Origin of the sequence: Streptomyces sp. NPDC102274 (assembly GCF_044766385.1) — a bacterium.
In the GTDB taxonomy this organism is placed as follows: domain Bacteria; phylum Actinomycetota; class Actinomycetes; order Streptomycetales; family Streptomycetaceae; genus Streptomyces.
The window spans coordinates 177190-292532 of sequence record NZ_JBIWLW010000005.1 but is presented as its reverse complement, the minus strand read 5'-3'; the positions used below and the strand labels follow the sequence as shown (position 1 = coordinate 292532).

Annotated in this window: 98 protein-coding genes and 4 tRNA genes (2 of these 102 only partly in view); 66 read left to right on the top strand and 36 right to left on the bottom strand. The window is 70.5% G+C overall.

All coding sequences use genetic code 11. The features are described 5' to 3' along the window. A tRNA-Ala gene (locus ACIRQP_RS09860) sits at positions 1 to 11 on the top strand; it begins 62 nt to the left of the window's first position. A gap of 222 nt (positions 12 to 233) precedes the next feature. Here the strand turns inward: ACIRQP_RS09860 and ACIRQP_RS09855 are convergent. Beyond that, complete coding sequence (locus ACIRQP_RS09855; protein WP_403886096.1) at positions 234 to 1820, bottom strand: NADH-ubiquinone oxidoreductase-F iron-sulfur binding region domain-containing protein; 1587 nt, start codon at positions 1818 to 1820, stop codon at positions 234 to 236. Beyond that, positions 1817 to 3442 (bottom strand): hypothetical protein, encoded by a 1626-nt coding sequence (locus tag ACIRQP_RS09850; protein WP_403886093.1) that lies wholly within the window; start codon positions 3440 to 3442, stop codon positions 1817 to 1819. The genes ACIRQP_RS09855 and ACIRQP_RS09850 overlap by 4 nt, the downstream gene beginning before the upstream one ends. Positions 3443 to 4138: 696 nt before the next feature. Here ACIRQP_RS09850 and leuS point away from each other — a divergent pair. The 8 genes from leuS to holA all read left to right on the top strand — a co-directional run bounded on the left by leuS (position 4139) and on the right by holA (position 15440). After that, a complete protein-coding gene (gene leuS, locus ACIRQP_RS09845) occupies positions 4139 to 7039 on the top strand; it encodes a leucine--tRNA ligase (RefSeq protein WP_403886090.1) in 2901 nt (966 codons plus the stop codon). Positions 7040 to 7271: 232 nt separating this feature from the next. Further along, complete coding sequence (locus ACIRQP_RS09840) at positions 7272 to 8018, top strand: hypothetical protein (protein WP_403886088.1); 747 nt, start codon at positions 7272 to 7274, stop codon at positions 8016 to 8018. Positions 8019 to 8130: 112 nt separating this feature from the next. Then, entirely contained in the window at positions 8131 to 8976 is an 846-nt protein-coding gene (locus tag ACIRQP_RS09835; RefSeq protein WP_403886085.1) for a DegV family protein, read from the top strand. A 588-nt stretch (positions 8977 to 9564) separates the two neighbouring features. After that, entirely contained in the window at positions 9565 to 10281 is a 717-nt protein-coding gene (locus tag ACIRQP_RS09830) for a helix-hairpin-helix domain-containing protein (RefSeq protein WP_403886082.1), read from the top strand. Beyond that, positions 10278 to 13058 carry a ComEC/Rec2 family competence protein gene (locus ACIRQP_RS09825; protein WP_403886079.1) on the top strand — a complete coding sequence of 927 codons (2781 nt, stop codon included), beginning with the start codon at positions 10278 to 10280 and terminating at the stop codon, positions 13056 to 13058. The genes ACIRQP_RS09830 and ACIRQP_RS09825 overlap by 4 nt, the downstream gene beginning before the upstream one ends. A 141-nt stretch (positions 13059 to 13199) precedes the next feature. Next, complete coding sequence (locus ACIRQP_RS09820; RefSeq protein WP_403886076.1) at positions 13200 to 14099, top strand: YceI family protein; 900 nt, start codon at positions 13200 to 13202, stop codon at positions 14097 to 14099. Between the two features lie 14 nt (positions 14100 to 14113). Beyond that, entirely contained in the window at positions 14114 to 14359 is a 246-nt protein-coding gene (locus ACIRQP_RS09815) for a hypothetical protein (RefSeq protein WP_403886073.1), read from the top strand. A 94-nt stretch (positions 14360 to 14453) separates the two neighbouring features. Then, positions 14454 to 15440: a DNA polymerase III subunit delta gene (gene holA / locus ACIRQP_RS09810; RefSeq protein WP_403886070.1), complete on the top strand. Its 987-nt coding sequence runs from the start codon at positions 14454 to 14456 to the stop codon at positions 15438 to 15440. 267 nt (positions 15441 to 15707) lie between these two features. Here the strand turns inward: holA and rpsT are convergent, their stop codons facing one another. Further along, positions 15708 to 15974, bottom strand: coding sequence for a 30S ribosomal protein S20 (gene rpsT / locus ACIRQP_RS09805; protein WP_030352331.1), 267 nt, complete (start codon positions 15972 to 15974; stop codon positions 15708 to 15710). 203 nt (positions 15975 to 16177) lie between these two features. Between rpsT and lepA the strand changes: the two genes are divergently transcribed. Together lepA and ACIRQP_RS09795 are read left to right on the top strand one after the other, a co-directional pair. After that, the gene (gene lepA, locus ACIRQP_RS09800; RefSeq protein ID WP_403886067.1) at positions 16178 to 18046 is read left to right on the top strand and encodes a translation elongation factor 4; all 1869 of its coding nucleotides are present in this window, start codon (positions 16178 to 16180) and stop codon (positions 18044 to 18046) included. Positions 18047 to 18275: 229 nt separating this feature from the next. Further along, the gene (locus ACIRQP_RS09795; RefSeq protein ID WP_403886064.1) at positions 18276 to 20165 is read left to right on the top strand and encodes an AMP-dependent synthetase/ligase; all 1890 of its coding nucleotides are present in this window, start codon (positions 18276 to 18278) and stop codon (positions 20163 to 20165) included. Positions 20166 to 20217: 52 nt separating this feature from the next. On the opposite strand, the gene ACIRQP_RS09790 is transcribed toward ACIRQP_RS09795, so the two are convergent. Then, positions 20218 to 20802: a two-component system response regulator gene (locus tag ACIRQP_RS09790; RefSeq protein ID WP_403886061.1), complete on the bottom strand. Its 585-nt coding sequence runs from the start codon at positions 20800 to 20802 to the stop codon at positions 20218 to 20220. 272 nt (positions 20803 to 21074) lie between these two features. Here ACIRQP_RS09790 and ACIRQP_RS09785 point away from each other — a divergent pair, with 272 nt between their 5' ends. The 3 genes from ACIRQP_RS09785 to ACIRQP_RS09775 all read left to right on the top strand — a co-directional run bounded on the left by ACIRQP_RS09785 (position 21075) and on the right by ACIRQP_RS09775 (position 25240). Next, the gene (locus tag ACIRQP_RS09785; protein ID WP_403886058.1) at positions 21075 to 23216 is read left to right on the top strand and encodes a SpoIIE family protein phosphatase; all 2142 of its coding nucleotides are present in this window, start codon (positions 21075 to 21077) and stop codon (positions 23214 to 23216) included. A 102-nt stretch (positions 23217 to 23318) separates the two neighbouring features. Next, positions 23319 to 24551 carry a radical SAM family heme chaperone HemW gene (gene hemW / locus ACIRQP_RS09780; protein WP_403886055.1) on the top strand — a complete coding sequence of 411 codons (1233 nt, stop codon included), beginning with the start codon at positions 23319 to 23321 and terminating at the stop codon, positions 24549 to 24551. Positions 24552 to 24652: 101 nt separating this feature from the next. Continuing rightward, positions 24653 to 25240: a Uma2 family endonuclease gene (locus ACIRQP_RS09775; RefSeq protein ID WP_403886052.1), complete on the top strand. Its 588-nt coding sequence runs from the start codon at positions 24653 to 24655 to the stop codon at positions 25238 to 25240. On the opposite strand, the gene ACIRQP_RS09770 is transcribed toward ACIRQP_RS09775, so the two are convergent. After that, positions 25218 to 26042: a DUF3097 domain-containing protein gene (locus tag ACIRQP_RS09770; RefSeq protein ID WP_403886049.1), complete on the bottom strand. Its 825-nt coding sequence runs from the start codon at positions 26040 to 26042 to the stop codon at positions 25218 to 25220. The two genes, ACIRQP_RS09775 and ACIRQP_RS09770, sit on opposite strands and share 23 nt — an antisense overlap. 95 nt (positions 26043 to 26137) lie before the next feature. After that, complete coding sequence (locus tag ACIRQP_RS09765) at positions 26138 to 26860, bottom strand: MBL fold metallo-hydrolase (protein ID WP_403886377.1); 723 nt, start codon at positions 26858 to 26860, stop codon at positions 26138 to 26140. A gap of 183 nt (positions 26861 to 27043) precedes the next feature. Here ACIRQP_RS09765 and hrcA point away from each other — a divergent pair, with 183 nt between their 5' ends. The 14 genes from hrcA to era all read left to right on the top strand — a co-directional run bounded on the left by hrcA (position 27044) and on the right by era (position 39906). Then, a complete protein-coding gene (gene hrcA / locus ACIRQP_RS09760) occupies positions 27044 to 28060 on the top strand; it encodes a heat-inducible transcriptional repressor HrcA (protein ID WP_249949309.1) in 1017 nt (338 codons plus the stop codon). Continuing rightward, the gene (dnaJ, locus tag ACIRQP_RS09755) at positions 28061 to 29197 is read left to right on the top strand and encodes a molecular chaperone DnaJ (protein ID WP_030354199.1); all 1137 of its coding nucleotides are present in this window, start codon (positions 28061 to 28063) and stop codon (positions 29195 to 29197) included. A 162-nt stretch (positions 29198 to 29359) separates the two neighbouring features. Next, positions 29360 to 30439, top strand: coding sequence for a nitronate monooxygenase (locus tag ACIRQP_RS09750; protein ID WP_403886046.1), 1080 nt, complete (start codon positions 29360 to 29362; stop codon positions 30437 to 30439). Then, on the top strand, positions 30436 to 31173 hold the full coding sequence (locus ACIRQP_RS09745; RefSeq protein ID WP_403886043.1) for a 16S rRNA (uracil(1498)-N(3))-methyltransferase: 738 nt from the start codon (positions 30436 to 30438) through the stop codon (positions 31171 to 31173). Before ACIRQP_RS09750 ends, ACIRQP_RS09745 begins: the two co-directional genes overlap by 4 nt. 129 nt (positions 31174 to 31302) lie before the next feature. Further along, the gene (locus tag ACIRQP_RS09740) at positions 31303 to 31662 is read left to right on the top strand and encodes a histidine triad nucleotide-binding protein (RefSeq protein WP_403886374.1); all 360 of its coding nucleotides are present in this window, start codon (positions 31303 to 31305) and stop codon (positions 31660 to 31662) included. Between the two features lie 5 nt (positions 31663 to 31667). Beyond that, complete coding sequence (locus ACIRQP_RS09735; RefSeq protein WP_403886040.1) at positions 31668 to 32576, top strand: ribonuclease Z; 909 nt, start codon at positions 31668 to 31670, stop codon at positions 32574 to 32576. Positions 32577 to 32673: 97 nt separating this feature from the next. After that, positions 32674 to 33786: a carbohydrate kinase family protein gene (locus ACIRQP_RS09730; protein ID WP_403886037.1), complete on the top strand. Its 1113-nt coding sequence runs from the start codon at positions 32674 to 32676 to the stop codon at positions 33784 to 33786. A gap of 152 nt (positions 33787 to 33938) precedes the next feature. Beyond that, the gene (locus ACIRQP_RS09725) at positions 33939 to 34961 is read left to right on the top strand and encodes a PhoH family protein (protein WP_403886034.1); all 1023 of its coding nucleotides are present in this window, start codon (positions 33939 to 33941) and stop codon (positions 34959 to 34961) included. Between the two features lie 72 nt (positions 34962 to 35033). Continuing rightward, on the top strand, positions 35034 to 35531 hold the full coding sequence (ybeY, locus tag ACIRQP_RS09720) for an rRNA maturation RNase YbeY (RefSeq protein WP_249949301.1): 498 nt from the start codon (positions 35034 to 35036) through the stop codon (positions 35529 to 35531). Further along, positions 35528 to 36817: a hemolysin family protein gene (locus ACIRQP_RS09715; protein WP_403886031.1), complete on the top strand. Its 1290-nt coding sequence runs from the start codon at positions 35528 to 35530 to the stop codon at positions 36815 to 36817. The genes ybeY and ACIRQP_RS09715 overlap by 4 nt, the downstream gene beginning before the upstream one ends. Beyond that, on the top strand, positions 36814 to 37173 hold the full coding sequence (locus ACIRQP_RS09710; protein WP_403886028.1) for an MmcQ/YjbR family DNA-binding protein: 360 nt from the start codon (positions 36814 to 36816) through the stop codon (positions 37171 to 37173). Before ACIRQP_RS09715 ends, ACIRQP_RS09710 begins: the two co-directional genes overlap by 4 nt. Positions 37174 to 37641: 468 nt before the next feature. Beyond that, positions 37642 to 38400, top strand: coding sequence for a GntR family transcriptional regulator (locus ACIRQP_RS09705; RefSeq protein WP_403886025.1), 759 nt, complete (start codon positions 37642 to 37644; stop codon positions 38398 to 38400). 85 nt (positions 38401 to 38485) lie between these two features. Continuing rightward, positions 38486 to 38851: a cytidine deaminase gene (locus tag ACIRQP_RS09700; protein WP_403886022.1), complete on the top strand. Its 366-nt coding sequence runs from the start codon at positions 38486 to 38488 to the stop codon at positions 38849 to 38851. Positions 38852 to 38934: 83 nt separating this feature from the next. After that, positions 38935 to 39906, top strand: a complete 972-nt coding sequence (gene era, locus ACIRQP_RS09695) for a GTPase Era (protein WP_403886020.1) — start codon at positions 38935 to 38937, stop codon at positions 39904 to 39906. Positions 39907 to 40178: 272 nt separating this feature from the next. Here era and ACIRQP_RS09690 read toward each other — a convergent pair whose 3' ends face one another. Together ACIRQP_RS09690 and ACIRQP_RS09685 are read right to left on the bottom strand one after the other, a co-directional pair. Next, positions 40179 to 40445, bottom strand: a complete 267-nt coding sequence (locus tag ACIRQP_RS09690) for a protealysin inhibitor emfourin (RefSeq protein ID WP_403886017.1) — start codon at positions 40443 to 40445, stop codon at positions 40179 to 40181. A gap of 71 nt (positions 40446 to 40516) precedes the next feature. Beyond that, positions 40517 to 41569, bottom strand: coding sequence for a M4 family metallopeptidase (locus ACIRQP_RS09685; RefSeq protein ID WP_403886014.1), 1053 nt, complete (start codon positions 41567 to 41569; stop codon positions 40517 to 40519). Positions 41570 to 41897: 328 nt separating this feature from the next. On the opposite strand from ACIRQP_RS09685, the gene leuA reads away from it, so the two are divergent. From leuA to ACIRQP_RS09665, 4 genes are all read left to right on the top strand, one after another. Beyond that, positions 41898 to 43658: a 2-isopropylmalate synthase gene (gene leuA, locus ACIRQP_RS09680; RefSeq protein WP_403886011.1), complete on the top strand. Its 1761-nt coding sequence runs from the start codon at positions 41898 to 41900 to the stop codon at positions 43656 to 43658. Between the two features lie 236 nt (positions 43659 to 43894). Next, entirely contained in the window at positions 43895 to 44590 is a 696-nt protein-coding gene (locus ACIRQP_RS09675; protein WP_403886009.1) for a TerB family tellurite resistance protein, read from the top strand. Positions 44591 to 44677: 87 nt separating this feature from the next. Beyond that, the gene (gene recO, locus ACIRQP_RS09670) at positions 44678 to 45427 is read left to right on the top strand and encodes a DNA repair protein RecO (protein ID WP_403886007.1); all 750 of its coding nucleotides are present in this window, start codon (positions 44678 to 44680) and stop codon (positions 45425 to 45427) included. A 21-nt stretch (positions 45428 to 45448) separates the two neighbouring features. After that, entirely contained in the window at positions 45449 to 46300 is an 852-nt protein-coding gene (locus ACIRQP_RS09665) for an isoprenyl transferase (RefSeq protein WP_403886005.1), read from the top strand. Positions 46301 to 46398: 98 nt separating this feature from the next. Here ACIRQP_RS09665 and ACIRQP_RS09660 read toward each other — a convergent pair whose 3' ends face one another. The 4 genes from ACIRQP_RS09660 to ACIRQP_RS09645 all read right to left on the bottom strand — a co-directional run bounded on the left by ACIRQP_RS09660 (position 46399) and on the right by ACIRQP_RS09645 (position 49741). Next, positions 46399 to 46839, bottom strand: coding sequence for a transcriptional repressor (locus ACIRQP_RS09660; RefSeq protein ID WP_249949289.1), 441 nt, complete (start codon positions 46837 to 46839; stop codon positions 46399 to 46401). Between the two features lie 84 nt (positions 46840 to 46923). Further along, complete coding sequence (locus ACIRQP_RS09655; protein ID WP_403886001.1) at positions 46924 to 47844, bottom strand: metal ABC transporter permease; 921 nt, start codon at positions 47842 to 47844, stop codon at positions 46924 to 46926. Between the two features lie 2 nt (positions 47845 to 47846). Beyond that, positions 47847 to 48710: a metal ABC transporter ATP-binding protein gene (locus tag ACIRQP_RS09650; protein ID WP_403886372.1), complete on the bottom strand. Its 864-nt coding sequence runs from the start codon at positions 48708 to 48710 to the stop codon at positions 47847 to 47849. A 38-nt stretch (positions 48711 to 48748) separates the two neighbouring features. Continuing rightward, positions 48749 to 49741: a metal ABC transporter solute-binding protein, Zn/Mn family gene (locus tag ACIRQP_RS09645; RefSeq protein ID WP_403885998.1), complete on the bottom strand. Its 993-nt coding sequence runs from the start codon at positions 49739 to 49741 to the stop codon at positions 48749 to 48751. Between the two features lie 144 nt (positions 49742 to 49885). Between ACIRQP_RS09645 and ACIRQP_RS09640 the strand changes: the two genes are divergently transcribed. Together ACIRQP_RS09640 and ACIRQP_RS09635 are read left to right on the top strand one after the other, a co-directional pair. After that, a complete protein-coding gene (locus tag ACIRQP_RS09640; RefSeq protein ID WP_403885995.1) occupies positions 49886 to 51268 on the top strand; it encodes a glycine--tRNA ligase in 1383 nt (460 codons plus the stop codon). Positions 51269 to 51392: 124 nt separating this feature from the next. Next, a complete protein-coding gene (locus tag ACIRQP_RS09635; protein WP_403885992.1) occupies positions 51393 to 51599 on the top strand; it encodes a hypothetical protein in 207 nt (68 codons plus the stop codon). Positions 51600 to 51632: 33 nt separating this feature from the next. Here the strand turns inward: ACIRQP_RS09635 and ACIRQP_RS09630 are convergent, their stop codons facing one another. Both ACIRQP_RS09630 and ACIRQP_RS09625 read right to left on the bottom strand, forming a co-directional pair. Beyond that, positions 51633 to 52217, bottom strand: a complete 585-nt coding sequence (locus tag ACIRQP_RS09630; protein WP_403885989.1) for a TetR family transcriptional regulator — start codon at positions 52215 to 52217, stop codon at positions 51633 to 51635. A 119-nt stretch (positions 52218 to 52336) separates the two neighbouring features. Continuing rightward, complete coding sequence (locus tag ACIRQP_RS09625; protein WP_403885986.1) at positions 52337 to 53350, bottom strand: aldo/keto reductase; 1014 nt, start codon at positions 53348 to 53350, stop codon at positions 52337 to 52339. 278 nt (positions 53351 to 53628) lie between these two features. Between ACIRQP_RS09625 and ACIRQP_RS09620 the strand changes: the two genes are divergently transcribed. Further along, entirely contained in the window at positions 53629 to 53844 is a 216-nt protein-coding gene (locus tag ACIRQP_RS09620) for a DUF6243 family protein (protein WP_403885983.1), read from the top strand. Between the two features lie 201 nt (positions 53845 to 54045). On the opposite strand, the gene ACIRQP_RS09615 is transcribed toward ACIRQP_RS09620, so the two are convergent. Further along, positions 54046 to 55440 carry an MFS transporter gene (locus tag ACIRQP_RS09615; RefSeq protein ID WP_403886370.1) on the bottom strand — a complete coding sequence of 465 codons (1395 nt, stop codon included), beginning with the start codon at positions 55438 to 55440 and terminating at the stop codon, positions 54046 to 54048. Between the two features lie 233 nt (positions 55441 to 55673). On the opposite strand from ACIRQP_RS09615, the gene ACIRQP_RS09610 reads away from it, so the two are divergent. Beyond that, positions 55674 to 55868, top strand: a complete 195-nt coding sequence (locus ACIRQP_RS09610) for a DUF1918 domain-containing protein (protein WP_403886367.1) — start codon at positions 55674 to 55676, stop codon at positions 55866 to 55868. 171 nt (positions 55869 to 56039) lie between these two features. Continuing rightward, on the top strand, positions 56040 to 56930 hold the full coding sequence (locus tag ACIRQP_RS09605) for a helix-turn-helix transcriptional regulator (protein WP_403885980.1): 891 nt from the start codon (positions 56040 to 56042) through the stop codon (positions 56928 to 56930). A gap of 8 nt (positions 56931 to 56938) precedes the next feature. On the opposite strand, the gene ACIRQP_RS09600 is transcribed toward ACIRQP_RS09605, so the two are convergent. Next, positions 56939 to 58414, bottom strand: a complete 1476-nt coding sequence (locus ACIRQP_RS09600) for an MFS transporter (protein WP_403885976.1) — start codon at positions 58412 to 58414, stop codon at positions 56939 to 56941. Between the two features lie 68 nt (positions 58415 to 58482). Between ACIRQP_RS09600 and dusB the strand changes: the two genes are divergently transcribed. Beyond that, positions 58483 to 59694 carry a tRNA dihydrouridine synthase DusB gene (gene dusB / locus ACIRQP_RS09595; RefSeq protein ID WP_403885973.1) on the top strand — a complete coding sequence of 404 codons (1212 nt, stop codon included), beginning with the start codon at positions 58483 to 58485 and terminating at the stop codon, positions 59692 to 59694. 67 nt (positions 59695 to 59761) lie between these two features. Here dusB and ACIRQP_RS09590 read toward each other — a convergent pair whose 3' ends face one another. Continuing rightward, complete coding sequence (locus ACIRQP_RS09590) at positions 59762 to 60544, bottom strand: GntR family transcriptional regulator (protein ID WP_403885970.1); 783 nt, start codon at positions 60542 to 60544, stop codon at positions 59762 to 59764. Positions 60545 to 60814: 270 nt separating this feature from the next. Between ACIRQP_RS09590 and ACIRQP_RS09585 the strand changes: the two genes are divergently transcribed. The 7 genes from ACIRQP_RS09585 to ACIRQP_RS09555 all read left to right on the top strand — a co-directional run bounded on the left by ACIRQP_RS09585 (position 60815) and on the right by ACIRQP_RS09555 (position 70305). Beyond that, positions 60815 to 61978 (top strand): ABC transporter substrate-binding protein, encoded by a 1164-nt coding sequence (locus ACIRQP_RS09585; protein WP_403885967.1) that lies wholly within the window; start codon positions 60815 to 60817, stop codon positions 61976 to 61978. Further along, positions 61978 to 62874, top strand: a complete 897-nt coding sequence (locus ACIRQP_RS09580; RefSeq protein WP_403885964.1) for an ABC transporter permease — start codon at positions 61978 to 61980, stop codon at positions 62872 to 62874. The genes ACIRQP_RS09585 and ACIRQP_RS09580 overlap by 1 nt, the downstream gene beginning before the upstream one ends. After that, positions 62862 to 63809: an ABC transporter permease gene (locus ACIRQP_RS09575; protein ID WP_403885961.1), complete on the top strand. Its 948-nt coding sequence runs from the start codon at positions 62862 to 62864 to the stop codon at positions 63807 to 63809. The genes ACIRQP_RS09580 and ACIRQP_RS09575 overlap by 13 nt, the downstream gene beginning before the upstream one ends. 7 nt (positions 63810 to 63816) lie before the next feature. Beyond that, positions 63817 to 64926, top strand: coding sequence for an ABC transporter ATP-binding protein (locus tag ACIRQP_RS09570; RefSeq protein ID WP_403885958.1), 1110 nt, complete (start codon positions 63817 to 63819; stop codon positions 64924 to 64926). Next, positions 64923 to 65612 carry an HAD family hydrolase gene (locus tag ACIRQP_RS09565; RefSeq protein ID WP_403885955.1) on the top strand — a complete coding sequence of 230 codons (690 nt, stop codon included), beginning with the start codon at positions 64923 to 64925 and terminating at the stop codon, positions 65610 to 65612. The genes ACIRQP_RS09570 and ACIRQP_RS09565 overlap by 4 nt, the downstream gene beginning before the upstream one ends. Before the next feature lie 356 nt (positions 65613 to 65968). Beyond that, positions 65969 to 68707, top strand: a complete 2739-nt coding sequence (gene ppdK / locus ACIRQP_RS09560) for a pyruvate, phosphate dikinase (protein WP_403885952.1) — start codon at positions 65969 to 65971, stop codon at positions 68705 to 68707. A 569-nt stretch (positions 68708 to 69276) separates the two neighbouring features. Continuing rightward, positions 69277 to 70305, top strand: coding sequence for an ArsR/SmtB family transcription factor (locus tag ACIRQP_RS09555; protein ID WP_403885949.1), 1029 nt, complete (start codon positions 69277 to 69279; stop codon positions 70303 to 70305). Here the strand turns inward: ACIRQP_RS09555 and ACIRQP_RS09550 are convergent. Next, a complete protein-coding gene (locus ACIRQP_RS09550) occupies positions 70275 to 71432 on the bottom strand; it encodes an alkaline phosphatase PhoX (protein ID WP_403885946.1) in 1158 nt (385 codons plus the stop codon). The genes ACIRQP_RS09555 and ACIRQP_RS09550 overlap by 31 nt on opposite strands. A gap of 315 nt (positions 71433 to 71747) precedes the next feature. Here ACIRQP_RS09550 and ACIRQP_RS09545 point away from each other — a divergent pair, with 315 nt between their 5' ends. Then, a complete protein-coding gene (locus ACIRQP_RS09545) occupies positions 71748 to 72527 on the top strand; it encodes a sulfite exporter TauE/SafE family protein (protein WP_403885943.1) in 780 nt (259 codons plus the stop codon). Positions 72528 to 72624: 97 nt separating this feature from the next. Here the strand turns inward: ACIRQP_RS09545 and ACIRQP_RS09540 are convergent, their stop codons facing one another. The 4 genes from ACIRQP_RS09540 to soxR all read right to left on the bottom strand — a co-directional run bounded on the left by ACIRQP_RS09540 (position 72625) and on the right by soxR (position 75877). Further along, positions 72625 to 73218 carry a class F sortase gene (locus ACIRQP_RS09540; protein ID WP_403886364.1) on the bottom strand — a complete coding sequence of 198 codons (594 nt, stop codon included), beginning with the start codon at positions 73216 to 73218 and terminating at the stop codon, positions 72625 to 72627. Between the two features lie 335 nt (positions 73219 to 73553). After that, a complete protein-coding gene (locus ACIRQP_RS09535; RefSeq protein WP_403885940.1) occupies positions 73554 to 74177 on the bottom strand; it encodes a hypothetical protein in 624 nt (207 codons plus the stop codon). 270 nt (positions 74178 to 74447) lie between these two features. After that, positions 74448 to 75242, bottom strand: coding sequence for an aminotransferase class IV (locus tag ACIRQP_RS09530; RefSeq protein ID WP_403885937.1), 795 nt, complete (start codon positions 75240 to 75242; stop codon positions 74448 to 74450). A gap of 179 nt (positions 75243 to 75421) precedes the next feature. After that, positions 75422 to 75877 carry a redox-sensitive transcriptional activator SoxR gene (soxR, locus tag ACIRQP_RS09525; protein ID WP_403885934.1) on the bottom strand — a complete coding sequence of 152 codons (456 nt, stop codon included), beginning with the start codon at positions 75875 to 75877 and terminating at the stop codon, positions 75422 to 75424. Positions 75878 to 75929: 52 nt separating this feature from the next. On the opposite strand from soxR, the gene ACIRQP_RS09520 reads away from it, so the two are divergent. The 5 genes from ACIRQP_RS09520 to ACIRQP_RS09500 are packed head-to-tail and all read left to right on the top strand — an operon-like array spanning position 75930 to position 81280. Next, the gene (locus tag ACIRQP_RS09520) at positions 75930 to 76565 is read left to right on the top strand and encodes an NADPH-dependent FMN reductase (protein WP_403885931.1); all 636 of its coding nucleotides are present in this window, start codon (positions 75930 to 75932) and stop codon (positions 76563 to 76565) included. A gap of 46 nt (positions 76566 to 76611) precedes the next feature. Then, entirely contained in the window at positions 76612 to 78459 is a 1848-nt protein-coding gene (locus ACIRQP_RS09515; RefSeq protein WP_403885928.1) for an ABC transporter ATP-binding protein, read from the top strand. Then, on the top strand, positions 78456 to 80414 hold the full coding sequence (locus ACIRQP_RS09510) for an ABC transporter ATP-binding protein (protein WP_403885925.1): 1959 nt from the start codon (positions 78456 to 78458) through the stop codon (positions 80412 to 80414). Before ACIRQP_RS09515 ends, ACIRQP_RS09510 begins: the two co-directional genes overlap by 4 nt. A 48-nt stretch (positions 80415 to 80462) precedes the next feature. Then, positions 80463 to 80792: a divalent-cation tolerance protein CutA gene (gene cutA, locus ACIRQP_RS09505; protein ID WP_403885922.1), complete on the top strand. Its 330-nt coding sequence runs from the start codon at positions 80463 to 80465 to the stop codon at positions 80790 to 80792. Then, positions 80789 to 81280 (top strand): gamma-glutamylcyclotransferase family protein, encoded by a 492-nt coding sequence (locus ACIRQP_RS09500; RefSeq protein ID WP_403885919.1) that lies wholly within the window; start codon positions 80789 to 80791, stop codon positions 81278 to 81280. The genes cutA and ACIRQP_RS09500 overlap by 4 nt, the downstream gene beginning before the upstream one ends. 32 nt (positions 81281 to 81312) lie before the next feature. On the opposite strand, the gene ACIRQP_RS09495 is transcribed toward ACIRQP_RS09500, so the two are convergent. The 3 genes from ACIRQP_RS09495 to ACIRQP_RS09485 all read right to left on the bottom strand — a co-directional run bounded on the left by ACIRQP_RS09495 (position 81313) and on the right by ACIRQP_RS09485 (position 84276). Further along, the gene (locus tag ACIRQP_RS09495; RefSeq protein ID WP_403885916.1) at positions 81313 to 82056 is read right to left on the bottom strand and encodes a vancomycin high temperature exclusion protein; all 744 of its coding nucleotides are present in this window, start codon (positions 82054 to 82056) and stop codon (positions 81313 to 81315) included. 72 nt (positions 82057 to 82128) lie between these two features. Next, on the bottom strand, positions 82129 to 82332 hold the full coding sequence (locus ACIRQP_RS09490) for a hypothetical protein (protein ID WP_403885913.1): 204 nt from the start codon (positions 82330 to 82332) through the stop codon (positions 82129 to 82131). Between the two features lie 462 nt (positions 82333 to 82794). Continuing rightward, positions 82795 to 84276 (bottom strand): peptidoglycan D,D-transpeptidase FtsI family protein, encoded by a 1482-nt coding sequence (locus tag ACIRQP_RS09485; protein ID WP_403885910.1) that lies wholly within the window; start codon positions 84274 to 84276, stop codon positions 82795 to 82797. 183 nt (positions 84277 to 84459) lie between these two features. On the opposite strand from ACIRQP_RS09485, the gene ACIRQP_RS09480 reads away from it, so the two are divergent. The 4 genes from ACIRQP_RS09480 (at position 84460) to ACIRQP_RS09465 (ending at position 91019) form a co-directional block, all read left to right on the top strand. Next, positions 84460 to 85833, top strand: a complete 1374-nt coding sequence (locus ACIRQP_RS09480; protein WP_403885907.1) for a deoxyguanosinetriphosphate triphosphohydrolase — start codon at positions 84460 to 84462, stop codon at positions 85831 to 85833. 253 nt (positions 85834 to 86086) lie between these two features. Continuing rightward, positions 86087 to 87364: an NAD(P)/FAD-dependent oxidoreductase gene (locus tag ACIRQP_RS09475; protein ID WP_403885904.1), complete on the top strand. Its 1278-nt coding sequence runs from the start codon at positions 86087 to 86089 to the stop codon at positions 87362 to 87364. Positions 87365 to 87444: 80 nt separating this feature from the next. Beyond that, positions 87445 to 89355 carry a DNA primase gene (dnaG, locus tag ACIRQP_RS09470; protein ID WP_403885901.1) on the top strand — a complete coding sequence of 637 codons (1911 nt, stop codon included), beginning with the start codon at positions 87445 to 87447 and terminating at the stop codon, positions 89353 to 89355. Between the two features lie 452 nt (positions 89356 to 89807). Further along, the gene (locus ACIRQP_RS09465) at positions 89808 to 91019 is read left to right on the top strand and encodes an RNA polymerase sigma factor (RefSeq protein WP_403885898.1); all 1212 of its coding nucleotides are present in this window, start codon (positions 89808 to 89810) and stop codon (positions 91017 to 91019) included. Positions 91020 to 91154: 135 nt separating this feature from the next. On the opposite strand, the gene ACIRQP_RS09460 is transcribed toward ACIRQP_RS09465, so the two are convergent. The 4 genes from ACIRQP_RS09460 to ACIRQP_RS09445 all read right to left on the bottom strand — a co-directional run bounded on the left by ACIRQP_RS09460 (position 91155) and on the right by ACIRQP_RS09445 (position 96832). Continuing rightward, positions 91155 to 93080 carry an ABC transporter ATP-binding protein gene (locus ACIRQP_RS09460; RefSeq protein WP_403885895.1) on the bottom strand — a complete coding sequence of 642 codons (1926 nt, stop codon included), beginning with the start codon at positions 93078 to 93080 and terminating at the stop codon, positions 91155 to 91157. Then, positions 93080 to 94813 (bottom strand): ABC transporter ATP-binding protein, encoded by a 1734-nt coding sequence (locus ACIRQP_RS09455; RefSeq protein ID WP_403885892.1) that lies wholly within the window; start codon positions 94811 to 94813, stop codon positions 93080 to 93082. The genes ACIRQP_RS09460 and ACIRQP_RS09455 overlap by 1 nt, the downstream gene beginning before the upstream one ends. 204 nt (positions 94814 to 95017) lie before the next feature. Next, complete coding sequence (locus tag ACIRQP_RS09450) at positions 95018 to 96463, bottom strand: FGGY-family carbohydrate kinase (RefSeq protein WP_403885889.1); 1446 nt, start codon at positions 96461 to 96463, stop codon at positions 95018 to 95020. A gap of 69 nt (positions 96464 to 96532) precedes the next feature. Beyond that, positions 96533 to 96832: a YtxH domain-containing protein gene (locus tag ACIRQP_RS09445; RefSeq protein WP_403885886.1), complete on the bottom strand. Its 300-nt coding sequence runs from the start codon at positions 96830 to 96832 to the stop codon at positions 96533 to 96535. Positions 96833 to 97052: 220 nt separating this feature from the next. On the opposite strand from ACIRQP_RS09445, the gene ACIRQP_RS09440 reads away from it, so the two are divergent. The 6 genes from ACIRQP_RS09440 to ACIRQP_RS09415 all read left to right on the top strand — a co-directional run bounded on the left by ACIRQP_RS09440 (position 97053) and on the right by ACIRQP_RS09415 (position 101416). Further along, positions 97053 to 97125, top strand: a tRNA-Asn gene (locus ACIRQP_RS09440). 5 nt (positions 97126 to 97130) lie between these two features. Continuing rightward, a tRNA-Asn gene (locus ACIRQP_RS09435) sits at positions 97131 to 97203 on the top strand. Positions 97204 to 97448: 245 nt separating this feature from the next. Beyond that, positions 97449 to 97522: transfer RNA gene (locus ACIRQP_RS09430), tRNA-Ile, on the top strand. Between the two features lie 1000 nt (positions 97523 to 98522). Further along, entirely contained in the window at positions 98523 to 98831 is a 309-nt protein-coding gene (locus ACIRQP_RS09425; protein WP_403885883.1) for a hypothetical protein, read from the top strand. Positions 98832 to 99558: 727 nt separating this feature from the next. Then, a complete protein-coding gene (locus tag ACIRQP_RS09420; protein WP_403885880.1) occupies positions 99559 to 100494 on the top strand; it encodes a nitroreductase/quinone reductase family protein in 936 nt (311 codons plus the stop codon). Positions 100495 to 100591: 97 nt separating this feature from the next. Then, a complete protein-coding gene (locus ACIRQP_RS09415; RefSeq protein ID WP_403885877.1) occupies positions 100592 to 101416 on the top strand; it encodes an SAM-dependent methyltransferase in 825 nt (274 codons plus the stop codon). A gap of 201 nt (positions 101417 to 101617) precedes the next feature. Here the strand turns inward: ACIRQP_RS09415 and ACIRQP_RS09410 are convergent, their stop codons facing one another. Continuing rightward, entirely contained in the window at positions 101618 to 102892 is a 1275-nt protein-coding gene (locus tag ACIRQP_RS09410) for a macro domain-containing protein (protein ID WP_403885874.1), read from the bottom strand. Positions 102893 to 103084: 192 nt separating this feature from the next. Here ACIRQP_RS09410 and ACIRQP_RS09405 point away from each other — a divergent pair, with 192 nt between their 5' ends. Further along, positions 103085 to 103924 carry a hypothetical protein gene (locus tag ACIRQP_RS09405; protein WP_403885871.1) on the top strand — a complete coding sequence of 280 codons (840 nt, stop codon included), beginning with the start codon at positions 103085 to 103087 and terminating at the stop codon, positions 103922 to 103924. A 55-nt stretch (positions 103925 to 103979) separates the two neighbouring features. Here the strand turns inward: ACIRQP_RS09405 and ACIRQP_RS09400 are convergent, their stop codons facing one another. From ACIRQP_RS09400 to ACIRQP_RS09390, 3 genes are all read right to left on the bottom strand, one after another. Continuing rightward, on the bottom strand, positions 103980 to 105602 hold the full coding sequence (locus ACIRQP_RS09400) for a GAF domain-containing protein (protein WP_403885868.1): 1623 nt from the start codon (positions 105600 to 105602) through the stop codon (positions 103980 to 103982). A 25-nt stretch (positions 105603 to 105627) separates the two neighbouring features. Further along, positions 105628 to 106671 carry a rod shape-determining protein gene (locus tag ACIRQP_RS09395; RefSeq protein WP_403885865.1) on the bottom strand — a complete coding sequence of 348 codons (1044 nt, stop codon included), beginning with the start codon at positions 106669 to 106671 and terminating at the stop codon, positions 105628 to 105630. A gap of 296 nt (positions 106672 to 106967) precedes the next feature. Further along, positions 106968 to 107528, bottom strand: a complete 561-nt coding sequence (locus tag ACIRQP_RS09390) for a hypothetical protein (RefSeq protein WP_403885862.1) — start codon at positions 107526 to 107528, stop codon at positions 106968 to 106970. Between the two features lie 334 nt (positions 107529 to 107862). Here ACIRQP_RS09390 and ACIRQP_RS09385 point away from each other — a divergent pair, with 334 nt between their 5' ends. Further along, on the top strand, positions 107863 to 108531 hold the full coding sequence (locus ACIRQP_RS09385; RefSeq protein ID WP_403885859.1) for a hypothetical protein: 669 nt from the start codon (positions 107863 to 107865) through the stop codon (positions 108529 to 108531). A gap of 67 nt (positions 108532 to 108598) precedes the next feature. On the opposite strand, the gene ACIRQP_RS09380 is transcribed toward ACIRQP_RS09385, so the two are convergent. After that, positions 108599 to 109033: a MarR family winged helix-turn-helix transcriptional regulator gene (locus tag ACIRQP_RS09380; protein ID WP_403885856.1), complete on the bottom strand. Its 435-nt coding sequence runs from the start codon at positions 109031 to 109033 to the stop codon at positions 108599 to 108601. Between the two features lie 140 nt (positions 109034 to 109173). Between ACIRQP_RS09380 and ACIRQP_RS09375 the strand changes: the two genes are divergently transcribed. Together ACIRQP_RS09375 and ACIRQP_RS09370 are read left to right on the top strand one after the other, a co-directional pair. After that, complete coding sequence (locus ACIRQP_RS09375; protein WP_403885853.1) at positions 109174 to 110202, top strand: NADP-dependent oxidoreductase; 1029 nt, start codon at positions 109174 to 109176, stop codon at positions 110200 to 110202. Between the two features lie 65 nt (positions 110203 to 110267). Further along, positions 110268 to 110696: an organic hydroperoxide resistance protein gene (locus ACIRQP_RS09370; protein ID WP_403885850.1), complete on the top strand. Its 429-nt coding sequence runs from the start codon at positions 110268 to 110270 to the stop codon at positions 110694 to 110696. Positions 110697 to 110793: 97 nt separating this feature from the next. Here the strand turns inward: ACIRQP_RS09370 and ACIRQP_RS09365 are convergent, their stop codons facing one another. After that, entirely contained in the window at positions 110794 to 113382 is a 2589-nt protein-coding gene (locus ACIRQP_RS09365; RefSeq protein ID WP_403885847.1) for a M14 family zinc carboxypeptidase, read from the bottom strand. A 181-nt stretch (positions 113383 to 113563) separates the two neighbouring features. On the opposite strand from ACIRQP_RS09365, the gene ACIRQP_RS09360 reads away from it, so the two are divergent. Next, the gene (locus tag ACIRQP_RS09360) at positions 113564 to 114385 is read left to right on the top strand and encodes an EI24 domain-containing protein (protein WP_403885844.1); all 822 of its coding nucleotides are present in this window, start codon (positions 113564 to 113566) and stop codon (positions 114383 to 114385) included. Positions 114386 to 114514: 129 nt separating this feature from the next. On the opposite strand, the gene ACIRQP_RS09355 is transcribed toward ACIRQP_RS09360, so the two are convergent. Beyond that, positions 114515 to 115343, bottom strand: the 3' portion of a protein-coding gene (locus ACIRQP_RS09355; RefSeq protein WP_403886361.1) for a pyroglutamyl peptidase. The gene runs 515 nt beyond the window's last position; the window shows 829 of its 1344 coding nt (coding positions 516–1344); the start codon falls outside the window, past its right edge — the gene reads right to left on this strand; it ends in the stop codon at positions 114515 to 114517.

Here is a 115343-nt window from a genome sequence, read left to right as displayed (position 1 = left end):
CCTTAGCTCCACATCTTTTCGGCTGTCACAGCGGATCAGAAGTATTCAACAGCAGGAGAAGCGGGCCACCCGGATCGGGTGGCCCGCTTCTGTGTGGGGGAGGTCTCCGGGTCGGCGGGCGCCCGAGCTGGGCGAGCGCCGACCGGGAGGTCTCAACCGTGTCCGGGCGGACGGGACTTCCGGGCGGACGGGACCTCGGACTGAGAGGCCGCCCCACCTATGTGCGCGGCCTCTTACCTGTCCAGGGCCTTGCGGCCACCGCTGGGCGGCAGCGCCACGCGTGCGGACCGCTCGGGGCGCACCGGCGCGGGCTGCTCGATACGGAGCGCGAGCGCGGGGCATCGGCGCACCGCGCGCTGCGCACGCCCGCGCAGATGCATCGGAACCGACGCGTCCGCGAGCGCCGGATAGCCGTCGGGCCCCATCCGGATCAGCTCCGGGACGATGTCCGCGCACAGACCGTGGCCCTGGCACAGCGTCCAGTCCACGGCGAGCTTCTCCCCGCTCGGAATGGACTCCTCCGTCTCCTGGTAGCCAGGACCCGGCAGCGGCAGCACTCCCGTCGTCTCGCGCCCGCAGCCGCCGTCCAGCACATGCGCGGCGAGGTCGTCGGTGAACGCCGACAGGGTGGAGGCGAAGAATCGCGCGGAGCCGTCGGGGTGCTTGCAGGCTCCCCGGCCCTTGACCGCCTGGGTCACCGCGCGCAGCGCCTCCAGCGCGGCCTGGCCGCCGCCGTTGATGACATCGGAGAGGCCGCCCGCCGCCGCGGGCAGCCCGAGCTTGCAGGGGCCGCACTGCCCCGCCGTCTCGGCCGCCAGCCAGTTGGCGACCCGCAGCGCCTCACCCAGGGGGCAGGTCTCGGGGCCGATCGGCAGGATCGCGCCCGCGCCCAGCGCGCCGCCGAAGGAAGCGAAGGACTCCTTGGAGATGACGGCCTCGTGCGCGGCCATCGCGTCGATCCAGTTGCCGTGGTAGCCGCCGGTCAGGACGCCCTGGGGCATCGGCGGGGCACCGGCCATCTGGAGGACGTACCGCAGCGGTACCCCTGACGGCGCCTCGACCACCATGGGACGGGCGACCGCGCCGGAGATGGTGAGCAGGACCGTGCCCGGCTCGCTGTCGAGCCCGGTGTGGCCGTAACGGCGGGCGCCGATACGGGCGGCGACGGCCAGCTGGGCGAAGGTCTCGGCGTTGGACAGCAGGGTCGGGAGACCGGCCACCCCGGACTCGGCGGCGCGCTCGCGGCGGCCGGGCGGCAGGGCGGGCCCGCCGTCGATGGCGCGGATCACGGACGACGCCTCGCCCGAGACCATACGCTCGGGGGTACGGATCACCCGCGCGCGCAGCGCCTGACCGCGCCGGTCGGACAGTCCGCGTTCGGCGAGGGCCCCGCGGATCGAGATCTCGGTGGAGTTGCGGGTGACGGCGACGACCAGCGTGCGGGCGCCGAGCGCCTCGGCGGCCAGCAGCGCGCCGTCGAGTATGAGGTGCGGGGCGCGGTTGATCAGGACGGTGTCCTTGCGGCAGGGGGGCTCGCCCTCGCTGCCGTTGATCACGACGACCGGCCGTACGCCGCGGCGGATCGCGGCCTTGGCGACCGCCCGCAGCTTCTTGCCGAAGGGGAAGCCCGCGCCGCCGCGGCCGGTCAGGGAGATGTTCTCGGCGAGCTGTGCCAGCCGCTCGCCGGTCATCGGTTCCAGCGGGCCGTGCACCTTGAGATGCATGGACAGATCGAGGCGTTCGACCAGGTCGAATCCCTGGGTCAGCTGGGGGAGGCCGACGACGCGGACTTCGGGGACATCGGGGAGCGGGGTGTTCACGGTCGGTCTCCTGCGGGTGCGTGCCAGGGTTCCCCGGCCGGGGGCGGATAGAGGGGGCCGGGTGGGGGATCGGCGGGATCGGGCGTGGCGGGCCCTGGGGAGGCGGGGCCGGAGGTGGCCGGGCCGGGGGCGGCCGGGCCGGGAAAGGCCGACGCCTGCCCGTCGTACGACCCGCTGTCGTAGGACCTGCTGTCGTAGGCGGGGGTGGAGCCCGTGTCGTACGGGGGAACGGGGCCCGTCGTCCCGTACGCGGGGACGGATCCGGTGTCGTAGGCGCCGGTGCCGTATGGGGACGCCCCCGTCGGGCCATAGGCCGAGGTGGGGCCCGCGTCGTACGGGGGCGGCGTATCCGGGGCGTACCGCGACGCGGCGCTCGCGCCGTTCTCGTACGTCGGGATCGCGCCGGAGTCGTAGGGGGTCGACGTGGGCGGAGCGAAGGCCCGCGCGGGTGGGGGCGGGGACGGGGCCGGCCAGCCGCCCTGCCTGCTCGTGGGCTCTTCGGGGACGACCGGGATCTCCTCGGTCATCGGTATGCGCTCGGCCAGCGGTATCCCTCCGGAGGGCGGTCCCGGGGACGGGGGTGGCGCCGGCATCCGCGTGGTGGCCTCCGCCCCGAGCGAGACCGCGCGGTAGCCGGCGGAGATGCCCGTACCGGTGTCCGAGAGGGGATCGGCGCCGAGGTCCTGGTACGTGCCGGCACGGGGGGCGACGAAGGTGTCGGCCGTGGGATCGACGGCCGGGAAGGGAACGGCCGGCGGCCGGGGCGCCTCGTACAGCGGAGGGGAAGGGGCGGTGAGCCGCGGCCGTGTACGGGGCGGGTCGAGCGGCGATCCCAGCGACGGGCCGGGCGTGGCGGGCTCGCGCTGGAGGCGCCCCACGTACCGTGGCCGCGGCGGAACGCCCGTCGCGCCCGGGAGCGGGTCCGAGGCGAGATCGCGCCGGGACGGCTCGGTCTCCGCGCCCTCACGGGCGGCTCCGGTCGCGCCGCTCGTTCCGTCCGCCCCGCTCGTTCCGGTCGCGCCGGTCAGCGACACGATCCTCTCGGCGATCCGGTGCTTGAGCGGGCGGGGGAAGAGCCGTACGGACACGGCGGCGGCCACCCCGACCAGGGTGAGGCAGTACAGCGTGGTGACGTACGTGGCCGCGGGACGGCCCGCGAAGAGGCCGTGCACAAGAGCGAAGCACCAGGCCGGGTAGGCCAGCATGTGCACCGCCCGCCAGCGTCCCGCGAACCGGCCGGGGAGGGCGAAGGCGCTGCGCATCGCACCGGTCGTGGCGGCGACGATCATCAGAAGTCCGGCGAGCGAACCGAAGCCGATGAGGCCGTTGGCGCCGTCGACACCGAGGCCGAACGGCACCAGGGCGCCGATCAGCGCCACATGTCCGAGCGAGACCTTGACGGTGACGTGCAGCAGCAGAAAGCCGAGCGAGGCCACCGCCGTCGCCCGGTGGACGCCTTGGGCCAGCAGCCGGTGCCGTGGGGAGAGCAGTAACCGGTCGGTGGCTATCAGACCCCAGACGACGGCCCCGGACAGGGACAGCAGCGACAGCACGCCGGCGCCGAAATCGAGGAAGGCACGGAAATCGTCGCCTCCCGCGACGGCGAGTAGCGGTACCAGCACGAGTGCGGCGACGGATACTCCGCCCTGTATCTGCCGGCTCGAGGTGGGATCCAGACTGAGCGACGAACTGGTTGTGCGTTGAGGATTCATGGGGGGCGACTCCGAATGGCTCGGGAAAGCGGTCCCGCTGCCGCATGCTAGGTGGCGCCATACCAGCCAGTACCCGGTTTGCGGGTTTAGCCGGGGCAAGGTGAGTTATCCGACTCCGCGGATGCCCGGATAGGGGCTGATACGCGGAGTAAGGCGGGTGCGGTGCTTCCCTCGTCGCTCCGCCGGGGGCCTCCGTCACGCGCAACGCCATTTCCGCGTCGAGCCCTTCTGTCAACCCTTTCGCTCGTCCTCACCCATCTCCGCGCGCACTCTCCCCGGGCTCTCCCCGTCTCCTCCCCGCCGTCTCCCCGGACTCTCCCCCTCCGGGGCGGCCCTCGGGCATGACCTCGGGCGGAGGTGGGCCCGCGTGATACACCGGTGCGGGCCGTCCGGGCGCTGCGGTACCCTGACGCCATGCGTGCCGTGGGCCTTCTGCTTAGCGGGCCGCGCTGATCAGTCCCGACGGATGACAGAGATCCGGTCGGAATCGGCGCGGCGTCCCCTCCTGTGTGAGGGGCCTTTTTCGTTCACCGACCGGCGCCGCCATTCGCCGAATGGCACGGCCGAATCCGCTGGCAGAGACGATCGATGGAGCTTCAGAGAATCATGAGCGAGACGAATTCCGCTGCCGCTGAGCCGGTGGCGCCGCACCGCTACACGGCGGCCCTGGCCGCCGACATCGAGGCACGCTGGCAGGACTTCTGGGACGCCGAGGGCACGTACGAGGCACCGAACCCCATGGGTGATCTGGCCGGCGACCCGGAGCTGGTCGCGAAGCCCAAGAAGTTCATCATGGACATGTTCCCGTACCCGTCGGGAACGGGTCTGCACGTCGGCCATCCCCTGGGCTATATCGCCACCGATGTGTTCGCCCGACACCAGCGCATGACCGGGCACAACGTGCTGCACACGCTGGGCTTCGACGCCTTCGGCCTGCCGGCAGAGCAGCACGCGGTCGCCACCGGTACACACCCCCGGGTGTCGACCGAGGCCGCGATGGACAACATGAAGGTCCAGCTGCGCCGGCTGGGTCTGGGCCACGACAAGCGCCGGTCCGTGGCGACGATCGACCCGGACTACTACAAATGGACCCAGTGGATCTTCGTACAGATCTTCAACTCCTGGTACGACAAGGACGCGGACAAGGCGCGACCGATCGAGACGCTGGTGGCGCAGTTCGAGAGCGGGGAGCGGACGACGCCCGACGGGCGCCCCTGGAGCGCGCTGAACGCCGCCGAGCGCGCCGACGTCCTGGGTGAGTACCGGCTGGCGTACGCCTCGGACGCGCCCGTCAACTGGGCTCCCGGCCTGGGCACCGTCCTGGCCAATGAGGAAGTCACCTCGGACGGCCGCTCCGAGCGCGGCAACTTCCCCGTGTTCAAGGCGAAGCTGCGCCAGTGGAACATGCGGATCACCGCCTACGCGGACCGGCTGCTGAACGACCTGGAGGCGCTGGACTGGCCCGAGGCCATCAAGCTGCAGCAACGCAACTGGATCGGGCGCAGCGAGGGCGCGCGCGTCGACTTCCCGGTCCACGTGGGTGACGACGGTCACATGGACGCCATCACCGTCTTCACCACGCGTCAGGACACGCTGTTCGGCGCCACGTACATGGTGCTGGCGCCGGAGCACGACCTGGTCGAGAAGATCGTCCCGGCCGCCTGGCCCGAGGGCACGCACGAGGTATGGACGGGCGGCCACGCGACCCCCGCCGAGGCCGTCGACGCGTACCGCAAGCAGGCCGCGTCCAAGTCCGACGTCGAGCGGCAGGCCGAGGCGAAGGACAAGACGGGTGTCTTCACCGGCGCGTACGCGACCAACCCGGTCAGCGGCGACCGCGTACCCGTCTTCATCGCCGACTATGTGCTGATGGGCTACGGCACGGGCGCGATCATGGCCGTACCGGCGCACGACAGCCGTGACTTCGCGTTCGCACGCGCCTTCGAGCTGCCGATGCGCTGTGTGGTCGAGCCCTCGGACGGCCGCTCCACCGAGCCCGCGGAGTGGGACGACGCGTTCGCCTCGTACGACGCGCGTCTCGTCAACTCGACCGGCGAGGACATCTCGCTGGACGGTCTGGGTGTCACCGAGGCCAAGGCGCGGATCACGGAGTGGCTGGCCGCGCGCGGTATCGGTGAGGGGACGGTCAACTTCCGGCTGCGCGACTGGCTGTTCAGCCGTCAGCGGTACTGGGGCGAGCCCTTCCCGATCGTCTACGACGAGGACGCTACGGCGCACGCGCTGCCCGAGTCGATGCTGCCGCTGGAGCTGCCGGAGGTCGACGACTACTCGCCACGCACGTTTGACCCGGACGACGCGGACACGCAGCCGGAGACGCCGCTGTCACGGAACGCGGACTGGGTCGATGTCGAGCTGGACCTGGGCCGCGGCGAGGGCGTCAAGCGCTACCGCCGCGAGACCAACACCATGCCGAACTGGGCCGGTTCGTGCTGGTACGAACTGCGCTACCTGGACCCGCACAACAGCGAGAAGCTGGTCGACCCGGCCATCGAGCAGTACTGGATGGGCCCCCGTGAGGGGCAGCCGCACGGTGGGGTCGATCTGTACGTGGGCGGCGCCGAGCACGCCGTACTGCATCTGCTGTACGCGCGCTTCTGGTCCAAGGTGCTGTTCGATCTGGGGCACATCTCCTCGGTCGAGCCGTTCCACAAGCTGTACAACCAGGGCATGATCCAGGCGTTCGTCTACCGGGACAGCCGCGGCATCGCGGTGCCGGCGGCCGAGGTCGAGGAGCGGGACGGCGCGTACTGGTACCAGGACGCGAAGGTCAGCCGCGTCCTGGGCAAGATGGGCAAGTCCCTGAAGAACGCGGTCACTCCGGACGAGATCTGTGCCGAATACGGCGCGGACACGCTGCGGCTGTACGAGATGGCCATGGGCCCGCTGGATGTCTCGCGGCCGTGGGACACCCGCGCGGTCGTCGGCCAGTACCGGCTGCTGCAGCGGCTGTGGCGCAATGTGGTGGACGAGGCGACCGGCGAGGTCACCGTCGTGGACATCGCGGACGCCGAGATCGATGTGGACACGCTGCGCGCGCTGCACAAGGCGATCGACGGGGTCTCGCAGGACATGGCGGGGCTGCGGTTCAACACGGCCATCGCGAAGGTGACCGAGCTGAACAACCACCTGACCAAGACGGGCGGCCCGGTCTCCCGGTCGGTCGCCGAGCGGCTGGTGCTGCTGATCGCGCCGCTGGCCCCGCATGTCGCCGAGGAGCTGTGGCGTCGGCTGGGCCACTCCGACTCGGTCGTGCACCAGGACTTCCCGGTCGCGGATCCGGCGTATGTGGTCGACGAGACCGTGACCTGCGTGGTGCAGATCAAGGGCAAGGTCAAGGCGCGGCTGGAGGTCTCCCCGTCGATCTCGGACGAGGAGCTGGAGGCGCTGGCGCTGGGTGACACGGCGGTGGTCGCGGCGCTGGGCGGCGGGGGCATCCGGAAGGTGATCGTGCGGGCGCCGAAGCTGGTGAACATCGTCCCCGCGTAGTACCGGACCGGGTAGTACCGCGTCGCCGTAGTACCCGATGCGCGTAGTACCGCGTCGCGTGATGCCCGCGCCGGGTAGTACCGCGTCCAGTACCGCCTGGCGGGGCAGGGCTTTCCCCTACGGGCAGGTTGGGGGTTCCTGAGGAACCCTCGGCCTGCCTGTTCCGTTTACCGTGGAAGAAGCGGCAAGCGGGAAGCCGCTCCCGAACACGGCTGAATGCGAAGGGGCGCCCATGGACGTCGTGATCCTTATCGTGACGCTGCTCTTCGTCGCCTTCGTCGCGCTGGGGGTGTTTGTGAGCGTGAAGGCGGTGCGTGCGGCCAAGCGGGGCGTCGACCGTACGATCTCGCAGGCCCGCCGGACCGTCGAGGACACCACGCTGCGCGCCAAGAGCCTCGGTCAGACGGGCGCGGCGGGGGAGCTGGCGCAGCTGCGGCTGAGGCTGCGGACCTCGATGCGGGCCACGCAGGACGCGCTCCAGGCCGGTGTGGCGGAGGACGCCTCGCTGGCGGAGTCGATGGAGCTCTTCCGGCGGCTGAGCGCGCACGGCCACGAGTTGGACGACGAGCTGCGGCAGCTGGAGCGGGATCCGGACCGGGCGAGGGTCGCGGAGCGGCTCCAGGATGTGCGCGAGCGTACGGAACAGATCACGCACGCGGCGGACTCACTGCGCTGGGCGGCGCGGGACCGGGCGCGGAAGTTCGCGGAGGACGACCTGTCGTCGCTGAGCGCGCAGATCGATGTGGAGTCCGGGGCGCTGCGGCACTGGTCGTCGGCGGAGAGACAGCCGGAACGGGAGGCGACGGTATGGCCGGAGCCGGAGGGTTCCGGGGCCGGGGCCGCCGACGCGGAGCGCGCGGGTCCCGCGGGCGGCGCCCAGGGCAGGCCCGAGGCGATCGAGCCGCCGGATCCCCGGCGGCAGCGGACGTACCCCTGGCAGAAGGCGCCCGGGGAGACCAGGCCCGAGACCACGACTTGACGGGTCCGGGACCACCATCCGGTGAGGGATCGCGGCGTGGGCGAGGGCGGAAACGATCACTGACATGGGGGCGGGCTGCCGACCAGGGGCGACGACGGGTAACCTCCCGCTCATGTCCCGCCATGTCGCGATCGTCACCGATTCCACGGCCTACCTGCCGCCGCAGACGATGGAGCGGCACGGCATCACCGCGGTGCCGCTGACCGTCGTGCTCGGTGACCGCGCGCTGGAGGAGGGCACGGAGATCTCGGCCCGTTCGCTCGCCCTGGCGCTTCAGAAGCGACGCTCCGTGACCACGTCACGGCCGAGCCCGGATGTCTTCGCCGCCGCGTACCGGAAGGCGGCCGAAGCCGGTGCGACAGGGATCGTCTCCCTGCATCTGTCGGCCGAGTTCTCCGGGACGTACGACGCCGCCGTGCTCGCGGCGAAGGACGCGGGCGTGCCGGTACGGGTGGTGGACACCGGGATGGTGGCGATGGCGCTCGGTTTCTGCGCGCTGGCGGCGGCCGAGGTGGCGGAGGGGGACGGCACGCTCGACGAGGCGGTGGCCGCCGCCGAGAAGCGGGCCGCCGGGACCTCCGCGTACTTCTATGTGGACACGCTGGACTATCTGCGCCGGGGTGGCCGTATCGGCGCCGCCCAGGCGCTGCTGGGCTCCGCGCTCGCGGTGAAGCCCCTGCTCCAGCTGGACGGCGGGCGTATCGAGCTGCTGGAGAAGGTGCGTACGGCGTCGAAGGCGATCGCGCGGCTGGAGGAGATCGTCACCGAACGGGCGGGCATGAGCGAGGTGGACATCGCTGTGCACCATCTGGCCGCGCCCGAACGGGCCGTGACGCTGGCCGAGCGCCTGCGTGAGCGAGTGCCGGGGCTGGTGGATCTGCATGTCAGCGAGGTGGGTGCGGTGATCGGGGCGCATACGGGGCCGGGGCTGCTGGGGGCCGTGATCTCACCGCGCTGACCGGCCCGCTCGGCCCGCGGTCGGTCGTCGGCGGATCGCCCGCCCGACCGATCGCCGGAATGGTCCCCCGGCAAATCGGCGCGTCGATGGGTGGCGCATAGGCGGGTGGCGCGTCGGTTTGGCGGTGGCTCGGCGGATGTGGACCACTCGTAAGGGTGACCGACTTATCCACAACTCGGTTGTTATCCACGAGGATTCGGCCTGCTCGGCGGGGTCGGGCAGATGTGCCTACCGTCTTGTGGCATGGCTCTCCGAACACGCTCCGTAACCTCTGTCACCAGTGGCCCCGGCCGTGCCCCGGGCTCCGACGGCCGGGCCCGCCATGGGCGTCATGGCCGACCCGGCGGCCCACGAACCCGCCCGCGTACGGCGCTGTCGCGTGTTGGCGACGCGGGCGGTACGGCTCCGGCCCCGGTCACCGCCCGTCCCCCGACCAGCACCGCGCCCCCGATTACCGCCCCGCCGCCGATTACCGCCCCGCCGCCGATTACCGCCCCGCCCCCTGCCCGGACGGATGCGCGCCGTCGCGCGGAAGCGCTCTTCGGCGATACGGCGACCGGGACGGGTGGGAGCGACATCGCGACGCGCGTGGCGGACGCGGCCCTGGCGCCGGACACCCCCCGGCCGGGGCGCGTGCGCGCGTGGGCGGGGTCCGCTCTGCGCGAGCGCTTGCCCCTGTGGGTGCAGCTCAGATGCGGTCTTGAGCCCCGGACACTCGCGGCGCTCGCGGTGATCCTGGTGGTGGGCGTGCTTCTGGCCGGACACCATTTCTGGAGCGGTCGGCCGGGGACCGTCAGAGCTCCGGAGAATGTCGGCGCCGAGGCCGTGATCCCCGAGGCGCCGTCGGAGACTTCGCCCTCGCCGTCGCCCTCCGCCCGTGTCGTCATCGATGTGAGCGGGAAGGTGCGGCGGCCCGGAGTTCTGCGGCTGCCTGCCGGGTCACGGGTCGCCGACGCGCTGCGCGCCGCCGGGGGAGCGAAGCCCGGCGCGGACCTGACCGGGCTCAACCGGGCACGGGTTCTGATGGACGGCGAACAGGTCCTGGTGGGCGGCCCCGCTCCACCGGCGGCGGGCGTCGGCGCGGGCGCGGCCAACGGCGCCGGGGCCGCCGCGGGGCCGGTGAGCCTCAACGCCGCCACGCCCGAACAGCTCGACACGCTCCCGGGAGTTGGTCCGGTGCTCGCCCAGCACATCATCGACTACCGTGGCAGGCACGGAGGTTTCCGGTCCGTCGATGAGCTGCGCGAGGTCAACGGCATCGGGGAGCGCAGGTTCGCGGACCTCCAGTCCCTCGTACGACCATGACGCGCCCAGTGGTTCACGCGACGGCCGGGCACCGACTGGGGTCCGCCAACCCCCGCCAGGAGGCGCCGGCCGACCTCCGGCTGGTCCCGCTCGCCCTCGCGGCGTGGGGCGCGGCGGCCCTGGCGCTGGGAACCCCGGGGCGCTGGACCGCCGTTGGCGTGCTCGCCTGTCTGCTGACCGCCGGTTTGCTGCTGGTGTGGCCCGGTGGCGGGCCGGAGCGACGGCTCAGGCGACGGCTCCGGCGACGGCTCAATGGTGTGGCCGTCGCGGGGGTGCTGCTCTGTGCCGCCGCCGGAGCCGCGTCCGCCGGGCTGCACGGCGCCGATGTGCGCCGGGGGCCCGTACCGGGCCTGGCGGAGCGGTATGCGCGCGTCACCACGGAGTTGACGGTCACCTCCGACCCCCGGCCCACGCGTCCCAGGGTCCGCGGTGACCGGATCGCGGGTGGTGGGTTCGTCCTGGACGCCGATCTCACCCGAGTGATGACGCCCAGGGGCGGGACCACCACCGGCCGCACGCCCGTTCTGGTGATCGTCGCGCCCGGTGAGCACTCCGGCCGGTGGCAGCGACTGTTGCCCTCCACGCGGCTGCGGCTGACCGGGAAGCTCGCGCCTCCCCTGCGTGAGGACGACCACTACGCCGCGGCATTACGGGTGGAGGGAACGGGCCCGCCGCCGGTCACCGGAGCGCCGACCCGCGTACAGCGCGCGGCCGGAGAGCTGCGTGCCGGGCTGCGTGAGGCGGCCGACGGGCTGTCGCCCGATGCTCGGGCCCTGCTGCCGGGGCTGGTCGTCGGTGACACCACACGCGTTCCGCCCGAGCTGCACGACGCGTTCGCGGCGACCGATCTGCTGCATCTGATGGCGGTCTCCGGCAGCAATCTGACGATTGTGCTCGCTCTGCTGATCGGGCCGGCCGGGCTCGCCATCAGAGCCGAACGGCGCGGGCTCGCCCCGCGTCTGGGGATCTCACTGCGAGCGACGGCGCTGCTCGGCGGGGCGCTCACGCTTGCCTTCGTGGTGGTCTGCCGGCCGGAGCCCAGTGTGCTGCGGGCCGCCGCCTGCGGGGCGATCACCCTCCTCGCCATCGGCACGGGCCGCCGCAGAACCCTGCTTCCGGCGCTGGCCGCCGCCGTACTGCTGCTGGTGCTCTACGACCCCTGGCTGGCCCGGAGTTACGGCTTCCTCCTCTCCGTACTGGCCACCGGCGCCCTGCTCACCATCGGGCCGCGGTGGAGCGCGGCGCTGGTGCGACGCGGGGTGCCGCCACGGCTCGCGGAGGTGCTGGCCGCGGCCGGCGCGGCGCAGGCGGTGTGCGCGCCGGTGGTGGCCGTGTTCGCGGCCAGGGTCGGGCTGGTGGCGATCCCCTGCAACCTCTTCGCCGAACTGGCGGTGGCCCCGGCCACGGTCCTCGGCTTCGCCGCGCTCGCCGTGGCGCCCGTGGCGATGCCCGTGGCCGAGGTGCTCGCCCGCTGCGCGGGCTGGCCGGCGGGGTGGATCGCGTCCGTCGCGCGCGTCGGCGCTTCCCTGCCGGGCGCGGAGGCCGCCTGGCCCGGCGGCTGGCGGGGCGGACTGCTGCTCGCCGTCGTGACGGCCCTTGTCCTGCTCGCGCTACGGCGTGTCCCACGCCATCCCTGGACGGCCGCCGTCTGCGCCGTACTGCTGCTGCTCGCGGTCCTGCGGCCGCCGCCGCTCATCCGGATCGTCACCGGATGGCCGCCCCCGGGATGGACGTTCGCGATGTGCGACGTCGGTCAGGGGGACGCGGCCGTGCTCGCGGCGGGCGACTCCACGGCCGTGGTCGTGGACGCGGGTCCCGACCCCGGACCCGCCGACCGCTGTCTGCGGGACCTCGGCGTCACGCGCGTCCCGCTGCTGGTGCTCACGCACTTCCACGCCGATCACGTCGCGGGGCTGCCCGGCGTCCTGCGGGGCAGAGCGATCGGCGCGATCCAGACGACGGTCTACGAAGACCCCCCGGAACAGGCCGCGTTCGTACGGAGAACGGCGGCCGGGGCGCGGGTGCCCGTCGTCCGCGCGCGGCCGGGCGAACAGCGCCGGATCGGACCGCTGACGTGGCGGGTGCTGTGGCCACGGGCCGGGACGGCCCCGGCGGCCGGGGAGCCGAACGACTCCAGCGTCACCCTGTTCGTACGGGTCGCCCGGGGCCCGACGCTGCTGCTCCTCGGCGATCTCGAACCGCCCGCCCAGCGCGGCCTGCTGCGTGACTACCCGAGGCTGCCACCGGCGGATGTCCTCAAGGTGGCCCACCATGGCTCGCCGTTCCAGCACCCGGGGCTCCTGCGCGGTGTCCGCCCCCGGCTGGCCCTCATCTCGGCGGGCCGGGACAACCCGTACGGGCACCCCTCGCCCCGTACCGTCGACGCGCTGCGCGCCGGAGGAGCGGCCGTGCTCCGTACGGATACGGACGGAGCGATCGCGGTGGTCGGAGCCGGGGCCGGGCTACGGGCCGTGCCCCGAGGGCGAACCTCGTTTCAGGCGCGGGGAGTAGGGCCGGCGACGTATGGCCTGCCGGTGGGCGCGGCGGCAGACTCGGATCATGGACACCTCGCGGTTCACCGCCGCCTGTCCACGCAGGATCGGTGCCGCTCGCCCGGCGCGTGCCGACGCGGCGGCCCGGGATTCCGTACGACCATCTCGCGCTCCCGACGGACGCCGGCCGGGGAGGACGAGATATCGGCCGCCTACCGTGGCCATTTCGGGCTGACACTCGGCCACCCGCCGGTCCTTCAGCCACGGTTCGATAACAACGGTTGATGCCGGAGCCCATATCTGGCAGTACGTTTGCCCCGGGCCAGGCAGGAGTGATCGAATGCTGTTCACTATGGGCCGCTGTCCCGACAAGGGCGCCGCGCCGTACGCGGCCCGCGGAACGAATCGCACAGGGGTACGTACACCATGATCAGCCGCCTTTTCCGCCGAGGAACCGCTGTCCGGAGTGGCGACACGCTCGCCGGACTCTCCACGCCGCCCGGTGCGGGGCTGCTCACCTGCCGAGTGCTCGATCCTGTCGGCGAGCCCGTGAGCCAGGCCGAGTTCACCGTTAACGACAGCAACGGCCGCAAGGTGGTGAGCGGTGAGACCGATCCCTTCGGCACGATCGTGGCGATGGTTCCCTTCGGGGAGTACCGCATGTCCATATCCGCCGACAGTTTCACCCCTTACCGGGGCAATGCGACGATCACCGAGGGAGGGGTGCCCACCGGCCTCGGGGACATCGTGCTCCAGATAGCCCCCTCGCTTCCGCTGCCCGAAACCGGCGAGTGGGAGGTCGAACAGGCCCACACCCAGATCGGGTTCGAGGCACGCCATATCGGCCTCGCCCGGGTCTTCGGCCGCTTCGACAACTTCGCGGGCGCGATCCGGATCGGCGACACCGTCGAGAACTCGGCGATGCATGTCGTCATCGACGCCGCCTCGATCGACACCAATGTGCAGATGCGTGACGACCATCTGCGGTCGGCGGACTTCCTCGACGTGGAGAACTACCCGACGATGGAGTTCTACAGCGACCGCTTCGTGCACCGCGGCGGAAACAGCTGGGCGATCACCGGAGGACTCACGCTGCACGGCGTCACCCGCACGGTGACCCTGGACGCCAGCTACGGCGGTACGCGCGTCGGTATGGAGGGTGAGACCCGGGCGGCCGTCGTCGCCACCACCGAACTGCACCGTGAGGACTACACCGTCAACTGGCAGTCGATGCTGGCCCGTGGCATCGCCGTTGTCGGCTCCAACATCAAGATCAACCTTGATATCCAGATCGTGCCCAAGGGCACGCAGCTGAAGTACAAGTGACGACAGCGCGGTCGGTGAGGCATGTGAGACACCTGCTCGTACTGCCCGACCGTGACGCGGCCGAGGAAGCGGCGGAACAGCTGAGGGACCGCTTCGCCGTGACGGGCGAGCCGCAGTTGGTGCGGGACGCCCTGGCCGGCGAGGACGACGCGGAGGACGCCCAGTGGCTGGTCGTCGTGGAGGACCCCGGGGCCCGGCTGGACGTCGAGGCGCTGGACGCGTTCGTGGCGGACTGGGACGGCTGGCGGGAAGCCCCGTAGCGGCGTCCGCACGGTGTCGGAAGCCCCGTAGCGCCGTCCGCGCGGCGTCACCGGGCGTCCCGGCTGTCAGTGGCCCATGCGATGCTGGACCGCGATGGCCACCAGAAAGACTGCTTCCGACGATCCGCTCGCCCCGCTCACGCTCGCCGTGGGCCAGGAGGACCTGCTGCTCGACCGCGCCGTGCAGCAGGTGGTGGCGGCGGCCCGCGCCTCCGACGCCGACACGGACGTCCGTGACCTCACCTCGGACCAGCTCCAGCCCGGCACCCTCGCCGAGCTGACCAGCCCGTCGCTCTTCGCCGAGCGCAAGGTCGTCGTCGTGCGGAACGCGCAGGACCTCTCCGCCGACACGATCAAGGACGTCAAGGCATATCTCGACGCCCCGGCCGAGGAGATCACGCTCGTCCTGCTGCACGCCGGAGGCGCCAAGGGCAAGGGCCTGCTGGACGCCGCACGAAAGGCGGGGGCCCGTGAGGTCGCCTGCCCCAAGACGACCAAGCCCGCGGAGCGGCTCTCCTTCGTACGCTCGGAGTTCCGCGCGCTGGGCCGCTCGGCCACGCCCGAGGCCTGCCAGGCGCTGGTGGACTCGATCGGCAGCGATCTGCGCGAGCTGGCGAGCGCCGTCTCGCAGCTCGCGGCGGATGTCGAGGGCACGATCGACGACGCGGTCGTCGGCCGCTACTACACGGGCCGCGCCGAGGCGTCCAGCTTCAATGTCGCCGACCGCGCCGTGGAGGGCAGGACCGCCGAGGCCCTCGAAGCGCTGCGCTGGTCGCTGTCGACCGGAGTGGCGCCCGTGCTGATCACCAGCGCGCTCGCCCAGGGGGTACGGGCCATCGGCAAGCTCTCCTCCGCGCGCGGCGGCCGGCCGGCCGATCTCGCGCGTGAGCTGGGGATGCCGCCGTGGAAGATCGACCGGGTGCGCCAGCAGATGCGCGGCTGGACGCCGGACGGTGTGGCGACGGCGCTGCGGGCGGTCGCCGACGCCGACGCGGGTGTCAAGGGCGGCGGCGACGACCCGGAGTACGCGCTGGAGAAGGCGGTCGTCGCGATCGCCCGCGCCGCCCGCTCGAATCGTTAGGGCGGGTCGCGAAAGCAGCGCCGTCCGCCCATAGGCCGGGCGGGGCGGGACCAAATATGCCCAGGACCTAGCCGTTCCCCACGAGAGCGCGTAAGCCGAAGGCCCCGGTGATCCGTCCTGGGGAGGATGGGGCCGGGGCCTCGACGTCAAACCTGGTGAACTCGCACCCGCGTGGCGAACGCAGTCGCGTACGAGCTCGGGGACGCCGGTCAGGAGCGGTAGAGAGGGCCCGCTGAGTCCCGTCCGGCGGTCAAATCAAGAGAGCGCTCAGCCCTGGAGGGAAGCAACCTTGGCAGCCAGCGCCGACTTCTTGTTGGCGGCGGCGTTCTTGTGGATGACACCCTTCGAGGCAGCCTTGTCGAGCTTGCGGGACGCCTCACGAGCGGCCAGCGAGGCCTTCTCGACGTCGCCCGCGGCAGCGGCCTCACGGGCCTTGCGGATCGCGGTCTTGAGCGACGACTTGACAGCCTTGTTGCGCAGGCGTGCCTTCTCGTTGGTCTTGTTCCGCTTGATCTGGGACTTGATGTTCGCCACGAAAGAGCCTTTTCAGGTTCGGTGAATCTTGACTGAGCCGCCCCGCGCCGAGATGGCACGAGACACAGCTGTTCAGGCTACCAGTCACCCTCCGACCGGCCCAAACCGGGCGCAGTCCCGTACCCGTGGGACGATGGAGCCTACGTATCGATCCGAGTCGACCCGAGACGAGACGCCGCGCGTCTCAAGAATCAGGACCCTGCGTGCCCGCGACCCCTCTCCACGTGCCCGAGCCGAGCCGTACGGACCCGGCGCTGCTCCGCAACTTCTGCATCATCGCGCACATCGACCACGGCAAGTCGACGCTGGCCGACCGGATGCTCCAGCTGACCGGAGTGGTCGACCAGCGGCAGATGCGCGCTCAGTACCTCGACCGGATGGACATCGAGCGCGAGCGCGGCATCACGATCAAGTCCCAGGCGGTCAGGCTGCCCTGGGCTCCCCGTACGGGTGAGGGCGAGGGCAGGACGCATGTCCTCAATATGATCGACACGCCGGGCCACGTGGACTTCACCTATGAGGTGTCCCGTTCGCTCGCGGCCTGCGAGGGCACGGTCCTCCTGGTGGACGCCGCCCAGGGCATCGAGGCGCAGACCCTCGCCAACCTCTATCTGGCGATGGAGAACGACCTCACCATCGTCCCGGTGCTCAACAAGATCGATCTGCCGGCCGCCCAGCCGGAGAAGTTCTCCGAGGAACTGGCGAATCTCATCGGCTGCCAGCCGGAGGACGTCCTCAAGGTCTCGGCGAAGACCGGCATCGGGGTGGACGTACTGCTCGACCGCGTGGTCAAGGACGTACCGGCGCCGGTCGGTGTCGCGGACGCGCCCGCCCGCGCGATGATCTTCGACTCCGTCTATGACTCGTACCGCGGTGTCGTCACATACGTACGTGTCATCGACGGCCAGCTCAACAAGCGTGAGCGGATCCGGATGATGTCCACCGGCGCCACCCACGAGCTGCTGGAGATCGGTGTCTCCTCGCCGGAGATGACCCCGGCCGACGGCCTCGGCGTCGGTGAGGTGGGCTACATCATCACCGGTGTGAAGGACGTACGGCAGTCCAAGGTCGGTGACACGATCACCACCCTCAACAAGGGGGCGACCGAGGCGCTCGGCGGCTACAAGGACCCCAAGCCGATGGTGTTCTCGGGCCTCTATCCGCTGGACGGCTCGGACTACCCCGAGCTGCGCGACGCCCTCGACAAGCTTCAGCTCAACGACGCGGCCCTGGTCTACGAGCCGGAGACCTCCGCGGCCCTCGGCTTCGGCTTCCGCGTCGGCTTCCTGGGGCTGCTGCACCTCGATGTGATCCGAGAGCGCCTGGAGCGCGAGTTCGGGCTCGATCTGATCGCCACCGCCCCCAACGTGGTCTACCGCGTGCTGATGGAGGACGGCAAGGAGCACACGGTCACCAACCCGAGCGAGTTCCCCGAGGGCAAGATCGACTCGGTGCACGAGCCGGTCGTACGGGCCACGATCCTCGCCCCGAGCGAGTTCATCGGCTCGATCATGGAGCTGTGCCAGGCCCGTCGCGGCACCCTGCTCGGTATGGACTACCTCTCCGAGGACCGGGTCGAGATCCGCTACACGCTGCCGCTCGCCGAGATCGTCTTCGACTTCTTCGACCAGCTGAAGTCCAAGACCCGGGGCTATGCCTCGCTCGACTACGAGCCCACCGGCGAGCAGACCGCCCAGCTCGTCAAGGTCGACATCCTGCTGCACGGCGACAAGGTGGACGCCTTCTCCGCCATCACCCACCGGGACCAGGCGTACGCGTACGGCGTGCGGCTGGTCGCCAAGCTGCGCGAGCTGATCCCGCGGCAGGCCTTCGAGGTGCCCATCCAGGCGGCCATCGGCTCCCGGGTCATCGCCCGTGAGACGATCCGCGCCATCCGCAAGGACGTCCTCGCCAAGTGTTACGGCGGTGACATCTCCCGGAAGCGCAAGCTGCTGGAGAAGCAGAAGGAGGGCAAGAAGCGGATGAAGATGGTCGGCAGTGTGGAGGTCCCGCAGGAGGCCTTCATCGCGGTGCTCTCCAGCGACGAGTCCGGCGGCAAGGCGAAGAAGTAGCAGAGTGTGATCCATGGCCGGACGGGCCCCGCGCTGTGGCGCAGGGGCCCGTCCGTGTTGTCCGTGCAGTCCGGGGAGGGGTCGTTATGAAGCGGCGCCTCGCTGCCCCTTACGTACCGGGCGGGCGGCCTCTAGTCTGATCACCGAGCCTAGTTACTCGTCAGTTAGTTACTCGCCAGTCACACAATCAGGTCAGTCACGCAGCGCTGCCGCGGGCCCGGAGGATGTCGTGAGCGACACACAGAACTTGATCGAGAACCGGCCGCCCTCCGTGGCGACCCTCTTCATTGAGCGCGTGAGCGCCACACCGGACGCGGAGGCCTACCGCTTCCCCGTCCCCGCGCCGGCCGGCCGGGGCCCCGACGAGTGGCGCTCCCTGAGCTGGAGCGAGGCCGCGGAGCGGGTGTACGCCATCGCCGCCGGTCTGATCGCGCTGGGCGTACGGCCCGAGGAGCGCGTGGCGCTCGCCTCGTCCACCCGCGTCGAGTGGATCCTCGCCGACCTCGGAGTGATGTGCGCGGGCGCCGCGACGACCACGGTCTACCCCTCGACCAACACCGAGGAGTCCGCGTACATCCTCGCCGACTCCGAGAGCCGGGTACTGATCGCCGAGGACGCCGCCCAGCTCGCCAAGGCGCGCGAACGCCGGTCCGGGCTGCCGCATCTCGCCCATGTCGTGGTGATCGACGCCGCCGACGCGCTCCCCGCCGAGGGCGATCCGGCGGGCTGGGTGCTCTCCCTGGCCGATCTGGAGGCGCGCGGCACGGAGTATCTGGCCACGCGCCCGGAAGCCGTCAAGGAGCGCGTCGGGGCCATCACGGCCACCCAGCTCGCCACGCTGATCTACACCTCGGGCACCACCGGCCGGCCCAAGGGGGTGCGGCTGCCGCACGACAGTTGGTCGTACATGGCCAAGGCCACCGCCGGCACCGGACTGATCACCAAGGACGACGTCCAGTACCTGTGGCTGCCGCTCGCCCATGTCTTCGGCAAGGTGCTGACCTCCGGACAGATCGAGGTCGGGCATGTCACCGCCGTGGACGGGCGCGTCGACAAGATCATCGAGAATCTTCCGGTGGTCCAGCCGACCTATATGGCGGCCGTGCCACGGATCTTCGAGAAGGTCTACAACGGGGTCGCGGCCAAGGCACGGGCGGGCGGCGCCGCCAAGTACAAGATCTTCCAGTGGGCGGCCGGGGTCGCCCGCGAATACGCCAAGGTCTCCCAGGACAACTTCCGGCGTACGGGCACGGCCTCCGTACCGTTCGCCCTCGGCGCCAAGCACAAGGCCGCGGACGCGCTCGTCTACGCCAAGCTGCGCGAGGCGTTCGGCGGCCGGCTGCGTGCCGCGGTCTCCGGCTCCGCCGCGCTCGCGCCCGACATCGGGTACTTCTTCTCCGGCGCCGGGATCCACATCCTGGAGGGCTATGGACTGACCGAGTCCAGCGCCGCCAGCTTCGTCAACCCGGGGGAGGCGTACCGCACCGGCACGGTCGGCAAGCCGCTGCCCGGCACCGAGGTACGGATCGCCGACGACGGCGAGATCCTGTTGCGCAGCCCGGGGATCATGGCCGGATATCACGGGCTGCCGGAGAAGACGGCGGAGGTGCTGGAGCCCGACGGCTGGTTCCACACCGGCGATATCGGCGAGCTGTCCCCCGACGGCTATCTGCGGATCACCGACCGCAAGAAGGACCTCATCAAGACGTCGGGCGGCAAGTACATCGCCCCCGCCGAGGTCGAGGGCCAGTTCAAGGCGGTGTGCCCGTTCGTCTCCAACATCCTGGTGCACGGCGTGGACCGTAACTTCTGTACGGCGCTGATCGCACTCGACGAGCCGGCCATCCTCGGCTGGGCCGACGAGAACGGCCTGGCGGGCAGGACGTACGCCGAGGTGGTCGCCTCCCCGGCGGTCCAGCGGCTCATCGCCGGTTATGTGAAGCGGCTCAACGAGGGCCTCCAGCGCTGGCAGGCCATCAAGAAGTTCCGGCTGCTGCCGCGCGATCTGGATATCGAGCACGGCGAGCTGACGCCGAGCCTCAAGCTCAAGAGGCCGGTGGTGGAACGGACGTACAAGGACCTGATCGAGGAGATGTACGAGGGCTCCCGGGAGGCCTGAGGGCGCCGTCCGGGGCCGGCCCCGGCCCCGGACGTGACGTTCGCCGCAGGCCCTACTGGGCCCGGCCGCGCCGCAGTTCGTCCAGTGTCTCCTCGATGCGGGCCAGCTGCTTTCCCACCGAGTCGAGGACGGCCGGGGCGCCCCCGCGTAACTCGTCCTCGATCGAGGCCAGCCGGTCCGTGATCTCCCCCAGATGCTCCTGCTCCCGGGCCAGCAGCCGTTCCAACTGGCGGTTCTTGCGGTGCAGATCGAGGAAGACGCTGACCTTGGCACGGAGCATCCACGGGTCGAAAGGCTTGGTCAGGAAGTCCGCCGCCCCCGTGGCGTAGCCCCGGAAGGCATAACCACTGTCGGACTCCGGACCGTTCAGGAAGATGATCGGGATGTCCTTGGCCCGGTCGAGCCGCTTGATCCGGTAGGCGGTCTCGAAGCCGTCCATGCCGGGCATCCGGACATCCAGCAGAATCAGCGCGAACGGCTCCCGCAGCAGTGCCTGTACGGCCTCCTCGCCCGAACGGGCCCGGACGAGCGGCTCGTCCAGTGAGGCGAGGACCGCTTCCAGCGCGACGAGATTGTCCTCCAGGTCGTCGACGAGAAGGATGCTCGCGCGTTCCGTGGTGGCTGTTGTCCTGCTCATCCCGCTCCCCTTGTCCGGCCCCCCGTGTTCCGGCCAGGGAGGCAAGAATGCTCTGTGCGAAGCGTTTTGGCACGCCATTTCGGCGGTTTGGTCTCGTGTCGCCACCGCGCCGGCCGCGCTCCCCGCCGTACCACCGAAATACGGCGGGTGTGCTTCCGGGGCATGGTCACATCTTGACCACTTCCATGACTCGGCGCGTATGACCGGGCTCCGTCTGTCACTCTGTCGGGATCGTAAGCGGCACAAACGCCAGAACCGGATCAGGAGCCGCGGTGGGGCGCATTCCGATCTCACGCGAGACCTTTCATCTCCCGGCACCCCAGGTGCCGTTGCGGAGGGACACGCGGTCGACATCACGTACCAGCCTGCCGGGCAACCCGCTGGCCCCGTCCGCCGCGCGCCGCTTCACCCGCGCGGCGCTGGCGGACTGGACCAGTCTCGGGCTGCTCGCCACTTGTACCTTCTGCCAGGGGGACGAGGGCTGTTCCCCGGGGGAACACAGCACCGATCTGCTCGCGGACGACGCGGTGCTGATCGTCGACGAACTCGTCACCAACGCGGTGGTGCACGCGGGCACCACCGTCGAGCTGCTCTGCCGGCTCGAAGACCCCGGCGAGGACGCCTCGGGGACCCCGGCGGGAGAGGGCGAGGAGCCCGCGGCCGTGGTCCTCGAAGTCTCCGACCACCACCCCGCCCGTGCCATACAGAGCGACGCGGCGGGGCAGGGACCGGCCGGCACCCCCGAATACGGACGCGGGCTCCAACTGGTCGCCGCGCTCGCCGAACGCTGGGGCATCACCTATCGCTCCGGGCTCAAGACCGTCTGGGCCCGCCTCCCGCTGGAAGGCCGGGACCCGGGACAGGAGCAGGGGACCGAGCCCGCCCTGCGACGCGGGCTGCGGGCCGCCGAGATCCTCGCGCCGACGACCCGTCGTACCGCGCGCGACGACCCCGAGTGGACCGGCCGGGGCGCCCTCTCGTTCCTCGCCGAGGCGTCCGAACTGCTCGCCGGGCAGCTGGACGAGGATCTCGTCGCGGCGCTCGCCGGACAGCTGCTGGTGCCACGGCTCGCGGAGTGGTGCGCGGTCTGGCTGGACGGCGAGGGCGGGCAGCAGGGCGCGGCTCCCCGGCTCGCGCGGGTCTGGCACGCGGACGAGGCCAGGATCGAGCCGCTGCGCGAGATCCTGGAGAAGGAGCCGCCACGGCTTCCGGTCTCGCCGAGGGGTGGGCCGGTGCGGATGCCCTGGCCGGGTGCGGGTGCGGGTGCGGGTGCGGGTGCGGGCACGGGTTCCGGGGCGGGGACCGATTCCGGCCTCGATTCCGGCCTCGATTCCGGCCCGGACTCCGGCCCGGACTCCGGCCCGGACTCCGGCCCGGACTGCGGCCCCGACTCCGGCCCCGGCGCGGCGCTCGCCTGCCGGCTGGTCGCGAACGGGCGCGCGCTGGGCACGCTGGTGCTCGGCAGGCCGGGGCAGGGGCCGGTACCCGAGGAAATCACCGCGCTCATCGAGGACTTCGCGCGCCGCGTCGGCCTCGCGATCGGCGCGGCCCGCCGCTACACCCGTCAGGTCACCATCAGCCGGGTCCTGCAACGCGGACTGCTGCCCAGCCAGGTGGCGCGCATTCCGGGCATCGCCAGCTCGCTGGTGTACGAGCCGAGCGACGACGGTCTTGCGGGCGGCGACTTCTACGACGTCTTCCCGTGTCCGCCGGGCGACCGCTGGTGCTTCATGCTCGGCGACGTCCAGGGCAGCGGTCCCGAGGCCGCCGTCGTCACCGGCCTGGCCCGCCCCTGGCTGCGGCTGCTGGCCCGCGAGGGCTATCGCGTCGGCGCGGTCCTCGACCGGCTGAACCGGCTGCTCCTGGACGACGCGACGGAGGCGGCCGAGTCCGCGTCCCTGATGGTCGCCGCGTCTGCCGCGTCTGCCGCGTCTGCGGCGTCCGCCGCGTCCTCCCCGTCCGCGATCCCGTCGTCGGCGTCCGAGGGCAGCCAGGCCCGCTTCCTGTCCCTGCTGTACGGCGAGCTGATGCCGCTCCCGGGCGCGGGCGGCGCCGTACGGTGCACCCTCGCAAGCGCCGGCCATCCACTGCCGCTGCTCCTGCGGCCGGACGGGACGGTACGCGCGGCGGCGGAGCCGCAGCTGCTGCTCGGGGTCATGGACAAGGTCGCGTACGAGAGCAGCACCTTCGACCTGGAGCCCGGCGACACCCTGCTCTGCGTCACCGACGGCGTCACGGAGCGCCGCTCCGGCCGGCGGATGCTCGACGACGGCGACGGCCTCGCGCGGGCACTCGCGGGGTGCGTGGGGCTGACGGCGCAGGGCGTCGCGGAGCGGATACGGCAGACCGTGCACGACTTCGACGAGACGCCGCCGGAGGACGACGTGGCGCTGCTGGTGCTCCAGGCGACCTGAGCGGGGCGCGAGCCGTGCGCGACCTGGGCACCCGGGCACCCCGGCACCCGGGTGCCCCCGGCGCAGGCCCGGTCCACCCGTCGCGTACGGGACACTGGGGGCATGCCTTCCGCACTGCCCGACGGTGACCCCATGCCCGAGACCGGCGCGCTGCCCCCGCACGCCCTTGTAGGCGCGGCGGACCGGCCCCTCGGCTTCTACCTGCACGTTCCGTACTGCGCGACCCGCTGCGGCTACTGCGATTTCAACACGTACACGGCGACCGAGCTGCGTGGCTCGGGCGGCGTCCTGGCCTCCCGCGACAACTACGCGGAGACTCTCGCCGACGAGGTCCGGCTGGCCAGGAAGGTGCTGGGCGACGACCCGAGGCAGGTCCGTACGGTGTTCGTCGGCGGCGGTACGCCGACGCTGCTCGCGGCGGCGGATCTCGTACGGATGCTCGGGGTGATCCGCGACGAGTTCGGGCTCGCGGACGATGCCGAGATCACCACGGAGGCGAATCCGGAATCCGTGGATCCGGCGTATCTGGCGGCCCTCAGGGAGGGCGGCTTCAACCGGATCTCCTTCGGGATGCAGAGCGCGAAACAGCATGTACTGAAGGTCCTGGACCGCACGCACACCCCCGGGCGGCCCGAGGCGTGCGTCGCGGAGGCGCGTGCGACGGGCTTCGAGCATGTGAACCTGGATCTGATCTACGGCACGCCGGGGGAGACCGACGACGACTGGCGCGCATCGCTCGCGGCGGCGGTGGGGGCGGGGCCCGACCATGTCTCCGCGTACGCGCTGATCGTGGAGGAGGGCACCCAGCTGGCCCGGCGCATCCGGCGCGGCGAGGTCCCGATGACGGACGACGACGAGCACGCGGACCGCTATCTGATCGCGGACGAGGTGCTGGCGGAGGCGGGCTTCTCCTGGTACGAGGTGTCCAACTGGGCGACCTCGGAAGCGGCCCGCTGTCTGCACAACGAGCTGTACTGGCGCGGCGCGGACTGGTGGGGCGCGGGTCCGGGCGCCCACAGCCACATGGGGGGCGTGCGCTGGTGGAACGTGAAGCACCCGGGCGCGTACGCGGCGGCGCTGGCGTCGGGACGGTCGCCGGGCGCGGGCCGGGAGATCCTGGCGGCGGAGGACCGCCGGGTGGAGCGCATCCTCCTGGAGCTGCGGCTCTCCGACGGCTGCGAGCTGTCGTTGCTGCGGCCGGACGGCCTGGCAGCCTCCCGCCGCGCCCTGGCCGACGGTCTGCTCCGGCAGCGGCCGTACGAGGAGGGGCGTGCGGTGCTGACGCTGCGGGGGCGGCTGCTGGCGGACGCGGTGGTCAGGGACCTGGTGGACTGATCACTCGCCGGTGTGAATCCGAGCGGATTCGGGAGGAGTCTGCCTACGCTGTTCCCTGGTCTGCCGCCAACAGAAGCGGCGGAATGTGGAGGTTCACGGAGATGACCGCTGTGGATGAGCGACCGATCACCGACACCGTCGAGACCTTCGAGAACCTTGAGGTTCCCGAGGGGTTCAAGACGGAACTCCTCAGGGGCGAAATCGTGATGACGGCAGGGCCTGATTGGGTCCATAACCTGATCGTTCTGTTCGTGGAGCGGCAAATTCCTATCGACAACTGGTACCCGGTGCAGACCCAGGACCTCTCGATCCCAGGGGAGTCGGTCCAGCCACAGCCGGATCTCGTCGTGGTTGAGCACGGCGCTTTCGAAGGCCCCGGACGTCTGGTCCCCGCCCCCGCTGTCACTTTGGTGCTTGAGGTCGCCTCCAAGAGCAGCATCGACCGCGACTACGGCGTCAAGCGTTCGATCTACGCTGCCGGTCGGGTCCCGGCCTACCTGATCATCGATCCGATGGAGGCTCATTGTGTGCTGCTCACCGAGCCGGTGGGCAGCGGGGAAGCCGCGGACTACCGACTGGAGCGGACTGCCAAGTTCGGCGACCCGCTGCTGCTCGAAGCGCTCGGTATCGAACTGGACACCAGCAAGTTCGGGACACTTCCGCCGATCAAGCAGCACCGCCGACCGTGACGAAGTCGATCAGTTCCTCCACCCTGCCCAGCAGCGCGGGTTCCAGGTCCCGGTAGGAGTGCACGCGGGACAGGATGTGCTGCCACGCCGCTCCCGTGTTCTCCGGCCAGCCCAGCGCGCGGCACACGCCCGTCTTCCAGTCCTCGCCGCGCGGCACGGTCGGCCACGCCGCGATCCCCACCGACGACGGCTTGACCGCCTCCCAGACGTCGATGTAGGGGTGGCCCACAACCAGGACGTCCGCGCCCGTCACCGCGGACGCGATGCGGGACTCCTTCGAGCCCGGCACCAGATGGTCGACCAGGACGCCCAGCCGCGCGTCCGGGGCCGGCGCGAACTCGGTGACGATGGCGGGGAGATCGTCGATGCCGCCCAGGTACTCCACGACCACGCCCTCGACGCGCAAGTCGTCGCCCCACACCTTCTCGACCAGCTCCGCGTCGTGCCGGCCCTCCACGTAGATGCGGCCCGCCCTGGCCACGCGCGCGCGGACCCCGGGGACGGCGACCGAGCCGGAGGCGGTGCGGGACGGGCCGGACGGGGCCGCCGTCGACGGGCGGACTAGGGTCACCGGCCGGCCCTCCAGGAGGAAGCCGGAGGGCAGCAGCGGGAAGACCCGGTGTTTGCCGAAGCGGTCCTCCAGCGTGACCGTCGGCCCCTCGGCGGTCTTCTCGCAGCGGATCACCGCGCCGCAGAAGCCCGTTGACACCTCCTCGACCACCAGATCCGGTTCGGCGGGGACCTCGGGCGCGGGCGTGGACTTCTTCCACGGGGGCGTCAGATCAGGGCTGTAGCTGCGCATGCGCACGACGATAGGCCGGGACGCGGCGCTGCGGCTACGACGCCCCGGCACCCGGCTTCGACGCCCGGCACCCGGTTACGACGCCCCGGCACCCGTTACGACGCCCCGGCACGCGCGGTCAGCGCGTCGCGCTGCGCCCGTACGAACGCCGCGTCCACCACCGCCCCGTGCCCCGGCACATACAGCGCGTCCTCGCCGCCCAGCGCCAGCAGCCGGTCCAGGGCCGCGGGCCAGCGCGCGGGGACCGCGTCGGGGCCCGCCTGCGGCTCGCCGGACTCCTCCACCAGATCGCCGCAGAAGACCACCGAAGGGGAGCCCGGCACGAGCATCGCGAGATCGTGGGCGGTGTGACCGGGCCCGGCGTTCACGAGCAGGACCCGCAGGCCGCCCAGGTCCAGCGTCACCTCCCCGGACACCGCGTGCCGGGGCGCCACCAGGTGATCGACCGCCTCGGCGGCTTCCGCGGCGGCGACCCCGTGGCGTACGGCGTCCTCGTACAGGCCCGCCGCGTCCCCGGTCAGCAGCTCCGCCATGCCCACGGCCCCGTACACCTCGGTCCCGGCGAACGCGGCCGTCCCCAGCACGTGGTCGAAGTGCGGGTGGCTCAGCGCGATATGCGTCACGCGCCGGCCGCCGAGCGGCCTTCGCGTCCGTGCCCGGATCCCGACGCCCTCGCGGAGCGTGGAGCCCGTGTCGTACAGCAGTGCCGCGTCGGTGCCGACGGCCAGTCCGGTCGTCGCGTCCCATCCCGGCAGCCGCAGCCGCCCCACCCCTGGCGCAAGTCGTTCCCACCCGGACTCTTCCCAGGGGATGTTCATGGGCACGTTCATACCGGGACGCTACGGGACGCTATCGGCAACGACCAGTGCGATCGCGGGGTAGCGTGGTCGGCTGCCCTTGCTAGGGGTGTACCCCACGGCCGTACACTGGCTGGGGGAGTGCTGGCACTCCTCCAGAGCGAGTGCCAAAGCCGGACGACGGACGAGAGCTGGAGGTGTGCGATGCTCAGCGAACGCAGGCTGGAGGTGCTGCGCGCCATCGTCCAGGACTATGTCGGGACGGAAGAGCCCGTCGGCTCCAAGGCGCTCACCGAGCGGCACAAGCTCGGTGTCTCCCCAGCGACCGTACGCAACGACATGGCGGTGCTGGAGGACGAGGGCTTCATCGCCCAGCCGCACACCAGCGCGGGCCGCATCCCGACGGACAAGGGATACCGGCTCTTCGTCGACAAGCTGGCGGGGGTCAAACCGCTGTCCTCGCCGGAGCGCCGCGCCATCCAGAACTTCCTGGACGGAGCCGTCGACCTCGACGATGTCGTGGGCCGTACGGTACGACTGCTGGCGCAGCTCACCCGGCAGGTCGCCGTCGTCCAGTACCCCTCGCTGACCCGCTCGACGGTGCGGCATGTGGAGCTGCTGGCGCTGGCGCCCGCCCGGCTGATGCTCGTCCTGATCACGGACACCGGACGGGTCGAGCAGCGCATGATCGACTGTCCCGCGCCCTTCGGCGAGACCTCGCTCGCGGACCTGAGGGCCCGGCTCAACAGCCGGGTGGTCGGGCGCCGCTTCGCGGATGTCCCGCAGCTGGTGCAGGACCTGCCCGATTCCTTCGAGCAGGAGGACCGGGGGACCGTCACCACGGTGCTCGCGACCCTGCTCGAAACCCTGGTCGAGGAGACCGAGGAGCGGCTGATGATCGGCGGTACCGCCAACATCACCCGCTTCGGACACGATTTCCCTTTGACCATCCGGCCGGTGCTCGAGGCGCTGGAGGAGCATGTGGTGCTCCTCAAGCTGCTCGGCGAGGCCAAGGACCCCGGCATGACCGTACGTATCGGGCACGAGAACGCCCATGAGGGGCTCAACTCCACGTCCGTCGTCGCGGTCGGCTACGGTTCGGGCGACGAGGCAGTCGCCAAACTCGGCGTGGTCGGACCGACCCGCATGGACTACCCCGGAACGATGGGAGCGGTACGCGCAGTGGCACGTTACGTCGGACAGATCCTGGCGGAGTCGTAAGTGGCCACGGACTACTACGCCGTACTCGGCGTGCGCCGCGACGCATCTCAGGACGAGATCAAGAAGGCATTCCGCAGACTCGCCCGCGAGCTGCATCCGGATGTCAATCCCGATCCCAAGACGCAAGAGCGCTTCAAGGAGATCAACGCCGCCTACGAGGTGTTGTCGGACCCGCAGAAGAAGCAGGTCTACGACCTCGGCGGTGACCCCCTCTCGCAGAGCGGTGGCGGGGGCGCGGGCGGGTTCGGAGCCGGTGGCTTCGGCAACTTCTCCGACATCATGGACGCGTTCTTCGGTACGGCGTCGCAGCGCGGCCCGCGGTCGCGGACGCGGCGCGGCCAGGACGCGATGATCCGGCTGGAGATCGACCTCAACGAGTCGGCCTTCGGTACGACCAAGGACATCCAGGTCGACACGGCCGTGGTCTGTACGACCTGTTCGGGAGAGGGCGCGGCGCCGGGCACCTCGGCGCAGACCTGTGACATGTGCCGCGGCCGCGGTGAGGTCTCGCAGGTCACCCGGTCCTTCCTGGGCCAGGTCATGACCTCGCGGCCGTGCCCGCAGTGCCAGGGCTTCGGTACGGTCGTGCCGACGCCGTGCCCCGAGTGCGCGGGCGACGGCCGGATCCGGTCCCGCCGTACGCTCACCGTCAAGATCCCGGCCGGGGTCGACAACGGCACGCGTATCCAGCTCGCGGGCGAGGGCGAGGTCGGCCCCGGCGGCGGCCCCGCCGGTGATCTGTACGTAGAGATCCATGAGCTGCCGCACGCGGTGTTCCAGCGGCGCGGCGACGATCTGCACTGCACGGTCACCATCCCGATGACCGCGGCGTCGCTGGGCACGAAGTGCCCGCTGGAGACGCTGGACGGCCTGGAGGAGATCGACGTACGTCCGGGTACGCAGTCGGGCCAGTCGATTCCGCTGCACGGCCGGGGCATCACGCATCTGCGGGGCGGCGGCCGGGGCGATCTGATCGTGCACGTCGAGGTGATGACCCCGTCGAAGCTGGACCCGGAGCAGGAGCGGTTGCTGCGGGAGCTGGCGAAGCTGCGCGGCGAGGAACGGCCCACGGGCCAGTTCCAGCCGGGACAGCAGGGCTTGTTCTCGCGCCTGAAGGACGCCTTCAACGGCCGCTAGGCCGTGTTGCGACAGGTTGTGGCCAATGGCCCGGGGAGTAGTCCCCGGGCCATTGGCTTTGTCTCCCGGCGCGATGCCCGTGATCCGCCGCGCATTCCTCCGTCACATGCCGGACGCGGCACCGATTCGGAGCTGTCATACAAGGCATGGCACGATGCCTGCATGTCCTCCGCACTGACCGATCTCTGCCGGTATCCGATCGTGCAGGCCCCCATGGCGGGCGGCGCCTCCTGCCCGCAGCTGGCCGCGGCCGTCTCCGAGGCCGGCGGTCTCGGGTTCCTCGCCGCCGGGTACAAAACCGCGGACGGCATGTACGAAGAGGTCAAACAGTTGCGCGGGCTGACCGGCCGGCCCTTCGGTATCAATCTCTTCATGCCGCAGCCCCGTTACGCCGACCACGCGGCCGTGGAGGTCTACCGCAACCAGCTCGCCGGTGAGGCGACCTGGTACGAGACGCCGCTCGGCGACCCCGACGCCGGACGGGACGACGGCTACGAGGCGAAGCTGGCGATACTGCTCGACGATCCGGTGCCCGTCGTGTCGTTCACCTTCGGCTGCCCGACCAGGACGACGCTCGACGCCCTCGCCCAGGCCGGGACGTACACCGTGGTCACGGTGACCACCCCCGAGGAGGCCCAGACCGCGCAGTGGTCCGGCGCCGACGCCGTCTGTGTCCAGGGCATCGAGGCCGGCGGCCACCAGGGCACGCACCGCGACGATCCGGCCACCGACGGCGCGGGTATCGGGCTGCTCTCGCTGGTGGCCCAGGTCAGGGAGACCGTGGAGCTGCCGGTCATCGCCGCCGGCGGGCTGATGCGCGGGGGCCAGATCGCGGCGGTGCTCGCGGCGGGCGCCGACGCGGCGCAGCTCGGCACGGCGTTCCTGGTGTGCCCGGAGTCCGGCGCGAACGCGCTGCACAAGCAGGCCATGACCAACCCGCTGTTCGTACGGACCGAGCTGACCCGGGCGTTCTCCGGGCGCCCCGCGCGCGGCCTCGTGAACCGCTTCATGCGCGAGCACGGCCGGTACGCCCCGCCCGCCTACCCCGAGATCCACCACCTCACCTCCGCGCTGCGCAAGGCCGCCGCCAGGGTGGGCGACGCGCAGGGCATGGCGCTCTGGGCGGGACAGGGCCACCGGATGGCCCGCGATCTGCCGGCCGGACAACTGGTCGAGGTGCTGAACGGTGAACTCGAAGCGACGCGCGCCTCGTTGATGCCGGGTCTGGGCAACGCCTCGTGACCGCTCCTGTCTTCGTCGTCGAGGGCGGCGGACTGCGGGTCGGTACGGTCACGCTGGACGGCCCCGAGGGGCGGCACGCCGTCTCCGTACGGCGGCTGCGCGTCGGCGAGGAGATCGTACTGACGGACGGCGCGGGCACCGGCGCGTACGGGACGGTCGCGGCGGTCGAGGGCAAGGACCGGCTGGACGTCGCCGTCACCGAGGTACGGACCGAGCCGGACCCCACGCCCCGCGTCACCGTCGTCCAGGCGCTGCCCAAGGGCGACCGCGGGGAGCTGGCCGTCGAGACGATGACCGAGACCGGCGTCGACGCGATCGTGCCGTGGCAGGCCGCGCGCTGCATCACGCAGTGGAAGGGCGAACGGGGCGCCAAGGCGCTCGCCAAGTGGCGGGCCACGGCGCGCGAGGCGGGCAAGCAGTCGCGCAGGCTCCGCTTCCCCGAGGTCACGGAGGCGCTGTCGGCCCGGCAGATCGCGGCGCTGCTCGCGGACGCGGACTTCGCCGCCGTACTGCACGAGGAGGGCGGCGAGCCGCTGGCCACCGCGCCGCTGCCCACGGAGGGCCGGATCGTGCTGGTCGTGGGGCCCGAAGGAGGCGTGTCCCCACAGGAGTTGACGGCTTTCGCGGAGGCGGGTGCGCGGCCGTACCGGCTCGGCCGCAGCGTACTGCGTACCTCCACGGCGGGGACGGCGGCCACGGCGCTCCTGCTCGGCCGCACCGGTCGCTGGTCCTGACAGGCCGCCGGTGCCGATGGGCCGTTGGCCCTGACGGGCCTTCGGTTGTGACGGCCGTGGGCCCCGACCCCACCGGATAGCATGCGACGTACTCAACTGATCACCAGTGGTGCCGAGGAGGCCCGGATCATGGCGGGAGAACCGCAGGCGGACTGCCTGTTCTGCAAGATCGTCTCGGGGGATGTGCCGGCCACCGTCGTCCGCGAGACGGAGACCACCCTCGCCTTCCGCGACATCAACCCGCAGGCCCCGACCCATGTCCTGGTCATCCCGCGGGCGCACTACCCGGACGCCGGCACCCTCGCCGCGGCCGAACCCACCATCGCCGCCGATGTGCTGCGCGAGGCCGCAGCGGTCGCCGTCGAGGACAAGACCGACGGCAGCGGCTACCGGATCGTCTTCAACACGGGCGCGGGCGCGGGCCAGACCGTCTTCCACGCGCACGCCCATGTCCTGGGCGGACGCGGCTTCAACTGGCCCCCCGGGTAGGCGTCTTGTCCGTACGGGAACTGGTCGTGCTGGGCACCGCGAGCCAGGTGCCCACCCGCCATCGCAACCACAACGGCTATCTGCTGCGCTGGGACGGCGAGGGCCTGCTCTTCGACCCGGGCGAGGGCACCCAGCGCCAGATGCTGCGCGCCGGGGTCGCCGCGCACGACATCAACCGCATCTGTGTCACGCACTTCCACGGCGATCACTCGCTCGGACTGGCCGGGGTCATCCAGCGGATCAATCTCGACCAGGTGCCGCACGAGATCAGCGCGCACTACCCGGCGAGCGGGCAGCGCTTCTTCGAGCGGCTGCGGTACGCCACGGCCTACCGCGAGTCCGTCGAGCTGACCGAAGCGCCGGTCACCGGCGACGGCGTGCTCGCGCGTACCCCGGCGTACACCCTGGAGGCGCGGAAGCTCTCGCATCCCGTCGAGTCGTACGGCTACCGCCTCACCGAGCCCGACGGGCGTCGCATGGACCCGGCGCGGCTGGCCGCACACGGCATCGCGGGCCCGGACGTCGGCCGCCTCCAGCGCGAGGGCGTGCTGAACGGTGTCACGCTGGAGGAGGTCAGCGAGACGCGCCGGGGCCAGCGGTTCGCCTTCGTCATGGACACCCGGCTCTGCGACGGCGTGCACACGCTGGCCGAGGGGTGCGATCTGCTGGTCATCGAGTCGACGTTCCTCGACGGGGACGAGCGACTGGCCGCCGACCACGGCCATCTCACCGCGGGCCAGGCGGCGCGGGCGGCGCGGGACGCGGGCGTGGGGCATCTGGTCCTCACGCACTTCTCACAGCGCTACAGCGACCCGGACGAGTTCGAACGGCAGGCCCGCGCGGCGGGCTTCGAGGGCGAACTGACGGTCGCCGCCGACCTCGTACGAGTACCGCTGCCCAAGCGTTCCCGCTGACGGGAGCGTAGGTGCGGCCCCGGAGCGGCGGGACCGCGCGCCCGCGCCCGGCGGATCGGGCAGACTGTCCGGATCCGCACGCGACCGGGAGCCCGCCGTGATCACATCCAACGGAGACCCGCAGGAACACTCCGCCCATGTCGACCCGCTGCGCGCACTGCGCGCTCCGGACGATCCCGACTGCGACGTGTATCTGACGGGCACGGTCTTCCTCGACATCATCTTCACCGGGCTGGACAGCGCACCCGTACGCGGTACGGAGTCCTGGGCGCGGGGGATGGGGTCGAGCCCCGGCGGGATCGCCAATATGGCCACCGCCCTGGCCCGGCTCGGACTGCACACCTCGCTCGCGGCGGCCTTCGGCGACGACCACTACGGCGAGTACTGCTGGGACGCGCTGGAGCAGGGCGAGGGCATCGATCTGTCCCGGTCACGGACGGTCCCCGGCTGGCACTCGCCCGTCACCGTCTCCATGGCGTACGAGGACGAACGCACGATGGTCTCGCACGGCCACGAGGCTCCGCCGCCCGAAGGAGCCGTGCCCGAGTGCCCGCCGCGCGCCCGCGCCGCCGTCGCCGCCCTCACCCCCGGCCGCCGCGACGAGTGGATCGCCCGCGCAGCCCGCCGCGGAGCGCGGATCTTCGCCGATGTCGGCTGGGACGAGACCGGCCGCTGGGATCTGGCCGGACTGGCCGATCTGGAGCACTGCGAGGCGTTCCTGCCCAACGCCGCGGAGGCGATGCGCTACACCCGCACCGACTGCCCCAGGGCCGCCGCGCGGGTGCTCGCCGAGCGGGTGCCGGTGGCCGTCGTCACGCTGGGCGGGGACGGCGCGTACGCGGTGGACGGCGCCACCGGCGAGACCGCCGAGGTCCCGGCGATCGCCGTGGAGGCCCTCGACCCGACGGGCGCGGGCGATGTCTTCGTGGCCGGATTCGTCACCGGCACGCTCGCCGGCTGGCCGCTCGCGGACCGGCTGGCCTTCGCGGGGCTGACCGCCGCGCTCTCGGTCCAGGAGTTCGGCGGCTCGCTCTCCGCGCCCGGCTGGTCGGAGGTGGCGACCTGGTGGCAGTACGTACGGACTTCCCCGGACCAGGACCCGGCGGCGCTGCGGCGCTACGCCTTCCTGGAGGAGCTGCTGCCCGCGCCGAGCAGGCCGTGGCCGCTGCGCAGGGCCGTACCGACCATCGGCTTCGGACGCTCCGTCTGAGACGAGCACGTCCGGGGCCGACGGTCTTTGCCAACGGCACATGGAAAAGCTCTAGGGCCTTGTCAGTGCGGGGTCGTACGCTGGTAGCCCAGAGGTTGTCGAGCAGCGAGAACCCTGCAACGGGAGGTATGTGCAGGCCACAGCGCCGGCCCATGACTCAGACACCTACAGTCCAGACCCCCGCGTCGGGGCAGGCACATGCTCAGTGGACAGTCCCCGCCAAGCACCCCATGGTGACGGTCCTGGGCTCCGGAGACACCCTCCTGCGGGTGATCGAGAAGGCGTTCCCGGCCGCAGACATCCATGTCCGGGGAAACGAGATCAGCGCGACCGGTAGTGCGGCGGATGTCGCCATGGTCCAGCGCCTGTTCGACGAAATGATGCTGGTGCTCCGCACCGGTCAGCCGATGACGGAGGACGCAGTGGAACGTTCGATCGCCATGCTCAGGGCGAGCGAGAACGGCGGAGCGGACGGTCCCGAGACGCCCGCCGAGGTACTCACTCAGAACATCCTGTCCAGCCGCGGCCGGACGATCCGCCCCAAGACCCTCAACCAGAAGCGATATGTCGACGCGATCGACAAGCACACGATCGTCTTCGGCATCGGCCCCGCCGGTACCGGCAAGACCTATCTCGCCATGGCCAAGGCGGTCCAGGCCCTGCAGTCCAAGCAGGTCACACGGATCATCCTGACCAGGCCCGCCGTTGAGGCGGGCGAGCGGCTCGGGTTCCTGCCCGGCACGCTCTACGAGAAGATCGACCCGTATCTGCGGCCGCTCTACGACGCGCTGCACGACATGCTCGACCCCGACTCGATCCCGCGTCTGATGGCGGCGGGCACGATCGAGGTGGCGCCGCTGGCGTATATGCGTGGCCGTACGCTCAATGACGCGTTCATCATTCTCGACGAGGCGCAGAACACCAGCCCCGAGCAGATGAAGATGTTCCTGACGAGGCTGGGCTTCGAATCGAAGATCGTCATCACGGGCGACATCACCCAGGTCGACCTGCCGGGCGGCACGAAGAGCGGTCTGCGCCAGGTCCAGGACATCCTGGACGGCGTCGACGATGTGCACTTCTCCCGTCTCACGTCGCAGGATGTTGTCCGGCACAAGCTCGTCGGCCGTATCGTCGACGCGTACGAGAAGTACGAGCAGAACGGCAGCCGCGGTTGACGACAACCGACAGCCATGGCTGACGGCTGACACGGGCTGCGGAATTCAGGAGCGGGAGACCAAGAGCGCACCATGTCGATCGACGTCAACAACGAGTCAGGCACCGAGGTCGACGAGCAGGCGATCCTCGACGTCGCCCGCTACGCGCTCACGAGGATGCGTATCCACCCGCTCTCCGAACTGTCGGTGATCGTGGTGGACGAGGCCGCCATGGAACAGCTGCACATCCAGTGGATGGATCTGCCGGGCCCGACGGATGTCATGTCCTTCCCGATGGACGAGCTGCGTCCGCCGGTCAAGGACGACGAGGAGCCCCCGCAGGGCCTCCTCGGTGACATCGTGCTCTGCCCCGAGGTGGCCAAGAAGCAGGGCGAGGAAGCCCCGACGCAGCACACCATGGACGAGGAGCTCCAACTGCTCACCGTCCACGGTGTGCTGCATCTCCTCGGCTACGACCACGAAGTACCGGACGAGCGGGCCGAGATGTTCGGCCTCCAGGCGGCCATCGTCGACGGCTGGCGATCCGAACAGGGGCTCACGGGGCCGTCGCCCGCGCCGACCGTCTCATGACCGCGCAACTGATCGTCGGAGCGGTCGCCCTGGTCGTCGTGGCCTGGCTGGCGGCCTCCGCCGAGGCGGGCCTCGCCCGGACCTCCAGCTTCCGGGCAGCCGAGGCCGTCCGCTCGGGGCGCCGGGGCGCGGCCAAGCTGGCCCAGGTCGCCGCCGACCCGACGCGCTATCTGAACGTGGCCCTGCTGGTCCGGGTCGCCTGCGAGATGGCGGCCGGGGTGCTCGTCACGTACGTCTGCCTGAAGGAGTTCAAGGAGACCTGGGCGGCGCTGGTCGTCGCCATCGGCGTGATGGTGCTCGTCTCGTACGTCGCGGTGGGTGTCTCGCCCCGTACGATCGGCCGCCAGCATCCGCTGAACACGGCGACGGCCTCGGCGTATGTCCTGCTGCCGCTCGCCAGGATCATGGGCCCGATCCCCCAGCTGCTGATTCTGCTGGGCAACGCGCTCACCCCCGGCAAGGGCTTCCGCAAGGGACCGTTCGCCAGCGAGGCCGAGCTGCGGGCGATGGTCGACCTCGCCGAGTCGGAGTCCCTCATCGAGGACGACGAGCGCCGGATGGTGCACTCCGTCTTCGAGCTGGGCGACACCCTCGTACGGGAGGTCATGGTCCCGCGCACGGACCTGGTCTGCATCGAGCGGTACAAGACGATCCGTCAGGCGCTCACGCTGGCGCTGCGCTCCGGCTTCTCCCGTATCCCCGTGACGGGGGAGAACGAGGACGACATCGTCGGCGTCGTCTACCTCAAGGACCTGGTCAGCAAGACCCATATCAACCGGGACTCCGAAGCCGATCTGGTCTCCACGGCCATGCGTCCCGCCGCCTTCGTGCCCGACACGAAGAACGCGGGCGATCTGCTGCGCGAGATGCAGCAGGAGCGCAGCCATGTCGCGGTCGTGATCGACGAGTACGGCGGCACGGCCGGCATCGTCACGATCGAGGACATCCTGGAGGAGATCGTCGGAGAGATCACCGACGAGTACGACCGCGAGCTCCCGCCGGTCGAGGAGCTGGGCGACGGCTCGTACCGCGTCACGGCCCGGCTGGACATCGGCGACCTCGGGGAGCTGTTCGGGCTCGACGAGTACGACGACGAGGACGTGGAGACCGTCGGCGGCCTCCTGGCGAAGGCCCTGGGCCGCGTCCCGATCGCCGGCGCCACCGCCAGCGTCGACCTGCCGGACGGCCGCACGCTCCGGCTCACGGCGGAATCCCCGGCCGGCCGCCGGAACAAGATCGTCACGGTCCTCGCCGAACCGGTGCGGAAGGAAGCCCAGACGTCGTGACCCCGGCGGAGCTGACGGCGTGCTGCCTGGCACTGAACGGAACCTCCTCGGACGTCCCGTTCCCGCGCAACCCGGATATCACGGTCTTCAGGGTCGCCACGAAGATCTTCGCGATCTGTTCCCTGGAGGACCGCCCGCTGAAGGTCTCCCTCAAGTGCGATCCGGAGGAAGCGATCCGCCTCCGCGAGGCCCATCCGGAGATCGTCCCGGGCTGGCATCTCAACAAACGCCACTGGAACACGGTGACGGTCGGCCCGCTGCCGGCCCGGATGGTGCGGGAGCTGATCGAGGACTCGTACGACCTGGTGGTGGCCGGCTTCCCGAGGCAGGAACGCCTCAGACTGGACAGACCCTGAGCGGCCCGGCCCGGCCCGGGGCCTGTGGCCTGCTCATGCGCACGGTGTGTGCCCGGCGGCGAGGTCGACGACCGTGAATTCGTGCAGCCGCATGATGAGTTGCCAGCGAGCGGACGCGCGACCACAGCACGCCGTCCGAGTCACGGTCGTACGGCCGCTCGTCCGCGTAACCGATGCCCCGGCCCTTTGCGACGACACGGGGGCCGGGAGCCCGTTCCGCGCTCCACTCGGCGATGTACGGCACGTGGTCCGAACGATGCGGTCCGCCTACGCCGGATGGTCTTTGACGCCCCATCGGCGCACCTCATCATTTCTGTCGGACAACATCTCTAGACATCTTGAGGCAACATCTCTAGAGATGTCAATCGACTCTGGACGGATGACCGCTGACGGTGCGGGCCCGCTGTCCGAAGTGCGCTGGTACACGTGTGCCCTAGGCTGTCTAGAGAAGAGGGAGGACGTTCACGTATGGCCACAACGGGCGGCACTCGTCAGCCGAAGTACCAGCGCATCGCCGACGCTCTCCGAGAGGCGATTCGGTCGGGCGAGTACGGGCCCGGCGCACGGCTGCCGGGTGAGAACGACCTCATGGCCGCCCACGGCGTGGCTCGTATGACCGCACGGCAGGCGCTGGGCGTTCTGCAGAGTGAGGGGATCGCCGAGTCCCGCAAGGGATCGGGTGTGTTCGTACGGTCGTTCCGGCCGCTGATGCGTCGCGGTGTCGAGCGGTTGTCGCGGGAGCGGTGGGGTGGCGGCCGGTCCGTCTGGTCGGCGGACATCGAGGACCGGACCCTCGTCGTGGACGGGGCCAGTGTGGCCGAGGAACCCGCCCCGGAGCCCATCGCTCGCGTTCTCGCGCTGGAGCCGGGCGACGCGGTGTGCGTACGGCGGCGGCGGTTCGTCCTGGACGGCAAGCCGGTCCTGCTGGCCACCAGCTTTCTGCCGGCGGCCATGGTCGCGGGTTCGGCCATCACCCAGGAGGACACCAGTCCCGGCGGAATCTACGCCCGGCTCGGCGAACTCGGCTTCGCGCCGGTGCACTTCAGGGAAGAGATCCGTTCCCGCATGCCGTCCCAGGAGGAGGCGGAGCGGCTGGGACTCTCCGCCGGTACCCCCGTCATCCTCGTCTGCCGCACCGCGTTCGACGCCGAGCGGCGGCCGGTGGAAGTGAACGAGATGGTCCTCGACTCCGCGTCGTACGTACTGGAATACGACTTCGACGCGTAGCTCCCGGGCAGGGAGGCGGTCGCCGGAAGCGCGCTTGGCACGGCCCGTTGACGGTGGCGCGGATCGCGCTGCCTATGCTCGGCACATGACTGAGAGCACCGACCCCGGCACCGGCGTCTCCCCCGAGGACCGCAAGATCATCACGCTGGCCCGCAGCGCCCGCGCCCGTAACGGCGTACCGGAGGGCGCGGCGGTACGGGACGAGACCGGGCGTACGTATGTCGCCGGCACCGTGCGGCTGGACTCGCTCAAGCTCAGCGCGTTGCGCACGGCTGTCGCGATGGCCGTGGCCAGCGGTGCGACCTCGCTGGAGGCGGCGGCCGTCGTCACGGCAGAGGAGACCGTGTCGGACGAGGACCGCGCGGCCGTACGCGACCTCGGCGGGCCCGCGACCCCGGTGCTGGTGGCGGGACCCGACGGCGCGCTCCGGGTGACCGTCACAGCGGGCTGACCGGCCCGATCAGTGCGCGGAAAGTGGCGGCACGGCGGCCGTGCGGGGCTGTCTGGTCGGCGCGGGGTAAACGATCGGGGACAATGGGCGCCATGAGCGCTCGTACCTCTTCGCCCGAGACTTCTCCCGAGGCAACCGAAGCCCCCCACCGGGCCGGCTTCGCCTGCTTCGTCGGCCGCCCCAACGCGGGCAAGTCCACCCTCACGAACGCTCTCGTCGGCCAGAAGGTGGCCATCACCTCCAACCGGCCGCAGACCACCCGGCACACCGTGCGCGGCATCGTGCACCGGCCCGAGGCGCAGCTGATCCTGGTCGACACCCCTGGCCTCCACAAGCCGCGCACACTGCTCGGTGAGCGCCTCAACGATGTCGTACGGACGACCTGGGCCGAGGTCGACGTGATCGGCTTCTGTCTGCCCGCCGACCAGAAGCTCGGCCCCGGCGACCGGTTCATCGCCAAGGAACTGGCCGCGATCAAGAAGACGCCGAAGGTCGCCGTCGTCACCAAGACGGACCTCGTCGACTCCAAGACGCTCGCCGAGCAGCTCATCGCGATCGACCAGCTCGGCAAGGAACTCGGCCTGGGGTGGGCGGAGATCGTCCCGGTCTCGGCGGTCGGGGACCAGCAGGTCGGTCTGCTGGCCGATCTGCTCGTCCCGCTCCTCCCGGAGAGCCCGCCGCTCTACCCGGAGGGCGACCTCACCGACGAGCCCGAGCAGGTCATGGTCGCCGAGCTGATCCGCGAGGCCGCGCTGGAAGGCGTACGGGACGAGCTGCCGCACTCGATCGCGGTCGTCGTCGAGGAGATGCTGCCGCGCGAGGACCGCCCGGCGGACAAGCCGCTGCTGGACATCCACGCGAACGTCTATATCGAGCGGCCCAGCCAGAAGGGCATCATCATCGGCCCGAAGGGCAAGCGGCTCAAGGAGGTCGGGACGAAGTCCCGCAAGCACATCGAGGCGCTGCTCGGGACGCCCGTCTTCCTCGACCTGCATGTCAAGGTCGCCAAGGACTGGCAGCGCGACCCGAAGCAGCTGCGCAAGCTCGGGTTCTGACCGGACACTGATCCACACGGCCCAGGGCCTGTCTTCAAAGTGGCGCCGCCGGGCAGGCGGGACTTTGAGGACAGGCCCCAGGGTCTTTCGTTTGGATCAGGCCGGATCGGGGAGCGGGGGTTGGTGCCGTGGATCGCGAGGCGGAGGAGGGAGCCGACGCGGAGGGGGCACCTCCCACGCCCTTGAGGCTGTGGGGGAGTCGGCGACTGACGACAACGTGGCGAGGCATGGTGCCAGGGCTCGCGAGCCCGGCCTGATCCAAACGAGAGGCCCTAGGCGCCTTCCTTGAGCACCCGCGAGATCAGCGCGCGCTGCGCGTCGGTCAGCCCGGGGTCCGCGCAGTGGACCGCGCGGTCGTCGATGGTGATCACATAGTGGTAGCCGTCCGGTACGCCGGCGGACGGCGTTCCCGCGCCGTCCGCCATCGCCCGCTCGGCCAGTTCCCGCCAGTCACCGGCATCGCGCAGGCCCGAGGTCTCGATCTCGGCCCTGCGCTCGATGCCGGCGAAGCCGCCTGTGCGCCGTACTTGGATACGCATGGGTCCTGTCTAGTACGTGACGGGCGGCGGCGGTAGCCGCCGCCCGTGCCTCACCTTCCGCTTCACACCGCTCACACCGCGGGGACCCCGACCTGGGACCATGCCTTGGTCACCGCCTCCAGCTCCGCGCCGTCCCCGAAGCGGGCCCGCGCCGCCGCGACGGTCAGCCGGGCGAAGTCCGCGAACTGCGCGTCGGCGGCCAGCTCGCCGCCGGTCAGCACGTCGAACCAGAGCTGTCCCGCCCGCTCCCAGGCCTTTCCGCCGAGCGCCACGGCCAGCAGATGGAAGGCGTGGTTGGGGATCCCGGAGTTGATGTGGACCCCGCCGTTGTCCTGGCTCGTCGGTACGAAGTCGGCCATGACGGCCGGCTGCGGGTCCTTGCCGAGGACATCGTCGTCGTACGCCGTCCCCGGCGCCTTCATGGAGCGCAGCGCCTCCCCGGTGACACCGGGCGCGAGCAGGCCCGCGCCGATCAGCCAGTCGGCCCGGTCGGCGGTCTGGTCCAGGGTGTACTGCTTGACCAGCGAACCGAAGACGTCCGACATGGACTCGTTGAGGGCGCCCGACTGACCCTGGTAGTCGAGGTTGGCGGTGTACTGGGTGAGACCGTGGGTCAGCTCGTGGCCGATCACATCGACGGGCAGCGTGAAGTCGAGGAAGACCTCGCCGTCACCGTCGCCGAAGACCATCTGCTCGCCGTCCCAGAAGGCGTTCGCGTACCCCTCGTCGTAGTGGACGCTGGCGACCAGCGGCAGTCCGGCGCCGTCGAGCGAGTCACGTCCGTACGCCGACAGCAGCAGCTCGAACGTCGCGCCGAGTCCGCTGTACGCGCGATTGACCGTGGCGTCGCGGCCGGGATCGTCGCCCTCGCCGCGTACCTCCCTGCCCGGCAGCGCGGTGCGCTGCTCGCAGTCGTGGATGGTGCGGTGCGGGTTACCGGTGGCGGCGGCCGTGGGGGAGGCGAGGGCGCGCAGACCGACGATCCGGCGCCGGGTGCGGTGGGCGGAGTCCACCTCCAGCGTGCGGCGGGCGGGCCCGGAGAGCCGGGGGTCCTCGGCCTGGGCGAGCTTGTCGAGGACATGAGGCGGCACAATGGTGCAGAAGACGGGAGCGATGTCGTTCATACGAGCACGGTGGCAGTGCGTCATCGTCATGTCACTCATCGCGACAGGAATTGCTGAGATGGAGTGATTCCCGGGGCTCTGGTCTTTACATCTCCAGCCGCGTGTCCGGCGTCTCGCGGGACGCTCCTCGCATCCCGCATTCTGATACGGACCGGCGCGACCGGCACCGCTCGGCTACGCTTCTTCACATCATGCGTTTCGGGCTGCTTCTCCTTAGCTGCCGCGGCGAGGGTCTGTAGTCGTAGGCCGACCCCCTCCCCGCGGAGTGTGGTGTTGCGGTAATCACGCCCGTCGGCCGTCCCAGTGGACACACGAGGAGCCCTGCGCAATGTCTGATTCTTCCGTCGGTCGCGCCACGCCCATCACCAACGCGACCCACGCCCAGCGGTCGTCCGGAATGCCGATCCACAAGTACGGCCGTTACGAGGCGGTGGAGATCCCCGACCGCAGCTGGCCGGACAACCGGATCACCGTCGCCCCCCGCTGGCTCTCCACCGATCTGCGCGACGGCAACCAGGCCCTGATCGACCCGATGTCACCGGCCCGCAAGCGCGAGATGTTCGACCTGCTGGTCAGTATGGGCTACAAGGAGATCGAGGTCGGCTTCCCGTCCTCCGGCGAGACCGACTTCGCGTTCGTACGGTCGATCATCGAAGAGGGCGCGATCCCCGAGGACGTGACGATCTCCGTCCTGACCCAGTCCCGCGAGGAACTGATCGAGCGCACCGTCGAGGCGCTGCGCGGCGCCCACCGCGCGACCGTCCATCTCTACAACGCCACCGCCCCCACGTTCCGCCGGGTCGTCTTCCGCGGTACGAAGGAGCAGGTCAAGCAGATCGCCGTGGACGGCACCCGGCTGGTGATGGAGTACGCGGAGAAGATCCTCGGCCCCGAGACCGTCTTCGGCTACCAGTACAGCCCGGAGATCTTCACCGACACCGAGCTGGACTTCGCGCTGGAGGTCTGCGAAGGCGTCATGGACGTCTGGCAGCCCGAGGCCGGCCGCGAGATCATCCTCAACCTGCCCGCCACGGTGGAGCGTTCGACTCCGTCCACGCACGCGGACCGCTTCGAGTGGATGTCGCGCCATCTCTCCCGCCGCGAGAACGTGTGCCTGTCGGTGCATCCGCACAACGACCGCGGTACGGCTGTCGCCGCCGCCGAGCTGGCGCTCATGGCCGGGGCGGACCGTATCGAGGGCTGTCTCTTCGGGCAGGGCGAGCGCACCGGCAATGTCGACCTGGTGACGCTGGGCATGAACCTCTTCTCCCAGGGCGTCGACCCGCAGATCGACTTCTCGCAGATCGACGAGATCCGTCGTACCAGCGAGTACTGCAACCAGATGGAGATCCACCCGCGCCACCCCTACGTGGGCGACCTGGTCTACACGTCCTTCTCCGGCTCCCACCAGGACGCCATCAAGAAGGGCTTCGACGCGCGTGATGCCGACGCGGCCGCGCAGGGCAAGCCGGTCGACGAGATCGAGTGGGCCGTGCCGTATCTGCCGATCGACCCGAAGGACGTGGGCCGTTCGTACGAGGCGGTCATCCGGGTCAACTCGCAGTCCGGCAAGGGCGGGATCGCCTACGTACTGAAGAACGACCACAAGCTGGACCTGCCGCGCCGGATGCAGATCGAGTTCTCCCGGATCATCCAGGCCAAGACCGACGCCGAGGGCGGCGAGATCACTCCCGGCCAGATCTGGTCGATCTTCCAGGACGAGTATCTGCCCAACCCGGACAACGCGTGGGGCCGCGTCCAGCTCCGCTCCGGCCAGACCACGACCGACACCGACGGCAAGGACACGCTGACCGTCCAGGCCGTCGTGGACGGTACGGAAACCGTGCTGACCGGTACCGGCAACGGTCCGATTTCGGCCTTCTTCGAGGCTCTGGCGGCGGTCGGGGTGGACGCCCGGCTGCTGGACTACCAGGAGCACACGATGAGTGAGGGCGCGAGCGCCCAGGCCGCCTCGTACATCGAGTGCGCGATCGACGGAAAGGTGCTGTGGGGCATCGGAATCGATGCGAACACCACCCGCGCTTCACTCAAGGCGGTCATTTCCGCGGTGAACCGCGCCACCCGCTGATCCGGCCGCCGACCCCGGCCTGACCTGAGCGTTCACGGACCCCGATCACCGGACACGGTGGTCGGGGTTCAGCCATGTCGTGGCGATCTCACGTCGCGGTACTGACGGCGCCCGCACGATGTGGCTAACATCACGTCAACGCGGCGGCTCTGCATCCGGATTCCCCGAAAGGGCGTGGAGGCGCGGTGGAGTGCAACGCAACGAAGCGTTGCCGGAGCGTTACGGAGGTGCGCGACGTGCTGCCAGCTCAGCGACCCGGCGGGCGAAAAGTGCGTGTCTGCGGCATTCGTACGTCCTGGAACACCGTCGGTGACGGGGAGTTCTTCTGCCCCGACTGCGGAGGCGACCGCAACTACCGCCGTCGTACCGGCCGTCGCCGCTTCACGGTGCTCGGGGTCCCGCTGCTTCCGCGCGGCTGCGCCGGGCCCGTTGTCGAATGCGCCGCCTGTCACGCGCACTTCGGGATGGACGTGCTCGATCACCCCACCACCGTCCGCTTCTCCGCGATGCTGCGCGATGCCGTGCACACGGTCGCGCTGGCGGTCCTCGCGGCGGGTGGCACGTCCTCGCGCACGGTCAGGGAGACGGCGGTCCTCACTGTCCGGGCGGCAGGGTTCGAGGACTGCACGGAGGACCGGCTGACGGATCTGGTCGACGCGCTCGCCGCGGACACCGGCCGGTTCCTCATCGAACCGGGGCCGTGCGGCGCGGCGCTCGCCATCGAACTGCACGAGGCGCTGGAGCCACTGGCCCCGCATCTGGCCCCGGCCGGCCGGGAGTCGATCGTGCTGCAGGGCGCGCGGATCGCCGTGGCGGACGGGCCGTACAGCCTGCCGGAGCGCGAGGTGCTGAGCATCGTCGGCGGCGCGCTCCAGCTCTGCTCGGACGATACGGAGCGTCTGCTGCTGGCGGCGTCCGGCACGCCCTCCTGAGCCCGGCCCCACGGGACGACGCACGGGACGACAGGAGCGCCCAAGGGGGGAGCGGAGAGCCGCCCGCGCATGCGGGACAATGGGCCCATGAGTCTGTTCCGGGACGACGGCGTTGTGTTGCGCACCCAGAAGCTCGGTGAGGCCGACCGCATCATCACGCTTCTGACCCGCGGCCACGGCCGCGTCCGCGCCGTCGCCCGGGGAGTGCGGCGGACCAAGTCGAAGTTCGGGGCGCGGCTGGAGCCGTTCTCCCATGTCGATGTGCAGTTCTTCGCGCGCGGCAGCGACCTTGTCGGACGCGGACTGCCGTTGTGCACGCAGAGCGAGACCATCGCTCCGTACGGTGGCGGCATCGTCACCGACTACGCCCGCTACACCGCGGGCACCGCCATGCTGGAGACCGCCGAGCGGTTCACCGATCATGAGGGCGAGCCGGCCGTTCAGCAGTATCTGCTCCTGGTCGGCGGGCTGCGCACGCTCGCGCGCGGGGAGCACGCGCCCCATCTGATCCTGGACGCCTTCCTGCTGCGCTCCCTCGCCGTCAACGGCTACGCGCCGAGCTTCGACGACTGCGCGAAGTGCGGACTCCACGGGCCGAATCGTTTCTTTTCGGTCGCGGCGGGCGGAGTCATCTGCGGCGACTGCCGGGTGCCCGGCAGCGTCGTACCCTCAACTGAGGCCGTCGGACTGCTCAGCGCACTGCTGACCGGCGACTGGGACACGGCGGACGCGTGTGAGGCGCGGCATGTCAGGGAGGGCAGCGGACTGGTGTCCGCCTATCTGCACTGGCACCTGGAGCGCGGGCTGCGCTCGCTCAGATACGTAGAGAAGACCTAGGAAACCAGGAGACGAGAGCGCATGGCACGACGCGGAATTCTGGGGCGTTCCCGCCGCGAGTACAAGACGCCGGAGCCGCACCCCTCCGGTGCGCGCCCGCCGAAGATCCCCGGCGAGCTGGTCCCGAAGCACGTGGCCTGCGTCATGGACGGCAACGGCCGCTGGGCCAAGGAGCGTGGTCTGCCGCGCACCGAGGGTCACAAGGTCGGCGAGGGTGTGGTGCTCGATGTGCTCAAGGGCTGTCTGGAGATGGGCGTCAAGAACCTCTCCCTGTACGCCTTCTCCACCGAGAACTGGAAGCGCACCCCCGACGAGGTCCGTTTCCTGATGAACTTCAACCGCGATGTCATCCGGCGCCGCCGCGACGAGATGGACGAGCTGGGGATCCGGATCCGCTGGGTGGGCCGGATGCCCAAGATGTGGAAGTCGGTCGTCCAGGAGCTCCAGGTCGCCCAGGAGCAGACGCGGGACAACGATGCCATGACGCTCTATTTCTGCGTCAACTACGGCGGTCGCGCGGAGATCGCGGACGCCGCGCAGGCGCTCGCCGCCGATGTCGCGTCCGGCAAGCTCGACCCGGCCAAGGTCAACGAGAAGACGTTCGCCAAGTATCTGTACTACCCGGACATGCCGGACGTGGATCTCTTCCTGCGTCCCAGCGGTGAGCAGCGCACGTCGAACTATCTGATCTGGCAGAGCAGTTACGCCGAGATGGTCTTCCAGGACGTGCTGTGGCCGGACTTCGACCGCCGTGATCTGTGGCGGGCCTGTCTGGAGTACGCGTCCAGGGACCGGCGCTTCGGCGGAGCGCTGCCCAACGAGGAGGAGGCCGAACAGGCGGAGCAGTCCGAGCAGACGGGGCAGCAGGGCTGAAACGCGCCGGTCGCCGTACGGGCTGCGAGTAAGCCCCGTACGGCGACCCAAGGCGCCTGAAACAGCCCCTGGTTCTTCAACAGGGCCTAGGCCCTGTCCTAGTTCTTCGCCACCGCCGCCGCGCACTCCGCGCACGTACCGAAGATCTCCACCGTGTGTGCCACGCCGACATAACCGTGCTGCGCGGCGATCATCTCGGCCCACTGCTCCACCGCGGGGCCCTCGACCTCGACGGCCTTTCCGCAGACCCGGCAGACGAGATGGTGGTGGTGGTCGCCGGTCGAGCAGCGCCGGTAGACCGACTCGCCGTCGTTCGTACGCAGCACATCGACCTCGCCCGCGTCGGCGAGGGACTGCAGGGTGCGATAGACCGTGGTCAGACCGACCGAGTCACCACGGTGTTTGAGCATGTCGTGGAGCTCCTGCGCGCTACGGAACTCGTCCACCTCGTCGAGCGCCGCCGCCACCGCGGCGCGCTGGCGGGTCGATCGGCCGCGCACGGGGGCCGCGCTTGATCCACCGCTGGGCGCAGTCGTCACAGGTGCCTCCTTGCCTCTGCCCGTATCCCACGGGCGTTGCCCGCTTCCCAGAGGCCATTCTGCCAGTTCGTGACCCGCTCGCGGTCAGACCGTGACATCGTCCGCGGTCCGGCGTGCGCCGGGCACGTCCACGTCCACATCCGGAGTGTCCACGTCCGGTACGGCCGCGGCCTCGGCGTCCCGCAGCGCGCGGGCCCTGCGTCTCGCGAGCGGGGTGGCGAGAGCGGTCAGCACCACGAAGACACCGATCGCGATCAGCACGATCGTCGCGCCGGGCGGCACGTCCTGGTAGTACGAGGTGACCGTGCCGGCCAGCGTCACCGCCGTACCGATCACGACGGACAGGACGAAGGTGACGAGGAAGGACCGGGTGATCTGCTGGGCCGCCGCGACCGGCACCACCATCAGCGCGCTGACCAGCAGCAGCCCCACCACCCGCATGGCGACGGTGACCGTCACCGCGGCCGTGATCGCGATCAGCAGATTCAGCGCGCGCACCGGCAGTCCGGTGACGCGGGCGAACTCCTCGTCCTGGCTGACCGCGAAGAGCTGTCGGCGCAGCCCCACGGTGACCAGCATCACGAAGGCGGCGAGCAGCGAGATCGCGGTCACGTCCGCCGGTGAGACCGTCGACAGGGAGCCGAAGAGATACGTATTGAGGCTGCCGTTGGAGCCGTTCGGCGCGAGGTTGATCAGCAGGACGCCGCCCGACATGCCGCCGTAGAAGAGCATCGCCAGCGCGATGTCGCCGCGTGTGCGGCCGTACGCGCGGATCAGCTCCATCGTGACGGCGCCCGCGACCGCCACGAGCGTCGCCATCCACACCGGGCTGGTGGAGAGCAGAAAACCGAGGCCGACCCCGGTCATGGCGACATGGCCGATGCCGTCGCCCATCAGGGCCTGGCGGCGCTGTACGAGATAGATGCCGACGGCGGGTGCCGTGATGCCGACCAGTACGGCGGCGATCAGCGCGCGCTGCATAAAGGCGGTCTGGAGTATTTCCATGGTCAGGTCAGCAGTCCTGTGCGGAGCGGCTCGCCGTCCTCGTGCGGATGGCAGCCCGGATTGGTCAGCGGATCGGGGGCATGGCCGGGCATGGGGCCTCCCCTGCTCGAAGAGCTTGGGGAACCCTGCCGGCCGGCCGCCCGGGGCGGCGGTCCGTCGTGGACCACACAGCCGTCGCGCAGGACCACCGCGCGGTCGATCAGCGGCTCCAGCGGGCCCAGTTCATGCAGGACGAGCAGCACGGTCGTACCGGCCGCGACCTGTTCGCGCAGGGTCGCCGCGAGGATGTCCTGGCTGGCCAGGTCGACGCCCGCCATCGGCTCGTCCATGATCAGCAGTTCGGGCCCGGCGGCGAGCGCCCTGGCTATCAGCACGCGCTGGTGCTGGCCGCCGGAGAGCGCCTCCACGGGGTCCTTGGCGCGGTCGGCGAGCCCGACCAGCTCGATGGCCCGCTCGACCGCCGCCCGGTCGACCTTGCCGGGCAGGCCGAACCTCGTACGGGACAGCCGGCCGGAGGCGACGACCTCGCGGACGGTCGCGGGCACCCCGCTCGCGGCGGTGGTGCGCTGCGGCACGTAACCGATGCGCGCCCAGTCGCGGAAGCGGCGCAGCGGGGTCGAGAAGAGCGTGATCTCGCCGTCGGTCAGCGGTACCTGCCCGATCACCGACCGTACGGCGGTGGACTTGCCGGAGCCATTGGCGCCGAGCAGGGCGACGACCTCACCGCTGTGTACGGCGAGATCGATGCCGCGCAGCACGGGGCGCGAACCGAGCGTCGCCCTGGCGCCCCGGACGGTCACGACCGGAGCCGAGCGCCGCTGAGGTGCCGGCCCCGCCGTCTCAGTGGTCGGGCCGCTTTCCACCATCGCCATGTCGGGCGCCTCCGATACCGCTGCCGGCTGTTTCACTTCGCGCCGAGTGCCTTCTGCAACGCGGCGAGGTTGGACTGCATGACTTCGATGTAGTCATCGCCCTTGGACTTGTCCGTAATTCCCTCCAGCGGGTCCAGGACGTCGGTCTTCAGTCCGGAGTCCGCCGCGAGGGTCTTGGCGGTTTTGTCGCTGGCGAGCGTCTCGAAGAATACGGTGCCGACCTTGTCGTGCTCCGCGATGGTCTCCAGTTCCTTCACCCGGGCGGGGCTGGGCTCCGACTCGGGGTCGATGCCCGCGATGGCCTCCTGGGTCAGACCGTAGCGCTCGGCGAGATAGCCGAAGGCGGCGTGGGTGGTGATGAAGGTCTTGGTGGTGGTGTCCGTGAGGCCCTGCTTGAACGCCGTGTCCAGGCCGCCGAGCTCCTTCACCAGGGCGTCGGTGTTCTTCCGGTACGCGGCGGAGTTGTCCGGGTCGGCCTTCTCCAGGGAGGCGCCGACCCCCTTGGCGACCTCGGCGTACTTCACCGGGTCCAGCCAGATGTGCGGATCCTTGCCGCCGAGGGCGTCCTCTTCCCCGGCGGGGTGCTCCTCCTCGGCCGGGTGGTCGCTCGCGTGGTCGTCCTCGTGTGCGTGGCCGACCTCGGTGCCGTGCTTCTCCAGCGTGGTGAGGGAGGTCGCGTCGAGGGTGTTCTTCACACCGGACTGCGTGATGGCCTCGTCCACAGCGGGCTGGATACCCTTGAGATAGAGGATGACGTCGGCCTCACCGAGCTGGGACACCTGCCGGGGGGCGAGCTCCAGATCGTGCGGCTCCACGCCGGGCTTGGTGAGCGTGGTGACGGAGACGTGGTCGCCGCCTATTCGCTCGGCGAGGAACTGCATGGGGTAGAACGACGCGGTCACCGCGAGCTTGTCACCGCTCTTCTTGTCGGCGGCGTCGGAGGAGGAACAGGCGGAGAGCGCGACCAGGCCGAGGGTGACTGCTCCGGCGAGAGTGGCGGTGGGTATCAGACGTCTTGCGTTCATGACTGTCATTTTCAACAAAAGTGGAAACGATTGTCAACAAGGGTCGCAGGTGTCTCTTACCCCGCACCGATTTGATCGAAGGGGTGCGGCCGCCGGTAATCTGAAGCATTCGCCGTTCGTCGTCGTCGTAATGAAGAGAGCACCGTGGCCGCCGACAAGATCGACAGCATCGTCAACCTGAGCAAGCGCCGTGGCTTCGTCTACCCGTCCAGTGAGATCTACGGTGGTCAGCGCGCCGCCTGGGACTACGGGCCGCTCGGAGTCGAGCTGAAGGAAAACCTCAAGCGTCAGTGGTGGCGTTACATGGTCACCTCGCGCGAGGACGTTGTCGGTATCGACTCCTCGGTGATCCTCGCCACGGAGGTCTGGGAGGCGTCCGGCCACGTCGCGACCTTCAGTGACCCGCTCACCGAGTGCACCTCCTGTCACAAGCGGTTCCGCGCCGACCACCTGGAGGAGGCGTACGAGGCGAAGCACGGCAAGGCGCCCGAGAACGGCCTCGCCGACATCAACTGCCCCAATTGCGGCAACAAGGGCACGTTCACCGACCCCAAGCAGTTCTCCGGTCTGCTCTCCACCCACCTCGGCCCGACGCAGGACTCCGGCTCCATCGCCTACCTGCGGCCCGAGACCGCGCAGGGCATTTTCACCAACTTCGCCCAGGTGCAGCAGACTTCGCGCAAGAAGCCGCCGTTCGGCATCGCGCAGATGGGCAAGTCCTTCCGGAACGAGATCACTCCGGGCAACTTCATCTTCCGTACGCGCGAGTTCGAGCAGATGGAGATGGAGTTCTTCGTCAAGCCGGGCGAGGACGAGCAGTGGCAGGAATACTGGATGGAGCAGCGCTGGAACTGGTACACCGACCTGGGTCTCCGTGAGGAGAACATGCGGTGGTACGAGCACCCGGCCGAGAAGCTCTCGCACTACTCCAAGCGCACGGCCGACATCGAGTACCGCTTCCAGTTCGGCGGCAGCGAGTGGGGCGAGCTGGAGGGTGTCGCCAACCGCACCGACTACGACCTCTCCGCGCACTCCAAGGCGTCCGGCCACGACCTGTCGTACTTCGACCAGGAGGCCGGCGAGCGCTGGACCCCGTATGTCATCGAGCCCGCCGCCGGTGTCGGCCGCTCGATGCTCGCCTTCCTCCTCGACGCGTACAACGAGGACGAGGCGCCCAACGCCAAGGGCGTGCTGGAGAAGCGCACCGTGATGCGTCTCGACCCACGCCTCGCGCCGGTCAAGGTGGCCGTGCTGCCGCTCTCCCGTAACCCGCAGCTCTCGCCGAAGGCCAAGGGCCTCGCGACGGATCTGCGGCGCAACTGGAGCATCGAGTTCGATGACGCGGGCGCCATCGGCCGCCGTTACCGCCGCCAGGACGAGATCGGCACGCCGTTCTGTGTGACCGTCGACTTCGACACCCTGGACGACAACGCGGTGACCGTGCGCGAGCGCGACACGATGCAGCAGGAGCGTGTCTCGCTCGACCAGATCCAGAGCTACCTCGGCGCCCGGCTCCTCGGCTGCTGACGGCTGCTGACGGCGGCCCACATTGAACGGCGGGTTACGTTCGTAGCTCGAAGCCCCCGGTTCCGCCACGGAACCGGGGGCTTCGTTGCAGACTGGGCGCTGACCTACCAGGGAGGCACGGATCATGCCGGCCACGACCACCAGCACGGTCAGGAGATGGGATCAGCATGGACGCGAGCATGTCGTACGCGTTCAGAAGGCGGGTGTGCAGCGGTCGTTGATTTGCGACACCTGCGGCTGGCACAAGGGGGCGCAGTTCCTGCCCTGGCTCAAGGCCGAGGAACATCTCACCGAGGCCCACCAGGCGACGGTGGACCCGGCGGCGGACTGAGAGCGGGCGCCTGGGCCGGGCCCACGGCCTGTATCAGGCCCGCAGACCGCGCAGCAGCAGATCGCAAACGGCGGTGAACTCGGCGTCGATCGTGGGCTTTTGCCAATCCGGCGCGTACGCCGGGTCATGGAAGCGGGCCGTGGCGGCGAAGACCGCCCCGGCCGTACTCGCCGGGTCCGCCGCCACGAACTCGCCCTCGCGCACACCTTCTTCGACGATCCGGGTGAGCTGGTGGGCCAGTTCTGTCAGATGTGCGTCGACCACATCGCTGCTGTCGTCGATGAGCACGGAGAACGTGGCGAACAGCTCCGGGTCGTCCCCGGCTTTATGGCGCTTGGTGTCGAACAGCGCCAGCAGCCAGTCGCGCAGCTTCTCCGGGCCCGGCTCGGCCTCCCCCTCCACGATCCGGGCCAGCACGGTCTCCGTACGGCTCAGCCAGCGCGAGGTGACCGCCTCCCGCAGCGCCGCCTTCGTGCGGAAGTGGCGGTAGACGCTGCCATGGCTGACGCCGAGCACCCGTGCCACATCGACCACCGTCGCCTTCGCCGGGCCGTAGCGGCGCAGCACCTCCTCGGTGGCTTCGAGGATGCGCTCGGCGGTCAGGGGCTCGGTGGCCATGGGGCGCCCGACCTTTCATGGCTCGTGCGGTGGATGCGACAGATGACACTACCTGTCAGGTCCGACAACCTGGCAGGGCGGCCCGGACGCGGTCTTTTCCTTGCCGTCCTCCGCGCCGGTCAGCGCTCACTGTCGAGGTGCGCCATCTGTCCGGCCGGATACCGGTCTCCGGCCGCGGCACCGGACGGTACGGCGCCCTCGATGGCGGCCAGATCACCGGCGTCCAGCGTGACGTCCAGCGCGCCGAGGGCCTCGGTCAGCCGGTCACGGCGGCGGGCGCCGACGAGCGGCACGATGTCACCCCGGGAGAGCACCCAGGCGATGGCGATCTGAGCGACCGAGACGCCCTTCTGCTCGGCGATCTTCCGCAGCGACTCGACCAGCCCGAGGTTGTGCCGGAGGTTCTCGCCCTGGAACCGGGGGCTCCTGGCGCGGAAGTCGGTGGGGGACAGCTCGCGGTCGCGGGTGAAGTGGCCGCTGATCAGTCCGCGTGAGAGCACCCCGTACGCCGTGACGCCGATGCCCAGCTCGCGGACGGTCGGCAGGATCTCGTCCTCGATGCCGCGCGAGATCAGTGAGTACTCGATCTGGAGGTCCGCGACGGGGGTGACGGCGGCCGCGCGGCGGATGGTCCCGGCGCCGGCCTCGGAGAGCCCGACATGGCGTACGTGCCCGGCCTGGATCAGCTCGGCGACGGCGCCGACCGTCTCCTCGATCGGGACGCCCGGGTCGACCCTGGAGATCCGGTAGATGTCGATGTGGTCGATGCCGAGGCGCTGGAGGGAGTAGGCGGCGAAGTTCTTCACAGCGGCAGGGCGGCCGTCGTAACCGGACCACCCGTTGTCCGGGTCGCGCAGGGCGCCGAACTTGACGCTGGTGAGGACCCGCTCGCGGGCGCCGGCGGGGGCGGTGCGCAGGGCCTCGCCGATCAGCAGCTCGTTGTGGCCCATGCCGTAGAAGTCGCCCGTGTCGAGCAGGGTGACGCCCGCGTCCAGCGCGGCGTGGATGGTGGCGATGGACTCGGCGCGGTCCACATCTGCCCCGTACATGCCGGACATGCCCATGCAGCCGAGGCCGAGGGCGGAGGTGCGGGGTCCCGAGGTGCCGAGGGAGCGCGTGGGGGTGGTGTTCATGAGGGGTTCCCTAAGTGCGGATCCAGAAGTGGGATCGAGAAGCGGGATCGAGGAGTGACAGAACAACCATGACATGAGCGATGACAGATTTCAACATCTGTCATCACTTCATGTGCTCGCCTGTCCGGTGTCCGCCAAAAACGCGTTACGTCCTGGCCGCGCCCGGTGGTAGCGTCTCGGGCATGTTCTTCCAGATCTACGAGTGAGAGCGCGGCGGCGACGGCCCGCCCCCCACCGACGAATCCGCAGATCACTTCTCATCGCTTCGGGAGAACCCCATGGCAAAAAGCCGCAACAACCTTCTCGGCGTCGGCGGACAGCGCAAGAAGCTGTCCCGCACCGACCCGCAGGCCAGCGCCCCCGCGCGCGACGCCAACCGCAAGGCCTCCGCCGACCACAAGCAGGAGCTGCTGCGCAAGATGCGTGAGCGCGCCGCGGGACAGGGCAACGGCACGCAGAACGACGCGGCCGACGGCACCGCCTCGCAGGACTGACGTACTCCAGCCATACGCCGTGGGGGGGGGGGGCCCCCGGGGGGGGGGGGGGGGGCGCCGGCGGCCCCCCCCCCCCCCCCCCGCCCCCCGCCCCCCCCCCCCCCCCCCCCCCCGCCCCCCCCCCCCCCCCCCCCGCCCCCCCCCCCCCCCACGGCCATGAGCGCGTCCCGCGCCCGCTTCTCCCACGCCCGCTTCTCCCGCTCAGCCGACCTTCCGCGGCAGCCGCACGCTCAGCACCGCCGTCAGGACGATCAGCCCCAGCTGCGCCAGCAACGTGATCAACAGGGCGTTCCGCATCCCGGCCGTGGTGCTCAGGGTCAGGAAGAGCGTGCCCAGTGTCGCCACTCCCAGCGCCAGCGCTGACTGCTGGGCTGTGACCATCACCCCGCTGCCCACCCCGGACCGCTCGGCCGGTATGTCGGAGAGCACGATGCGGATGATGACGGGCAGTTGGAGGCCCTGGCCGAGACCGGCCAGCGCGATACCCGGCAGCAGTTCCAGCGCGCCGACCGAGGGCCAGCCGCCCCATACGGCGAGCGCCAGCAACGCCACCCCGGCCATCTGGCTCACGGCGCCGGCCGTGACCACCAGACTGCCGTACCGCCGTATCAGCCGCGGTCCGGCCAGCGACGCCCCGAAGAACGCCACGGCCATGGGCACCAGCGTCAGTCCGGCGTCGATCGCGTCCATCCGCAGCCCCTGCTGAAGGGCGACGGCGATCACGAACATGAAGCCGCCGAAGCCGATTCCGAACGGCACGATCAGCGTCAGCCCCCGCCGGAGCGTGACCAGCGCGAGCAGACTCGGCGGCACCAGAGGGGTCCTGCCCTGCCGGTCGGCCCGTCGCTCCACCCGTACGAAGGCGTACGACACGATCGGGAAGGCCGCGAGCGAGACCCAGGTCCACACGGGCCACCCGGCGGCCCGGCCCTCCGTGAGGGGCGCCAGGAGCGTCACCAGCGCGGCGGCCAGCAGGACCGTGCCCGCTGTGTCGATGGGCGCCGGCCGCTGCGAGCGGGTCTCCGGCACCGAACGGGCCGCCAGGAGCAGGCCCACCAGCGCCACCGGCACATTCACCAGGAAGATCGCCCGCCAGTCGGTGCCCGCGATATCGGCCGCGACCAGCACCCCGCCCAGGATCTGGCCCGCCACCATCGCGAGCCCGGCCGTCGCGCCGTACAGGCTCAGCGCCTTCGCGCGGCGCTGTCCGCCGGTCGCGGAGTGGATGGTGGCCAGCACCTGCGGCAGCATCAGCGCCGCCGCGGCGCCCTGCGCCACCCGCGCGCCGACCAGCGTCCAGGCGTTCGGCGCGAGACCGCAGACGAGTGAGGTGATACCGAAGGCCGCCATGCCGATGAGGAAGAGCCGTCTCCGGCCGAGCATGTCCCCGAGCCGCCCGCCGAGAACGAGCAGCACAGCGTACGACAGCCCGTATCCGGCCACCACCAGTTCCAGCAGGGCGGGGCCGGCGGCCAGATCGTGATCGATGGTCGGCAGAGCTACATTGACGATGAAGAAGTCGATCAGAGGGAGCGCCGCACCGAGGAGCACGGTGAACAGGCCGAGAGTACCGAGCACGGACCCGTGGTCATGGATGACGGTCGGTCCACCGGACGGGGCCTTGGCGGTGGATCTTTTCCGGAGGGACGAGAATGCTCTGCTCACTCCGTCCACGATGACCCATCGCTCACCCTGGTACCAGAGTGTCTTTATCCTGGTAGGCGGAGTACCTGGCAATGGGCTTGACGCGCGACACCCTCTTTCACCGAGGGCGACCGCGCAAGCCACTTCGTACACTCTCGGTTACGTCAAGTGACATTGGAGTGATGATGAAAGCAAGCAAGGGCGATCGCCTCGTGATGCACGGCCGGGTGGTCGGCAAGCACGACCGGATCGTGGAAGTCGTGGAGGTGCTGGGGCCGAACGGCTCGCCTCCGTTCAAGGTGCGCGCCGAGAACGGTCACGAATCGATCGTGTCCCCGGGCCCGGACACCGCGGTGGAGCCGCACTCGAAGCGCGAGTGACGTACGGGTAACACCGCGAGATGCCCGGTGGCGGCGATCGTCCGGCCCCAACTGGGCACGCCGCCACCGGGCTTGAGCCGCGAGGCAGCCCGTCGGCCTGGTGGCCGGGCGGTCTTGTGCTGGTACCGGCACCACCTGGCAATGGGCTGAGGCGTGCGGCACCCTGGGTCTATGAGCGCCACCACCCCACAGGCGGGGCAGGAGAGCGACATCCGGCGGCATGAGCTCGCCGGGTTCCTGCGCAGCCGCCGAGAGCGGATCATGCCCGAGCAGGTCGGTCTCGACCGGGGGAGCCGTCGGCGTACCCCCGGGCTGCGGCGGGAGGAGGTCGCTCAGCTCTCCGCCGTCGGTGTCACCTGGTACACCTGGCTTGAGCAGGCGCGCGACATTCAGGTCTCCGCGCAGGTCCTCGACGCCCTCGCCCGCGCCCTTCTCCTCGACCCCAGCGAACGCTCGCATCTCTTCGCGCTGGCCGGGGCGCTGGATCCCGCGCCCGGGACGCCGTGCCCCACCGTCACGCCCGCGATCCGGCAGATGCTGGAGCGACTGGAGCCGTTCCCGGCGTGTGTGCAGAACAGCCGGTACGACATCCTCGCGTACAACCGCACGTACGGCGTGATGATGTGTGACCTGGACTCACTGCCGCCGCAGGACCGCAACTGCCTCTGGCTCGCCTTCACCGACGAGGACTTCCGCGCCGCCCTCGGCAATCGCGAGGAGACGACCCGGATCATGGCGGCCAAGTTCCGGGCCGCCATGGCGGAGCATCTCTCCGAGCCTCCCTGGAAGACACTGCTGGGACGGTTGCGGGCGGCCTCGGCCGAGTTCCGCGAGGTCTGGGAGCGGCACGAAGTGGTCACTCCGGTAGGGGACAGGACCAAGAGGTTCGTCAACGCCGAGGTGGGGCAGCTCAATCTGGAGCACACCAACCTCTGGCTCGGGCCGTCCGCGGGCCCCCGGCTGGTCAGCTATGTCCCGGTGGACGACGAGACCAGGCTCCGGCTGGAGAAGCTCCAGGCGTTCGCTCGGGCGTCCGTGCCGGTCCCCGCCGATTACTACTGAGCCGCCGGTTACCGCTGAGCGGGTCCGTTCGGGACGGCGTCGCTGTTGTCGGCGCTCGGGTCCAGGCGCTTCGCCGTACGGTGTGCCGTCCTCCGCGCCCAGGCGCCGCTGGACAGCGCGCCCACCAGCAGGACGCAGACCCCGCACGCCGTGATGATCCACCAGGCCGGGTGGCTCGCCCCCACGAACCCCGTCCTGTACGAGGCGGAGGCCACCGCGCCCACCGTTCCGCCCGCCAGCACCGCGCCGATCACGGCCACGCCGAGCGTCTGGCCGATCTGGCGGCTGGTGGAGGCCACGGCGGCGGCGACGCCCGCCTGGGACCGGGGCATACCGGAGACGGCGGTGTTGGTGATCGGCGCGTTCACCATGCCGAAGCCGAGGCCGAACAGCACATAGCCGGTGAACAGCAGCCCGGTGGTCGTCTCCGCGTCGAACGCGGCGAACAGCACACCGCTCGCCGTCATCGCCACCCCCGAGACCAGTAGCGAGAGGCGCGGGCCCCGGCTGCCGACGAGCCGGCCCGAGAGCGGGGCACACAGGAAGGTCATGGTGGCCATCGGCAGCATGTACAACCCGGCATGGAGCGCGGACAGGCCCCGTACGTTCTGCAGATAGAGCGTGTTGAGGAAGAGGAACCCGCCGAGCGCCGCGAAGGCGCAGATGGCGATGACCGTCGCCCCGCTGAACGGCGCGCTGCGGAAGAACCGCAGTTCGATCAGTGGTTCGGCGCGCCTCGGCTCGTACAGCAGCAGCCCGACGAGCGAGAGGGCCGCGACGGCCGCGAACGACAGGATCAGCGGTGAGGTCAGGCCCGCATGGGGCGCCTCGATGATCGCGTAGGTGAGGGCGCCGAGTACGCCGATGACCAGCAGCTGTCCCACGGGATCGGGGCGGCGGGGCTTCGGGGCGCGCGACTCCGGGATGTACCGCCAGGTCAGGACGAACGCGGCGATCCCGATGGGGACGTTGATCCAGAAGATCGACCGCCAGCCGACCGAGTCCACCAGCAGCCCGCCGATCAGCGGGCCCGCCGCCATCGAGATTCCGACGACGGCGCCCCAGGCACCGATGGCGCGGGCGCGCTCGCGCGGGTCGGTGAAGGTGTTGGTGATGATCGACATCGCCACCGGGTTGAGCATCGAGCCGCCGACCGCCTGCACCATACGGAAGGCGACCAGCGATTCGAGGGTCGGTGCCAGCGAGCAGAGCAGTGAGCCGAGTGTGAACAGGACGAGCCCGGCCTTGAAGACCCGGCGCCGGCCGATCCGGTCGGCGGTGGAGCCCGCGAGCATCAGCAGCGAGGCGAGGACGAGGGTGTAGGCGTCGATCGTCCACTGGAGCCCGGAGACCGAGGCGTGCAGTTCCTTCTCCAGGGAGGGCAGCGCCACATTGAGGATGGTGTTGTCGAGGCTGACAATCAACAGACTCATACAACAGATCGCCAGCACCAGCGTGCGCCGTCGGTGACTCAGCTCGGGCATTCATTGATGGTACGACCAACTAATGATGCGACCAACTCGTGACCCGGCTCGTGCGCGACAATGGGCGGATGACCGCTCCACTCTCCACGCTCGCCGAACCCCCGGCCGCCCCGCTGGCCATAGGCCCCCATACCGTCCGGACGCCGGTGGTGCTCGCTCCCATGGCGGGGATCACCAACGCCCCGTTCCGGACGCTCTGCCGGGAGTTCGCCGAAGGCGCGCGGGCGTTCGGGGGCCGCCCCCCGACGGACGCCGTCCCTGGTGGAAAGGGGCTGTTCGTCAGCGAGATGATCACCACCCGGGCGCTGGTCGAGCGCAACGAGAAGACCATGCAGCTCATTCGCTTCGAGGCGACCGAGACCCCGCGCTCGATCCAGCTGTACGGAGTGGACCCGGTCACTGTCGGCAAGGCGGTCCGGATGATCGTGGACGAGAATCTGGCCGACCACATCGATCTCAACTTCGGCTGCCCTGTGCCCAAGGTCACTCGCAAGGGCGGCGGCTCGGCCCTCCCGTACAAGCGGCCCCTGCTGCGGGCGATCCTGCGCGAGGCCGTGTCGAACGCCGGGGATCTGCCGGTCACGATGAAGATGCGCAAGGGCATCGACGACGACCACCTCACGTATCTCGACGCGGGGCGGATCGCGGTCGAGGCGGGCGTGACCGCGATCGCGCTGCACGGCAGGACCGCCGCCCAGCACTACGGCGGCACCGCGGACTGGGACGCCATCGCGCGGCTCAAGGAGCATGTCCCGGAGATCCCCGTGCTCGGCAACGGTGACATCTGGTCGGCGGACGACGCGCTGCGGATGGTGCGCGAGACCGGCTGCGACGGCGTGGTCGTGGGACGCGGCTGCCTGGGCAGGCCGTGGCTCTTCGGGGACCTGGTCGCGGCCTTCGAGGGTCGGGGTGAGACGGCGCGGCCGACGCTGCGCGAGGTCGCGGGCGTCATGCGGCGCCACGCGGAGCTGCTGGGGGAGTGGATCGGGGACGAGGCCCGCGGGGTGATCGACTTCCGTAAGCACGTGGCCTGGTACCTGAAGGGCTTCTCGGTCGGCTCGCAGCTGCGCAAGCGGCTGGCGATCACCTCGTCGCTCGCCGAACTGGACGAGCTGATGGCCGGACTCGATCTGGACCAGCCGTGGCCGGACGGCGCGGACGGGCCGCGCGGGCGTACGTCGGGGAACAACCGGGTCGTCCTGCCGGACGGCTGGCTGAAGGACCCGTACGACTGCGCGGGAGTCGGCGCGGACGCGGAACTGGACACGTCGGGCGGCTGAGGACCGGCCGTCCCTCGCGGGTCGGCGGTGGTGCGTTCGGACGGTCGCCGTGGTGCGCTCCGCCGGGTCAGTCGCCCGACGGGCTTCTGGCCACCTCCGGACCCGCCTGCCGCTCCAGCGGCGCCGCCGCCGCCGAGTTGCTGACGCTGAACACCACGCTGCCCGCGCGATAGCGGTCGTCGGTCCACTCGATGGGCCGGCCCGCCGCCGTGTTGGTCAGATGACGCTGCCTCAGCAGCGGGCTGGCCCGGCGGACGCGGAGCAGCCGGGCGTCCTCGCTGCCCGCCGCGACGGCGTCGATGAGGTGCTCGCCGTAGTGGGCGACGATGTCGGCGTCCTCCGCGATGCTGTTCATGATCGAGACGACATCGTCGGGCAGCGCGCGCACGACCGGCGCGACCCAGTCCGTATAGGCCGTGCGCTCGACCATCACCGGCTCCCCGTCCAGCCGCCGCACGCGCACGACGTACAGCACCTCGCTCCCCGGCTCGACGCCCAGCCGGGACGCCTCCTCGGCCGTCGCGGGCCGGGTGGTACGGCTGAGGATCCGGCTGGAGACCTCGCAGCCCATGGCCTGTGCCCACTGCGCGAAGCTGTTGAGCTGCTGGAAGCTGTGCCGGCGCTCCTGGCGCAGTACGACACGGCGCGCGCCCTGCCGGGAGCCGATCAGCCCCTCGGAGGCGAGCAGCCCGACCGCCTGCCGTACCGTGCCGCGCGAGACCGACCAGTGGGCCGCCAGATCGCTCTCCGAGGGCAGCCGGGCGCCGACGGGGTGCTCGCCGCTCAGAATCGACTGCCGCAGCGCCTCGGCGATCTCCAGATAGCGCGATCCGCCCGTGCCTGATCCCACGCCTGCCCCCCTCGGAAAAGCCAACTGTGCACAGGTACGTCCAACCGTCACGGACCTGACCTTCACTCTAACCGTACGTTTCCGTGGGTGTTTCCGTCCCCCTTCACAGGTATCGCCAGCCAGTTGTGCGGGTTTGGTCTTCCTCGGCTCATGGCGGCATAGTCATCGTCCATTCATGTTCGCGCTACCTGAGCCGGGCGAACTGATGCCATCTTGTCTGAACAAGTGACACCCCCCGACACCCTCATTCCTCGCTCCAGGAGACACCGCGTGACCAGACTCCGTGTCCGTGCCAACGGCCGGCTCGCCGCCGCCGTGGCGCTCAGCACCGCCGCGCTCACCGCGCTCACCGCCTGTGGCGCCGCGCCCGACGACTCCGCGGACTCCGCCGCGGGCGCCAAGGCCGCGACCGCCGCCTCCGTCGCCGACTTCGGCGGGATGGAGTCCCTCGTCACCGCCGCCGAGAAGGAGGGCACGCTCAATGTGATCGCCCTTCCGCCGGACTGGGCCAACTACGGCGAGGTCATCAAGGCGTTCGAGGCCAAGTACAAGGTCAAGGTCAGCAGCGAGACCCCGGACGCCTCCAGCTCCGACGAGATCGCCGCCGTCAAGTCCCGCAAGGGCCAGAAGCGCGCGCCCGACGTCCTCGACCTCGGGATCGCCTTCGCCCGCAGCGGCGCCGCCGAGAACCTCTTCGCGCCGTACAAGGTCGAGGCGTGGGACAAGATCCCGGACGCCCAGAAGGAGAAGGACGGCCGCTGGTTCAACGACTACGGCGGCTATGTCTCGATCGGCTGCGACGCGGCCCGGATCAAGAACTGCCCCCAGACCTTCGCCGATCTCCTCAAGCCCGAGCACAAGGGCAAGGTGGCGCTCAACGGCAACCCCACCAAGTCCGGTTCGGCCTTCGGCGGCGTGTACGCGGCGTCGCTCGCCAACAAGGGCTCCTTCGGTGACATCCAGCCCGGTATCGACTTCTTCGGCAAGCTGAAGAAGAACGGCAACTTCATCCCCGTCGAGTCCACCCCGGCCACGGTCGAGAAGGGCGAGACGCCCATCAGCATCGACTGGGACTACCTCAACGCCGGTTACGCCGAACAGTTCCGCGGCAAGGGCGTCGACTGGAAGGTCGTCATCCCGAGCGACGGCGTGTACGCGCAGTACTACTCGCAGGCCATCAACAAGGACGCGCCCCACCCGGCCGCCGCCCGGCTGTGGATGGAGTTCCTGTACGGCACCGAGGGCCAGAACCTGTGGCTGAAGGGGTACGCGCGCCCCGTGCTGCTGCCCTCGATGACCACCGAAGGCACCGCCGACAAGTCCTTCGTCGGAAAGCTCCCCAAGGTCGAGGGCACCCCGAGCTTCCCCGAGTCCGCCGAGCTGGACGCGGCCAACGCCACCCTCGCCGAGAACTGGGACAAGGCCGTCTCCTGATGCCCACCCCCTCCTCGTCCGCACCGGGCGCCGCCGACGGAACACGCCGTCGGCGGCGGGCGCCGCGCACCTGGCTCGGCGCCCTCCCGCTGCTCGTCTTCGCCGCGCTCTGCTTCGGACTGCCCGTCGGCGCGCTGCTGTACGGGGCCGTCACCCGCGACGACCCGGCCACCGGCGCCACCGCCCTGACCGGCGAACACCTTCAGCGTTCGCTCCAGGGCCCGTATCTGACCTCGCTCGTCGGCAGCGTCGAACTCTCCGCGCTGACCGCCGTGATCGCCACTCTCCTCGGCACGCTGGTCGCCCAGGCGGTCGTCACCTCGCGCGGCGGAGCGCTCCGCAACGCCGTGCTCACCGCCTCCGGCGTGCTCGCCAACTTCGGCGGTATCCCGCTGGCGTTCGCGTTCATCGCCACCCTCGGCATCTCCGGTGTGGTCACCCGGCTCGGCCATCTCGACAGCGCCGGCTGGAACCTGTACTCGTTCACCGGACTCGCCGTCATCTACCTCTACTTCCTGGTGCCGTTGATGGTGCTGGTCAGCGTCCCGGCGCTGGACGGTCTGCGCTCGCAGTGGCGCGAGGCCGCGCAGAACGCCGGGGCCACCACCTGGCAGTTCTGGCGCCATGTCGGACTGCCGGTCCTCGCGCCCTCGCTGCTCGGCGGGTTCGTGCTCCTCTTCGGCAGCGCCTTCGCCGCGCACGCCACCGCCGCCGCGCTGGTGGGCGGTTCGGTCCCGCTGGTCACGCTGAAGATCGCGGACGCGCTCTCCGGCAACGTCCTGGTCGGACAGGAGAACGTGGCGCTCGCGCTGAGCCTCGACATGATCGTGATCGCCGGTCTGGTCATGGCGGTCTATCTGCCCCTCCAGCGACGGAGCACCCGATGGCTGCACTGACACCGACCGCCGCCCCCGCCCCCGGACAGACCCCGCCGCAGGCACGGGACGGCAAGACCGTACGGGTACGGGCGGGCCGCCGCCCCCGCGTCTGGCGTGGCGCGGTGCTGGCGCTCGCCGGGGTCTACTTCCTCGTACCGCTGCTGTCCTCGTTCGTCTTCACGGTGCACACGCCGGGACAGGGCGTCTCCTTCGCCGCGTACACCGGGATCCTCTCCGCCGAGGGTTTCACCCAGAGCCTGCTGCTCTCCCTCGGGCTGGCCGCCGCCACCATCGTGCTCGCGCTGCTGCTGGCCGTGCCGGCGCTGATCGCCGTACGGCTGGGCGCGCCGCGGCTGCGGCCGCTCGTCGAGATCGTCTGCATGCTGCCGCTGGTGGTGCCGCCGATCGCGCTGGTCACTGGGGTCACGACCGTGCTGCGCTGGGGACCGGACCATCTCTCCCGTACCCCGCTCTACCAGACGTTCCTGGCGGTGCAGAACGAGTCGTTCCCGGTGGTGCTGGTGCTCGCCTACACCGTGCTCGCGCTGCCGTTCGTCTACCGTTCGCTGGACGCCGGGCTGCGCGCCGTGGACGTACCGACCCTGGTGGAGGCCGCGCGCAACTGCGGGGCGAGCATGCCGTACGTGATCCTGCGGGTCATTCTGCCCAACCTCCGCTCCTCGCTGGCCGGTGCCTCCTTCCTCACCCTGGCGCTGGTGCTCGGGGAGTACACGATCGCCTCGCTGCTCGGCTTCCAGCCGTTCGCGGTGTGGATCGTCTCCGTCTCCGGCGCGCAGGCGCGGATGTCGGTGGCCGTCTCGCTGCTCAGCCTGCTGATCACCTGGGCGCTGCTGCTGCTCCTGTCGCGTGCGGGGACCCGCGCCGCCTCGGCGACCCCCGCGCCGCCCGCCCCTTCCGGCTCTCCCACCTCTCCCGCCTCCGGCAAGGAGTAGACCTCCCATGTCACTCACCTCGACAGCAACCGAAGACCGTCCGGAGGAGGAGACCACAGGCGCGACCGGCGCCCTGGTCGAATTCCGCGGTCTGCGCCGGGCGTTCGGCCCGACCGTCGCCCTCGACGGGCTCGATCTGACGGCGAAGCCCGGCGAACTCCTCGCCCTGCTCGGCCCCTCGGGCTGCGGCAAGACCACGGCGCTGCGCGTCCTGGCCGGCTTCGAGCAGCCGGACTCGGGTGAGGTGCTGGTGGACGGCGAGGACATCACCCGCGTACCGGCCAACCGGCGCGACGCGGGCATGGTCTTCCAGTCGTACAGCCTCTTCCCGCATCTCAACGCCCGCGACAACGTCGCGTTCGGACTGCGCGTGCGCAAGGTGTCCGCCGCCGAGCGGCGCGCCCGCGCGGCCGAACTCCTCGGCCTGGTCGGCCTTCCCGAGCACGGCGACCGCTTCCCGCACCAGATGTCCGGCGGCCAGCAGCAGCGCGTCGCGCTGGCCCGCGCCCTGGCGCTGCGGCCACGCGTCCTGCTGCTGGACGAACCGCTCTCGGCACTCGATGCCAAGGTCCGGCTGACACTGCGCGAGGAGATCCGGCGGCTCCAGCTGTCGCTGGGCATCACCACCATCTTCGTCACCCACGACCAGGAGGAGGCGCTCTCCATGGCCGACCGGGTGGCGGTGCTCAACGCGGGCCGGCTGGAGCAGTGCGCGCCGCCCGCGGAGCTGTACGAGCGGCCCGCCACGGCGTTCGTCGCCGAGTTCGTCGGCACGATGAACCGGCTGGCCGGGAGGCTCACGGACGGCGGGCAGGTCGAGGTCGCGGGCGTCACACTGCCCGTGGACGGCGAACTGCCTACGGGCCGCGAGGTGGAGGTGCTGATCCGCCCCGAGAACATCACCGCCACCGCCGATCCGGCCGGTACGGCGACGGTCGTCTCCGCGTCCTTCTTCGGCTCGGTCACGCGCGTACTGCTCGATCTGCCCGGCGGTGGTTCGGTGAAGTCCGATGTGCCGTCCCGGGACGCGGGCGAACTGGTTCCGGGGGTACGGGCGACGGTCGAGCCCGCGCGGCGCCCGGTCCTCGTGGTGCCGGCCCCGGGCAGCGGCGCGTGAGCACGTCCGCGACGCCCGCGGCCGTGCTCTTCGACATGGACGGCACTCTCGTGGACACCGAGACGCTGTGGTGGGAGACGGCGGACGAGATCGCCGGGAGCCTCGGCCACCGGCTCACCGGCGCGGACGCTCCGGAGGTGGTCGGCCGGGCGGTCGCCGACACCGCCGCTCATCTGGTGCGGGTCACGGGCGGCGGCTGCGCCGACACGGTCGCCGCGGAGCTGACCGGGTCCTTCTTCCGGCGCGTGGAGGCGGGGGCGCCGCTGCGTCCGGGCGCCCGCCGGCTGCTGGCCGAACTGGAGCGGGCCGAGGTGCCCTTCGCGCTGGTGAGCGCGTCGCCGCGGGCCGTCGTGGACTCGGTTGTCGCGGGTTCGCTGGCCGATGTGCCGTTCGCCTTCACGCTCTCCGCCGACGACACCGTACGGACCAAGCCCCACCCCGATCCCTACCGGGCGGCGGCTGAGCGGTTCGGTGTCGGGCCCGCGGTGTGTGTCGCCGTGGAGGACTCGCCCGACGGCAGTGCCTCCGCCCAGGCGGCGGGGTGCGCGGTACTTGTGGTGCCCTCGCTGCTGCCGGTGGATCCGGCGGTGGGGCGGTACTTCGCGCGGAGTCTGGAGGACGTCGACCTGGCGGTGCTGCGCGGCTGCGGACTCGGGAACGAGGGGTCGTCCGGAGGCGTCGGTTAGGCCATTCGAGGGCGTGATTCTCGCCACGTTTGATGAGGGCAAGGCTCAGATGAGCAGATCTTGAGTGAGTGCAGAACAGAAAGGGTGGCACGCAGTGCCACCCTTTCTGTGTTCATCACTTGAACTCAGACGGCGATGTCATCACTCATATGAGCGCGTCCGGTCATGCGGGGGTCATGGCCGCTTCGAAGCGTGAAGGAGGCGGGCCCGGCCAACAGCACCAAGGTCACTTTCGATCTGCTGGCGGACGGGTGGTTAAGGCCGCATGACAGGCAAGTGGCCGTACCCATGCACCTTCGATCTGGGTATGTTCCTCGCCGTCAGGGCAGCCACCGCGTCCTTGAGGAGTCGGACCCGTGTCGGAAAACAGCGATCCCCAGGTAGCCACCACCACGCTCCAGGGCGAGAAGTTCGTCTATGACTTCACCGAGGGCAACAAGGATCTGAAGCACCTCCTCGGCGGCAAGGGTGCCAATCTCGCCGAGATGACCAACCTCGGGCTGCCTGTCCCGCCGGGCTTCACCATCACCACCGAGGCATGCAACATCTATCTCGACAGTGGTGCCGAACCGGCCGCTCTGCGCGACGAGGTGAGTGCGCATCTCGACGCCCTCGAACAGAAGATGGCGAAGAGGCTCGGCCAGGCCGACGACCCGCTGCTCGTCTCCGTACGCTCCGGCGCCAAGTTCTCCATGCCCGGCATGATGGACACCGTCCTGAACGTCGGACTCTCCGACGCCTCCGTCGCCGGACTCGCCGCCCAGGCGGGCGACGAACGCTTCGCCTGGGACTCGTACCGCCGGCTGGTCCAGATGTTCGGCAAGACCGTGCTCGGTGTCGACGGCGACCTCTTCGAGGAGGCGCTGGAGGAGGCCAAGCGGGCCAAGAACGCCGCCACCGATGTGGATCTGGCGACCGCCGACCTCAAGCAGCTGGTCACCCGGTTCAAGAAGATCGTCTCCCAGGAGGCGGGCCGCGACTTCCCGCAGGACCCGCGCGAGCAGATGGATCTGGCGATCCGCGCGGTCTTCGAGTCCTGGAACACCGACCGGGCCAAGCTCTACCGCCGTCAGGAGCGCATCCCCGGCGACCTCGGCACCGCCGTCACGATCTGCTCCATGGTCTTCGGCAACCTCGGCCCGGACTCGGGCACGGGCGTCGCCTTCACCCGCGACCCGGCCAGCGGCCACCAGGGCGTGTACGGCGACTACCTCCAGAACGCGCAGGGCGAGGATGTCGTCGCGGGCATCCGCAACACCGTGGCTCTCGCCGAACTGGAGCAGATCGACAAGAAGTCGTACGACCAGCTCATGGGCATCATGGAGACCCTGGAGACGCACTACCGGGATCTGTGCGACATCGAATTCACCATCGAGCGCGGCCAGTTGTGGATGCTCCAGACGCGCGTCGGCAAGCGCACCGCCGGCGCGGCCTTCCGGATCGCGACCCAACTCGTCGACCAGGGACTGATCGACGAGGCGGAGGCGCTCCAGCGTGTCAACGGCGCTCAGCTCGCCCAGCTGATGTTCCCGCGCTTCGACGAGAACACGAAGCGGCAGCTGCTCGGGCGCGGGATCGCCGCGTCGCCGGGCGCGGCGGTCGGCAAGGCGGTCTTCGACTCGTACACCGCCATCAAGTGGTCCCGGTCCGGCGAGAAGGTCATCCTCATCCGCCGCGAGACCAACCCCGACGACCTGGACGGGATGATCGCCGCCGAGGGCATCCTCACCTCGCGCGGCGGCAAGACCTCGCACGCCGCCGTCGTCGCCCGGGGCATGGGCAAGACCTGTGTCTGCGGCGCCGAGGAGCTGGAGGTCGACACCAAATCCCGCCGGCTGACGGCCGACGGGACCGTCATCGAGGAGGGCGACATCGTCTCCATCGACGGCTCGACCGGCAAGGTCTACCTCGGTGAGGTCCCGGTCGTACCGTCGCCCGTCGTCGAGTACTTCGAGGGACGGATGCACGCGGGCGCCGACGACGCCGACGAACTGGTGGAGGCCGTCCACCGGATCATGGCGTACGCCGACCGCCGCCGCAGGCTGCGGGTGCGCGCCAACGCCGACAACGCCGAGGACGCGCTGCGCGCCCGCCGCTTCGGGGCGCAGGGCATCGGACTGTGCCGTACGGAGCACATGTTCCTGGGCGAGCGCCGCGCGATGGTCGAGAAGCTGATCCTCGCCGACACGGACGACGAGCGGGAAGAGGCGCTGGGGGCGCTGCTGCCGCTCCAGAAGAAGGACTTCATCGAGCTGTTCGAGGCGATGGACGGCCTGCCGGTGACGGTCCGGCTGCTCGACCCGCCGCTGCACGAGTTCCTGCCCGACATCACCGAACTGTCGGTGCGGGTCGCCCTCGCCGAGGCCCGCAAGGACCACAACGAGAACGATCTGCGCCTCCTCCAGGCCGTGCACAAGCTTCATGAGCAGAACCCGATGCTCGGTCTGCGCGGGGTACGGCTGGGCCTGGTCATCCCCGGGCTGTTCGCCATGCAGGTACGCGCCATCGCGGAGGCGGCGGCCGAGCGCAAGAACGCCAAGGCCGATCCGCGCCCGGAGATCATGATCCCGCTCGTCGGTACGGTCCAGGAGCTGGAGATCGTCAGGGACGAGGCCGAGCGGGTCATCGCCGAGGTCGAGCGGGCCACCGGGGTCGAACTCACCCTGGCGCTCGGCACGATGATCGAGCTGCCGCGTGCCGCGCTGACCGCCGGGCAGATCGCGGAGGCGGCGGAGTTCTTCTCGTTCGGTACGAACGACCTCACCCAGACCGTCTGGGGCTTCTCCCGCGACGATGTGGAGGCGAGCTTCTTCACGGCGTACCTGGAGAAGGGCATCTTCGGGGTCTCCCCGTTCGAGACGATCGACCGGGACGGTGTCGGCGCGCTCGTGCGGAGCGCGGCGGAGGCGGGCCGGGCCACCCGGCCGGGGCTCAAGCTCGGCGTCTGCGGTGAGCACGGCGGCGACCCGGAGTCGGTGCACTTCTTCCACGATGTGGGTCTGGACTACGTCTCCTGCTCGCCGTTCCGGATCCCGGTGGCACGGCTGGAGGCGGGCCGCGCGGCGGCGTCGTCGGCCGGCAGCGATTCCCGATGATCCCCGATGACGTCCGAGAGGACGTCCGCCACGGCGTCCGCGAGGGCGTCCGACGTCTCCCGAGGAGTTCTGGTGACTCCCGAGAGAAAGTGGGGGATTTCCACTGAACACCGGAGCCGCATTGCCGGTTGATCCCTGACCCTCGCCGGACCGGCGGGGCGGCTCCGGGGCACAGAGAGGGGGCGGGCACCTTGTGCGGAGGTGCCCGCCCCTTCGTCATGTGCGGGTGGTGAGTGCCGTGTTGAATTGTCCGCCGGGTAACGGCGGGTAACAGCTGGAGCGCGACCGGTGGATCCCCACCCACCGGTCGCGCTCCTTTTATGCGGGCCGGACATGGAGCCGCAACCTCGACCGACCGCCGCCGAGCGGGCAAAGCCCCCCACGGCCTTCGCCACGCCTATTCGGTGGTCCAGGTTTCATGCCCGACGAGGTACAGCTTTTCGCTTCGCGCTCGCTACCGCGAAGCGTTTCAACTGTGGCCGAAACACCGTGGTAACAGCCCGTGACGACCTGCATACTCAGTGCTGAGGGTTGCTGGGGAGATAGTGGACGCAACAGGTGGAGATTTGATGCTGCGTATTCATTTCACCGGGAAGGACCTCGGCGGGGTCCGGATGGCCGCCGGGCCCGACCCGCTGTGGGAAACGATTCTCAGCTTTCATCGAATAAGAGACCGGCGCGGTCCGCTCGCCTACGGGGAATGGCGCAGGGAAACGCGGACCCGGTTGAATGGTGAAACAGGTCTGCTCTCCGCGCTCGTTCCACAACGCGGTTATTTCCCGGATTTCCTGACGCCTGCTCAGGGGCGGCTCGGCTTTGACGCGGGCCTGGAAGCGGGCCTTGAGGCACTGCACGCCACCCCGCGGGAAAGAATCCACGCCGAACTGACCCTGCTCGCCGCGGGCAATGAGCGCGGCAGAGACCCGGGTGGACGGCTGGCCCCGCTCGCCGACGGCGGCCCGCGCCGCCTCGGCCGGCTCGTCGAGACGCTGCGTACGTACCACCGGGCCGCCGTCGAGCCGTACTGGCCCCATATCCGGGCGAGGGCCGAGGCGGACCGGGCGCTGCGCGGCCGCGCGCTGCTCGACGGCGGCGCGGACGAACTGCTCTCCACGCTGCCGCCGATGCTGCGCTGGCGCTCCCCGGTGCTGGAGGCCGACTACCCGGTGGACCGCGAACTGCGCCTGAACGGGCGGGGGCTGCTGCTCCAGCCGTCGTTCTTCTGCCGCTCCACGCCGGTCGTCCACCGCGACCCCACGCTGCCGCCCGTCCTGGTCTATCCCGTCACACATTCCGACGCGCCCGCCGTCACGGAGCGTGGCGGACCCACGCTCGGCCGGCTCGTCGGGCATACGCGTTCGGCCGTTCTGCGTGCCATCGAGCACGGCTCGACGACGAGCGAGCTGGCCCGCAGAACCGGCGTGTCGCTCGCCTCTGCCAGCCAGCACGCCTGCGTCCTGCGCGAGGCGGGGCTCGTCGTCACCCTTCGGCACGGCAACGCCGTCCTGCACACCCTCACCCCGCTGGGCGCCGCCCTGCTGCGGGGCGGCGGTCACGCGGCGGGGCTCTACGCCCGGAACGGCCCGGTGACCTCGTAGGTGATACCGCCGGACGAACTCCCGCTGGTACCGCGCTGGCTGGAGAAGTAGAGCCGCTTGCCGTCGGGGGAGAAGGCCGGTCCGGTGATCTCCGAGCCGGACTGGCCGCCGATCCGCAGGAACGGCGCGACGACATCGTCAGGGGTGATCACACAGATCTCCATGTTCCCGCCGTCCTCCGCGACGAAGAGGTCGCCGGAGGAGGAGCCGGTGACATTGTCGACGCCCGTCAGCGGCGCCGAGCCGGAGACGAGCGAGTCGTCGTAGGCCAGCTCGATGGTCCCCGCGGCCACGTTGTACTGCCAGACCCGGTTGTCGCCCTTGGTCGTGAACCAGCAGGTGTTGTCGGTGTAGTAGCAGCCCTCGCCGCCGTTGAAGCGCTTGGCGCCCGACACCTGGTTGCGGGTGGCCGTCGAGGCGCCGCTCGGGTCGGGGACCGTCGCCCAGCTCACCGGGCCGCTCGTGCTCGTACCGGCGACGAGCACTTCGAGACGGCCCGCCGACAGATCGCCCCACGTGGTGGGCGTGAAGCGGTAGAAGCAGCCGTCGGTGGTGTCCTCGGTGAGATAGATGGTCCTGCGTACGGGGTCCGCGGCGGCGGCCTCGTGCTTGAAGCGGCCGATCGCGTCGCGGCGTACCGGCGCCTTCACGCCCCACGGGTCGGTCTCGTAGACATAGCCGAGGTCCACCTCCTCGCACGAGAGCCAGGTGTTCCACGGAGTCGTGCCGCCCGCGCAGTTCTGCCGGGTGCCGGAGAGGATCCGGTACGCGGCGGTGATCGCGCCGGTCGAGGAGAAGCGGACGGCGCTCGCGCCGCCCGACGGGTTGATCTCCGAGTTGGAGACATAGATCCAGCCGGTGCCGTCGGCGTAACAGGCGCCGCCGTCCGGGGCGCTGTGCCAGCTGTACGACGTGCCGGGGACCTGCTGCCCCGACCGGGCGATGACCCGGCTGGTGAATCCGGCGGGCAGACGGATGTTGTTGGCGTCCGCCGTGCCGAGTGCTCCGTAGGGGCCCGCGCCGGGCTGGGCGGGCGCGGCGTAGGCGGCGCCGCGCCACAGGGTGCCGCCGAAAGCCGCGGCCGAGGTGCCGATGACCGCTCCGCGCAGGAAACTGCGACGTTCCACTGGTCGCTCCATGGTGGTGTCGTGACCGCCCCGGGGCGCCGGCCGACGTCACGGGGTCGCGCGTCGCAGGAGCCTAGGGGATATGAATGGCCGCCGTCTGAACGAGCGGTGAGAAGTCGGGATTCCGGTCGTTCGCCGGCTGAGTGTGGAGGCCGGGCAGACCGAGCGAGGAGGCAGGGAAGAGCGAGCGTGGAGGCCGGGAGGCCCGAGCGTGGAGGCCGGTCAGACCGAGGGTGGAGGCTGGGAGGCCCGTTTATCTCACACTCTCCCTTGATCCATGGACGGGGCACACATCCCGTCCATAGGGTCGCGATCATGCCCGACATATCGCTGGCCATGCTCGTTGTGCTCTGCCTCGCCGCCGGGGCGGCCGGCTGGATCGACGCGGTGGTGGGCGGGGGCGGGCTGCTGCTCCTGCCCGCGATGCTCCTCGGACTGCCGCACGTACCCGCCGCGCACATCCTCGGCACCAACAAGGCGGTCGCCATCGTCGGTACCTCGGGCGCGGCGGTGACCTATCTGCGCAAGGCACCGGTCGAGGTGAGGACGGCCGTACGGATCGGGCTCGTGGCCCTCGCCGGCTCGATGACCGGTGCCTTCTTCGCGGCGGGGATCAGCAGCGAGGTGTTCCGGCCCGTGATCATGGTGGTGCTGCTCGGTGTGGCCGCCTTCGTCCTGCTGCGGCCGTCCTTCGGCGGGACGCGGGCGGGCGGCCCGGTCACCCGGGCGCGTACGGTCACCGCGATCGTGCTGGTCGGCGGCGGGATCGGCTTCTACGACGGGCTGTTCGGACCCGGTACAGGAACGTTTCTTGTGCTCGCGCTCACCGCCGTACTCCATCTCGATCTGGTCACGGCCTCCGCCACCGCGAAGATCGTGAACGTCTGCACGAACGCCGGCGCGCTCGTGATGTTCGCCTACCAGGGCACCGTGCTGTGGCAACTGGCCGCGCTGATGGCGGTGTTCAATCTGGCGGGCGGGATGATCGGGGCGCGGATGGCGCTCCGCAAGGGGAGCGAGTTCGTGCGCGGGGTGCTGCTGGTGGTGGTGTTCTCGCTGGTCGCGAAGCTCGCGTTCGACCAGTGGAAGGCATGAGCGCGCCGGCGGGAGCGAGGCGGGAGTGGGGCGGGGCGGGAGTGGGGCGGGAGCGTGTTGGCGGGACCGGGGCCCTGCCCGGTGCTGTTCCCCGGTGCTATCTCGTGCCGACGAGATGCGCGTACGCCACGACATTGCCCTGGTAGCCGCCCTTCTTGGAGAAGCCGCCCCCGCAGGTGATCACCCGTAGCTCCGCACGGTCCGTGGCCCCGTACACCTTGCGGTCGGGGAAATCGGCGTTGTCGTAGGCCTCAAGCGCGTCGACCGTGAAGACGGCGGTACGGCCGTCCGCCCGGGTCACCTCGATGTGATGGCCCTTCTTGAGGGTGCCCAGCTCGTAGAAGACGGCGGGTCCTTGCGCGTTGTCGACATGACCGGCGACGACCGCGGTCCCCTTGGCGCCCGGGGTGGCGCCGTCCTTGTACCAGCCCACGATGTTCCGGATGGCGGACGGCGGTACGACGAGGCTGCCGTCGCGTCCCAGCCCCAGCCCGAGGACCTGCGCGTTCACCGAGATCTCGGGGATGCTCAGACGCACCGGGGCCGAGGGCCGCAGCGGAGCGGCGGCGGCCTCGGTGTGGCTGCCGGGGCCCGCGGCGAAGGCCTCCGCGGCGCTCGGCGTGGGCGGGGTCACGGGCTCCGAGCCGTTCTGGACGAGCCAGATCCCGACACAGACGGGAATGGCTATCAGCCAGCCCGAGCCTCCGCCTCTGGTCCGGCCCCCGGCTCCGCACGCGCACGCGGCTCTGCCGCCTCCTCCGCATATGGCGCCGCACCCGCACCCGGCTCCGTACATGCCTCTGACTCTGCGCCTGGCCCTGGCGGTCATCAGTTCTGTTCTCCCGTGTTGGTTTCCCGTGTTTTCGTTTCCCGTGCTTCCGGTCGTGCGGACGGCCCGCTGGTCGTCTTTCCGGTCGTGCGGACGGCTTCTGGATCTGTGAGGGGAGAGGTTCCCCGCCCCCGTCAGCGATGAGCGTGACGGGGACGGGGACGCGGGGCGGGACCGGGGCGGTGGAGGCCGGCCCGTCAGCTTGCCTGCGCGCCGCTCGCCCGGCGACGCAGGAGCCAGGTCCCGCCGACGGCGGCTGCGGCCAGAGTGGCCACGCCCGCCGCGATCTGGGGGGTGTCGGGGGCGACGCTGCCGCCGACCCCGGTTTTCACATGGCCGCTCGGCCCGCCGTGCTCCACGAAGAGCTCGCCGCGGGCCTCTCTGCCGTTGTCACACCGCACGCGAATGGTGTGGGTTCCGGTCCTGGCGTGGCGCGCCACCCGGAACTCTCCGGCCACGGCGTCCTTGGGGGCGGCGCGATCGAGTCGGAAGTCCCCGGCGCCGACGGACTGGGCGAAGCCCCGGCCGTTGCCTCCGCGTCCGCAGGCGGCGGTCCTGGCGACGACGGTGGTACCGGGGCGTACGAACTTGGGGGACAGCTCCAGCCGGGCCGGCTTCCCACGGTCACGCCCGTCGTCCCTGCCGCTGTCGGGTCCGCTGTCGGGCCCGCCGTCCCAACTTCCCTCCCGGCCGTCGTCACGGACGCCGTCCCAGCCACCGTCGCGGTCCCCGGCGGCAGCCGCCGTGGTGCCCGCGACGGTCAGTGCTATCGAGGCGGCTGCCAGGGCGGTTCCGGTCATCAGGCGGGCGGTGGTGGGCATGGTGGCATCCTCCGAGGCTGGCGACAGCGCGGTACTCGTCTTCCTCCGAGATAAGGCGCCCCGGGGCGCGCACGCCTGCTGAGGGGCGATCAGATTGGCCCCGCGGGGGCCGGGTGCCGGGCCCGCGCGCCGGTGTCGTCGCAGGTCACGGCGGAGCGGCGGAGGCCGTCGGCGTCGCCGCCCGTGCCGCGCCGAACGGGTGACCCGGCGCGGCGCGGGCGACGACGCCGGGAAGCCCGCTCCGGTCCCGGTACGAGGCTGTTCCGTCGCTCAGACGCGGTCCCACTCCACCCCGTCGTACAACTCGGTCACCCTCTTCAGCAGCGCCGCGTCCCCCGGGAAGACCGTGTCGTCGATCCGGCCCACCGGGGCGATCCCGTGCGAGTTGGTGACCAGGGCCGCCCGGTACCGGGACAGGTCCGTCAGGGTGACCTCACGGCGTACCGAAGGCAGACCGGCGGCCGGGAGACGGGGCTCCACCAGCGCCATGGTGATACCGGTCAGGACCGGCGCGTCCGGCCAGACCACCGCGTCGCCGTCCCAGAAGGCGATATTGGCGATCGCGGCCTCGGCCACCACCCCGTTCTCGCCGGTCAGCAGCGCGTCGTCGAAGCCCGCCTTCCTGGCCACCCGCCCGTAGTGGACCTGGGCGAAGCCGCCCAGATGCTTGACGTGCGCGACCGGGCGCAGATACGGGACGGACATCAGGCTCCGCGCCCGGCCGTCCGGGGCCGCGGGCGGCCGTACCGTCACCATCAGGCTCGCCTCAGCCGCCCCGTCGGGCCAGTGCACGTAGACCCGCGCCGAGGCGTCCCGTATGTCACCGAGCGCGTGCCGGAGCAGGGCACGTACGCGCTCGCCGTCCAGGCCCGCGCCGAACAGCTCCCGGGTCGAGGCGTCCAGCCGGGCGAGATGGAGGTCGAGACCGCGTACCCGGCCGTCCCTGATCTGCATGGCGGTGAAGTGCCCGTAGGTGTCGAGCGCGCGGAGCCGCAGGTCGGCCTCGGTGGCGGGCCGGCCGTCGACCTCTATCAGCAGCTGTGGTGCGGTAGCGGAAGTCGTCATGCGCCACACGGTATGCCGGTCGCCCGCGGGCCCGGGAGCGCGGAGAGCGCACAGAGCACGGAGAGCGTGGAGAGCGCACAGAGCACAGAGCACAGAGCACGGAGGTACGGAGGTACGGAGGTACGGAGGGACGGCGCCCCGGACTCAGTCCTCGACTCGATCGGTCAGTCTCGATCAGTTCAGTCCTCCATCAGCCGATGCGGCCCCGGACCGTGCGCCGCCAGTTCGTCGCCGGGGTTGGAGAGCACGCAGCGGTCCAGCGACAGACAGCCGCAGCCGATGCAGTCCGCGAGGTTGTCGCGCAGCCGTCGCAGCGTACGAATGCGCCGGTGGAGGTCGTCGCGCCAGCACTCGGAGATCCGCGCCCAGTCCTCCCGCGTGGGCGTACGGTCCTCCGGAAGCAGCGCCAGGACGTCACGGATCGTGGCGAGCGGGATGCCGAGGCGCTGCGAGGTACGGATGAAGGCGACCCGGCGGAGCGTGTCCCGGCTGTAGCGGCGCTGGTTCCCGGTCGTGCGGCGGCTGCCGATCAGCCCCTCGCGTTCGTAGAAGCGCAGCGCGGAGGGGGCGACGCCGCTGCGTTCGGCCAGTTCACCGACGGTGGCTTCCTTGGCGTTCCAGGCGAGATGCGTCATGCCGGCCAGGGTAACTTGACCTGAACCATGGTTGAAGTACGACGCTCTTCCCATGGACCTCACCACGCGGGAATCCGCGATCACAGCCCTGCCCGGACACGCCGAGAACGATGGCAGGCTGCGGCTCGCCGTCATCCTGGGCAGTAACCGCGAAGGCCGCTTCGGCCCCGTCGTCTCCGACTGGTTCCTCTCCCGGGCCACCGAGCACCAGGACTTCACCACCACATTCGTCGATCTCGCCGACACCGACCTGTCGGCCCCCCTCTCCTCCCGCCCAGGACCCGCCGTACAAGCGGAACTCGACAAGGTCACACCTGTGCTGGCAGCCGCCGACGCCTTCGTCGTCCTCACCCCCGAGTACAACCACTCCTTCCCCGCCGCCATCAAGGCGCTGATCGACTGGCACTTCGTCGAATGGCAGGCCAAGCCCGTCGGCTTCGTCTCCTACGGCGGGATGTCCGGCGGACTGCGCGCCGTCGAGCAACTGCGCCAGGTCTTCGCCGAGATGCACGCCGTCACCATCCGGGACACGGTCTCCTTCCACAACGCCTACGCGCACTTCGACGCCGAGGGCCGGCACCGGGACCCCGCGGAGTGCGACGCCGCCGCGCGGACGATGCTCGACCGGCTCGCCTGGTGGGGGCTGGCGCTGCGCGAGGCCAAGGCCGCCCGCCCGTACGCCGGTTGACGACGGCCGCGCCGCCCACCCACTTCGAACACGGGGGACACAAGAGATGTCTGTCCTGATCCGCCTGCTGGGCGACCGGCTGCGCCCCTACACGGGGACGCTCGCCCTGGTCGTCCTGCTCCAGCTGATCCAGACGCTGTCCACGCTCTATCTGCCCACCCTCAACGCCGACATCATCAACAACGGTGTGCTGACCGGTGACACCGGCCATGTGCTGTCCACGGGCGGTGTGATGCTCGCCGTCACCCTGCTCCAGATCCTCGCCGCCGGGGCGGCCGTGTACTTCGGGGCCCGGGTCGCGATGGGCGCCGGCCGCGATCTGCGGTCCGCCGTCTTCTCCCGGGTGCAGGACTTCTCCGTCCGGGAGATGGGCCGGTTCGGCGCCGCCTCGCTGATCACCCGCACGACCAATGACGTCCAGCAGGTCCAGACGCTGACGGGGATCGGGCTGACCATGCTGGTCGCGGCCCCGCTGACCTGTGTCGGCGGGATCGCGATGGCCGTCAGGCAGGATGTGCCGCTCTCGCTGCTGCTGCTGATCTTCGTACCGCTGCTCGGCGGCTGTCTCGGCCTGATCGTCCGGCGGATGCCACCCCTCTTCCAGGGCATGCAGCGGCGTATCGACCAGGTCAACCGGATGATGCGGGAGCAGATCACGGGGGTGCGGGTCATCCGGGCCTTCGTGCGCGACACGCACGAGCAGCGGCGGTACGCCCGTGCCAACCGGGAGCTGATGACCGTCGCCCTGCGGACCGGGCGGCTCACGTCCGTGATGCTGCCGACGGTCGTACTGGTGTGGGAGCTCGCGACCGTCACGATTGTCTGGGTCGGCGGTCATCGCCTCGACTCGGGTGCGTTGCAGGCCGGTTCGCTGATCGCCTTCCTCAGCTATCTGATGCAGATTCTGATGGCCGTGATGATGACGGTCTTTCTGCTGATGCAGCTGCCGCGCGCGGCGGTGAGCGCCGAGCGCATCCAGGAGGTCCTGGAGACCGAGCCGTCCGGGGCCCAGATGTCGGGAGCCGCGTTGTCCGGGGCCCAGATGCCGGGGGCCGCGTTGTCCGGGGCTCGGCTGTCCGGTCCGTCAGGGGCTCGGCTGTCCGTGCCTCAGCTGTCCGGGGCCGGTCCGTCCGGGGCTCAGCCCGCCGAGGCCGGCCGGCTGGAGATCAGGGGCGCCGGATTCCGCTATCCCGGAGCCGAGGAGCCCGTGCTGCGCGCGGTCGATCTGACCGCGCTTCCCGGCCGTACGACCGCCGTCGTCGGCTCCACGGGCAGCGGCAAGACCACCCTGCTCAATCTGGTGCCGAGACTGCTCGACACGACCGAGGGCGAGGTACGGATCGGGGGCACCGACATCCGGGCCATGGACCCGGCCCTGCTCGCCCGTACGGTCGGATTCGTACCGCAGAAGCCGTACCTCTTCTCCGGAACGGTCGCCTCCAACCTGCGTTACGGCAAACCGGACGCGACCGACGACGAGCTGTGGCGGGCGCTGGAGACCGCCCAGGCGGCCGGATTCGTGGCCGCGCTGGAAGAGGGCCTGGACGCGCCGGTCGCCCAGGGCGGCGCGAATCTCTCCGGCGGACAGCGCCAACGTCTCGCCATCGCACGGGTGTTGGTCGCCCGCCCCGAGATCTATCTCTTCGACGACTCGTTCTCGGCGCTGGACTACACCACCGACGCGGCGCTCCGGGCGGCGCTGGCCGAAGAGACCGCGGGAGCGACCGTGGTGATCGTCGCCCAGCGCGTCTCCACCATCCGCGGCGCCGACCGGATCGTGGTCCTCGACGAGGGCCGGGTCGTCGGCACCGGTACCCACGAACAGCTCATGCGGGACAACGACACCTACCGGGAGATCGTCCTCTCCCAGGTCAGCAAGGAGGAAGCCGCATGAGCGCTCCCGAACGCCGGCGGCCCGCGCCACAGCGTGGCCCCGGTACGGTCGCGGGACCGTCCCTCGAACGCTCCCTGGACTTCCGCCGGTCCGCCGTCCGTCTGCTGCGGATGATGGCGCCCGAAAGGGCGCTGCTGCTGGGCGTGCTCGCCACCGGAACGGCCGCCGTCGCGCTCGCCGTCGTCCTTCCGAAGATCCTCGGCCACGCCACCGATCTGGTGGTCTCCGGTGCCGGTGGTCCGCATGGTGTCGACTACCCGGCGGTGGCACGGGTCCTCGCCGTCGTCCTCTCCCTGACCGCCGCCTCCGCCGCCCTCAGCTGGGTGCAGATGCGGCTGACGATGGAGGTCGTCCAGCGGGCCGGCTACCGGCTGCGCGAAGAGGCGCAGACGAAGCTGTCCCGGGTGCCGCTCTCGTACTTCGACAAACAGCCGCGCGGCGAAGTCCTCTCCCGCACCACCAATGACATCGACAACATCACCCAGACCATGCAGCAGGCGTTCGGCCAGATGGTGCGCGGTGTGCTGACGCTCGTCGGCGTGCTGGCGATGATGTTCTGGATCTCACCGTCGCTGGCGCTGATCGTCCTGGCGACCGTGCCGGTGTCGGTCCTGGCGGCGGTACGGATCGGTAAGCGTGCCCAGCCGCAGTTCGTCAGGCAGTGGGCCGTCACCGGCCGGCTCAACGGTCATGTCGAGGAGATGTACACCGGCCACGCCGAGGTGCTGGTCTTCGGCCGGAAGCGGGAGGCCGTCCGTACCTTCGAGGAGCACAACGAGGAGCTCTACGAGGCGAGTTTCCGGGCACAGTTCATCTCGGGGGTCATCCAGCCCGCGCTGAGCTTCGTCGGCAATCTGACCTATGTGCTGATCGCGGTGGTGGGCGGGCTGCGGGTCGCCTCGGGGACGCTGTCCATCGGCGATGTCCAGGCATTCGTCCAGTACTCGTACGAGTTCAACGGACCGGTCACCCAGCTCGCCTCCATGGCCAACCTCCTCCAGTCGGGCGTCGCCTCCGCCGAGCGGGTCTTCGAACTGCTGGACGCGGAGGAGGAGTCGTCCCCGGCGGCGGGCACAGGTACCGGCACAGGCACAGACACACGTACGGGCGCAGGCATGGGTACACATACGGGCACAGGCACACAGAGAGGCTCGGCGGACCCGGCCTCGGACCCGGCCTCGGACCCGGCCTCGGACCCGGACCCGGGCACAGGTCCTGGGACGGTCTCGTTCGAGAAGGTGTCGTTCCGGTACGAGCCGGCGAAGCCGCTCATCGAGGACGTGTCGCTCGTCGTGGAGCCGGGCCAGACGGTCGCCATCGTCGGACCGACCGGCGCGGGCAAGACCACGTTGGTCAATCTGCTGATGCGGTTCTACGAGGTGACGGGCGGCCGGATCACGCTCGACGGCGTCGACATCGCGCGGATCCCGAGGGAGGAACTGCGGTCGGGGATCGGCATGGTCCTCCAGGACACCTGGCTCTTCGGCGGGACGATCGCGGACAACATCGCGTACGGCGTGCCCGGTGACGTCTCGCGTGAACGCGTCGTCGCGGCGGCGCGCGCCACGCACGCGGACCGGTTCATCCGTACGCTCCCCGACGGCTACGACACGGTCGTGGACGAGGAGGGCGCGGGACTCAGCGCGGGCGAGAAGCAACTCCTCACCATCGCACGGGCGTTCCTCGCCGAACCGGCCATCCTGGTCCTGGACGAGGCGACCAGCTCGGTGGACACCCGCACCGAAGTCCTCATCCAGCGGGCCATGTCCTCCCTGCGGTCGGGCCGTACGAGCTTTGTGATCGCACACCGGCTCTCCACGATCCGGGACGCGGACGTGATCCTGGTGATGGAGAACGGCGCGATCGTCGAACAGGGCTCGCACGACGAGCTGCTGGCGGCGGAGGGCGCGTACGCGCGGCTGTACGCCTCGCAGTTCGCGGCTCTCGCGGTGTAAAGTCCCCCGGCCCTCCACCGATCGTCCGGAACCCGAAGGAGTCCGCTCGTGCCGCTCGCCGAGTGTCTGACCGTACTGACCACGACCGACAGTGCCGACAAGGCGGAGCTACTCGCCCGGGGCGTGATCGAGGCCGGTCTCGCCGCCTGCGCGCAGATCTCCGCGCCGGTCACCTCCGTGTACCGCTGGCGGAGCGCGATCGAGACCAGCGAGGAGTGGCAGATCCTCTTCAAGACCACCGCCGCCCGTTATGACGCGCTGGAGGCCCATCTGAAGGAGGCCCACGACTACGAGACACCGGAGATCATCGCCACGCCGGTGGTGCGGGGGAGCGCCGAGTATCTGGCGTGGATCGCCGAGGAGACCGTCGCACCATGAGGGTCGGGGCCGAGTCCGGGGCCGGGAGCGAGTCCGGGGGCGGGCTTCCGTTCTTCGTCTACGGCACGCTGCGGCCCGGCGGGCCCCATCACGACCTCTGCCTGCGCGGACGCCTGGCCGAAGAGGAACCGGCCAGGCTGGCGGGAGCGCTGCTGTACGACGGCCCCGGCTATCCGTACGCGATCGAGGCCGCCGGTACGGCCGCCCCTGGCGCGGTCGCCTCCGGTACGGTCGTCGGCGAGCTCGTCGCGGCGAAGCCGGGGGAGTATGACGAACTGCTCACCGCACTCGACGAGTTGGAGGGGTACGAGGCCCCCGACGATCCGCGCAACCTGTACGTACGGGTGGCCCGCGACGTCCTGCGGGCGGACGGCACTCCAGTCAGGGCCTGGGTGTATTTCGCGGCGCCACGCGTCGCCCGCGCGCTACGGGCGCACGGGCGGCTGATCGCCGACGGCGACTGGCTCGCCCATATTCGCCCGCGCTGACCGGGCCCGGATGGGGGTCGCCACATCAGGCGTCAGCGGGCGCCGCCGCCCGCCGCCAGTGCCTCTGCCACCCCCGTCTCGGCCGGTCCGAGGAACATGGGATCCGGCCGGAGCACCGCCTCCGCCGCCGCCTTCCCCGAGGCGAACACCTCCCGTATCCCGCCGTAGTACCAGGTCGCGTCATGCGGCTCCGCGACACCGACGCCGTACGACTCGACCCCCGCCGCCCCGCAGAGCGCCACCGCACGCCGGACATGGAACCCCTGTGTCACCAGCACCGCCCGGTCGACCCCGAATATCTTCTTGGCCCGTACGCAGGAGTCCCAGGTGTCGAACCCCGCGTAGTCGCTGACGATCCGGTCGTCCGGCACTCCGCGCGCGACCAGATACGTCCGCATCGCGTTCGGCTCGTCGTACTCCTCCCGGCTGTTGTCCCCGGTCACCAGCACGACCTTCACCTTCCCCGTGCGATACAGCTCCGCCGCCGTGTCGAGGCGGTGCGCGAGATACGGCGTCGGCCGGCCGGACCACAGCCCGGCCCCGAAGACCACGGCCACGTCCCGCGCCGGCACGTCGGCGACCGTACGGATCCGGCTGTCCGCGACCGCGTGCATCCACGTCGCGGGCGCCAGCGCGAGTACGCACCCGAGCATGACGGCCTGCACGAGGTGTCTCCGGCGACGCCGCGTGAGCTGGAAAGCACGCAGCCGTAGTGCGCGCAGCCGTGACGTACGCGGCCCTGGCGTACGCAGGCGTGACAGCTTCGGCAGTGGCATGGTCTCCCCTGGGTGGTCCCGGATTCCCCGTTCATCCCGCTCTCTGCTCTGTACGACGATCGACGGCGCCGATCAGTTCGCGGATATGTCCGCTGGTGTCCAGGCCGCCACCAGCAGGGATTCGGTCGCCGCCGACGCGTAGACCGCCGCGGCCGGCCAGGCCAGGGCGAAGCCGCCGGGGTCGGCGGGCAGCAGCCGGCCCAGCACGTCATGGCGGCGGTCCGCCGCCGCGTCCGTCAGCGCCTCGACCCGCTGCGCGCCGGTGGTGAGGCCCACCGCCCGCAGCCGGCTTGGCAGTCCGATACCCGCCCGTTGTCTCGATCCAGCCCATGGCAGGACCCCTCCCCGACCTTCTGGCTCCGAACTGTCATTACAGTAAGTGACGGGTCTGACAACGCCCCCGCGCCGCCGGTGAGATGGGGGAGAACCACCGTCACCACCGCGCAACCCTCCGGCAATCAGGACCCGCCACGATCGGTTCATGACGGAGCCGGCACACCACCGCATGTCACCCCCACAACCCCCCACACCCCCACCACCCCCCGCACCGGCCACGCGCGAGTTATGGGACGAGGAGCCGTTCCCCTTCGACACCGCGGGGCAGTTGTTCACCCGGATCGCCGAGCGACTCGGTCACCAGCTCAGCCATGTCGCACGGGACGGAACCCGCAGAGATACCCGCGGCGACACCCCCGCCTCCCCTGGTCCCGCTCCCGCGAGCCCCGGTGAGAGCGGCGTTCACCCGTCGAGTACGGCCTTCATGACGCTCTTCGCGATCGGAGCGCCGAGCTTGCCGCCGGAGATGTCCGCACGGGAGATGTCCATATCCGTGGGGTCGATGAAGACAGCGACCGCGACGGAGGCGTCGCCCTTCTGACCGTAGGAGACGAACCAGCCGTACGGCACTTCCTCGCTGACATCGACCCCGCGCTGCGCGGTGCCGGTCTTCCCGCCGACCGTGACGCCGTCGATCAGCGCTCTCTTCGCGCTGCCCTCCTCGGCGGTGAACTCCATCATCTCCCGCACCTGTTCGGCGGTGTCCTTGGAGACGGCCCGGCTCTTCATCACGGGCTCGTGCTTCTCCAGGGTGGAGAGATCGGGGCCGCGCAGCTCCTCCACGATGTAGGGCTGCATCAGTTTGCCGCCGTTGGCGAGGGCCGCGGTCACCATGGCCATCTGCATCGGGGTGCTGGTGAGACTGCCCTGGCCCATGCCGGTCAGCGCGGTCCCCGGCCGGTCCAGCTTGTCGGGGTAGAGGCTCTTGGTGGCCAGCATGTCCCCGAAGTCGTCGGAGTAGACGTCGGCGTTGAACCCGAACTTCTCCGCTGTCTCCCGCATCTTGGCCGCGCCCACCTTGGCCGCCGCGTCGAGGAAGACGTTGTTGCAGGAGTACTGCATGGCGGTCTTCAGCGAGGCCCTGTCGCACACCTCGTCGCCCGCCTCACTGCCGATCTTGTTGTTGGAGAGCGGCAGGGGATACGGGGACTCGGCGTCGGAAGGGGCGTCGATGTCCGTGACCACGCCGTGCTCCAGGGCCGCGGCGGCCGTCAGGATCTTGAACGTGGAGCCGGGCGGATAGGTCTCCCGCAGCGCGCGGTTGGCCAGCGGCTTGCTCTTGTCGGCGTCGAGCGCCTTGAACTTGTCGCCTTCCTCGAAGGACAGTCCCGCGAAGACGGAAGGATCGTAGGAGGGCGTGGAGACGAGCGAGAGGACCTTGCCGGTCCGTGGATCGAGGGCGACGACCGCGCCCCGGGCGCCGAGGCCGGTCAGCCCCTTGTAGGCGGCCTTCTGCGCCTTCGCGTCGATGGTGGTGATCACATCACCGCCGCGTGGCTTCTCGCCGGTGAGGACGTCCAGGGCGCGCCCGAAGGCGAACCGGTCGTCCTGTCCGCTGAGTACCTTGTCGTACGTCTTCTCCAGCAGGGACATGCCCTGGGCCTGCGAGGCGTAGCCGGTGACGGGGGCGTACATCGGCCCCTCGCTGAAGATCCGCCGGTAGGTGAACTCCGCGTCCCTGACTTCCCGCGAGCCGGTGACCGGCCGGTCTCCCACGATGATGTCCCCGCGCGGCTGCGAGAACTGGGCGATCTTCACCCGGCGGTTGTTCTCGTGGTTGGCGAGGCTGTCGCTCTGGACGAACTGAAGCCAGTTGGCCCGCACCAGCAGGGCGAGTACGAGCACCCCGCAGAAGATGGCGATACGCCTCAGCGGCTTGTTCATCGAGTTCTCTCCTCTCCCACGCACCCGCGCGGTCACTTCCACACACTCGCACGTGGTCACATATTCGATCTTCCTGGTAAGGATGCGGCGTATCGTCCAGCGGTTCCGGCGAGTCGGCGACGCCCGTGCGGGAAGCCGCGCCGGCTTCCCGCACCTGTCACCCGCGCCGGTTACCTTCGGTGCATGGCAGGCACCACCGACACCACCGCACCGCACTTCCCGGAACCGGCCCATGGGTACGACGACGCGGCCACCGAGCGCTGGGCACCCGAACCCGACAAGCGTCCGGGCCGCACCGAGTTCCAGCGCGACCGGGCGCGCGTACTGCACTCCTCCGCGCTGCGCAGGCTCGCGGGCAAGACCCAGGTGGTGACGCCCGGATCCCGCAGCCAGGAGTGGGACGCCAGCCCCCGTACCCGGCTGACCCACTCCCTGGAGTGCGCCCAGGTCGGCCGCGAGCTCGGCGCGGCGCTGGGCTGCGACCCGGATCTCGTCGAGGCCGCGTGTCTCTCCCATGACATGGGTCACCCGCCCTTCGGCCACAACGGCGAGCAGGCGCTCAACGACTTCGCCGCCGACTGCGGCGGCTTCGAGGGCAACGCGCAGTCGCTGAGGCTGCTGACCCGTATCGAGCCGAAACGTTTCGTCCGGTCCGACGCGGTGGCCCCGGCCACACACGCGGCCCCATCCGCCGGCTTCGACGACGGCGGCCTGATCAGCGTCGGCCTCAACCTCACCCGGGCCGCACTGGACGCCGCCACCAAATACCCCTGGCCGCGCGGCGCACACCCCACCGAGCCCGGCTCGGCGAAATTCGGTGTGTACGAGGACGATCTGCCGGTCTTCACCTGGGTCCGCAAGAGCGCGCCGGCGGACCGCACCTGCTTCGAGGCACAGGTCATGGACTGGTCCGACGACGTGGCCTACTGCGTCCACGACTTCGAGGACGGGCTGCACGCGGGCCATGTCGACCCCGCCGCGCTCGCCTCCGCGTCCGAACGGAGCGAGATCTGGGCGGTGGCCATCGGCCGCTACGTACCGGCCGGCACGGACCCGGGGGAGTTGTCGGCCGCCCTCGACCGGCTGATGGCACAGGAGTGGTGGCCGCACGCCTACGACGGCTCCGCCGTCGCGCAGTCCCGGCTGAAGGACGCCACCAGCCAGCTCATCGGCCGGTTCTGCGAAGCCGCCGAGGGCGCCACCCGCCGGGCGTACGGCACGGGCCCGCTCACCCGGTACGCCGCCGAGCTGGTCGTCCCGCGCGAGGCCCGGCACGAGTGCGCGGTCCTCAAGGCCGTCGCCGACCGCTATGTCATGCAGCGCGCCGAACAGGAGGTCCTCCGCGCCGACCAGCGGATCGTGCTGGCCGAACTGGCGGGCGCGCTCACGGCCCGCGCCCCCGAGGGCCTCGATCCGCAGTTCCGCGCGCTGTTCGACGCCGCTCCTGACGACCGGGCGCGCAAACGCGTCATCGTCGACCAGATCGCGTCACTCACCGACGCGGCGGCCCGTTCCCTGCACGCGGGGCTCACCGGCCACCGCTCATCACCGCTCTGACACCGCTGCGCGACCACCGCGCACCCGTGCGGCCCGCGCGCACCCGTGGATGGTCCAATGAGTGGTGCTCCGATGAAGGTGGTGCAATGAATGAGTGACATGCGCCCCTCATGCCTCACAGCTCCTGATCATCGGTTGCACGAGAGTAGCCGGATCACAGCAGTGAGACATGCCCGTGGAGCGCTCCCTCTTTCGCCATCACGCTCCGTGCGGGACGCTCGCAGATGGCGGCAGCGCGAAGAGGAGGCATCAAGTGGTCGACGCACATCGGACATTTGTCATCGTCGGCGGTGGACTCGCCGGGGCCAAGGCGGCGGAAACCCTGCGCGCGGAAGGGTTTACCGGCCGGGTGATCCTCATCGGTGACGAACTCGACCATCCCTATGAACGCCCGCCGCTGTCCAAGGGTTATCTGACCGGTTCCGAGGAGCGGGACAGCGTCTTCGTGCACGAGCCCGCCTGGTACGCCCAGGCCCAGGTGGAGCTGCATCTCGGCCAGACCGTCACCTCCATCGACCGGGACACCCGGTGCGTACATCTCGGCGACGGCGCCTCCGTACGGTACGACAAGCTGCTGCTGGCCACCGGCGCGGAACCGCGCCGCCTCGACATCCCCGGCACGGACCTGGCGGGCGTCCACCATCTGCGCCGCCTCGCGCACTCCGACCGGCTGCGCCAGGTGCTCGTCTCCCTCGGCCGCGACAACGGTCATCTGGTGATCGCGGGCGCGGGCTGGATCGGCCTGGAGGTCGCCGCGGCGGCCCGCGGCTACGGCGCCGAGGTCACCGTCATCGAGACCGAGGAGACCCCGCTCCTGCGGGTCATCGGCCCCGAGCTGGGTCAGCTGTTCACCGATCTGCACCGGGAGCACGGCGTACGGTTCCACTTCGGTGTCCGGCTCACCGAGATCACCGGACAGGACGGCATGGTCCTCTCGGCCCGTACGGACGACGGCGAGGACTACCCCGCCCACGATGTGCTCGCCGCGATCGGCGCCGCCCCGCGCACGGCCCTCGCCGAAGCCGCCGGTCTCGCTCTCGCCGACCGCGCGGACGGCGGCGGGATCGCCGTGGACGCCGCGCTGCGCACCTCCGACCCCGATATCTTCGCGGCCGGGGACGTGGCCACCTTCCCGGTCTCCGGCTGGGGCGCCCCGCTCGCCACCGACCGGGTCCGCGTCGAGCACTGGGCCAACGCCCTCAACGGAGGCCCGGCCGCCGCCCGCGCCATGCTCGGCAAGGACGTCGTCTACGACCGGATCCCGTACTTCTTCTCCGACCAGTACGACCTCGGCCTGGAGTACTCCGGCTGGGCCCCGCCCGGCTCGTACGACCAGGTGGTCGTGCGGGGCGACACCGGAAAGAGGGAGTTCTGCGCGTTCTGGCTGAAGGACCGCAGGGTGCTCGCCGGGATGAACGTCAACGTGTGGGACGTCACCGAGGACATCCAGCGCCTCATCCGTTCCGGTGCCCGGCAGGATCTCGACGCCCTCGCGGACCCGGGGGTCCCGCTCGGCTCGCTGAGCACCTGACCCGGTCCGACGGACGCGGCGGCACCGGCCGTGTACCGGACGGGTCCGTGGGTGTCGGTACGTCCCCGTAGAATTCACGCGTGGCCGGCAGGATCAACGATGACGACGTGAAGGCGGTTCGGGACGCGGTCCCGATCGACGCCGTCGTGTCCGACTACCTTCAGCTGCGCAGCGCGGGCGGTGGCAACCTCAAGGGCCTCTGCCCGTTCCACGACGAGAAGTCCCCCTCCTTCCAGGTCAGTCCGAGCAAGGGTCTCTTCCACTGCTTCGGCTGCCAGGAGGGCGGGGACACCATCGCCTTCGTGATGAAGATCGACCATCTCTCCTTCTCCGAGACGGTCGAGCGGCTCGCCGCCAAGGCGGGCATCACCCTCCGCTACGAAGAGGGGGGATACAACCCGGCGAGCCAGCGTGGCGAGCGCACCCGCCTGGTGGAGGCGCACAAGATCGCGGCGCAGTTCTATGTCGATCAGCTGTCCGGCCCCGAGGCGGAGATCGGCCGGAAATTCCTCGCGGAGCGCGGTTTCGACCAGGCGGCGGCCGAGCATTTCGGTGTCGGTTACAGCCCCGTCGGCTGGGACCACCTCACCGGTTTTCTCCGCGGCAAGGGATTCACCGACAAGGAGCTGCTGCTCTCGGGCCTCTCCCAGGACGGCCGACGCGGTCCCATCGACCGCTTCCGCGGCCGGCTGATGTGGCCCATCCGCGACATCTCCGGCGAGGTCGTCGGCTTCGGCGCGCGCAAGCTGCGCGAGGACGACAACGGCCCGAAGTACCTCAACACCCCCGAGACGTCGATCTACAAGAAGTCCCAGGTGCTGTACGGCGTCGACCTGGCCAAGAAGGACATCGCCAAGGTCAGCCGCGCCGTGGTCGTCGAGGGATACACCGATGTGATGGCCTGTCATCTGGCCGGGGTGACGACCGCCATCGCCACGTGTGGCACGGCCTTCGGCGGCGACCACATCAAGATCCTCCGACGGTTGCTGATGGACAACGGCAGCGCCCGGGTGATCTTCACCTTCGACGGGGACGCGGCGGGTCAGAAGGCCGCGCTGCGTGCCTTCGAGGACGATCAGAAGTTCGCCGCCGAGACCTATATCGCCATCGCCCCCGACGGGATGGACCCGTGCGAACTGCGGCTCGCCAAGGGCGACGAGGCCGTCCAGGACCTGGTTCAGCCGCGTACGCCGCTCTTCGAGTTCGCGATCCGCCAGATCGTCTCCCGGTACGACCTGGAGACACCGGCGGGCCGGGCGGCGGCCCTGGACGAGGCGGCGCCGATCGTTGCCCGGATCAAGAACGGCTCCTCGCAGCACGAGGTCGCGGTCCAGCTCGCCGGCATCCTCGGCATCCTCGACACCCAGTTCGTGGTCAAGCGCGTGGCGCAGATGGCGCGCTGGGCGCGCGACCGCGGCGGCCGGGGCCCGGCGCATGCCCCCGAGCGCCGCGCGCAGCAGTCGCAGTCGTACGGGACGCAGCCCTCGCAGGGACCCACGGGCCCCGCGCTCAACCTCCGTAGCCCCGCCCACCGCACCGAGCGCGAGCTGCTGAAGCTCGCCCTCCAGCGGCCCGAGCTGGTTTCCCCGGCCTTCGACGCCTACGGCGAGGACGAGTTCACGGCCCCGCCGTACGCCGCCGTACGCCGCGCCATAGATGACGCGGGCGGCGCCGAGCAGGGCCTGGAGTCCGCCCCCGAGTATCTGGCCAGGGTCCGCGACGCCGCTCCGAACGACGCGGTGCGCGCCATGGTCACCGAGCTCGCGGTGGAGGTCTTCCACGGCAAGACGATCGACGAGGTCTACGCGGGCCAGCAGCTCGTCCAGGTCAGGCTGCGCGCCGTCGACCACCGCGTCCGCGAGGTGACCGGCACGCTCACCCGGCTGGGCACGCAGTCCGATCCGGACCATTACGCGGCCGTCCAGAAGGAACTGTGGGTGCTTCAGCAGTACGGCCAGTCGCTGCGCAACGACGGCGCCGCCGCCCTGTAGGCCCTGTCTGACAAATCCCGCCTGGCTCGCGACGCCTGGCACGCGCGCTCGCTGCGTTGTCGGGCTCGTCCACGTACGGCCGGGCCATCCACAACGCCGACCCTCCGCCTTGCGATCGCACGCACCAGACGCCGCGAGCCCCGCCCTCCGGGCGGACGGCGCCATGTGTCGGACACGGCCCAGACCGCCTCCCGGCCTCCACGCGGTAACGGCGCGGTTACGTACAGGGCGCAAAAAGTCACCGCACGCCCCTCGTGGCAGCGATATGTCGTACCCCACACTGGGGTGCGGTGCCTGAGTTCACCGGAGCGCGGCCGGCCTACCGACGGTGGGCGCCTCACCCCCGCGGATCCGCTCATCGTGTACGGGACGGAAGGCGGCCCGGCCGTCCTCGTCCCGCTGCCGTACGCCCCCGCCCCGAACCGGCAGCGATCACCTGGAGGTCGCCCCCCGTGCAGACCCAGACCCAGACCCTCACCGAGGCGTTAGACACGCCCCCGGCCGCGCCTCCGTCAGCGCCACCGGCCGCGCCCGCGCACGCCCCATCCGCCGCGTCTCCCGTCGCGCCCCCGGCCGGCCTCGCGCCCGCCGTCCCCTCGCAGAGCCGCGCCGCGCACCACCCCGAGACGGCCGTACCGGTGGCGGAGACAGAGCCTCCCGGGACCGCCGAGGAGCCGCTCACCGAGCACCCCGTGGAGGTGCCCCTCGTGCCCGAGCCCACGGGCCGGCCGGGCAGTCGTGCCGACACCGGCGGACCTTCCTCCGATCTCTTCCGCCAGTACCTGCGGGAGATCGGGCGGATACCGCTGCTCACCGCCCTCGACGAGGTGGACCTCGCCCGCCGGGTCGAAGCCGGCCTCTTCGCCGAGGAGAAGCTGAGCACCACCCCCGATCTGGACTCCCAGCTGGCCCTGGACCTCGACCGGCTGGTTGTGCTGGGCCGGATGGCCAAGCGTCGTCTCATCGAGGCCAATCTGCGGCTGGTCGTCTCCGTGGCCAAGCGCTACGTCGGCCGCGGACTGACCATGCTCGATCTCGTCCAGGAGGGAAATCTCGGCCTGATCAGGGCAGTCGAGAAATTCGACTACGCCCGCGGCTACAAGTTCTCGACGTACGCGACCTGGTGGATCCGCCAGGCGATGTCCCGGGCGCTCGCCGACCAGGCCCGCACCATCCGCGTCCCGGTCCATGTGGTCGAGCTGATCAACCGCGTCGTACGCGTCCAGCGCAGACTGCTCCAGGAGCGCGGCTACGAGCCGACCCCCGAAGAGGTGGGCGCCCAGCTGGAGCTGGCCCCCGACCGGGTCAGGGAGGTGCTGCGGCTCTCCCTGGAGCCGGTCTCCCTGCACGCCCCGGTGGGGGAGGAGGAAGATGTCGCGCTCGGCGATCTGATCGAGGACGGCGACGCCGCGTCCCCCGTCGAATCGGCGGCCTTCCTGCTGCTGCGCCAGCATCTGGACGCCGTGCTCTCCACCCTCGGCGAGCGTGAGCGCAAGGTCGTCCAGCTGCGGTACGGACTGGCCGACGGCCGGCCCCGCACCCTGGAGGAGATCGGCAGGATCTTCGGCGTGACCCGTGAACGCATACGCCAGATCGAGTCGAAGACGCTCGGCAAACTCCGCGACCACGCCTACGCGGACCAGCTCCGCGGCTACCTGGACTGAGGCCGCGAGCCCGGAGACCCGAGCCGCGAGCCCAGTGACCCGAGCCCGAGACGTGAAACGGGCGCCGCGCCCGTACCCACCCGAAGGCGGAAACGGACGCGGCGCCCGGAACCACGGACCCACCAGCCGCGCCGGTCAGTCCACTTCGGCGACCGCCTGCGCGAACTGGGCGGCGTACAGCCGTGCGTACGCGCCGTCCGCCGCCAGCAGCTCGTCGTGCGAGCCCTGTTCGACGATCGCGCCGTTCTCCATCACCAGGATCACGTCCGCGTCCCGGATCGTGGAGAGCCGGTGCGCGATCACAAAGCTCGTACGGCCGTGGGCCAGCCGCGCCATCGCCTTCTGGATCAGCACCTCGGTCCGGGTGTCCACCGAACTGGTCGCCTCGTCCAGCACCAGGATCACCGGATCGGACAGGAACGCCCGCGCGATGGTGATCAGTTGCTTCTCACCGGCGCTGACCCCCGACCCCTCGTCGTCGATCACGGTGTCGTACCCGTCGGGGAGCGTACGGACGAACCGGTCGGCGTGGGCCGCCCGCGCCGCCTCCTCGATCTCCTCCCGGGTGATCTCCCGCGACGCGCCGTACGCGATGTTGTCCGCGATCGTGCCGCCGAAGAGCCAGGTGTCCTGGAGGACCATGCCGATCCCCGACCGCAGTTCGGCACGGGCCATCCGCGCCACGTCCGTACCGTCCAGCGTGATCCGGCCGCCCGTGACCTCGTAGAACCGCATCAGCAGATTGACCAGCGTGGTCTTGCCCGCGCCCGTCGGCCCGACGATCGCGACCGTCTGCCCCGGCTCCACCGAGAGCGACAGATCGTCGATCAGCGGCTTGTCGGGCTCGTACCGGAACGACACGTGCTCCAGCGCGACCCGGCCCTGCGGCTCGCGCAGCCGCTCCACCGCGGGCGCGTCGGCCTCCTGCTCCTCCGCGTCCAGCAGTTCGAAGATCCGCTCGGCGGAGGCGACACCCGACTGCACCAGGTTGGCCATCGACGCGACCTGCGTCAGCGGCATCGAGAACTGCCGCGAGTACTGGATGAACGCCTGCACATCACCGATCGACAGCGTCCCCGAGGCGACTCGCAGCCCGCCGACGACCGCGACCAGCACATAGTTCAGGTTGGAGACGAAGAGCATCAGCGGCTGCATGATCCCGCTGTTGAACTGCGCCTTGAAACCCGCCTCGTAGAGCTGGTCGTTCTGCTCGCGGAACGCCTCGGCCGACTCGTCCTGCCGACCGAAGACCTTCACCAGGGCGTGCCCGGTGTACATCTCCTCGATATGCGCGTTCAGCGTGCCGGTGACCTTCCACTGCTGGACGAACTGCGGCTGCGACCGCTTGCCGACCTTCGCCGCCACCAGCACCGACAGCGGGACCGTCACCAGCGCGACCAGCGCCAGCAGAGGCGAGATCCAGAACATCATCACCAGCACGCCGATGATCGTCAGCAGCGAGTTGATCAGCTGCCCCATCGTCTGCTGCATGGTCTGCGAGATGTTGTCGATGTCGTTCGTCGCCCGGCTCAGCACCTCACCGCGCGGCTGCCGGTCGAAGTAGGACAGCGGCAGCCGCGACAGCTTCGCCTGGATCTCCTCCCGCATCCGGTACACCGTGTGGTTGATGACCCGGATGGAGAGCCGCGTCGACACCAGCATCAGGAGCCCGGCGGCGACATAGATCACCAGCACGATCAGCAGGATCTCGCCGACGGCGCCGAAGTCGATGCCCTGGCCCGGAGTGAAGTCCACCCCGGTGAGCAGATCGGCCTGGCCGTTGTCGCCCTGGGCCCGCAGCCTCTCGACGGTCTCCGCCTTGGTGACCCCGCCCGGGGTCTGCCGGCCGATGATCCCCGCGAAGATGAGGTCCGTCGCCCGCCCGAGGATCTTCGGTCCCACGACCGACAGCGCGACGCTCACCACCCCGGCGGCGAACATCCACCAGAGGGTGGTGCGTTCCACGGACAGCAGCTTCAGCAGCCGCTTGCCCGATCCCTTGAAGTCCATGGACCGCTGCGTGGGGCCCGCCGTCATCATGCGTCCGCCCGGACCGCTCATCAGGCAGCCTCCGCCTCGGTCAGCTGGGAGAGCACGATCTCCCGGTATGTCTCGTTCTCCGTCATCAGTTCGTGATGGCGGCCCGACCCCACGATCCGCCCCTCGTCGAGCACCACTATGCGGTCGGCGTCACGGATGGTGGAGACCCGCTGGGCGACGATGACGACGGTCGCCTCCGCGGTCTCCCGAGCCAGCGCGCCGCGCAGCGCGGCGTCCGTGGCGTAGTCCAGCGCGGAGAACGAGTCGTCGAACAGATAGATCTCCGGCCGTTGCACCAGCGTCCGTGCGATCGCGAGCCGCTGCCGTTGCCCGCCGGAGACATTCGTGCCGCCCTGCGCGATCGGCGCGTTCAGCCCGCCCTCCAGGGCCCTGACGAACTCCTTGGCCTGAGCGACCTCCAGCGCGTGCCACAGTTCCTCGTCGGTCGCGTCCGGATTGCCGTACCGCAGATTCGTGGCCACCGTCCCGGAGAACAGATACGGCTTCTGCGGTACGAGACTCACCGTCTTGGCCAGCAGCACCGGATCCAGCTCGCGCACGTCCTGCCCGTTGACGAGCACCTCCCCGCCGGTCGCGTCGAACAGTCGCGGTACGAGCCCGAGCAGCGTCGACTTCCCGCTGCCCGTCGACCCGATGACCGCGGTCGTCTCACCGGGCCGTGCCACCAGCGACACCTCGCGCAGGACGGGCTCCTCGGCGCCGGGGAAGCGGAACTCCGCGTCCCGCACCTCCAGATGCCCGTGCCGGCGCAGCTCCCGCACCGGGTTCCGCGGCGGGACGACGCTCGAACTGGTGTCGAGCACCTCCTCTATGCGCTCGGCGCACACCTCGGCGCGCGGCACCATCATGAACATGAAGGTGGCCATCATCACGGCCATCACGATCTGCATCAGATACGCGAGGAACGCGGTCAGCGCGCCGATCTCCATCCCGCCGCTGTCGATCCGGTGCGCGCCGAACCAGACGACGGCGACCGACGACAGATTCACGACCGTCATCACGGTCGGGAACATCAGCGCCATCAGCCGGCCGGTCGACAGCGCGACATCGGTCAGCTCGGTGTTGGCGCCCCGGAAGCGCTCCTTCTCGTAGTCGTCCCGTACGAACGCCCTGATCACGCGGTTGCCGGTGATCTGCTCGCGCAGCACTCGGTTCACCGTGTCCAGCCGGGTCTGCATGGTCCGGAACAGCGGCCGCATCTTCCTGACGATGAGGCTCACGGAGATCCCGAGCAGCGGCACGACGGCCAGCAGCACCGACGACAGCGGGATGTCCTGGCCGAGCGCCAGGACGATGCCACCGACACACATGATGGGCGCGGACACCATCAGCGTGAACGACATCAGGACCAGCATCTGGACCTGCTGGACGTCATTGGTGGTGCGGGTGATCAGCGAGGGGGCGCCGAAGTGACCCACCTCACGGGCGGAGAAGCTCTGCACCCGCCCGAAGATGGCGGCCCGCACATCCCGGCCGAGGGCGGAGGCGGTCCGCGCGCCGTAGTACACGGCGCCGATGTTGCAGAGCACCTGGACGACACTGACGGCGATCATGATGCCGCCGAACTCCAGGATGTAGCCCGAGTCCCCCTTCACGACACCGTTGTCGATGATGTCGGCGTTGAGGGTGGGCAGGTAGAGGGTGGCGCACGTCTGCAACAGCTGGAGCGCCACCAGCAGGGCTATCGGTCTTTTGTACGGGGCGAGATGGGCTCGCAGAAGTCGTAGCAGCACGCGCAGTCTCTCGGGTCGGCTCGGCATGAAGGTCGCGAGAACGGGGATCAGCCCCCATCTTGCGGTACCGCCCCCGTTGAGCCCCAAGGGTTTATGTCCAAAGACGGGTCAAGAACGGGAGCGCGCCCGGCCGCTCCGGAGGCGCCCCCGCGCGCTCCGCCGCGCCGTCCCGGCCCAGGGCCCCGGCCCACCGGTCCGCCCCGCTCAGCCCCCGTGCCCGAACGCCCCGGGGTGGATCTGCTCCCGCGTCGCCGTGTACTGCTGCCGTACCGCCGTACCCACGGCCGCGTCCTCACCCGGCTCGAACACCTGGGCCGCCGCGCCCTGCCAGGCCGGCGGGTTGTGCGGGGAGAGCGACCCCTGCGAGACCCCGAGCGCCCAGGCCGCCTGCCGTGCCGCGCCGATCGCGGTGTAGTCGGCGGGCTGCGGTACGACGACCTGCGCCCCGAAGATCGCCGGAGCCAGGGCCTGTACGGCGGGCAGCTCGGCGGCGGCGCCCAGCAGGAACACCCGCCGTACCTCCACCCCTCGTCCGCGCAGGACGTCCATCGCGTCGGCGAGCGAGCAGAGCATTCCCTCGAACGCGGACCGGGCCAGATGCTCCGGCTTCATCGACTCGCGCCGCAGCCCGGTCAGCGTGCCCGCCGTGTGCGGCAGCTGAGGGGTCCGCTCGCCCTCCAGATACGGCAGGAACACCAGCCCCGAGGAGCCCGGCGTGGACTTGAGCGCGAGCTCGGACAGCTCGGCCAGCTCCGCCGTACCCAGCAGCTCCGCCGTACCGCGCAGCGCCCTGACGGCGTTCAGCGTGTGCACGACGGGCAGATGCATCCCGGTGGCGTCGGCGAAGGAAGTGATCATTCCGGACGGGTCGGCCGCCGCCTCGTGATGGACGGCCATCACCGAACCCGACGCCCCCAGCGACACCACGGCGTCCCCGGCCGCGACGCCGAGCCCGAACGCGGCGGCCATCGTCTCGCCGGTCCCCGCCGAGATCAGCAGCCCCTCGGGGGTGGTCCCGGCGGCGTCCGCGGGGCCGAGCACCTCGGGCAGCGCGGCCTGGTGCCCGAGCGCCAGCTCCACCAGATCCGGCCGGTACGCCCCCGTACGCGCCGACCAGTAGCCGGTGCCGGAGGCCCCGCCCCGGTCGGTCGTCCTGCGCGCCGGGCGCCCCAGCAGCTGCCAGACCAGCCAGTCGTGCGGCTGGAGCACCAGCGCGGTGCGCTGCGCCGCCTCGGGCTCGGTCCGCGCCAGCCAGCGCAGCTTGGCCACGACCTGACTCGACTGCGGTACGGACCCGACGGCCTCGGCCCAGGCGTGCCGCCCGCCCAGCGCGTCGACCAGATCGGCGGCGGCGACCTGCGCGCGCTTGTCGTTGCCGACCAGCGCGGGCCGTACGGGGTTGCCCTGCCGGTCCAGCGCCACCATGCCGTGCTGCTGCGCCGCCACCCCGATGGCCTGCACGCCCTCGAGCAGCCCGCCGGACGCGGCCTCGCCGAGGGAGAGCAGCCACGCCTGCGGATCGACCTCGGTGGCCTTGGGCTCGACCGGATGCGCCGCGAACCCCTGCCGCAGCACAGCACCTGTGTCCGCGTCGCAGACGACGACGCGTGTGAACCCGGACGAACTGTCCAACCCGGCGACTATTCCCATGACACCCGATTCTGCCGCACGCGTGGTGCGAGGAGCGCTGCCGGGAGGCCCCGGGTGTGCTGATCCGGGTCAGGTATTGCTCGTACCCCAGTCGTCCTGGCCGTTCTGGCTCCGCTCGCGCAGGGAGCGCACGCGCTGGGCGACGGAGTCGGGCAGCTTGTCGCCGACCATGCCGTTCACCGAGTGGTACGCCTTGCCCGCGACCTCGCGGCCGGTCTGCGCGGCGGACTCGGCCACGTTGCGCACCGCCGGATTCTGCGACACCTGGCGGGCCGATTTCTTGAGCTGCTCGTAGCGCTCACGGCCGGCGCGGGTCCCCAGGACGTATCCGCAAGCCAGTCCCGCGATGAATGTGAGGCGGTACCGCATGGCTGCCACCCTTCCCTCTCGGCGCCGGGGTCCCCAGCGTCGGCGTCGGACCGTCGGTCTGTGCTCTCCGCCTACCCCGTCGGGGCCCGGGATCACCCGGCGTGCCCCGGGTGGATACCGATTGGCAAAGCACCCCCCTGCTTGCGCTAATGTATGTGTCGCAGCGAACGCGCGCCGCCCGGGAGGACCGGGGTAGGTACGTTCGGTGCGGACGCAGCAATCCCCTGTAGCTCAATTGGCAGAGCAGCCGGCTGTTAACCGGCAGGTTACTGGTTCGAGTCCAGTCGGGGGAGCGCGATCCCCTGTAGCTCAATTGGCAGAGCATTCGGCTGTTAACCGGAGGGTTGCTGGTTCGAGTCCAGCCGGGGGAGCGGTAGCACGAGGAGGGCCCTTCGGGGTCCTTTTTCGTGTGCCCGTCGTCACTCACCGATGCTCGCCGGCCGGGCGTCCTGCCCCTTTTGGGTACCTCTTACGGATCTACTCCGCGGTTCCTGGAACCGGGCGGCGCACGGCGAAGTCCTCATGGTCAGAGGATGCCGACCATCCGAGGCAGGAGATCGTATGAGCGGCTATGCTGCGGCAGACGGCGCGCACAAATGTGCGCGACGCGCCGTTAGGGGCGGTAGCTCAGCCGGTTAGAGCAGCGGACTCATAATCCGTCGGCCGTGGGTTCGAGTCCCACCCGCCCCACCTGTTTGATGAATCGTTCCCACCTGGCATCCGTGCGCCCCACGTGGTCTAGACCACATGGGGCGCTCAGTCGTTTACCGGGTCCCGGGCGAGCGGTGCGTGAGCGGGCGTGTCGGACGGCCGTGCATGGCGGGGGCGGGGAACCAGGGCTTCGGCATTCCTCGCTACCTCCTTGTCGGCCTGGGGCGGAAGACTGGTGTACGTGTCGGACGCTAGGTGAATAGTTCCGTGTCGTCGCGTTTCCTTGATCGCTTGGAGGCCACCTCCACCCGCACGGATCAAGGTTGCGGCCACATGGCGCAGATCCTGGCGGCTGATCGGCGGCATGGGCCGCCTCGCGAACGAGCCGCCGGGGAGCGCCTGACACCTTCTCAGGGCGCGGTCCCCACCGTGACCGCTGACGGCGTCTCACCGGTCTCGCGCCCGTGGTCGACATGCCCGGCCGGCCACAGGACCGCGTTCGGACGCTTGTCCGACTCCGGCCGGCATGTGATGCCGGATCGAACGTCAGCAACCGCTGGGGGATTGCGGCGTTCCCACGCGAGTGGTCTCGCGCCGTCGGCCCGGCGCGGGAGCCGACGTCCGGTCGCGTCTGTTCGGTTGGCGGCCGACCCGGCCGCCATGCGGAACTCCGGCCGCGGCGTGGTGAGTTGACCAATGGATTTCCGCCACGCCGACGCGGCACCCGGAGCCCGTCACCGGTGGTCCGCGTGAGGTATTCGTTCGTCTCGTCTCATCGCGGAGCCGGGGGAGGCCATCTGGAAGCTCTCGGGCCGGAACGATCCACGCGACATGGGCCGGACCGAGCCCCTCCGGCGCCTTGTGGACGCGGTGAACAATGGCGGAAAATGAATCCCCCGGAATTAAACACGACTCCTCTCAGTTCCATTCGAATTGTGGAATAGATCAGATTCTCGTACCCCCTTTCCGTGGCTATTGGTACGGTAACCCGAGTTCCGGGAGCGTGATCTTCGCCCCCGCGGAAAGGGAGGGGTTCCAGATGTCCGCCACTCAGAGAATCGCGTCGGGCCGCACCGCGCCGGGGCAGGGCTGGAAGGTCTACAGCCCCACCGGCATCTACATCGAAGTCAACACCAGTTCAGCGGAGTTCACGGGTACTCCCACGTATGTGTCCTCCCTGGGGGGCGACGGAACGCAGTGGGCGTTCTCGGGGGCGTCGGCCATCTATGCCCCCACTCGTAACGGCTTCGTCATCTATCTGCGATGGCTCGACAACAGCCCTCTGACCCCGGCTTACGCGGCCCAGTACAATTTCCACATCAACTGGATCGGTATCGACGAGACGTAGATCACCCGGGGAAATCACGTCAATAAACACTTCGGGTTTCCGGCGTCCCAGGGGAATCATCTGGAATTCCCGGTACGCCGGTGTACGGCGGGGCGGTTTCCTGATCGACGGGCTTTTTCGAGCGAATTCCTGGCCTCGCGGCTTCGTGGGCCGAGGACGAGGGCAGCGTCACCGACCATCTGGAACCGGCCAACCGGGGCAACGTGAGGCACCGCGCGGTCGCGACCCGGGTGGACGCGCGGGCGGGCAGGTAGCGCGGCGCACCTCACCGCGTGTTCCCGGGACGGGAACGCCACGCCCCAGGAGGCGCCACGCATGGTCTTTCCCCCCTGGCCGACACAGCGTCAGGATCCCGGGCGTGTCGTGGCCCCCTCGGCGGGCGCGTTGACAGACCCCCGACCCGGTGACTGTAATGGTCCGCGTGTCGCGTGGCACCGGCCGAAGAGCAGTGGGCGGGCCGGTAGCCATGGAGGCACCTTCATCGAGGGACGATGCCATGAGTTCTTACTCAGCACCCCGCGCCTGACGCATCCGACGCAGCGCCTCCGCACGTCGTCCCTTGTCCTCCGCGGTGCCGGGCACCGCCGTAAGACATCGATGTTCTTCTCCGGACGAGGGTCCGCGTGCGGACACCGCGCGCCGTGCGCCGTATCGCGCGCACATCACGGTCATCCACCATCACCGCGTTCACCGCGGACCGCACACTTCTCCGGAGAGACGACACCGTATGCCCGCATCCTTCAACCAGACGATCACCGACGAGTTCCGGGCCAACGGAGGCAAGGTCGGCGGCCCCTTCGAGGGCGGCGACCTCCTCCTGCTCACCACCACCGGCGCCAAGTCCGGGGCGGGGCACACCGTTCCGCTCGGCTATGTCCGCGACGGCGAGCTGCTGCTGATCGTCGGATCCGCGGGGGGCGCGCCGCGTCATCCCGCCTGGTACCACAATCTGCTCGCCCATCCCCAGGTACAGGTGGAGATCGGTACCGAGACGCTCGAACTGATCGCCGTCCCGGCCGAGGGGGCGCGGCGCGACCGGCTGTTCGAGCGGGTCGTGAGCGTGGCGCCCGGATACGCCGACTACCAGTCCGGAACCACCAGGATCCTGCCCGTCGTGGTGCTTGAGCCCTCGGGGGCCGAGGCGGCGGAGGGGCCGGGTGAGATCAGCAGTCTCGCCGACAAGCTGGTGCAGGTCCATGGCTGGCTGCGCGCGCAGCTGCGCCACATTCGGGCCGAGACCGACGCCCACTTCGCCGCGCGGGCGGCCCACGGAGGCTCCGGTGAACCGCCGGCGCCGGGCATCGGTCTCCAGCTCAGGCAGCACTGTCTGGCCTTCTGCCAGTTCCTGACGTTCCACCACACCAGCGAGGACGCGCACATCTTCCCCTCGCTGGCGGACTATCACCCGCATCTGCGCGAGACACTCGACCGGCTCGGCGAGGAGCACCGTACGCTCGCGCGCGTCAAGGACGCGTTGCTCGGTCTGCTCGCCGACATCGCCACCGCCGACCCCGAACACTTCCGAGCCGAGCTGGGCCGGTTGTCGGAGGAGTTGGTGGCGCATCTCGACTACGAGGAGAAGGAGCTCCTTCCCGCCCTGAGCGAGATCCGGTGGCCGCCGGGGCCGCCGGTGCCCGAACCGGCCGGGGGCGCGGCGAGCTGACGGGCAGTCGGGGAACGTTCCCCTCCCGCGCACACTCCCTTAGGTTGGAGGCTCGGCTCATGGTGTGAGTTCCCGACCGTTCCAAGGAGGCGCTTCCGTGTCCGATCGTGGCCCCGGTCTTGAGTCCGCCGACGCGATCCGGGCGCGGATCGACACCGGCACACCGCACTCCGCGCGGTTCTGGAACTATTTTGTGGGCGGCAAAGACAATTACGAGGTCGACCGGGAGGTCGGGGACCGGATCAAGCGGATCTTCCCCGGCCTCGTCGATGTCGCCCTGACGAGCCGCCAGTTCCTGGGGCGGGCGGTCCGGGAGCTGGCGGTGGAGCGGGGGCTCCGTCAGTTCCTGGACATCGGTACCGGTCTGCCGACCGCCGACAACACGCATGAGGTCGCCCAGCGCGTGGCGCCGGACGCGCGGATCGTCTACGTCGACAACGATCCCCTGGTGCTGGCCCATGCCCGTGCCCTGCTCACCAGCACACCCGAGGGCAGGACCGACTATCTCGACGCCGATCTGTTCAACCCCGAGTCGATCCTCGAAGCCGCCGCCGGAACGCTGGATCTCTCCCGGCCGGTCGCGCTGATGATTCTCAACACGCTCGGCCATGTCGCCGACTACGACCTGGCCCGTTCACTGGTGTCCCGTCTCATGGCGGGCCTGGCGTCCGGCAGTTACCTGGTGATCAGTGACAGCACCGACACGAGCGAGGGCATGATCGCGGCGTCGGAGGCGTACAACGCCAGCGGGGCCGTCCCGTACTACGTGCGCGCTGTCGACGAGGTGGCGGGCTTCTTCGAGGGGCTGGAACTGGTGGAGCCCGGGATCGCCCAGGTCACGCGGTGGCGCCCGGAACCGGACGGTTCGAACGGCACCGAGCCCGCGGTCGACGCGTACGGCGGCGTGGGCCGCAAGCCGTAGGCAGCCGGAGGCTGTCGGATCCGGTTCCCGGGGATCGGGAACGGGCCGCCCAGAGGGCCCGCGGTGTTTCCCCGACGGGCCGTGGCGGACTCCGGTGCACCCCCGTGTCATCCGTCCGCCGCACGCCGAGACGTCTCTGAGCGGCCTTGCTGCACAGTTCACCAGACGGGCTGGGCAGCAACAGGGCGCGAACGGGGCGGATCACGGTAGGGGGTGGTTTCCCTCTCCGCCCCGGCTCGCGTCCTCGCTCCGGCTTGCGCCGCCATCGACGGCGCTCGCGTCGTCGACCTTTCCGTCGACGACCCTTCCGTCCACGCTTCCGCCCGCGTACTCCGTCAGCATGCGGACCACGAGACCGGCCGGGGCCGGCCCTCGTACGACCAGATGAATGTCCCAGCCCGCGCCGCGCGCCAGCTCCGCGTCGACCGCCGCCCACACCGCGCGGACGCTCTCCTCGTACGGCAGCCCGCCCCGGCCGGAGCCGAGCAGAGGGAAGCACACGGACCGCAGCGGGGGATCGAACCGCTCGTGCTCCTCCGCGAGCAGCGCCAGGGCGCGGGCCACGGCCCGGGTGACATCGGCGGGCAGTACGTCGTAGTCGTTGGTCCCGGCCCGGGGTACGGCCACGGCCGCGTGGTAGACGCGGCGTACGCCCTGGCCGGCGAGGGCGCCCGAGCCGGTGACGGCCACCGTGCCGGGCAGCACCGGACGGCCCGAGGTGCCCCGGGAGGCGGCCCACTCGCGCAGTTCCTCGTGGATCGGGTCGCCGAGCATCTCGCCCGTCAGCCCGCGCAGCGCGCCGGCCCGGCGCAGGGAGGCCGCCACGGAGGACTTGTACGCCTCGGGCAGCGCCAGATACGTGTTGACCGGGGACACCACCACATCCACGTCACGCAGCAGATCCACCGGATGGACATGGAGCGTGACCGGCACGGTCCCGCCGTGCGCCGGGACGGTGAGGAGCCGGTGGGTACGGGCGCTCACCGCCGGATCGCCCGGATCGTCGCCGGCCGCCGGGTCGCCGGCCGCCGGATCCCGCCCGGACGCCGGATGCCGCTCGGCGAGAGCCGCCCGCGCCAGTCTGCCCACCTGCTCGGCGACCTGGTCGAGCACCACCGCCTCCTGCTCCTTGCGGAAGCGCTCGATACTGACCCCGTACAGCTCGGCCGCGCGCCGTCTGCGGTCGGCGCCCGGCCAGTCACGGGTGCCCGGTGTCAGACCCAGGGTGTATTCGGCGGCCTCCTGAAGGGTGCCCCCGCCGAGTCGTGACACCGCCAGCCTCAGCAGCCACTCCACCGACTGCGACTGCGACTGGGCGGGGACCGCGGCCCGACGGTCTTCGGCGGGGGCGAGCGCGAAGGCGATCCGGGCCAGCGACGGCACCTCCAGCCTGCGCAGCCGTACGATCCCGCCGCGCCGAACTGTCTTTATCTCCTCAAGGATTGAGGCATGGTCCGGGACAGGCATGAGCGGCATGGCCGCAACGATCGCACCGGGCGGCCCGCGCCCACAAGCGGCGCACCGGCGAGGAGCTCGCGGGCGCTCCGGGGACGGCGCGAACGGGACACTCGTATGATGCCCCCCTCGCGGGCACCGCACAGGCGCATGGGCGGCCCCGGACCGATACCGACCAGCATCCGACCCGGATCCGACCAGCCAGGGAGCACCGTGCCCGCCACCACGCCCCGTGTCCTCTATGTCACCGACCTCGCCTACGAGGCCAGGGGGCGCAGATACTGCGACGAGGACATACGGCTGTCGTCCCGGCTGCGGCGGGACTTCGCCGTGGCGCTGAGCCATCCTCTCGACGCCGCGCGGCTGATGGGGTCCTTCGACGCGGTCATGGTGCGCAACAGCGGGCCCGTACTGCACTACCAGGAGGAGTACGACGCCTTCCGCGACCGGGCGCGAGCGGCCGGGGTCCGGGTCTACAACCCGCTGACCGGACGGGCCGACATGGCGGGCAAGCGGTATCTGGTGGAGCTGAGCGCGGCCGGGTATCCGGTCGTTCCGACCGTGGACCGCGCCGAGGACCTCGGGCTGCTGCCGCGCGCGGAGACGTATGTCGTCAAGCCGATGGTGGGCGCGGACTCGATCGGTATGGAGTTCGTCGGCGGGGACCGGCTCGTGGACATCTCCTTCGGCGAGGTGCTGGTGCAGCCGCGGATACCTTTCCGCTACGAGGTCTCGTTCTACTTCATCGACCGCGACTTCCAGTACGCGCTGTACGCGCCCGACCCCGAGCGGCGCTGGGCGCTCACGCCGTATGACGCCGGGCCCGCGGATCTGGCGTTCGCGCGTCGGTTCATCGAGTGGAACGCGCTGGAGCACGGGATCCAGCGCGTGGACGCCTGCCGCGCCCCGGACGGGGAACTGCTGCTCGTCGAGCTGGAGGACCTCAATCCGTATCTCTCCCTGGAGGCGGTGGACGGCGCGACCCGTGAAGCCTTCGCCACGCGGCTGACCGCCTCGCTGCGGGAGCTGCTGGGCCGCCCCACTGGCGCCTAGGCGTTCTGTCCGGAGGGCGGGGGCGAGAGCGAGTCGGCGGGGTGCCTCCCGGGTCTCAGCGGGGTGCCTCCCAGGTCATCGTCGTCCCCCGGCCGCCGTCCTCGCGCAGACCGTCGTCCGTGACGACCAGCCGTACCCCGGTCCGCCCGTCGGCCAGCCGCGCCATGGCGTCGACCTCCACCCCGATCGCCGTCACCCCGTCGCGCCGGTGCGCGGCGGCGAGCGCGCCGCGCAGTTCGGCCAGCAGGCTCCGGCCCGCCGGCTCGCCCACGAGCGTGTCCACGGGTCCGGTGAAGCGCACCGACGGCCGGACACCCAGCATGGCCCCCGCGCCGCCCGTCTCGCGCAGCACCATCCCGCGCACGCTCGTCGGGCCGTCGGCCGGGGGCTGCTGGAGCGCGAAGATCGTGGTCCTGACCTCCTGGATCGTGGAGTCCAGCTCGTCCACGGCCCGGCCGAGCAGCTCGTCCAGATCCGTGGAGGCCGCGCGCCGCCGGGTCGACTCCAGCATCATTTCGGTGGCGAAGAGCCGCTGGACGACCAGATCGTGCAGATCGCGGGCGATCCGGTCGCGGTCCTCGAAGACGGCCAGCTGCTCCCGGTCGTGCTGCGAGTCCGCGAGCACCAGCGCGAGCGCGGCCTGCGAGGCGAACTGGGTGGCCAGCAGCCGGTCCACCGCGCGGTACGGGCGGCCACCGCGCCGGCGCGGCAGCGCGAGGGTGCCGATCAGCTTGCCGCCGCTCTGGAGCGGCAGCATCATGCTCGGCCCGAAGCGTGACCGTATATGCGTGGTCATCCGGGGATCGGTCGACGAGTCCTCGATGAACACCGGCTCCCCGCCGAGGAGTTGAACGAGCACGGGGGAGCCGGGCTCGATGACGGTGCCGACGATGCCGGCCGGGTCGCCGACCGTGGACGCGGCGACGATCTCCATCCCGCCGTCCTCGGTCGGCTGGAGCACCACGCCCGCGTACGCGTCGGCGAGCACCCGGGCCGACTCGGCCACCGTGATCAGCGCGTCGGAGGCGTTCTCGCCGGTCAGCAGCGCGGTGGTGACGGCCGCGGCCCCCTCGATCCAGCGTTCGCGCTGCCGGGCCGTCCCGTACATCCTGGCGTTGCCGATCGCGAGCGCCGCCTGTGAGGCCAGGATGCGCAGCAGGCTCTGGTCCTGCTCGGTGAAGGAGCCGGTCCGCTTCTCGGTCAGATAGAGATTGCCGAGGACCGTGCTGTCCAGCTGGAGCGGTACCCCGAGGAAGGAGTGCATCGCGGGGTGGCCGGGCGGCACCCCGGCGGATCGGGGGTCGGCCGTCAGATCGTCCAGCCGCAGCGGCTTCGGGTCCTTGATGAGGAGCCCGAGAAGGCCGGTGTCTCCATCGGGGAGCCGTCCGATGCGCTGCCGGTCGGCGTCGCTCATCCCCGCCGTGAACAGCTCCGTGAGTCCGCCGCGCTCGGGGTCGAGGACACCGAGCGCGCCGTACCGCGCGCCGATGAGATCGGAGGCGGTGTCGACGATGTGCTGGAGCGTGGCGCGCAGTTCGAGGTCGGTGCCGATCCCGAGCACCGCCTCGAGCAGCGTGGGCGGCCGGGGCGTCGTCGTGTCGCCGTCGCCACGGCTCTCACCCTCGCCACGGCTCTGCCGGTCACCGTGGCCCTCGCCGTCGCCGCCCTCTTCGCTCATCGCCCCGTCGTACCGGTCCCGCCGCTCAGTGGGCGTCGGCCAGCGGGTTCAGGATCATCGGCTGGATCTTGCCCTCCAGCATCGCCCCGAGTCCGAGCACGGCGCAGATGTCGGGGCGCTCCGCGATGGCGACCGGCATGCCCGTCGCGTCACGCAGCATCTGGTCGAGCCCCGGCAGCAGCGCGGAGCCGCCGACCATCATGATCCCCCGGTCCCCGAGGTCGGCCACCAGATCGGGCGGGCAGTCGCGCAGCACCTTGCCGATGCCGTCGAGGACGGCGGTCAGCGGGGTGTAGATGGCTTCCCGCACGGCGGCGGTGTCCACCATCACCGAACGGGCCACTCCGGTCGCCACGTCCCGGCCGTGGATCTCGGTCCTGGTGGGGCCGTCCTCGGTGAGCCCGTTGTTGCTGAGAGCCAGCTGCAGCGGGCGTACGGACTGGCTGGGCAGCATCAGTTCATGCTGGTGGCGCAGGTGCTGGATCACCGCGTGGTCGATGGCGTTGCCGCCGACCGGGATCCGTACGGCCGTGACGATCGAGCCGAGCGACAACACCGCGACCTGCGTGGTCGCCGCGCCGCACACCATGATCATGGTGGCGATGGGCTGTTCTACGGGGAGTCCGCAGCCGACGGCCGCGGCGATCAGCGTGTCCACCAGCTCCACCCGGCGCGCGCCGAGCCCGACCAGGGTCTCGACCGCGGCGCGCTGGGCGAGCGGATCGCTGTCGTGCGGGGTGGAGGCGGCTGCGCGCAGCCAGGGCTTGCGGCGCAACTGGCGACGGAGCTTGTCGCCCAGCAGTTGCCGCAGCATGCGCTGCGCCATCTCGATGTCGATGACGGTGCCGCCGGAGATGGGACGGGCGACGCGGATGTAGTCGGGGGTACGGCCGGTCATCTGTTCGGCGAGGGCGCCGACGGCGATGAGCGCGCCGGTACGGGTGTTGAGGGCGGCCGCGCTCGGCTCATCGACGACGAGCCCGGCCCCCTTCACAAAGACCCGGGTCCGGGCGGCCCCCAGGTCGACGGCGATATGGCAACGTCGCAACTGCTCAAGACTGACGGTCACGGCAGGTTCTCCCGAGAGCGCTGAGGTGGTTCACCGGCGGCCGCCGGCCCTGTTCGCATAGTGCGGCGCCGGGGCACGCCCCGCGCGCTGGAGTACGCCAGACGGGCGTTCGGATTTGACGGCGCGCCAGGAATCCTGACGGGGATCCGGCGGCTCGTACGATCGACGCGCGCCCCCACCCGTACGGCCAGGGCGAACGCAGGTCCCGCGAGGTCGCCCCGCCTGTCGCTCGTACGGCCGGACAGCGAGCAGGCCGGTTGAGTCCTGTCCGGCCCACGAAGACCGGCGGACAGCCCTTAGCCGGACCAGCGTTGCAGCAGTCCCCAGGTGAACTCCGCGACGCGGGCGCGGCCGTCGGGCGGTGTGAAGGCCAGCCGCATCCTGGTCGGGGCGGTGCCCTCCATCGGCCGGGCGGGCGGGAAGGCCCGCGCGACCTCGTCCACCGTGCAGCACCACGGGCGCAGATCGCCGGCCGTACGCAACTCGGGGCCCGGCGACCCCGGAGCGCGGACGAGCCATTCGTTCCAGACCGCGCCGCCGGGCGCCACCATCACCTCGAAGCGCAGATCGGGCCAGAGCGGGACGGGCCACAGCAGGGCGTCGCACTCCAGATCGCCGATCACGCGCCGGGAGGTCTGCTCCGGCTCGCCGAGTACGGAGCGGTAGCGGGACAGCGAGCCGCGCGCCCGGCGCGAGCGCACCATCGCCTGCCAGCGGCGGTTGGCCTCCCGCATGTCGGCCAGGGACACGCCCAGTTCGTGTCGGGCCTCGTCGACCAGCTCCGGCTGGTGATCGGCCATCCGGCGCAGCAGGACGAGCTGGAAGTCGAGCGGCCCGAACGGCCCGGTGGACGTCATACCGCCATCCTCCCCCGTGTTCGCGGGGGCGGTCCGCAACCGGGCAGACAGGCGCAGACGTGGGCAGACACGCCACGGGCTCGCCACTTCACACAAGATCCTCACAATCTCGCCATGTCAGCCGGTGCCGCCGCCGCATAATCTGCGGGGCGCCATGGACTACTGCCCACAGTGTCGTCGGCACCTCAACGGCGCACTGATCTGCGCAGGATGCGGGACCCCCGCCGAGGAGCTGCGGCAGCGAAACCCTGTCCACCCCGGGTCGCACCACAGCCGCCTCCCGGGCGGGGACGGCAGGGAAAACGAAGGTCACGGAGAGTACGGCGACGCGCCCGTGAGTGACTACGGGCTCGTCGGCCACGACCTCCCGGACGACACCGCGCCGCGCCGCGACTCCCCGCGCCGCAAGGGCTCTTCCCGTGGAGCCGGGCGGGGCAAGGGTGGCCGGGACAAGGCTCCGCGCCGCACCGGACCGCGCCGGGCGCGCAGCAGGCGGGGCCGCAGGCTTGTGATCGCCACGCTCGGCGTGATCCTCGCGGCCGGCGCTCTGAGCTTGGCCGAGCTGGCCAGGGAGTCGCCGAGCAACGACAACGCCACCTCCGTGAAGGAGGAGACGCCCGTCGAGTTCGAGGGTGGCCCGCAGGACACGGAGCGCCCCGCCGAGCCCGACGATCCCGGCGTATCCGCGAGCCCGGAACCGGGCTCGACAACCGGTACGGGCGGCGAGGTGAGCCCGGACGGCAGCGGTGGTCCGAGCGCGTCGGGGGAGACCGAGGAATCGCCGTCGGCCTCCGCCACGCCCGAGACCGGGGAGACGGCCACGGGCGGGCCCGAGTCGCCGGGGGCCGACGATCCGGGATCCGGTACGACCAGGCCGGCCGAGCCGACGGACGAGCCCACATCGGGCGGCCCGACCTCGGCGGACCCGCCGCCGTCACCTCCGCCCGCGCCCTCTCCCACGCCGTCCGAGACGTGCACCTGGTGGATCTTCATCTGCGTCTGACGGCATCGGCGTCCGACGGCAGCGTGACTGACGGCTCTCCGAGCACGCTCTCGTCGTCCGGCAGCCCTCAGAGCACGCTCTCGCCCAGCATCCGCTTGAGCAGATCGCGCAGCACCTCGCGCTCCCCTTCCGACAGCGCCGCGAGCGGCTCGCGCGCGAAGTCCAGCGAGTCGCGCAGCCGGGTCGCGGTCGCGCTGCCCTCTTCCGTGGGAGCGGCGAGCTTCACCCGGCGGTCCGCCGGGTCGGGCCGGCGCTCCACCAGACCCCGCGCTTCGAGCCGGTCCACGATGCCGGTGACATTGGACGGCTCACACTTCAGCTTCCGCGCGATCCGGCGCATGGGCAGAGGCTCCAGGGACAGCAGCCCCAGGACGCGCGCCTGCGCGCCGGTGAGGGAGTGCCGTGCCGCGGCCTGCTCGTACTCCTCGTAGTAGCGGGCCACGACGGTGCCGATGAGTTCGACGACCTCAAGGGTGAGTGGGTCTTTTTGCGAAGTGGCCATGGACACCAGGGTACCCCGTTACTTGACAACGTGAAATATTCATGAGACTTGTTGTTTCAGATGGTGAAGCTTTTTCTCGGGTTCCCTGACCTGGTACCCGTGGCTCACCGCCGCAGACCTGTCTGAGGAGGCCCCGCACCATGACCGCACTTCCCGAGTCCGGCCGCGCCTGGTTTCTCGTCGCCCGCCCCCACGGCTGGCCCGAGCCGGGCGATGTCGCCCTGCGCGACGTCCCCGTGACCGAGCCGGGTGAGGGCCGGATCCTGGTCCGCAACCTCCACTTCTCGGTCGACCCGTACATGCGGGGACGGATGAACGACGTGAAGTCGTACGTACCCTCGTACCAACTGGACAAGCCGATGGACGGCGCCGCGGTCGGCGAGGTCATCGCCTCCCGTGCCGAGGGTTTCGCCGTCGGCGACCATGTCGTGCACGGTCTCGGCTGGCGTGAGTACGCCGAATTCCCGGCCGAGTACGGCACCAAGGTCGACGCCTCGCGCGCCCCGCTCTCCGCGTACCTCGGTGTGCTGGGCGCGACCGGCCTCACCGCCTACGTGGGCCTCTTCGAGACCGCCTCCTTCAAGGAGGGCGACGCCGTCTTCGTCTCCGGCGCGGCCGGAGCCGTCGGCAGCCAGGCCGGTCAACTGGCCAGGATCAAGGGCGCCTCGCGGGTGATCGGCTCGGCGGGGTCCGACGAGAAGGTCAAGCTCCTCACCGAGGAGTACGGCTTCGACGCGGCCTTCAACTACAAGAAGGGCCCCGTCAGGGACCAGCTCAAGGCGGCGGCGCCCGACGGCATCGACGTCTACTTCGACAACGTCGGCGGCGACCACCTCGAAGCGGCGATCTCCTCGCTCAACCCCTATGGCCGCGTCACGCTGTGCGGTGCGATCGCGCAGTACAACGCCACCGACCCGACGCCGGGTCCCCGCAACTTGGCGCTGGCCATCGGGAAGCGGCTGCGTCTCCAGGGCATGATCGTCACCGACCACCTCGGTCTGCGGCCGCGGTTCGTCGAGGACGTCGCCGGCTGGCTCGCCTCCGGTGAGCTGAAGTACGACGAGACCTCGGTCGAGGGCATCGAGAACGGCTTCGACGCCTTCCTCGGCGTACTCCGCGGTGAGAACACCGGAAAGATGATTGTCACGCTCAACAGGCGGACACACTAGGCTCGTCCCAGGCCGCCGCGGTCCGTGGGCGCGAGTCGCGGCGTACAACAGGAGGAACGCACCGTATGACCATCCAGAAGATCGATGTCCTCTACACCGCCGTCGCCACCGCGGAGAACGGCCGTGACGGCCGCGTCTCCAGTGACGACGGTCAGCTCGACGTCATCGTCAACCCGCCCACGTCGATGGGCGGCAACGGCGCCGGCACCAACCCGGAGCAGCTGTTCGCAGCCGGGTACAGCGCCTGCTTCCAGGGTGCGCTCGGTGTGGTCGCCCGTAAGGAGAAGGCCGACATCTCCGGCTCGACGGTGACGGCCAAGGTCGGCTTCGGCAAGCTTGAGACCGGCGGTTTCGGTCTTGAGGTCGAGCTGGTGGCCTCCATCCCGAACGTGGACGAGGCCACCGCCAAGGATCTGCTGGAGAAGGCGCACCAGGTGTGCCCGTACTCCAACGCCACGCGCGGGAACATCAAGGTCGAGCTCTCCGTCGCCTGACCGGCTGTCCGACGGATTGTTCGACGGACTGTCTGTCCGCTGAGGGCCGCACCCCTGACCCGGGGTGCGGCCCTCAGTCGTGTCCGGGCGGCTCGACTCAGCCGGCCGCCCCCAACAGGGCCCGGCCGACCTGTGAGAAGAGCCCCTTCGGGTGGTCACGGAACAGCGGCTCCGTACCGAACAGCACCACGGGCCCGCCCTTCGCGGACGTACCGCTGACGACCGAGGCCCGGCCCGCCGCGGCCGAGGGGCCGCCTGTGCCGTCCTCCTTCGCGCGCCAGTGGCCGGACACCAGCGGACTGCCGGTGCCGTACGACTGCTCGACCCGCACCCCGGGACCGAGGTCGGTGAACCACAGCGGCGAGTAGACGAAGGTGTGCGCCGGGGCGCCGCCGGTGATCGGGCCACCCGCGTTGGTCACCCGCACCACACCGTTCGCGTCACCGTTGCCCGCGACCGGCTTGGCCGCGAGCAGACCCGCGGCGGTGTTGAAGGCCGCCCCCGTCGAACCGAGCGTGACCACGCCCGCGCCGGCGGAGAGGAAGCCGTCCAGGGCCGTGCGTGCGGCCGGGTTGAGAGCGCCGTACTGGAGGCCGGAGGAGACGTACAGGACATCCGCCTTCGACCAGTCGAAGCCCGCGTTCAGCGTCGCGGTCGACACCGGCAGCACCTCGAAGCCCATCTCCCGCAGGGCGAACTGCTCGCCGGGCGTCACCGCCGCCGCGACGCGCGTACGGGCCACCGTCCCGGAGCCCTTCTCCTTGGTGCCGGTGAAGGCGACGCCGTAACGGTCGGCGAGGAAGGCCGCCTGACGACGGGCCGAGGCCGGCACGAGCGCCGAACCGTCCACCGCCCGCCGTACCTTCACCCCTTGCCCGAGCAGGGAGTTGAGGGCGGCCAGCTCCTTGGGGTCGTCCAGGCGCAGCCGCAGATCGCCGTGGCCCGTCACCGCCCCGGTCGGGGACGCGGCCTGGACCGGACGCGTCGGGATGTGCAGCCCGCCACTGACCTTCTGGACCTTGTCGACGCCCGCGCCCCACAGCAGCCCGAGGCTCCACCCCGAGATGTCGTACATGGCGGAGACGTCCCCGCTGATGTCACGGCCCTCGTCTAGGATCACATTGGCGACACCGCGCTTGGCCTGGTGCATGTCGACGATGTACGAGCCCGCCGGATACGAACGTCCCGCCAGCCGGAAACCGGTGCGGGCACGCTCCACCCGTACGTCATTGGCGATCAGATGGTCCACCAGCCGGGCCGCCGCGGTCGCCGAACTTCCCCTACCTTCGGTGGGCGATACCTCATGTCCGCCACCGGCCGGGATGACATACGCGCGGGGGAAGGAGGTGGTGTACACATCCTCCGGACCGATGCCCGGCACGCCCGGCACGGTCTCCTCGGACACCGGCCGCTGCGCCTCGCCCGCCACGCCCCGCCGGAACGTCTCGATCTGGTCGGCGATCAACGACGTGCGGTGGTCGATCGTGTAGTCGAGGGTCGCGCGCATCACCGCGCCCGCGATGTCGGTGTTGATCGCGGAGCGCCTGCGCAACTCCTCCACCGGCAGGTTGTCGTAGTCGCTGTTGTTGACGCGCATCGGGAACTCGACGGTGTGCGAGGCCACCGCGCCCTGGAACGCCATGTACTGCGGGGTGAAGATCGGCGGCCAGTCGTCCCAGCCCTCCTGCTGGTCGCGGAAGGGGATGACGGGCGGCTGGACCCCGTCCTCGGCGGGGGTGTAGCCGAGGTCGTTCACCGCCTTCTCCATGCCGAGGGCGTTGGCGTAGCTGTTCTTCAGGAAGAGGTCGTACTCGTAGTTCTCGCCGTGCGGCGGTGTCGTCGGCTCGATCAGCGTGCCGTTGACATAGCCGTGCAGGTCGAGCATGACGGCAGGCTGCTTGTCGACCGCGATCTGCCGGATGGCCCGCGACTCGGGCTGTGAGGCGGTGATGAAGTCCCGGTTGAGATCGAAGCCGTTGCCGTTGGCGCGGGTCCCGGCGATCCGGCCGTCGGGGTTGGCGGTCACATTGAGATAGATCCGGTTCTTGGCGAGCAGACCGGCCGTTCTGCCGTCCTTCGCCTTCGCCAGCTCCTCGATGAGCTTCAGGGCGGCGTCGGTGCCCTCCCACTCATTGCCGTGGATGTTGTTGTTGATGAACACCGGCGTCTTGTAGGAGGACTTGATCCGGGGGTCCTTGGCCGCCGCCGCCGGGGAGTCCTCGATCAGCTCGCGCATCCGCTCCTGTTCGCGGGACTCACGGGAGCTCTCGGGCGCGGTGACGGTGACGAGATACAGCTCATGGCCGGCCGCGGACCGGCCCGCGACTTCCACGCTGACGCGATCGCTCTGCTTCTGGAGGGCGTTGAGCCGGGGAGCGAGCGAGTGGTACGGGGCCAGGCCCAGCTTGATCGCCTTGTCGGCGGGGTTCTCGGGCGGCGCGTCGAGGACCGTACGCCGGGGGTAGCCGCCGTCCTTGCGCAGCGCGGGAGGCGCGGGCGTTCCGACGGTGCCGGTGGCCTTCTGGAGCGCGGCGGCGGTGGTGTCGGGGCCGCCGCTCTCCCTGACGGGGTGCGGCCGCTGCGCGTCCCGGCCGGGGGCGGCGGTCGCGGGGAGCGGAGCGAGCAGCAGGGCGCCGGCGACGGCGCTGACAGCGGTGGTGAGCAGGACGGGTCTGGGTATCCCCATGCGGTCTGTTCCTCCGGGTCTTCGGAAGTGACGGCAGAGTCAGAGGCGATCACCACGGGGGTGATCACATCAGGGCGATCAAAAGTGATCGGTGGCGATCGACGCTGATCGGTACGCAGGGTCTACCGGTTACTCACGCGAACATCAAGAGGGGGCCATACACAGCCGGTAGGCTGCACCCATGCATGATCTCGGCGCCGGCTTCGGCTACTTGATGAAAGGCCAGCGCTGGGTCGCGGGCCACGGCCGATGGTTCGGATTCGGACTGCTGCCCGGTTTGGTCACTCTGGTCCTGTACGCGGGCGCGCTCGTCGGCCTGGCCTACGGCGCCGACAATCTGACGGCCTGGGCCACCCCCTTCGCGGACGACTGGTCCTCGCCCTGGCTCGGTCTCTTCCGGGGCTCCCTGACCGTGCTGCTCTTCGCGCTCGGGCTGTTCCTCGCCGTGATCACCTTCACCGCAGTGACGCTGCTGGTCGGCCAGCCCTTCTACGAATCGCTCTCGGAGGAGGTCGATCGCGCGGAGGGCGGCGAGGTCCCGCGGTCGGAGCTGCCGCTCTGGCGCGAGCTGTGGATCTCCGCCCGGGACAGTCTGCGGATCCTGGTACGGGTGGCGCTGTACGGTGTGCTGCTCTTCGCGCTCGGATTCCTTCCGGTTGTCGGGCAGACGGTCATTCCCGCGCTCGGCTTCTGCGTCTCCGGCTTCTTCCTGACGGAGGAGCTGACGGCGGTGGCGCTCCAGCGGCGCGGCGTCGATCTGAAGGAGCGTCTCCGGCTGCTCAGGGGCCGCCGGATGCTCGCCCTCGGTTTCGGAGTCCCGCTCACGCTCGCCTTTCTCGTCCCGTTCGTGGCGGTCTTCCTGATGCCGGGCGCGGTGGCGGGGGCGACCCTGATGGTGCGCGAGCTGACGGCACCGCCGGAGGACGCGTCGGCGGACGACGACGCCGCGGCCGGCGGACAGGGCGCGCGGAGGCCGGGCGTACCGCTCGCCATGGACAAGTAGCGCCGGACAAGTAGCGCCGGGCGAAGTAGCCGGACAGCCGGAGCGCCGTCCGGTCCGGCAGGAGCCCGGACCGGACGGCGCCGTGCGTTCCGTCCCTCGGACGACAGAGGGTCAGCTGACGCGGGAGGCTCAGGAGGCTTCGGCGGCCACCGTGATGATCGTCCGCAGCTGCGCGATGATGTCCAGCCGGTTCCGCACGAACTCCGGGTCCGTCACCGTCCCCGTCGCCGGATCGGTGTTCCCCGCCCCGAACTGGAGCACCGGTGTGTGTACATGGCCACCCGGAATATCCAGCCCCAGCCGGTCGCGGAGCAGCGTCGCGCGGTACGCGATCTCATTGGACAGATAGTCGCCGCCGCCCCCGGCGCGGGCCGCGGAACCGGGCGTCGGTCCGTCCGGCCGTACCACCGGCGCGGTTCCGCCCGCCGGGACCTCGGTCACCGACGTGTTGTCGTACACCGGGAAACGGCCGGTGTCCGCCGCCACGATCGAGCGGTACGGGAGGCTGGTCGTCGTCCACTGCGGCTGCGAGGCCGGACCGGTCACCGGCACGAGCCCGGTCTCGGAGACGTTCTCGTTGTCCCCGAACCCGCCGCGCCAGGCGCCGTTGAAGCGCTCGACATCGATCCGGCCGACGCGGCCCTGGCTGACCGTGGTGAAGAGATCGGCCCGCGACAGCGGCTCGCGCAGGGCCTGTTCGACGGTGCCGTCGGCGAAGTCCCCCCAGCGGACCGGGAAGACGGCCGCCTCGATACGGGCGGGCCCGTCGTCGGTCCTGATCACCGTGCCGTCCAGCGCCAGCGCCGTCGCCCCGGACGGATTGCTGATCCGGATGTCGCTGTCCAGGGTGAACGGGTCGAAGCCCGTCAGCACGATGCGCTTGACGCCCTTGACGCCCTTGACGCCCTTGACGCCCTTGACGCCCTTGGCGGCGCCGCGTGCCGGGAAGTCCATGGAG

Bases quoted from the DNA above. Each gene is read 5' to 3' on its own strand.
- leuS (WP_403886090.1), top strand. From the start codon at position 4,139: ATGAGCGAGACGAATTCCGCTGCCGCTGAGCCGGTGGCGCCGCACCGC.
- ACIRQP_RS09840 (WP_403886088.1), top strand. From the start codon at position 7,272: ATGGACGTCGTGATCCTTATCGTGACGCTGCTCTTCGTCGCCTTCGTC.
- ACIRQP_RS09835 (WP_403886085.1), top strand. From the start codon at position 8,131: ATGTCCCGCCATGTCGCGATCGTCACCGATTCCACGGCCTACCTGCCG.
- ACIRQP_RS09825 (WP_403886079.1), top strand. From the start codon at position 10,278: ATGACGCGCCCAGTGGTTCACGCGACGGCCGGGCACCGACTGGGGTCC.
- ACIRQP_RS09820 (WP_403886076.1), top strand. From the start codon at position 13,200: ATGATCAGCCGCCTTTTCCGCCGAGGAACCGCTGTCCGGAGTGGCGAC.
- holA (WP_403886070.1), top strand. From the start codon at position 14,454: ATGGCCACCAGAAAGACTGCTTCCGACGATCCGCTCGCCCCGCTCACG.
- ACIRQP_RS09790 (WP_403886061.1), bottom strand. From the start codon at position 20,802: ATGAGCAGGACAACAGCCACCACGGAACGCGCGAGCATCCTTCTCGTC.
- hemW (WP_403886055.1), top strand. From the start codon at position 23,319: ATGCCTTCCGCACTGCCCGACGGTGACCCCATGCCCGAGACCGGCGCG.
- ACIRQP_RS09775 (WP_403886052.1), top strand. From the start codon at position 24,653: ATGACCGCTGTGGATGAGCGACCGATCACCGACACCGTCGAGACCTTC.
- ACIRQP_RS09770 (WP_403886049.1), bottom strand. From the start codon at position 26,042: ATGCGCAGCTACAGCCCTGATCTGACGCCCCCGTGGAAGAAGTCCACG.
- ACIRQP_RS09765 (WP_403886377.1), bottom strand. From the start codon at position 26,860: ATGAACATCCCCTGGGAAGAGTCCGGGTGGGAACGACTTGCGCCAGGG.
- hrcA (WP_249949309.1), top strand. From the start codon at position 27,044: ATGCTCAGCGAACGCAGGCTGGAGGTGCTGCGCGCCATCGTCCAGGAC.
- ACIRQP_RS09750 (WP_403886046.1), top strand. From the start codon at position 29,360: ATGTCCTCCGCACTGACCGATCTCTGCCGGTATCCGATCGTGCAGGCC.
- ACIRQP_RS09740 (WP_403886374.1), top strand. From the start codon at position 31,303: ATGGCGGGAGAACCGCAGGCGGACTGCCTGTTCTGCAAGATCGTCTCG.
- ACIRQP_RS09725 (WP_403886034.1), top strand. From the start codon at position 33,939: ATGACTCAGACACCTACAGTCCAGACCCCCGCGTCGGGGCAGGCACAT.
- ybeY (WP_249949301.1), top strand. From the start codon at position 35,034: ATGTCGATCGACGTCAACAACGAGTCAGGCACCGAGGTCGACGAGCAG.
- ACIRQP_RS09715 (WP_403886031.1), top strand. From the start codon at position 35,528: ATGACCGCGCAACTGATCGTCGGAGCGGTCGCCCTGGTCGTCGTGGCC.
- ACIRQP_RS09705 (WP_403886025.1), top strand. From the start codon at position 37,642: ATGGCCACAACGGGCGGCACTCGTCAGCCGAAGTACCAGCGCATCGCC.
- ACIRQP_RS09700 (WP_403886022.1), top strand. From the start codon at position 38,486: ATGACTGAGAGCACCGACCCCGGCACCGGCGTCTCCCCCGAGGACCGC.
- era (WP_403886020.1), top strand. From the start codon at position 38,935: ATGGGCGCCATGAGCGCTCGTACCTCTTCGCCCGAGACTTCTCCCGAG.
- ACIRQP_RS09690 (WP_403886017.1), bottom strand. From the start codon at position 40,445: ATGCGTATCCAAGTACGGCGCACAGGCGGCTTCGCCGGCATCGAGCGC.
- ACIRQP_RS09685 (WP_403886014.1), bottom strand. From the start codon at position 41,569: ATGAACGACATCGCTCCCGTCTTCTGCACCATTGTGCCGCCTCATGTC.
- leuA (WP_403886011.1), top strand. From the start codon at position 41,898: ATGTCTGATTCTTCCGTCGGTCGCGCCACGCCCATCACCAACGCGACC.
- recO (WP_403886007.1), top strand. From the start codon at position 44,678: ATGAGTCTGTTCCGGGACGACGGCGTTGTGTTGCGCACCCAGAAGCTC.
- ACIRQP_RS09665 (WP_403886005.1), top strand. From the start codon at position 45,449: ATGGCACGACGCGGAATTCTGGGGCGTTCCCGCCGCGAGTACAAGACG.
- ACIRQP_RS09655 (WP_403886001.1), bottom strand. From the start codon at position 47,844: ATGGAAATACTCCAGACCGCCTTTATGCAGCGCGCGCTGATCGCCGCC.
- ACIRQP_RS09650 (WP_403886372.1), bottom strand. From the start codon at position 48,710: ATGGTGGAAAGCGGCCCGACCACTGAGACGGCGGGGCCGGCACCTCAG.
- ACIRQP_RS09645 (WP_403885998.1), bottom strand. From the start codon at position 49,741: ATGAACGCAAGACGTCTGATACCCACCGCCACTCTCGCCGGAGCAGTC.
- ACIRQP_RS09635 (WP_403885992.1), top strand. From the start codon at position 51,393: ATGCCGGCCACGACCACCAGCACGGTCAGGAGATGGGATCAGCATGGA.
- ACIRQP_RS09630 (WP_403885989.1), bottom strand. From the start codon at position 52,217: ATGGCCACCGAGCCCCTGACCGCCGAGCGCATCCTCGAAGCCACCGAG.
- ACIRQP_RS09625 (WP_403885986.1), bottom strand. From the start codon at position 53,350: ATGAACACCACCCCCACGCGCTCCCTCGGCACCTCGGGACCCCGCACC.
- ACIRQP_RS09620 (WP_403885983.1), top strand. From the start codon at position 53,629: ATGGCAAAAAGCCGCAACAACCTTCTCGGCGTCGGCGGACAGCGCAAG.
- ACIRQP_RS09610 (WP_403886367.1), top strand. From the start codon at position 55,674: ATGAAAGCAAGCAAGGGCGATCGCCTCGTGATGCACGGCCGGGTGGTC.
- ACIRQP_RS09605 (WP_403885980.1), top strand. From the start codon at position 56,040: ATGAGCGCCACCACCCCACAGGCGGGGCAGGAGAGCGACATCCGGCGG.
- ACIRQP_RS09600 (WP_403885976.1), bottom strand. From the start codon at position 58,414: ATGCCCGAGCTGAGTCACCGACGGCGCACGCTGGTGCTGGCGATCTGT.
- dusB (WP_403885973.1), top strand. From the start codon at position 58,483: ATGACCGCTCCACTCTCCACGCTCGCCGAACCCCCGGCCGCCCCGCTG.
- ACIRQP_RS09580 (WP_403885964.1), top strand. From the start codon at position 61,978: ATGCCCACCCCCTCCTCGTCCGCACCGGGCGCCGCCGACGGAACACGC.
- ACIRQP_RS09575 (WP_403885961.1), top strand. From the start codon at position 62,862: ATGGCTGCACTGACACCGACCGCCGCCCCCGCCCCCGGACAGACCCCG.
- ACIRQP_RS09570 (WP_403885958.1), top strand. From the start codon at position 63,817: ATGTCACTCACCTCGACAGCAACCGAAGACCGTCCGGAGGAGGAGACC.
- ACIRQP_RS09555 (WP_403885949.1), top strand. From the start codon at position 69,277: ATGCTGCGTATTCATTTCACCGGGAAGGACCTCGGCGGGGTCCGGATG.
- ACIRQP_RS09545 (WP_403885943.1), top strand. From the start codon at position 71,748: ATGCCCGACATATCGCTGGCCATGCTCGTTGTGCTCTGCCTCGCCGCC.
- ACIRQP_RS09535 (WP_403885940.1), bottom strand. From the start codon at position 74,177: ATGCCCACCACCGCCCGCCTGATGACCGGAACCGCCCTGGCAGCCGCC.
- ACIRQP_RS09530 (WP_403885937.1), bottom strand. From the start codon at position 75,242: ATGACGACTTCCGCTACCGCACCACAGCTGCTGATAGAGGTCGACGGC.
- soxR (WP_403885934.1), bottom strand. From the start codon at position 75,877: ATGACGCATCTCGCCTGGAACGCCAAGGAAGCCACCGTCGGTGAACTG.
- ACIRQP_RS09520 (WP_403885931.1), top strand. From the start codon at position 75,930: ATGGACCTCACCACGCGGGAATCCGCGATCACAGCCCTGCCCGGACAC.
- ACIRQP_RS09515 (WP_403885928.1), top strand. From the start codon at position 76,612: ATGTCTGTCCTGATCCGCCTGCTGGGCGACCGGCTGCGCCCCTACACG.
- ACIRQP_RS09510 (WP_403885925.1), top strand. From the start codon at position 78,456: ATGAGCGCTCCCGAACGCCGGCGGCCCGCGCCACAGCGTGGCCCCGGT.
- ACIRQP_RS09500 (WP_403885919.1), top strand. From the start codon at position 80,789: ATGAGGGTCGGGGCCGAGTCCGGGGCCGGGAGCGAGTCCGGGGGCGGG.
- ACIRQP_RS09495 (WP_403885916.1), bottom strand. From the start codon at position 82,056: ATGCCACTGCCGAAGCTGTCACGCCTGCGTACGCCAGGGCCGCGTACG.
- ACIRQP_RS09485 (WP_403885910.1), bottom strand. From the start codon at position 84,276: ATGAACAAGCCGCTGAGGCGTATCGCCATCTTCTGCGGGGTGCTCGTA.
- ACIRQP_RS09480 (WP_403885907.1), top strand. From the start codon at position 84,460: ATGGCAGGCACCACCGACACCACCGCACCGCACTTCCCGGAACCGGCC.
- ACIRQP_RS09460 (WP_403885895.1), bottom strand. From the start codon at position 93,080: ATGAGCGGTCCGGGCGGACGCATGATGACGGCGGGCCCCACGCAGCGG.
- ACIRQP_RS09450 (WP_403885889.1), bottom strand. From the start codon at position 96,463: ATGGGAATAGTCGCCGGGTTGGACAGTTCGTCCGGGTTCACACGCGTC.
- ACIRQP_RS09445 (WP_403885886.1), bottom strand. From the start codon at position 96,832: ATGCGGTACCGCCTCACATTCATCGCGGGACTGGCTTGCGGATACGTC.
- ACIRQP_RS09425 (WP_403885883.1), top strand. From the start codon at position 98,523: ATGTCCGCCACTCAGAGAATCGCGTCGGGCCGCACCGCGCCGGGGCAG.
- ACIRQP_RS09420 (WP_403885880.1), top strand. From the start codon at position 99,559: ATGCCCGCATCCTTCAACCAGACGATCACCGACGAGTTCCGGGCCAAC.
- ACIRQP_RS09410 (WP_403885874.1), bottom strand. From the start codon at position 102,892: ATGCCGCTCATGCCTGTCCCGGACCATGCCTCAATCCTTGAGGAGATA.
- ACIRQP_RS09400 (WP_403885868.1), bottom strand. From the start codon at position 105,602: ATGAGCGAAGAGGGCGGCGACGGCGAGGGCCACGGTGACCGGCAGAGC.
- ACIRQP_RS09390 (WP_403885862.1), bottom strand. From the start codon at position 107,528: ATGACGTCCACCGGGCCGTTCGGGCCGCTCGACTTCCAGCTCGTCCTG.
- ACIRQP_RS09380 (WP_403885856.1), bottom strand. From the start codon at position 109,033: ATGGCCACTTCGCAAAAAGACCCACTCACCCTTGAGGTCGTCGAACTC.
- ACIRQP_RS09375 (WP_403885853.1), top strand. From the start codon at position 109,174: ATGACCGCACTTCCCGAGTCCGGCCGCGCCTGGTTTCTCGTCGCCCGC.
- ACIRQP_RS09370 (WP_403885850.1), top strand. From the start codon at position 110,268: ATGACCATCCAGAAGATCGATGTCCTCTACACCGCCGTCGCCACCGCG.
- ACIRQP_RS09365 (WP_403885847.1), bottom strand. From the start codon at position 113,382: ATGGGGATACCCAGACCCGTCCTGCTCACCACCGCTGTCAGCGCCGTC.
- ACIRQP_RS09360 (WP_403885844.1), top strand. From the start codon at position 113,564: ATGCATGATCTCGGCGCCGGCTTCGGCTACTTGATGAAAGGCCAGCGC.